General features: G+C 42.4%; 85 protein-coding genes (2 of these 85 running past the window's edge). 38 read left to right on the top strand and 47 right to left on the bottom strand.

Translation table 11 applies throughout. From position 1 onward, the window contains the following. The 13 genes from G9Q97_RS03790 to blaOXA form a co-directional block, all read right to left on the bottom strand. Positions 1-667, bottom strand: partial view of a copper-translocating P-type ATPase gene (locus G9Q97_RS03790; protein WP_166143273.1) — the beginning only. 1,355 nt of this gene lie to the left of the window's left edge; the window shows 667 of its 2,022 coding nt (coding positions 1-667); its start codon is at positions 665-667; the stop codon falls past the left edge of the window. A 5-nt stretch (positions 668-672) separates the two neighbouring features. Continuing rightward, positions 673-1,989 carry an APC family permease gene (locus G9Q97_RS03785; protein WP_166143271.1) on the bottom strand — a complete coding sequence of 439 codons (1,317 nt, stop codon included), beginning with the start codon at positions 1,987-1,989 and terminating at the stop codon, positions 673-675. A 1-nt stretch (position 1,990) separates the two neighbouring features. After that, entirely contained in the window at positions 1,991-3,223 is a 1,233-nt protein-coding gene (locus tag G9Q97_RS03780) for a TolC family protein (RefSeq protein ID WP_166143269.1), read from the bottom strand. Then, the gene (locus G9Q97_RS03775; protein WP_166143267.1) at positions 3,220-7,044 is read right to left on the bottom strand and encodes an efflux RND transporter permease subunit; all 3,825 of its coding nucleotides are present in this window, start codon (positions 7,042-7,044) and stop codon (positions 3,220-3,222) included. Before G9Q97_RS03775 ends, G9Q97_RS03780 begins: the two co-directional genes overlap by 4 nt. A gap of 102 nt (positions 7,045-7,146) precedes the next feature. Next, on the bottom strand, positions 7,147-7,566 hold the full coding sequence (locus G9Q97_RS03770) for an HYC_CC_PP family protein (protein WP_166143265.1): 420 nt from the start codon (positions 7,564-7,566) through the stop codon (positions 7,147-7,149). 70 nt (positions 7,567-7,636) lie between these two features. Continuing rightward, the gene (locus G9Q97_RS03765; RefSeq protein ID WP_166143263.1) at positions 7,637-8,206 is read right to left on the bottom strand and encodes a helix-turn-helix domain-containing protein; all 570 of its coding nucleotides are present in this window, start codon (positions 8,204-8,206) and stop codon (positions 7,637-7,639) included. A 624-nt stretch (positions 8,207-8,830) separates the two neighbouring features. Further along, on the bottom strand, positions 8,831-9,625 hold the full coding sequence (locus G9Q97_RS03760) for a cation diffusion facilitator family transporter (RefSeq protein ID WP_166143261.1): 795 nt from the start codon (positions 9,623-9,625) through the stop codon (positions 8,831-8,833). Positions 9,626-9,629: 4 nt separating this feature from the next. After that, positions 9,630-11,801: a TonB-dependent receptor gene (locus tag G9Q97_RS03755; protein WP_166143260.1), complete on the bottom strand. Its 2,172-nt coding sequence runs from the start codon at positions 11,799-11,801 to the stop codon at positions 9,630-9,632. A gap of 83 nt (positions 11,802-11,884) precedes the next feature. Beyond that, positions 11,885-12,220: a DUF6660 family protein gene (locus G9Q97_RS25345; RefSeq protein WP_236976703.1), complete on the bottom strand. Its 336-nt coding sequence runs from the start codon at positions 12,218-12,220 to the stop codon at positions 11,885-11,887. A 456-nt stretch (positions 12,221-12,676) separates the two neighbouring features. Further along, entirely contained in the window at positions 12,677-13,414 is a 738-nt protein-coding gene (locus G9Q97_RS03750; protein WP_166143258.1) for a hypothetical protein, read from the bottom strand. A 260-nt stretch (positions 13,415-13,674) separates the two neighbouring features. Continuing rightward, positions 13,675-19,071: an AAA domain-containing protein gene (locus G9Q97_RS03745; RefSeq protein ID WP_166143256.1), complete on the bottom strand. Its 5,397-nt coding sequence runs from the start codon at positions 19,069-19,071 to the stop codon at positions 13,675-13,677. 160 nt (positions 19,072-19,231) lie between these two features. Continuing rightward, positions 19,232-20,404, bottom strand: coding sequence for a tyrosine-type recombinase/integrase (locus tag G9Q97_RS03740; protein WP_166143254.1), 1,173 nt, complete (start codon positions 20,402-20,404; stop codon positions 19,232-19,234). A 226-nt stretch (positions 20,405-20,630) separates the two neighbouring features. Beyond that, a complete protein-coding gene (gene blaOXA / locus G9Q97_RS03735; RefSeq protein WP_166143252.1) occupies positions 20,631-21,449 on the bottom strand; it encodes a class D beta-lactamase in 819 nt (272 codons plus the stop codon). A 200-nt stretch (positions 21,450-21,649) separates the two neighbouring features. Here blaOXA and G9Q97_RS03730 point away from each other — a divergent pair, with 200 nt between their 5' ends. Next, on the top strand, positions 21,650-25,237 hold the full coding sequence (locus G9Q97_RS03730) for a T9SS type A sorting domain-containing protein (RefSeq protein ID WP_166143250.1): 3,588 nt from the start codon (positions 21,650-21,652) through the stop codon (positions 25,235-25,237). Positions 25,238-26,694: 1,457 nt separating this feature from the next. Here G9Q97_RS03730 and G9Q97_RS03725 read toward each other — a convergent pair. Together G9Q97_RS03725 and rimO are read right to left on the bottom strand one after the other, a co-directional pair. Beyond that, entirely contained in the window at positions 26,695-27,858 is a 1,164-nt protein-coding gene (locus G9Q97_RS03725) for a hypothetical protein (protein WP_166143248.1), read from the bottom strand. Between the two features lie 49 nt (positions 27,859-27,907). Then, positions 27,908-29,218: a 30S ribosomal protein S12 methylthiotransferase RimO gene (gene rimO / locus G9Q97_RS03720; RefSeq protein ID WP_166143246.1), complete on the bottom strand. Its 1,311-nt coding sequence runs from the start codon at positions 29,216-29,218 to the stop codon at positions 27,908-27,910. 470 nt (positions 29,219-29,688) lie between these two features. Between rimO and trhA the strand changes: the two genes are divergently transcribed. Both trhA and G9Q97_RS03710 read left to right on the top strand, forming a co-directional pair. Next, positions 29,689-30,333 (top strand): PAQR family membrane homeostasis protein TrhA, encoded by a 645-nt coding sequence (trhA, locus tag G9Q97_RS03715; RefSeq protein WP_166143244.1) that lies wholly within the window; start codon positions 29,689-29,691, stop codon positions 30,331-30,333. 594 nt (positions 30,334-30,927) lie between these two features. Continuing rightward, positions 30,928-31,320: a DUF302 domain-containing protein gene (locus G9Q97_RS03710; RefSeq protein WP_166143242.1), complete on the top strand. Its 393-nt coding sequence runs from the start codon at positions 30,928-30,930 to the stop codon at positions 31,318-31,320. Positions 31,321-31,365: 45 nt separating this feature from the next. Here the strand turns inward: G9Q97_RS03710 and G9Q97_RS03705 are convergent, their stop codons facing one another. Continuing rightward, positions 31,366-32,037 carry an FAD-binding oxidoreductase gene (locus G9Q97_RS03705; protein WP_166143240.1) on the bottom strand — a complete coding sequence of 224 codons (672 nt, stop codon included), beginning with the start codon at positions 32,035-32,037 and terminating at the stop codon, positions 31,366-31,368. 115 nt (positions 32,038-32,152) lie between these two features. On the opposite strand from G9Q97_RS03705, the gene G9Q97_RS03700 reads away from it, so the two are divergent. From G9Q97_RS03700 to G9Q97_RS03685, 4 genes are all read left to right on the top strand, one after another. Next, positions 32,153-33,460: an MFS transporter gene (locus tag G9Q97_RS03700; protein WP_166143238.1), complete on the top strand. Its 1,308-nt coding sequence runs from the start codon at positions 32,153-32,155 to the stop codon at positions 33,458-33,460. Between the two features lie 216 nt (positions 33,461-33,676). Beyond that, positions 33,677-34,294 (top strand): NADPH-dependent F420 reductase, encoded by a 618-nt coding sequence (locus tag G9Q97_RS03695; RefSeq protein ID WP_166143236.1) that lies wholly within the window; start codon positions 33,677-33,679, stop codon positions 34,292-34,294. Between the two features lie 360 nt (positions 34,295-34,654). Beyond that, positions 34,655-35,578 (top strand): LysR family transcriptional regulator, encoded by a 924-nt coding sequence (locus G9Q97_RS03690; protein ID WP_166143234.1) that lies wholly within the window; start codon positions 34,655-34,657, stop codon positions 35,576-35,578. Between the two features lie 374 nt (positions 35,579-35,952). Next, positions 35,953-36,459: a hypothetical protein gene (locus G9Q97_RS03685; protein ID WP_166143232.1), complete on the top strand. Its 507-nt coding sequence runs from the start codon at positions 35,953-35,955 to the stop codon at positions 36,457-36,459. Positions 36,460-36,706: 247 nt separating this feature from the next. On the opposite strand, the gene G9Q97_RS03680 is transcribed toward G9Q97_RS03685, so the two are convergent. The 3 genes from G9Q97_RS03680 to G9Q97_RS03670 are packed head-to-tail and all read right to left on the bottom strand — an operon-like array spanning position 36,707 to position 38,634. Beyond that, on the bottom strand, positions 36,707-37,594 hold the full coding sequence (locus G9Q97_RS03680; RefSeq protein WP_222851898.1) for a DUF5777 family beta-barrel protein: 888 nt from the start codon (positions 37,592-37,594) through the stop codon (positions 36,707-36,709). Between the two features lie 3 nt (positions 37,595-37,597). Then, positions 37,598-38,146: a YceI family protein gene (locus tag G9Q97_RS03675; protein ID WP_166143230.1), complete on the bottom strand. Its 549-nt coding sequence runs from the start codon at positions 38,144-38,146 to the stop codon at positions 37,598-37,600. Further along, on the bottom strand, positions 38,143-38,634 hold the full coding sequence (locus G9Q97_RS03670; protein WP_166143228.1) for a QcrA and Rieske domain-containing protein: 492 nt from the start codon (positions 38,632-38,634) through the stop codon (positions 38,143-38,145). The genes G9Q97_RS03675 and G9Q97_RS03670 overlap by 4 nt, the downstream gene beginning before the upstream one ends. 168 nt (positions 38,635-38,802) lie before the next feature. On the opposite strand from G9Q97_RS03670, the gene G9Q97_RS03665 reads away from it, so the two are divergent. After that, the gene (locus G9Q97_RS03665) at positions 38,803-39,765 is read left to right on the top strand and encodes a hypothetical protein (protein ID WP_166143226.1); all 963 of its coding nucleotides are present in this window, start codon (positions 38,803-38,805) and stop codon (positions 39,763-39,765) included. A gap of 31 nt (positions 39,766-39,796) precedes the next feature. On the opposite strand, the gene G9Q97_RS03660 is transcribed toward G9Q97_RS03665, so the two are convergent. Continuing rightward, positions 39,797-40,678 (bottom strand): alpha/beta hydrolase, encoded by an 882-nt coding sequence (locus tag G9Q97_RS03660; protein ID WP_246255380.1) that lies wholly within the window; start codon positions 40,676-40,678, stop codon positions 39,797-39,799. A gap of 121 nt (positions 40,679-40,799) precedes the next feature. Here G9Q97_RS03660 and G9Q97_RS03655 point away from each other — a divergent pair, with 121 nt between their 5' ends. Continuing rightward, a complete protein-coding gene (locus G9Q97_RS03655; protein ID WP_166143224.1) occupies positions 40,800-41,924 on the top strand; it encodes a DegT/DnrJ/EryC1/StrS family aminotransferase in 1,125 nt (374 codons plus the stop codon). A 64-nt stretch (positions 41,925-41,988) separates the two neighbouring features. Continuing rightward, the gene (locus G9Q97_RS03650; protein WP_166143222.1) at positions 41,989-42,270 is read left to right on the top strand and encodes a TIGR03643 family protein; all 282 of its coding nucleotides are present in this window, start codon (positions 41,989-41,991) and stop codon (positions 42,268-42,270) included. A gap of 29 nt (positions 42,271-42,299) precedes the next feature. Here the strand turns inward: G9Q97_RS03650 and pgi are convergent, their stop codons facing one another. Next, a complete protein-coding gene (gene pgi, locus G9Q97_RS03645) occupies positions 42,300-43,946 on the bottom strand; it encodes a glucose-6-phosphate isomerase (RefSeq protein ID WP_166143220.1) in 1,647 nt (548 codons plus the stop codon). A gap of 572 nt (positions 43,947-44,518) precedes the next feature. On the opposite strand from pgi, the gene G9Q97_RS03640 reads away from it, so the two are divergent. Both G9Q97_RS03640 and G9Q97_RS03635 read left to right on the top strand, forming a co-directional pair. After that, the gene (locus G9Q97_RS03640; protein WP_317168715.1) at positions 44,519-46,624 is read left to right on the top strand and encodes a tetratricopeptide repeat-containing sensor histidine kinase; all 2,106 of its coding nucleotides are present in this window, start codon (positions 44,519-44,521) and stop codon (positions 46,622-46,624) included. 192 nt (positions 46,625-46,816) lie between these two features. Next, positions 46,817-47,482: an MCP four helix bundle domain-containing protein gene (locus G9Q97_RS03635; RefSeq protein ID WP_166143212.1), complete on the top strand. Its 666-nt coding sequence runs from the start codon at positions 46,817-46,819 to the stop codon at positions 47,480-47,482. 5 nt (positions 47,483-47,487) lie between these two features. Here G9Q97_RS03635 and G9Q97_RS03630 read toward each other — a convergent pair whose 3' ends face one another. From G9Q97_RS03630 to G9Q97_RS03610, 5 genes are all read right to left on the bottom strand, one after another. Next, complete coding sequence (locus G9Q97_RS03630) at positions 47,488-48,966, bottom strand: sodium:solute symporter (RefSeq protein ID WP_166143210.1); 1,479 nt, start codon at positions 48,964-48,966, stop codon at positions 47,488-47,490. Between the two features lie 29 nt (positions 48,967-48,995). Continuing rightward, positions 48,996-49,928, bottom strand: a complete 933-nt coding sequence (locus G9Q97_RS03625) for a dihydrodipicolinate synthase family protein (protein WP_166143207.1) — start codon at positions 49,926-49,928, stop codon at positions 48,996-48,998. A gap of 65 nt (positions 49,929-49,993) precedes the next feature. Then, positions 49,994-51,175 (bottom strand): sialidase family protein, encoded by a 1,182-nt coding sequence (locus tag G9Q97_RS03620; protein ID WP_246255378.1) that lies wholly within the window; start codon positions 51,173-51,175, stop codon positions 49,994-49,996. After that, positions 51,163-52,758, bottom strand: coding sequence for a fucose isomerase (locus tag G9Q97_RS03615; RefSeq protein WP_166143205.1), 1,596 nt, complete (start codon positions 52,756-52,758; stop codon positions 51,163-51,165). Before G9Q97_RS03615 ends, G9Q97_RS03620 begins: the two co-directional genes overlap by 13 nt. 120 nt (positions 52,759-52,878) lie before the next feature. Next, entirely contained in the window at positions 52,879-54,090 is a 1,212-nt protein-coding gene (locus G9Q97_RS03610; protein WP_166143203.1) for an FG-GAP repeat domain-containing protein, read from the bottom strand. Between the two features lie 366 nt (positions 54,091-54,456). Between G9Q97_RS03610 and G9Q97_RS03605 the strand changes: the two genes are divergently transcribed. After that, positions 54,457-55,824: a Gfo/Idh/MocA family protein gene (locus G9Q97_RS03605; RefSeq protein ID WP_166143201.1), complete on the top strand. Its 1,368-nt coding sequence runs from the start codon at positions 54,457-54,459 to the stop codon at positions 55,822-55,824. A 63-nt stretch (positions 55,825-55,887) separates the two neighbouring features. Here the strand turns inward: G9Q97_RS03605 and G9Q97_RS03600 are convergent, their stop codons facing one another. The 13 genes from G9Q97_RS03600 to G9Q97_RS03540 all read right to left on the bottom strand — a co-directional run bounded on the left by G9Q97_RS03600 (position 55,888) and on the right by G9Q97_RS03540 (position 68,296). After that, the gene (locus G9Q97_RS03600) at positions 55,888-57,354 is read right to left on the bottom strand and encodes a Gfo/Idh/MocA family protein (RefSeq protein ID WP_166143199.1); all 1,467 of its coding nucleotides are present in this window, start codon (positions 57,352-57,354) and stop codon (positions 55,888-55,890) included. Between the two features lie 181 nt (positions 57,355-57,535). Next, positions 57,536-57,769: a VF530 family protein gene (locus G9Q97_RS03595; RefSeq protein ID WP_166143197.1), complete on the bottom strand. Its 234-nt coding sequence runs from the start codon at positions 57,767-57,769 to the stop codon at positions 57,536-57,538. A 163-nt stretch (positions 57,770-57,932) separates the two neighbouring features. Continuing rightward, complete coding sequence (locus tag G9Q97_RS03590; protein ID WP_166143195.1) at positions 57,933-58,586, bottom strand: energy transducer TonB; 654 nt, start codon at positions 58,584-58,586, stop codon at positions 57,933-57,935. Positions 58,587-58,815: 229 nt separating this feature from the next. After that, positions 58,816-59,304 (bottom strand): hypothetical protein, encoded by a 489-nt coding sequence (locus G9Q97_RS03585; protein ID WP_166143193.1) that lies wholly within the window; start codon positions 59,302-59,304, stop codon positions 58,816-58,818. Positions 59,305-59,319: 15 nt separating this feature from the next. Continuing rightward, positions 59,320-60,609, bottom strand: coding sequence for an aminopeptidase P family protein (locus G9Q97_RS03580; protein WP_166143191.1), 1,290 nt, complete (start codon positions 60,607-60,609; stop codon positions 59,320-59,322). Between the two features lie 241 nt (positions 60,610-60,850). Further along, on the bottom strand, positions 60,851-61,399 hold the full coding sequence (locus G9Q97_RS03575; protein ID WP_166143189.1) for a hypothetical protein: 549 nt from the start codon (positions 61,397-61,399) through the stop codon (positions 60,851-60,853). A gap of 164 nt (positions 61,400-61,563) precedes the next feature. Further along, positions 61,564-61,827, bottom strand: coding sequence for a DUF4235 domain-containing protein (locus G9Q97_RS03570; protein ID WP_166143187.1), 264 nt, complete (start codon positions 61,825-61,827; stop codon positions 61,564-61,566). Positions 61,828-61,908: 81 nt separating this feature from the next. After that, on the bottom strand, positions 61,909-63,024 hold the full coding sequence (locus tag G9Q97_RS03565) for an acyltransferase family protein (protein ID WP_166143185.1): 1,116 nt from the start codon (positions 63,022-63,024) through the stop codon (positions 61,909-61,911). 40 nt (positions 63,025-63,064) lie between these two features. Then, on the bottom strand, positions 63,065-64,198 hold the full coding sequence (locus G9Q97_RS03560; RefSeq protein ID WP_166143183.1) for a family 20 glycosylhydrolase: 1,134 nt from the start codon (positions 64,196-64,198) through the stop codon (positions 63,065-63,067). 24 nt (positions 64,199-64,222) lie between these two features. Then, positions 64,223-65,422: a heparan-alpha-glucosaminide N-acetyltransferase domain-containing protein gene (locus G9Q97_RS03555; RefSeq protein WP_166143181.1), complete on the bottom strand. Its 1,200-nt coding sequence runs from the start codon at positions 65,420-65,422 to the stop codon at positions 64,223-64,225. Positions 65,423-65,434: 12 nt separating this feature from the next. Then, on the bottom strand, positions 65,435-65,947 hold the full coding sequence (locus G9Q97_RS03550; RefSeq protein ID WP_166143179.1) for a cupin domain-containing protein: 513 nt from the start codon (positions 65,945-65,947) through the stop codon (positions 65,435-65,437). Positions 65,948-66,022: 75 nt separating this feature from the next. Further along, positions 66,023-66,874: an ROK family protein gene (locus tag G9Q97_RS03545; protein WP_166143177.1), complete on the bottom strand. Its 852-nt coding sequence runs from the start codon at positions 66,872-66,874 to the stop codon at positions 66,023-66,025. Positions 66,875-66,886: 12 nt separating this feature from the next. Then, entirely contained in the window at positions 66,887-68,296 is a 1,410-nt protein-coding gene (locus G9Q97_RS03540; protein WP_166143175.1) for a hypothetical protein, read from the bottom strand. Positions 68,297-68,500: 204 nt separating this feature from the next. Between G9Q97_RS03540 and G9Q97_RS03535 the strand changes: the two genes are divergently transcribed. After that, positions 68,501-68,719: a PspC family transcriptional regulator gene (locus tag G9Q97_RS03535; RefSeq protein ID WP_166143173.1), complete on the top strand. Its 219-nt coding sequence runs from the start codon at positions 68,501-68,503 to the stop codon at positions 68,717-68,719. Here the strand turns inward: G9Q97_RS03535 and G9Q97_RS03530 are convergent. Further along, positions 68,716-69,726 (bottom strand): glycosyltransferase family 2 protein, encoded by a 1,011-nt coding sequence (locus tag G9Q97_RS03530; protein WP_166143171.1) that lies wholly within the window; start codon positions 69,724-69,726, stop codon positions 68,716-68,718. The two genes, G9Q97_RS03535 and G9Q97_RS03530, sit on opposite strands and share 4 nt — an antisense overlap. Beyond that, entirely contained in the window at positions 69,726-70,058 is a 333-nt protein-coding gene (locus tag G9Q97_RS03525) for a YbaB/EbfC family nucleoid-associated protein (RefSeq protein ID WP_166143169.1), read from the bottom strand. Before G9Q97_RS03525 ends, G9Q97_RS03530 begins: the two co-directional genes overlap by 1 nt. A gap of 206 nt (positions 70,059-70,264) precedes the next feature. Between G9Q97_RS03525 and G9Q97_RS03520 the strand changes: the two genes are divergently transcribed. After that, on the top strand, positions 70,265-70,558 hold the full coding sequence (locus G9Q97_RS03520; RefSeq protein ID WP_166143168.1) for a hypothetical protein: 294 nt from the start codon (positions 70,265-70,267) through the stop codon (positions 70,556-70,558). 2 nt (positions 70,559-70,560) lie between these two features. Here G9Q97_RS03520 and hisS read toward each other — a convergent pair whose 3' ends face one another. Further along, positions 70,561-71,946 carry a histidine--tRNA ligase gene (gene hisS / locus G9Q97_RS03515; protein ID WP_166143166.1) on the bottom strand — a complete coding sequence of 462 codons (1,386 nt, stop codon included), beginning with the start codon at positions 71,944-71,946 and terminating at the stop codon, positions 70,561-70,563. A 168-nt stretch (positions 71,947-72,114) separates the two neighbouring features. Here hisS and G9Q97_RS03510 point away from each other — a divergent pair, with 168 nt between their 5' ends. Then, entirely contained in the window at positions 72,115-72,264 is a 150-nt protein-coding gene (locus G9Q97_RS03510; RefSeq protein ID WP_166143164.1) for a hypothetical protein, read from the top strand. A gap of 32 nt (positions 72,265-72,296) precedes the next feature. On the opposite strand, the gene G9Q97_RS03505 is transcribed toward G9Q97_RS03510, so the two are convergent. Continuing rightward, entirely contained in the window at positions 72,297-72,797 is a 501-nt protein-coding gene (locus G9Q97_RS03505) for a metallophosphoesterase family protein (RefSeq protein ID WP_166143162.1), read from the bottom strand. Positions 72,798-73,000: 203 nt separating this feature from the next. Here G9Q97_RS03505 and G9Q97_RS03500 point away from each other — a divergent pair, with 203 nt between their 5' ends. After that, a complete protein-coding gene (locus tag G9Q97_RS03500; RefSeq protein ID WP_166143160.1) occupies positions 73,001-73,981 on the top strand; it encodes a pyruvate dehydrogenase complex E1 component subunit beta in 981 nt (326 codons plus the stop codon). A gap of 240 nt (positions 73,982-74,221) precedes the next feature. Next, complete coding sequence (locus G9Q97_RS03495; protein WP_166143158.1) at positions 74,222-74,749, top strand: hypothetical protein; 528 nt, start codon at positions 74,222-74,224, stop codon at positions 74,747-74,749. A 173-nt stretch (positions 74,750-74,922) separates the two neighbouring features. Here the strand turns inward: G9Q97_RS03495 and ffh are convergent, their stop codons facing one another. Continuing rightward, on the bottom strand, positions 74,923-76,260 hold the full coding sequence (ffh, locus tag G9Q97_RS03490; RefSeq protein ID WP_166143156.1) for a signal recognition particle protein: 1,338 nt from the start codon (positions 76,258-76,260) through the stop codon (positions 74,923-74,925). Between the two features lie 282 nt (positions 76,261-76,542). Between ffh and G9Q97_RS03485 the strand changes: the two genes are divergently transcribed. From G9Q97_RS03485 to G9Q97_RS03460, 6 genes are all read left to right on the top strand, one after another. Beyond that, positions 76,543-77,040 carry a DUF6508 domain-containing protein gene (locus tag G9Q97_RS03485; protein WP_166143154.1) on the top strand — a complete coding sequence of 166 codons (498 nt, stop codon included), beginning with the start codon at positions 76,543-76,545 and terminating at the stop codon, positions 77,038-77,040. A 268-nt stretch (positions 77,041-77,308) separates the two neighbouring features. Continuing rightward, positions 77,309-81,673, top strand: a complete 4,365-nt coding sequence (locus tag G9Q97_RS03480; protein WP_166143152.1) for a T9SS type B sorting domain-containing protein — start codon at positions 77,309-77,311, stop codon at positions 81,671-81,673. 4 nt (positions 81,674-81,677) lie between these two features. After that, on the top strand, positions 81,678-82,655 hold the full coding sequence (locus G9Q97_RS03475; protein ID WP_166143150.1) for a PorP/SprF family type IX secretion system membrane protein: 978 nt from the start codon (positions 81,678-81,680) through the stop codon (positions 82,653-82,655). A gap of 105 nt (positions 82,656-82,760) precedes the next feature. Continuing rightward, positions 82,761-85,187 carry a hypothetical protein gene (locus tag G9Q97_RS03470; protein WP_166143148.1) on the top strand — a complete coding sequence of 809 codons (2,427 nt, stop codon included), beginning with the start codon at positions 82,761-82,763 and terminating at the stop codon, positions 85,185-85,187. Then, positions 85,184-86,239 (top strand): glycosyltransferase family 4 protein, encoded by a 1,056-nt coding sequence (locus G9Q97_RS03465; protein ID WP_166143146.1) that lies wholly within the window; start codon positions 85,184-85,186, stop codon positions 86,237-86,239. Before G9Q97_RS03470 ends, G9Q97_RS03465 begins: the two co-directional genes overlap by 4 nt. After that, positions 86,223-87,077 carry an FkbM family methyltransferase gene (locus tag G9Q97_RS03460; protein ID WP_222851897.1) on the top strand — a complete coding sequence of 285 codons (855 nt, stop codon included), beginning with the start codon at positions 86,223-86,225 and terminating at the stop codon, positions 87,075-87,077. Before G9Q97_RS03465 ends, G9Q97_RS03460 begins: the two co-directional genes overlap by 17 nt. Here the strand turns inward: G9Q97_RS03460 and G9Q97_RS03455 are convergent, their stop codons facing one another. Further along, positions 87,078-90,029, bottom strand: a complete 2,952-nt coding sequence (locus G9Q97_RS03455; RefSeq protein ID WP_166143144.1) for a T9SS type B sorting domain-containing protein — start codon at positions 90,027-90,029, stop codon at positions 87,078-87,080. Positions 90,030-90,237: 208 nt separating this feature from the next. Here G9Q97_RS03455 and G9Q97_RS03450 point away from each other — a divergent pair, with 208 nt between their 5' ends. After that, the gene (locus G9Q97_RS03450; RefSeq protein WP_166143142.1) at positions 90,238-91,728 is read left to right on the top strand and encodes an oligosaccharide flippase family protein; all 1,491 of its coding nucleotides are present in this window, start codon (positions 90,238-90,240) and stop codon (positions 91,726-91,728) included. A gap of 6 nt (positions 91,729-91,734) precedes the next feature. Here G9Q97_RS03450 and G9Q97_RS03445 read toward each other — a convergent pair whose 3' ends face one another. Continuing rightward, positions 91,735-93,021, bottom strand: coding sequence for a glycosyltransferase family 4 protein (locus tag G9Q97_RS03445; protein WP_166143140.1), 1,287 nt, complete (start codon positions 93,019-93,021; stop codon positions 91,735-91,737). Positions 93,022-93,093: 72 nt separating this feature from the next. Then, complete coding sequence (locus G9Q97_RS03440; protein ID WP_166143138.1) at positions 93,094-94,560, bottom strand: NADP-dependent isocitrate dehydrogenase; 1,467 nt, start codon at positions 94,558-94,560, stop codon at positions 93,094-93,096. Positions 94,561-94,883: 323 nt separating this feature from the next. On the opposite strand from G9Q97_RS03440, the gene G9Q97_RS03435 reads away from it, so the two are divergent. From G9Q97_RS03435 to sov, 13 genes are all read left to right on the top strand, one after another. Further along, positions 94,884-95,669 carry an enoyl-CoA hydratase/isomerase family protein gene (locus tag G9Q97_RS03435; protein ID WP_166143136.1) on the top strand — a complete coding sequence of 262 codons (786 nt, stop codon included), beginning with the start codon at positions 94,884-94,886 and terminating at the stop codon, positions 95,667-95,669. Between the two features lie 18 nt (positions 95,670-95,687). Next, positions 95,688-97,217 carry a lipopolysaccharide biosynthesis protein gene (locus G9Q97_RS03430; RefSeq protein ID WP_166143134.1) on the top strand — a complete coding sequence of 510 codons (1,530 nt, stop codon included), beginning with the start codon at positions 95,688-95,690 and terminating at the stop codon, positions 97,215-97,217. Further along, positions 97,207-97,638 (top strand): dUTP diphosphatase, encoded by a 432-nt coding sequence (gene dut, locus G9Q97_RS03425; protein WP_166143132.1) that lies wholly within the window; start codon positions 97,207-97,209, stop codon positions 97,636-97,638. The genes G9Q97_RS03430 and dut overlap by 11 nt, the downstream gene beginning before the upstream one ends. A gap of 205 nt (positions 97,639-97,843) precedes the next feature. Further along, on the top strand, positions 97,844-99,589 hold the full coding sequence (locus G9Q97_RS03420; protein WP_166143130.1) for a tetratricopeptide repeat protein: 1,746 nt from the start codon (positions 97,844-97,846) through the stop codon (positions 99,587-99,589). Further along, entirely contained in the window at positions 99,582-100,325 is a 744-nt protein-coding gene (locus G9Q97_RS03415) for a DUF4292 domain-containing protein (RefSeq protein ID WP_166143128.1), read from the top strand. The genes G9Q97_RS03420 and G9Q97_RS03415 overlap by 8 nt, the downstream gene beginning before the upstream one ends. Next, positions 100,294-101,580, top strand: a complete 1,287-nt coding sequence (locus G9Q97_RS03410; protein ID WP_166143126.1) for a murein hydrolase activator EnvC family protein — start codon at positions 100,294-100,296, stop codon at positions 101,578-101,580. The genes G9Q97_RS03415 and G9Q97_RS03410 overlap by 32 nt, the downstream gene beginning before the upstream one ends. A gap of 113 nt (positions 101,581-101,693) precedes the next feature. Continuing rightward, on the top strand, positions 101,694-101,903 hold the full coding sequence (locus G9Q97_RS03405; protein ID WP_163381692.1) for a Sec-independent protein translocase subunit TatA/TatB: 210 nt from the start codon (positions 101,694-101,696) through the stop codon (positions 101,901-101,903). Between the two features lie 4 nt (positions 101,904-101,907). Continuing rightward, positions 101,908-103,341: an Asp-tRNA(Asn)/Glu-tRNA(Gln) amidotransferase subunit GatA gene (gene gatA, locus G9Q97_RS03400; RefSeq protein WP_166143124.1), complete on the top strand. Its 1,434-nt coding sequence runs from the start codon at positions 101,908-101,910 to the stop codon at positions 103,339-103,341. 11 nt (positions 103,342-103,352) lie between these two features. Then, the gene (locus G9Q97_RS03395) at positions 103,353-104,744 is read left to right on the top strand and encodes a lytic transglycosylase domain-containing protein (RefSeq protein WP_166143122.1); all 1,392 of its coding nucleotides are present in this window, start codon (positions 103,353-103,355) and stop codon (positions 104,742-104,744) included. 82 nt (positions 104,745-104,826) lie between these two features. Then, complete coding sequence (locus G9Q97_RS03390) at positions 104,827-105,933, top strand: DUF4837 family protein (RefSeq protein WP_166143120.1); 1,107 nt, start codon at positions 104,827-104,829, stop codon at positions 105,931-105,933. Positions 105,934-105,969: 36 nt separating this feature from the next. Then, complete coding sequence (locus tag G9Q97_RS03385) at positions 105,970-108,234, top strand: NADP-dependent malic enzyme (RefSeq protein WP_166143118.1); 2,265 nt, start codon at positions 105,970-105,972, stop codon at positions 108,232-108,234. After that, positions 108,231-108,833 carry a Holliday junction branch migration protein RuvA gene (gene ruvA / locus G9Q97_RS03380; protein ID WP_166143116.1) on the top strand — a complete coding sequence of 201 codons (603 nt, stop codon included), beginning with the start codon at positions 108,231-108,233 and terminating at the stop codon, positions 108,831-108,833. The genes G9Q97_RS03385 and ruvA overlap by 4 nt, the downstream gene beginning before the upstream one ends. Before the next feature lie 82 nt (positions 108,834-108,915). Next, on the top strand, positions 108,916-115,343 hold the 5' portion of the coding sequence (sov, locus tag G9Q97_RS03375) for a T9SS outer membrane translocon Sov/SprA (RefSeq protein ID WP_166143114.1). It continues 685 nt past the right edge of the window; only the first 6,428 of its 7,113 coding nucleotides appear in the window; its start codon is at positions 108,916-108,918; its stop codon lies off the right edge, out of view.

Below are 115,343 nucleotides of genomic sequence, written 5' to 3'. Positions count from 1 at the left end.
GAACGGGCTTGCTTTCTCCTGTTAAGGCACTTTCGTTTAGTTCGCTATCTCCTTCTACAATCTTACCATCGGCAGGCACTTTTTCTCCTGGTTTAATCAGGATCAGATCACCTTTTTTGAGGTCACTTATTTTCACGTCATGAATATTGTCACCATCTACTTTGTGAGCTTCTGAAGGCATTAATTCAGCTAATTTTTCCAACGCTTTTGATGCTCCCATAATGGAACGCATCTCTAGCCAGTGTCCTAAAAGCATAATGTCAATTAGCGTGACTAGCTCCCAATAGAACACTTTACCTTGCAGCCCGAATACCACTGCAGTACTGTATGCCCATGCAACTGTAATGGCAATGGCTATTAGGGTCATCATACCAGGACCGCCTTGAGAAAGTTCATCCTTTAATCCTTTGAGGAATGGCCAGCCACCATAAATGAAAATGCATGTTGCTAAAGCGCCTGCTACATAGCCCATTCCTGGAAAACTGATCGAAAAGCCCAGTATGTCTTGAATCATTTCAGAAAAGGCCAAAACAGGTATGGAAAGCGCAGTATTGATATAAAAGCGCTTTTTGAAATCTTCTATCATATGAGCATGGTGAGCATGATGACCGCCATGCGAATCATGATTATTGTGTGAATGTTTGTGATGTTTATGATCGTGTTCCATAGTTTTTAAGATTTTTTGTTAGCGTTTAGAAACCATTTTTCTCCGATTGTAACCAAGATAATGGCCCCGACAGATACAATGATGATAAAAGGGTCAGATTTTCCCTTTACAAAGAGAAAACCAGATAAAACTATAAGGTCTAGAAGCAAGGCCGATATAAGGATATAGCCTTTGGCATTTACATCCTTTCTCAAGTTCCGAAATACACCCCAATGGATGGCCATATCCATGACGAGGTAAAAAATAGCACCCATGGAAGCTATTCTGGAGAGGTCGAAAAAAACAGTCAGGAGAATAGCAATTGCCGCTATATAGACAAGCATGTGTTTTTGAATCCTACCAGACATTCCTAAATGGCTATGAGGAATCAGATTCATCTCCGTGAGCATGGCCGTCATCCTTGAAACAGCGAAGATGCTGGCAATTACACCTGAAATGGTCGCCACTATTGCAATGCCAACTGTGAAGTATAATCCTAAATCGCCAAAGGCAGGTTTTGCCGCTTCTGCCAGTGAGTAGTCTTTCGCTTTTATTATTTCGGAAATGGTAAGACTTGAGTTTACCGCATAAGCCACTAAAAAGTACACCACTGTGCAAATCAGCAATGAAATAATAATAGATCGGCCTACATTTTTCTTTGGCTCAGTAATCTCATCACCGCTGTTTGTTATTGTAGTAAAACCCTTATAGGCGAGAATAGATAGTGCTATGGCTCCAATAAAACTAGCTACTGAATACTCTGTATTTTCAGATGAACCAGGAATTAGTCCATCTATTGAGAAGTCAACCGCCCAAAGTGCACCTAGAGCAAATATTACAATCCCTGCGATTTTTATGAATGACATTATTTGAGCCGACCTTCCAATCAACTTGTTTCCAGAAATATTGATTACAAAAGCCGCTAATAAAAGGGCAACTCCAAGAATGGGAACCCAGACTGCTTCATTTTCTATATCGAAAAGCTGAAGTGTATATGATCCAAAAGTCCTGGCTACCAGGCTTTCGTTAATCACCATTGACAAGGCCATGAGCAAAGCAGCGGAGGCGGTAATAGTTGATTTGCCGTAAGCTTTTTGAAGAATCATGGCAATGCCACCTGCTGAAGGGTACGCATTGGAAACTTTTATGTAGGAATATGCGCTGAATGCTGAAATTAATGCTCCTATTAAGAAAATGTATGGAAACCACGTGCCTGAAAGCTCGGCAACCTGGCCTAAAAGAGCAAAGATTCCTGCTCCAATCATTACTCCTGTGCCTAAGGCGACAGAACCAACCAAACTTAAACTGCCTTTTTTGTAGTCGTTTTTGTCTTCTTGATTCATCTTATTTGTTTTTTGCGGTTATATAGTCCAACTCAGCCAAAGTGATATGATAATCCGAAAGGGCAGTGGCTTTCAATCGTTGATACTTTAAAATTTGCTGTTGCATCCGCAGTACTTCTTCAAACTCTTTCCCTGAGTTGCTGTAGGCTGAGAAAAGGAGGTTGAGGGATTGCTCTGATTCCTGAATTTGCTCTTCGAATAATTCAATGAGTTTAAGCTGTTTCTGAATCTCAAACCAAATCATTTCATAGGAGCTAATAAGCCGATTAGATACTTCTTCCTTTTGAAACTCATAGGATTCTTGCATCAATTGCGCTTCATTTTGGGCAGCTTTATATTTCCCACGAAAAATGGGAAGGCTCATGGTAACCATGGGCATCAATACATCCTTGCCATTATCAGATATGGTGGCGTCCGTTCTTTCTCCAACAATCACATAGTCAAGACCTACCCCAAACTTGGGTAGCCCTTGTTTGATAGCCGCCCGTTCCTGGGCTTGGCTTGCCTGAACCTTCAGATCCAGTTCTTCTAATAAAGGATTTGCCAACAGCAATGAATCCTTTCTAAAATCTGGTATGATTCTTTTTATTTGAAGCGAGTCAATTATCTCAATGGATTCGTTTTCATCTCGATTTAAAAGCTTATTAAAGCGGGTTTCCAGAGGCTTTTTCTTTTGATTGAGAATAGATAGTTCAGTGGTTGCATCCTTTAGCATGATGTCTACACGCAGCGCATCTACCATCGACCCTTTATCATTTTGAAACTGAACAGTGGCTATCTCCTTGTAAGAAGATAGAATGCGTTGATTTTCTGCTTCAATCGAAATCAGCTTTTCTAGTTCATAGAGCGGATAATAGGAGGCGGCCACCTGATAATAGAGCTTGTTTCGAGCATCCAGAAATTCCTGATACTTCGCTTCCGCCAACAGGGAAGCGGCATCTTTTTGGGCACTTAGCGTTCCAAACCACGGAAACATTTGGGTTAAAGAGAATCTGGCTTGTTGAGGGCCAACTCTGGTTTCAACAGGAGAGATGAAGTAACCAAAAGACAAATTTGGATCAGGTAAGGTACTCACCTGTGTGACCCTTTGTATTGCTGCTTCAAAGTTTTTGTATTTAGCCAAAAGCCCAGGGTTATTTTCTGCGGCTATTTGGAAATAGTCTTCTAGCGTTTGAGCATTTCCTGAAAAGTGAAAGCCCATGGCAATGCATATGATTAAGATAAATTTCTTCATGATTGAGCTTTTTTGATTTTGCGTTCTTCTCTCCAACAGTAAAGCACTGGAACAATGAAATATGTGATAGCCGCAAATAGCATCCCGCCAAAGGCGGGTATTGCCATGGGTATCATTATATCGGACCCACGGCCTGTTGAAGTGAGGATAGGGAGCAAGGCAATAATGGTAGTGGCAGAAGTCATCACAGCAGGTTTTATTCTTCGCTGACCTGCTTCTACAGTGGCTGCTCTAATACCTTTAAGGTGGTCTGTTTTGTTTCGCTTAAAACTCTGATCTAAATAAGTGGCCATCAAAACGCCATCATCAGTTGCGATACCAAATAGGGCTATAAAACCGACCCAAACTGCTACACTGAGATTGATGGTGTGAATTTGGAATAGGTCTCTGAAATTGGTGCCGAATATGGAAAAGTCGGCAAACCATGTTTGACCGTACAACCAAAGGATAATGAAACCACCACTAAAGGCCATGGCAATACCTGTAAACACCATTAAGGATGTGGATACAGATTTGAACTGAAAATAGAGAATTAAGAAAACGATTCCAAGAACCAACGGCACGATTATGGACAGCCGTTTTTCTGCTCTAACCTGATTTTCGTAGCTTCCTGAAAATTTGTAGCTCACTCCTGAGGGAACTGTCAATTCTCCTGAATCTATTTTTTTCTGAATAGCTTGTTGCGCATCATTTACTACAGTTACTTCAGAGAAACCATCCATTTTATCGAACAGAACATAACCAACCAAAAAGGTTTCTTCACTCTTGATGGCTTGAGGCCCCCTTACGTATTCAAAATCTATAATTTGTGATAGCGGGATTTGGGCGCCTGTAGGTGTTGCCATTAATATTTTGCCAAGAGCTGAAGGGTCATCCCTAAGTTCTCTTGGATAGCGAACCCTGACAGGGAAACGCTCACGTCCTTCTACCGTTGAGGTAATCTTCATACCACCAATAGCGGTTTCGATGGTCTGTTGGACATCTTCTATGTTTAGCCCATAGCGTGAAATTTCATCGCGATTGATATTTAGATGTAGGTAAGGTTTACCCACTATCCTGTCGGCAAAGACCGCTTCTTTTTTTACCGATGGAACTTCTTTCAGTATGCTTTCGACTTGTAAGCCAAAGTCTTCTATCGTTCTCAGGTCTGGGCCATAAACTTTTATGCCCATAGGAGCTCGCATCCCTGTTTGAAGCATCACCAAACGCGTCTCAATAGGCTGAAGCTTAGGGGCTGAAGTAACCCCTGGAATCTTAGTGACTTTGACAATTTCATTCCAGATGTCATCTGGAGACTTAATCACTTTACGCCAATTACGATAGTATTTACCATTATCATCAACAATTAAATCGCTCGCATTAATTCCTTGGTCTAGTCCTTCTTGATTACTCAAGGTATCGCCCGAAATGGTAATGAAGTGATTGTTGTCATCTACCTTAAACCTTTGTCGATGACCTTTTTTGTTGAGAATGTATTCGGACTTGTAATTGATGATGTTTTCATACATCGAAATGGGTGCAGGGTCAAGAGCAGATTCTACCCGTCCTAATTTACCTACCGTCAATTCCACTTCAGGTATATTGGTTAGCAACATATCCAATTGCCCGACCACTCTTCGATTGTACTCCATACCTGAGTGTGGCATGGAGGTGGGCATAAGTAGAAAACTGCCTTCATCGAGCGAAGGCATGAACTCCTTACCAATTCCTGGAAAAGTATGCGCCAATTCAGACCAAACTTTAGTCTTGTTGATGTTCCAGCCTACGGATTCAAATCCTTTAGAAACAAAACCGAAAACGGTGTTGAAGCCTAACCAAATGTTGGCAGCCAACAGAATAAGCAAAGAAGGAATGACAAGAAACTTTGTTTTATTATCAAGGCACCAATGCAAAAACCTTTTGTATTGATATTCTAGTAGGGTGAAGCTGCCCAAGATTACAGCCACTAGTATTGCCACAAATACGAAATTGACGAGGAGAGACTGTGATGCCCCTAGTGGTAACCAGTATTTTGCCAAGAGCCAGGTAACGCCTATTAATACGATGATTAACTCTGCGTATTGGTATAAAAAGAGAACGGGTTTCGGAAAATTCTTGCTGTTAGCATTTAAGAATTGTTTGAGAATGCCTATTACACCAAAGAGAAATAGCATTACTCCACCCCAAACCTGACCAAAAGCCAGTGCGACTACCCCAATGATGACAAGTACGTAGCTACCGTACTTTTTGAGTAGATTGTTCTTGATTTTGAAGCCGAAAAACCAATGTGCCAGGGTAGGCATGATTAGCAGACTCACCAGCAATGCAGCAATCAGGGCAAAGGTCTTGGTAAAGGCCAAAGGCCCAAATAGCTTTCCTTCGGCAGCTTGCATGGTGAATACAGGAATGAAACTCACAATGGTGGTAGAAACTGCTGTGAGTATTGCTGTAGCCACTTCCGAAGCGCCATTGTAAACGGTAGTAATCAGTTTCTGCTTAGGTGGGGCTTCATCAATGTGTTTGATGATATTTTCTGAGAGAATCACGCCTAAATCAACCATCGTTCCGATGGCAATGGCAATACCCGATAGCGCAACGATGTTGGCATCCACTCCAAAGTAACGCATGGCGATAAATACCATGAGCACAGCAATGGGCAGGATGCTCGAAATGAGAAAAGAAGCCCTAAGATTATACACCATTACAATCACCACCAGAATAGTGATGAGAACTTGCAGTGAAATGGCTTCTTCCAGTGTGCCTAAGGTTTCGTAAATCAATTCCGAACGATCATAAAAGGGCACAATGGTTAATTGAGATTCTCTGCTATCGGCTAAAGTTTTCTTCGGAAGCCCAGGTGCTATTTCTTTTATCTTCTCTTTTACATTGTTGATGACCTGCAAGGGATTAGCACCATATCGTGCTACAATTACTCCGCCTACTACTTCTGCACCATCTTTATCTAGCAAGCCCCTGCGGGTAGCAGGGCCGAGCGAAACCACGCCAATATCCTTGATTCTTACAGGCACATTGTCCTGCACGGCAACTACTGCCTTTTCTATGTCTTCTACTTTCTTGACATAGCCTAAACCACGAACTAAATATTCAGCTTGGTTGATTTCTATGGTTTTTGCTCCTACATCTTTATTGGATTTTTGTACCGCTTGCATGACTTTATGCAAGGGGATGTTGTAGGCTTTTAAAGCGTCAGGATTTACGTCTATTTGGTATTCCTGTACAAAACCGCCAATGGAAGCAACTTCCGAAACGCCTTCTGTTGCATTGAGTCCATACTTCACATAGAAGTCCTGAACCGTACGGATTTCGTGTAAGTCCCAACCACCAGTTGGGTTGCCGTTTTTGTCTCTTCCTTCGATGGTGTACCAATACACCTGACCTAAAGCGGTAGCGTCAGGGCCTAAGCTCGGCTGAACTCCATCGGGCAGTAGCCCTGATGGTAATGAACTCAGTTTTTCAAGGATACGAGAACGAGACCAATAGAACTCTACATCTTCTGAAAAGATGATATAAATGCTTGAGAACCCAAAGATTGATGAACTGCGAATGGATTTTACACCAGGTATACCGAGCAAGTAGGTGGTTAAAGGATAAGAAATCTGGTCTTCTATGTCTTGTGGCGATCGACCTTGCCATTGTGTAAAAACGATTTGCTGGTTTTCGCCAATATCAGGTATGGCATCAACAGGTACAGGATCAGACGGGAGAGCGCCCACCTGCCATCCAAAAGGTGCGGTGATGATACCCCAGGCGACAAAAGCCAAGAGCATGAGAACAGTAACCAACTTGTTCTCTATGAAATATTTAATGATTCTATTAAGCATAATACAATTGATGTTGATTGAACAGAAATAGATTGTTCAATGGCAGAAATGCCAAGTTGCTCAGCGATCTATTGACCGAGAGCTTCAAATTGTAATAATGGCTTAAATCAAGAAGGTTTGAAAAAGAACTTGAACGTCTCTTTCAAAGAAGGGAGGGGGATATTCTGGATATTTTGTTTGCCCTTTTTCAACAAAGAACAGAGGTTGTATAAAAACCTGAACAAAGGCAGCAAAGAAAAAGGGACTAACTACAGATGCAGAGGGTTGAGTTTTAGCAATGTCATCTGTTTGAATGACTTGATGCTGATTTTCACAACAAGGCTTAGCTTTAATCTGCTCTTCTTCAGATGGCATGTTTTCGCATTCCTGTTCCATATCTTCCATGCCGCAGTTAGGATTTCCCAAACCTAGGGTAAAAGTAGTCTCTACCGCTTTGCCACCACAGAAATGTGTATTCATAGCGAAACCAATGTTGGAAACCAACATGAGTAAGGCAAGTGATATGGAAATTACTTTTTTCAAGATTTTCAAAGATACGAAATTGCAAATTGGATGTTTTACAGAATTTTGACTTTGGTTTATAAAATTGTGCTCAGAGCTTATCTAAGGGCTTTCTATGGTGACTCGATTGACTTTTGAATTGAGTAGGGGTCATTCCAGTTTCTTTCTTGAACTGAGAAGAAAGATGCGCTACACTGCTATAGTTCATTTCATTGGCTATCTCCGATAAGGTCATTTGGTTGTAAATCAAATACTCTTTGACCTTTTCAATTTTTTGAAGGACAATAAATTTCTCAATGGTAATACCTTCAACAGAAGAGAATAGCCTGCTCAAGTATGCGTATTCATGGTTCAGTTTATCCGAAATTAAAGAAGAAAAGTTGATGGAAAGGGGTTCTTGCGCGTGATGAATTTGGTTAATGATCACTGTTTTGATTTGTGCAATGAGCGTTGATTTACCTGGTTCAAGTAATTCAAATCCTAGTGAATCTAATTTACGGCCAAGTAATGTGAGCTTTCCATCCTTAATAGGCTCGGCTAATACAACCTGCCCAAGCTGCAGATCTTGGTATTTTAATTCAAGTTTGTTGAGTAAGTCCTTCACTGCCATAATACAGCGAGGGCAAACCATGTTTTTGATGTGTAGTTTCCTTTGCGTCATCTTGTAGGTAGGGAAATTTGGCTCTTCCCGCTTTTAGCAGTGATGGTCCTGTGCGTTGGAAAAGCGGGATGTGCCAAATGCGGGCTGGCAGAAATTTTCAAAAATGCGAAGCAGGGGATTTTTCTTACTTTTTTCTTGTTAGCCTTCTGAGTCCATGTACGATTACACTGGTGGTCAAGTCGAGTGAGTCCAGACGTAAAGTCGTCCTGATTTGTAATATGTCTGGCGTTGCTCGTCATTGTCGATATGTCTGTTGTCTTTTTTTCATGTGCCCCAACGGCTCTGTGTATGAGCAGTAGCGGATTTCAAGGCAGTTACCTGTCCGGCTACCACCAAAGTTAATTAAATGCACCGACCTTAAATTTAGCACTTCACGCGCTATTGCTTATACACTTTGTTGGGGCATCGTGCTTTTCATTCTTTTTGTTTTCTGTCCACAGTGTCAACCGGCTCAAAGTCTTATTCTTGTCTGTTCGTACTATTGTTTTGTCTTTCTTTTTAGTCGCGCGTGGGGCATTTTTGAAAATTTCTTTTCTCGGGTTGGGCAGGCACACTCTTTGGCTGGCTTTGGTCTGCGGGTCGGCTCTGAGTGGCCAGCCAATGTGTGTGACTGATGCGTTGGCACTATTTAGAAAGTTGCATTATCCTGTACGCTCCCCTTGCTACTACAAGAAATACGATAGTCCCGATTATTAAATCCGGATAGCTTGAGTTTAACCAGTTCACCAGAAGTCCGGCCGCAATTACGCCAGTATTAATTATGATGTCATTGGAAGTAAAAATCATACTTGCCTTCATGTGTGCTTCACTGCTCTTACCCTTTTGAAGTAGAAATAAGCAAATTACATTCGCAATCAATGCGAGTATTGAGACGATTATCATAGTTTGGAAGTCAGGCATTTTTTCTTCACCAACAAAACGTCTGATGACTTCTACAAAACCTATAATAGCAAGGGTTATTTGAAAATAGCCTGCAAACCTTGCAACCTTTTTCTTTCTTGAAACTATTTTACCTACTGCTAATAGTGATAGTCCATAAACGATACTGTCCGCAAGCATGTCTAAACTGTCCGCTACCAACCCCATTGAGTTTGCAACCAATCCTGTGGTTAGTTCGATGGCAAAAAAGGAAAAGTTAATGAGTAAAACTGCCCAGAGCAGTTTCTTTTCTTTTTTGTCAGAAGGTGTATTAGGAGCCAATTCCGCTTCTTCGGAAGAAACTTGCGTTGTATTCAGGTTTAGACTTTCCAAGGCAGCCAATATAGATTGATAAGTCCCGGTGTGGTAAACTTCTAACCTTCGATTTTCAAGGTCAAAATCAAGAGACTTTATCTGGTCGTCCCCTTCCAGTTTCATTCTTATCATCTGTTCTTCACTGGGGCAGTCCATTTTCTGAATTTTAAAAACTGTTTTCTTCATGCCGTTAAAGTTTGAGTTTAATTCCTCCGTTAATAAGAAAACCATCGAGTGGTGCATAGATGTCCCTGAAAACAGGATTGGTGACCGTGCCTGTATTAATTGTGTCAAAGCGGGTTTGTCTTGCGTCAAGGAAATTTTCAAAATTCAGGTAGATGGAAAAATTCTCCCAAAGCTTTTCAGCCATAAATCCGGCAATGACATATTGCTGTCCGGTAGTTCCATCGCTCAGCTTTTGAGGACTGTAATAATATGCTTCTAACCCTATTTTCCATTTTTCTTCAACTTCATAGAATAGCACTGAATTGATGCGGTGCTTTGGAGTTAAAGGAGCTTCATTCACTGTGCCACCTTGATGCAGCCTTGCATCGGTGAATGTATAACCCAAGAACAATTTAAAGTCGTCATATGCTATCTTCATATTCGTTTCGGTTCCTCTTGTATCTATGTAGCCTTGAGTATTGACAAATTGGTATAGGCCGCTTGTCTGTAGTTCAAGTAGCAATGGATTGTCCAGATAGGTATAGAAGAAAAGTTGGTTAATGCTGAAACTGACTTCTTCGCCAATAATGGTTTTGTAATTAATGTCAAAATTTCCCCCATAGCTACGTTCAAGTTCATTGTTATTGCTGCTAATGGGCAAGACATTTTGAAACTGTATGCGCTCACTTTCTTCCGTGAAAATGGTAGGTGCCTTATAGCCAAAACCTCCACCAATACGCGAAGATAACTTTGGTGAAATTTTAAATAAAGCAGAAATTCGGGGAAGCAAGACAACACCATAATCAAAAACATAATCAGTTCTCAATCCTGTCTCAAGGTTTAGCCATTCAGTGGCTTTCCATGAAGTTTGTGCGAAAGCTCCAAGGGTGTTCAAGTTGTAATCGCGGGTTTGAAAGGTGTCCAGTTGATTTTCATCAAAATGGTCAGTCCAAAGATTTAATCCTGTAACCCATTCAAACTTTTCATTACCACTGGCGTAACTTGCTTCTGAAAATGTGGCTAACTGTGTTCCTTCAAAATTATAATCAGGGACTGATATACTTCGATTAAAATAACTTACGCTGTTTTTAAAATTGAACAATCCGTTACCTGTCCTATGGTCTAAGCTTAATTGAGTGGAATAGCGTTGCGTATTATTTTCCTCAAAATAGCTGTGAATGTTGTCTCCCTCACCTTCAATGAATTGAATATCTCCTCCCAACCGGTCTTCCACTGTTGCATTCACTCCAAAGTTCAATTTTGTTTTTTCGCTGAAATAAAGGAACAGCTTTGGGTTCAATACATAACGCTCGTATTGTGGAATGGCAGATAAGCCTATTCCCGCAGGGTCATAAGCCCAACTTCTGTTGTGTGAAGCAAAAATGGTAGTGCCTACCTTCTCGAAACGCTTGGAATAAAATCCGTTCAGGTCAAACCCTTTCCCAGAGTTTACATCCAGGTGAAAAAGTAAATCTCTTTCCTCAGAAGGTGTTTTGGAAATCAGGTTTATTAAGCCCGCAATTGCTCCACCTCCATAAAGTGTTGATGCCGAACCCTTGATAACTTCCACCTGCTTGAGGTCGAGTGGTGGAGTTTGTAAAAGACCCAGCCCACTTGCTGCACCTGAAAAAAGCGGAAAACCGTCTTTTAGAATTTGAGTATAGCGCCCATCCAGCCCCTGAATACGAATAGAAGCATTGCCGGATGTTGCAGAAGTTACCTGAGTTTGAATGCCCGTACTTTCGCTTAAGAGCATTCGAATATCTCCGGCTTTCATATTGGCTTTTTCTCCTAATTCCTCTAAGCCAATGAATTCCATTCGGGTAGGAATTTCCTGAATAGTTCGGGTGCTTCTTGTAGAAGAAATAACAACTTCCTCTAATTCACCGGCTTTGGGGTTCAACTCAATTTGAAAAGGTTCGGTGTGTGTCAGAGGAAAACTAAAGGTGTCTGATTTGGTTTCATAACCAATGTAGCTAAAGACAATAATTTGCTTGCCATCAGGAATATTTTCAATTGACAATAAACCTTCCAGATTAGCAGTGCTGCCTTTGGTTGTTCCCTTTAAAACCGCAGTTGCCCCAATCAGTGGTTGCTGAGTTTCGCTGTCTGTTATAATTGCTTCGAAAGTGTTCTGAGCGAATACAGAACTTATATTAAATGCCGCCAATAGCAGCAAAATGCTTTTTGTTGTCATTGTTTTAAGATTGATAATGTTAAAAAATAGCTTGGCGGTGCGTAGCACCGCTTTCAGCATTTATGCCGAATACACTTTAAACATTATCCAATCTTAGGCGGCTGCCAGATGGAACCGGAATATTGAAGGGAATGGAAATTCTTGTAGAAGGTCAGTTGTATTTCATGATTTTCGAATGGCTCCGAAAATAAAATAGCAACTGGAACTGTACATCCGAGGCATGTTGTGCAGGACATGAAAGGATTACAAAGGTCATCACAGCCGTCTTCATCATTCTCCGTTGGTTGCTGGTTCTCTGCATCTGAATTGTGAATGGATGCGATACAGATGTCTTCGTTACCCAAATCAACCATATCCATTATTGGCTGCACATTGAGTGCAATGATGTAGATTGAAAGTATGATTGAGAGAATTTTCACGGTTGCAAATTTAACCAAAGTTGATTAATTTTTCAAGATTGAGCGTTGGTAAAATTTGGCTCTTCCCGCTTTTTGTCGTATTGGCTATGTGTGTTGGGAAAGCGGGATGTGCCAAATGCGCGTTGGCAGAAATTTTCAAAAATGCGAAGCGGGGGCTTTTTCTTTTTTCTTTTTTCTTCTTTGTCAGTCGTCTCTGTCGTTGTCCAGTTGCAATGTTGGTCAAGTCGAGTTAGTCCGGTCGTAAAGTCGGTTTGTAAAACGATATGCCTTTTGTTACTCGTCATTGTCAATGTGTCCGTTGTCTTTTTTGCATGTGCCCCAACGTGTCGCAGCTAAGAGACGTGGGGCTTTCGAAGCGCTTACCTGTCCGCCCGTGACAAATTTAGCCACGGAGAACGAACCTGGCGTTTACCAGTGTCCGCCCCATGTTTTCTTAGGTGTTGTTACCTGCCGTATTTATTTCTTTTTCAATTCTTTTCCTGTCCAAATTCCATTAAAATTATCTTCAAGTCCTGATAGGTTGAATTCAAATCCATTTTCGGTCATTTCTGTCGATACTGACCCCATTAATTCAGCGTCCCAAAATTCATCACCATAGTCAAAGTCGAGAATTTCACTGTTGTATGTTATTTCATTTTTGTCGTTGAGTATAACTACAAAAAAATGGTTTGGATACCCGTTGTCATAATATTCGTCATAGCCTGTCCTTTGAGAAACTAAAAGAAATTCCTGATTGTATTTGGGCAATTCTTTTTGTAGCGCAATGAAGTCGTGAATTTTGTAGTCAGTGTAGTATTGCTGTCCGTTCATTGTTATTGCGTACCAAACATTAAATGTCAGCGACCATTCTTTGGTAGTGTCTTTAAATATTTCTTTGTAGAAAATCGTGTCGACCTGAATGACGGAAGTCTTTGTTAATACTCCGATTGGTTTTGCTGTTCCCTTGTCATTAACTCGGTCAAACAGTGCAATTACTTTTCCCTTTACTTTCAAAAAAGCTGAGTTGTCTTCCTTTTTGAATTCTGTCTGAGGTTCAATAACTCTTGGTTTAAATCCAATCAGTTCCTTGTCGAGACTTTTTGTTTCATAGATACCGAATTTAAGGTCATAATAACCATCTTGTCGAACGATTTCTTGTCCGAATACTGGAAGCAGAATTATCGATGTCAATATGGTCAGTATCGTTTTATTCATATGGCAGGTAACGGTCTCGGCTATGCGTAGTGCGGGATTTCAAGGCACTTCACTGTCCGGATACCGAAATGTTTGTTAAAGTTCATTTACTTTCATTTTAGCACTAAAACCCGCATTACGTATAGCCAATGTTGGGCAATCGTGCTTTTTCTTTTCTGTCCGTGCGTTGGCTCAGACACACTCTTTGACAAGCTTTGGCTGCTGCGTTGGCTTTGAGCGGCTTGGCAATGTGTGTGGCTGTTGAACGTTGGAGTCATTGGTTATCTTATTTCAATTATTTCAACTTCACTTTTTGTGTCGCCTATTGTTACCCTGTCTCCAATTGTTCTACCTTTTATTGAAGCAGCTAAAGGTTTCATAATATTTACTATTTGCACTCCATCAATAATTTCAGCACCATTAGTAGGATAGTCCACCAATTTTACTTTCAATTCCTTTTCATTACTTAGGAATTTGATTTTAACTGTGCTATTAAGTTCGACTCTATTGTCAAAGAGAGAATTTGGAATGAATTCTACTCGTTCCACTACTTGTTCTTGGTCTTTTTTCGAATGCCGTTTAATTATAGACCATTCAGATTCGTAATAATTATTATCAACTGGTTTTCCATTGGCAGTAAAACTTTGGAATACTAATCGACTGATGTCATTGTAGATATCTAAAGGCAAGACATTGTAATCTATTCGTTCAAAATCATTGTAAATTACTTTGTAGCCTTGTAAGTGAAGTTGCTCCCGTGTCGAAATGTTTTCGGTCAAATGCGCTTTGAATTTTCTACGACCATTCTCATTGAAGTAAATGCCAATGATTTTTTCAGTTTCAACAGCTTCGATATGCACCAATTCCCCATCTTTGTTTAAACCATTCATATATTCTTTCCCAATTCTCCTTGAAAGAAGTATTGGAATATGGACTTTATTGACATGACCTGACTTATAGCATTGTAGAAGAAAACCTGTCTGGTAAATTTCTTGTATTGGAATTACATAATCAGCTTCCAATGGCTCTTTATCTGTCAGAATATATGTCCCTGATTTAAATAGGTTGAAGTATCGAAGTATTTTATCCGTTCTTGGTCGTGAATCAATCGGTTCAAATTGTTCTTCGGGAGTTTCTTCATCATATGCGTCAATGACTAAATCTGAACTTTGCATATCTAATGAATCATCCGCTCTTACTTCTTTTTCCTGTTGAATATTAGATTCCTGATAGCCATAATCTGAAAGGGGTTCTATCTCTTTCTCTTCAAATACAGGAATCATGTTCCAAAGGGGTTCTAATGCTTTCTCTCTGTTGGTATAATACTCATAGCCACGAATTCTAAAGAACTGCCAACCGCATCTTTCAAGTACTTTTTGGCGCATAATGTCATTTTGATGCTGTTCGGGTCCATGCCACTTATCCCCATCACACTCAATTGCTATTTTAGTTCCATCAGGTAGTAGAGCAACCATATCAATCTTGTATCGACCTTTCGCCACTTCGTATTGAGGAATTATGCTCAGTTGCTTCCTTACAATATCATTGTAAACGTCAACTTCAAACCAACTGTCGAAAGGCTCTGGTTGTGTTCCCATTCGCCTTTCTATTGGCGTGTTGAAAATCGGTTGATACGAGTTGTAATTTTTGAAATGGTCTAATAGTTTGTAGCGCAAATCATTTGTATTACTCAAATCGTCTAACTGCACCGAATGGAATAAAAAAATCTGCTCTTTGGCTCGACTTACTGCAACATTGAACCGTCTTTCGTCTTCTGGTTTCACAAGTGCTGACCTATTGTGATTGTGAGCAGTAACCAAGCTTAAAAAGATAATATCCCTTTCATCACCCTGAAAGGATGAAGAGTTCCCGCAAACAATTTTACGCTTATGAAATTCCTTTTCTCCAACTCTTTTCAAGAGTAGGTTTTCAATCACACTTGCTTGCTGATTTCCCTGAAGGGTTATCACTCCGATTGTCTTCCCATTATAGTTTTCGTCTTCGACTAACTTCCCAATTGTTTCAGCAATGTGATTTGCCTCTGGCTCATTTATAATTCTTGAGCCTCTGCCTTCAGTGTAGCCATTGGGACAAAACTCTGCCATCAATGGTTCAAGCCGATTTTCTGAATATTGTTTAAGTGGATAAAGCCCTTTTCCATCAGGGGCATAAAAATGACGATTTGAAAATTCAATTATTTCAGGCATACATCTGAAATGTTCTCTAAGAACGGTAACTCCATCACAGAAAAATTTAGCATGGTCGAAAAAGCTAAACTCCGTACCGTAATAATCAGAAAACGGGATTCCATTTAGATGACGCTTTATGTGAGGTGTCATAGTGTTTGCATCCACACCAACATATTCAGGTGAAGTCTGCTTGTCATCTCCAACGATTATAATATTCTTTGTAATGTAGAGCAGGAATATTGCATCAGGCCCAAGTTGACTGGCCTCATCAATAATTACATAATCGTACATTTCTTGTTCAGGCTGTATCGTTTCGGCAACCTTGTATAAAGGCATAATCCAACAAGGCACAGAATCTTTGCAATGTTCCATTTCTTGTTGAGCAATTTTCCGAAACTTCATCGCTCTTTTTCCTTTTCCCGTCTTACCAATTTTCTTTACTGCCATTACCCAAGCATCTAAATGCTGTCTTAAAGAGCGGTTTTGTTGTAAACCTTCAACAACTTTATACCATGCTTTCTTTGAAGCGAGCTTTGCAGTCAGTTTCCTTTCCTTCCGTTCTAATTCATTAAGGTTTTGAATGAGTTGATTTTCATAATTGACATCCATCAACTTTTCAAGTTGATGTTGCGCATTTCTGAAATAGATTGCTTGTTTTAAATTTTCTACATCCTTAGCTGAAAAGGAATCGTCCTCTACCAATTGTGTTGTGGATGGGATTTTAGAATAAAGCTCTGAACGTAAATTTTTGAAATTCACAAAATTCTCTTTTCCATAAGCTAGCTTTTCAATTCTGTTCAGTAATTCTTCATAAGTGTGGAAGTCAAGGTTGTTGTATGCTTCAATTATGTTTTTCTTAATTGGGTGGTAGCCTTTTGGAACATAATTATTCAGATATGCGGTAGATTGATTAATTAACTCATCAAACTCCGAAATACTCTCTTTTAGTTTGCTATACTCGGCTTTGAGAATAGATGTCTTTAGGTCTTCATCATCAAAAAGTTTTATCTGCAAATTGCTAATAGATTCAATAGCCAATTTCACTGCTTTTGCTTCTTCTATTAACTTTGATAAGCGAAGCACTTCATTATGAATTTGCTTGAAAAATGAAATCTTCTTGAATAGTAAGTTTCCTTTTGGCTCTTCTTTTCCCCAAATTTCTGATAGCTCAATAAAGTCTTGTCGAAAAGAAATATCATTCAATACAGTTTCATACTCTTCAATGGTATCGCAAGGACTTCCATTGACACGAACCGCTTCAATAAAATAAAGACGTTCTTTTATTTCTCTTGGTAGAAATGGCTTTTTAATTGAAAAAGTAAATCCTGATAACGGATTACCTTCATTTAAGTATGCAAGAAGTACTTGAGCATCATTTTTAAGTTGCTTTAAACTTTTGTCCTGAGGATAAGAGACTTCAATATCCTTATCAATCTGTCGTAAATCATGCTTTTCGAACTTTTCGAGCACTGACTTTGACTGATTCAATATTTGCAACCATTCCTGATTTCTGCCTTTCAAAAAGGATTCTATAACAGAAGAAGTGAAGTCAATCTGGAATTTATCTACTTCGTTGTAAAAGTTTTGAAGGTTATTTAGCTGTTGAAATAGTTGGTCAAAATCTGAACATGAAAGTTTAAGGTTAGCATCTTTTGGAAAAGAGCCATTAGCAAGCTTAGCAGTAAGACCTGAATATTCCTTTAACTGGACAGCAGTAAGTAATTTATTGGGATCAGGTATTTCAAAAACAAATTCATCAGTCTCTATTTGCTTGTAATTTTCATGCAGTTGAATGAATTCCGTTAAGCGTGAAAGCAACTCATTATTTTCAATATTACTAAAATCGTCTTCGTACCATTCGAATAATGGAGTATCTCTTTCAAGGCTCTCAGCAATTTCAGTTAAAGTTCCTTTGTATTTTTCGTTAATCTCCTGTTTTCGTGTTGCTTTTTCCTTAATCTTGACAAGACTGTTAGAGGTTTCAGCGATTGATTCTCTCGTCTTCTTTAGTTCATTTTCAAACTCATGAATTTGTGATTGATATTGAGTTAGATTGGCTCTTGATAATTCATCATTTATGGCGTTGACACTTGATTGTAAGTCTTGGATGGAAGATGAATCCCCACTCAAAAGGTTTACTGCCAAATCTTGAAATTCGGGTGGGAGTTTATCTTTTAAAACTTCCAATGCTCTTTTTGTATAGGCGGTAATTAGAACCTTTTTACCGTTTGCGAGCAAGTGACAAATTAAATTGGCAATAGTGTGTGACTTTCCTGTGCCTGGAGGGCCTTGAACGAGAACTTTATTGTTTTTTTTGGATTTTTCAACAATCTCTAATTGTTCGTCATTGTATTCCTTCGGGAAAAAGATTGGCTCAATCTGTGAATCATTAAATGAGTTATCTGGTGAAGAAATATCATCTTCAATGTCTGGATGGATGCCTATAAGGTCATTTATTGTCGGAATTTCAAGGCTATCATTACCATTTTCAATATTCTCTAATATCTTCTCATATAGAGCGGTAAAGCTTCGAGTATTCCTTTTTCTAAGTAAGAGAGCTGGGGAAAATGTGATATTTGGTTTTGAATGTGTTCTATTTGGCTTTTCAATTAAATGGTTATAGCTGCCATCAGGAGAAACCCTTTCTGCAAACATTTGTAGGGCATCTTCTGTGTTACCAAAAATTGTTTCAATGTTTTTCTCTTTAATGTAGTTCTCTACCGACTTTTCAGCATCTATGATGTTTTGCGAATCGAACTGGTCAAATAAGTCAAGGATCGAATCAGTTTCAATTTGGGGTGTAGATTCTAAGTTTGGTGAAACGAAAATTTGCGAGTCTTTTTGAGAATACTCGAAGTTAATATCGACTCTTTGGGTTAAAATATGTCTGAAAATCTTCGGTCTTTCATCATTTTCTTTGAAGTTCAATAGTCCGACACCAACCACTAATTCGTACTCTTCTCCAAATTGCTGGGTCTTGTTGAATATTCGGAAAAGTTGTTTGTAGACAGAGTTTAATTTCTCATACTTCTCATGTTCAGTTCTGTATGCTTCGAGTTTCTCGTTATATTCTATTAGATCATCAATCCATTTTTTGTCTATGTATTGCTGTAATTCTTTTTCAAGTTCTGGGAAATCTTCAATTGAAAGAGTTTCTCCATTGATTTCAAGTGATTCCTTTAACTTGGGTTCATCTTCTTCATTTAATAATGTCGGCTTGTCAATCCATTTTTCCAGGTTTTCTGGAAGCTTAGCAAATTCTGGTTTCGTTGGCTCTTTAGGCTTTCTTACTTTTAACCAATAGTCGTTGTCTTCGTTGAAGTCGGTTCTGATAATGTTTTCAAAAAGCTCATTTTCGGGAATGTCGTTCAGCCAAAATTTCTCAGGATATTGTGTTTCTTGAGCGTCAATGTCGCGGACAGGGTTACTTCTAAGTTTCGAGAACTCTTTGAGGTAATTAAATATTTGTAAGTATTTGTCCTTTTTCATTTCACTCCATTATTCCTTTGTCAATTTATCAATTTCCTGTCGAGCGTTGGCAAAGATTCAGGCTCTTTTGGTTTTTTGCGTTGGCTTTGTGTGTCGGCTAAACCAAATGTGCCTGAATGTGCGGTCGGCTTTTTGCATGTTGCCCAACAATTGTATAAAGCTATGTTTTGGGTGGGGAGTTGCGTGTATATGGTTTATGTCCAACATCCCTTTCCCGGTTTTCACCGGATAAATTAAGGATTTCGGACAAGGAATCAAGTGGTGATACTACATTTTTATTGGAAACGGCCAGGATATGGCTGTAAATCTCCGTGGTCGTGGACCGGCTATGCCCCAATAATACCTGAATCATCCTCAAATTGGTCCCCGACTGAAGCAGATGAGTGGCGAAACTATGCCGTAAAGTGTGCACCGTTGCCCAGGGATTGATCCCACTTTCTTTGACAGCCTTACGGAATACTGCCTGTATACTCGTGGCCGAGTATTGCCCCCCATCCTGTCCTTCAAATACCCAATAGGACGGCCGGTAAGTCTTGTAATACGCACGGAGTTCCTGCAATAAAATCGGGGAAAGTACTGTTTTGCGATCCTTTTTATTCTTTGATCCCTTGATAAAAAGGTATCCCTCCTCCGAATGTATGTCGCAGATCCGTAGTTTAATGGCTTCGCTGATCCGCAATCCTGCGCTATAGATGGTTAATAAGATCGTGCGGTGTTTTTGATTTTCAGTATGTTGTATCAGGCTTGCCACTTCTTCCTTGCTCAATACATTGGGCAAACTGTTGCTTCGTTTTGGGCGTTGGATTTCATAGTATTCCCTTGGCCTGCCCAATACATGTTCAAAATAGGCTTTTATCCCATTGATAAGGCTGTTTTGGGAAGACTCGGAAAGCTTGTATTTACTTACCTGATGGTATACAAAGCCTTCGATCTCTTCCTTGCTTAGCTCCAGTAAATCCCTGGATTCAAAAAATTTCAGGAATTTTGAAAAGGCACTTTTGTAATTGCCTACCGTAGAGGGGCTAAAACCCATTAGTACCAATTTTTGGTGAAGGCGGTCCAATTCCTGCTGACTTTTTTCATTCAGGACAAAAACCGGCATTTTAGCCGATTGCCCTGATGATTCACAAATCTCCAGTTTTTCACCAAAGAGATTCTTAACCGTTTCCATATTTTTTTCAGTATTTACCAGACTCCACAAACGCTGACTTGGGTGGTAAAAACTCCCGTTTATGGATTTAAATTGCGCTCTCTCCCTTTTAAATGAATAAGGGATATACACTTTAAACCGTCCGGATCTCGGGTTTGGCCTGTAAAGAATTAGCTTTTCCATGCTTTTTTTTCGCCAATAAAAAAAAGACGTAGAGGATAGCCGTATGTTAAATATTTATAGTCGTTTGTAAACGTTTATAAACGTTTGTTTTCAAATACATACCATCCTGGTTTGAATAGGGTATCCGTTTCAGATGACGCCACCTACTTGGCTAAAACAAAAGAATATAACCGAAATTGTGGTCCATAGCGACGAAGGACTTAAAAATCTATCCTAAAATACCCGCTCATAAAATCCCCAGCACCTGCAGCGCCTCCATCGTCAGCCCTTTTCTGGCCTGTAGAAAATCGGCATCGCTGGTTTCGGGCCCGGGTGCCAGATTACTGGCAAAAAAATAAACGCTGCCCCCTTTTTCCAAATATCCCACAAACCAGCCATTGTCTACGCCCTGGGCAACCGACCAGCCGGTCTTCCCGCTCAGCCGGTAGCTATCGGTTTCTTCCACCACCATCATCTCCCGAAAAACAGACAGGGTTTCCGGTGCCAGGCGCAGGTCTCCTTCGTACAGCTTTCTTAAAAAACCCAGCTGCTCCATCGGGCTGATCCGGGACTGCCCCCGCAGCCAGAATTGATCCAGGTTTTGCTCCGACACATCCATGTGCCCATAATCCAGGCGATCCAGGTAATCCCTCATTCGCTCCACCCCTATCTGCCGGGCGATTCCCCGATAACAGGGCACACAGGACAGGTGAAATGCCTGCCTGAACGTCAGATCCTGCTCCCATTGGGACATGGCTCTTTCCTCTCCGTTCCAGGGAAATACCGTGGATTCATCTTCCACCATGCCCAAATCCAGGGCTATCAGGGAATGGGGAATTTTGAAGGTAGAAGCGGGCAGCTGGCCCTCTTCCGCCAGGGAAAAGTCATTGGAATACAGCCTGCTGCCCTGAAAGTCTGCCAGCAGCAAAACACCATGGACCCCAGCCGAATCCAGTAGCTGCTGAAAATCGGGGCGCTGCTGCTTATCCAACTGTTCTTGCGCCTCCACCTGTATGAACAGCCCCAAAGAAAAGAGCATTAAAGTCAAATATTTTTTCCTTATCATGATCTGGCCGTTTTAGAACGCAATAAATAAAAGCATTTTGAAATGTCCATCAGGTTTTCACAAAAAGAAAGATTTATTTTTCAGGATGCAGGTACAAATGAAGCATTTCCTGAGTAAATTTCCGCGATCATTTCACCCGCAGGTCAGGCACTTGCACAGGCTATACCGCTTTCTTCGGTCCCCAAAAGAAAATAAATGCTATGATTTCAAGGCTTTCGCTATTGACCCGGGCTTTTTTCGCCCCTTGTTTTTTGCTCATTCAGGCTAATGTAGCCCTGGCATCCGAAGACAATCCTCTTAAAATTTCAGTGGTAAGCATTAGTGCAAGTTCTTCCATTGGCTCCTCTGATCCGGCAAATGTGCTGGACGGAAATTGGAATACTTCATGGACTTCCAGCCACCCTTTCCCCTCCAATTATTTTTCCAATCCTGCCCAAAATATCTTACTCCACCGGCAGCTCCTGGCCGATGGCACTACCATGCTCCAGGCTGCAACAGATGGTAACCTGGGTTCTCATACGGGTTCCGTACCGCTGGTGCAGGGATATGCATCCGCAGCGATTCATCTCAATCAAGCCCAAAACATATACCTGATCGGGCTGAAACTGGGCGGCGTAAAGGAGAAAGTAGACATCCTGCTGGAACAGCAGTCAGGAGAGTTGACTACCCTGACCTATGGATCCTATCAAAACTACGCCAATGTCAGGTTTGAGGTAAACCTGGAAAATATCCTCAGCATCCGGCTTCAAAGCCCCCATCCTTTTTTTATCTTTGACATCGCGGCCATGGAAGCTCCCGCACAGGAATACATCACCATAGACCTGGGAAGCCCCCAATTGATCAGTCAGGTAAAAAGCAAACATTGGTCAGGTCATAACAGCAGCCAGGCCACACAGCTGCTTTTGGGAACAGCTGCAGACAGTTTGGAAGTGGTCGCCAACCTGGAGACCAATGATCCCGCTGCAGTCCTCACCTCTTTTGACAGCCCTATAGTGGCCAGGTACCTGCGCATAGCCCACAGACTGGTCGGCAGGGATTACAACAAGGCCGCCATTTTTGAACTGGAAGTATTTGGTGAGCCTGTTCCGGAAGTTGATCCCCCATCCCCCTGGGATCCGGATGCCGGCTTGTATTTACCCCTTTCCGACCGGGCTTCCGTAACTGCCAGTTCAAGTGTAAACCTGAACAACAACAGCCCCCTAAGCGTCCTGGACGGGAATCCTTCCACCGCCTGGATCTCAACCAATCCCCTTCCCGACGCCTATGTGCGCAATCCGGAACAAAATATTTTTCTCGGTAGCAGCGGCTATGCGAGCAATGAAGCCCCCATGGCAAAAGCCACTGATGGGCTTTTGGGCAACAGCAGTCCATTGATCGAACCCATAGCAGGAGAAGCATGGTTTAGACTGGACCTGGCATCCACACCCATTTACCGGCTGGGATTGCGATTGGCTGCCGGATTTTCCCTGCCGGTACTTATCGAGGTACGCTCACAGGAGGGAGAAACCGTCCGGCATACCTATGAGGTCTATGATCAGGGCCACCTCCGGTTTCCCATTGACCTGAAAGATGCCGTAGCAGTAAAGCTTTCTTCCGGAGCAGCCTTCAGCATTCAGGAAATCGCAGCTTATGCGGCTCCGCTTTCGGAATACATCACCCTGGACCTGGGTGAGGAAAAATCAGTATCCTGGATCAGGACCAGGCAGTGGAATGGAAACGGTACTGCCCTGAAAACCCTCTTGAAAGCGGGAAAATCCCTGGAAGACCTCCACCTTATCGCAACATTGGATCCCTCAAAGCTGGAAATGCTCAATGTACAACCTGAAGAACCAATCCTTGCCAGGTATATCCGCATGGAGCAACAACTGGCAGACGAGAACTACAAAAAAGCAAGTATACAGGAAATCAGCATTTTGGATGAATACGGTAGTTTCGGACCTCCACCATCTCCAAAACCCCAAAGCAATAGTTTTGGTGAACTCTTCGGACTCAATACGGTCTGGGCCTGGGGCACAAAGAAAGTACCCAATCTGCAGGGACTCAATGAGGGAGCCCAAAAATTCATCCGCACTGCCAGTCAGGCCAGAAATTACCACAACATCCACTGGGATACCAGCGACCCGGATCACATACCGGGCTACGGCGGGGAAAACCCGGATGTGCGGCTCCCCTGGACCCAATGGATTCAGGAATATTCCGATTGGAAAAACAAAGGGTTTACCGTCGATGCCACTTACACCTTTGATCGGTTTAAAGAATCGGACTGGGACCAGCCTTATACCTCCGGGCATGACCTGGGATATGCTTTTGCAACCACTTTTGGCCCAAATCATGAAAACCTCATCCGAACGGTAGAAGTGGGAAATGAACCCTGGTCTTACAGTGATTCCACTTACCGCCTGATATTGGAAGGGATGGCCAAAGGCCTGAAAACCGGAGATCCTGAACTGAAGGTGCTTCCTGCCGCTTTACAGGCCTACCAGCCGGAGAGCAGCAACACAGGCAGCATCAAACATTACATGGGCACCAAACTTTCCGAAAAAGCCGCAGCCCACCTGGATGGTATCAATTTACACCTGTACAGTTATTTCCGAAATGAAGCGGATGTTCGGCTGGCCGTTCATCCCGAACATCCGGCTTCTGAAATGAGGGCCCTTTTTGCAGGTTTGCGGTTCAGAGACAAAAACATGCCCGGAAAAGAGGTGCACGTAACCGAATGGGGCTGGGATGCCTCCAGCGCCAACGAATCCGCTGTCAATACCGAAGCCGTCAGCCCCCTCTCCCAGGCAGTTTATGCGCTACGGGGCCTGTTTTGGCTGAGCAGAATGGGCGTGGACCGGGCCCATTGGTTTTTCTATGCCAATGTGGACACCCTGCCCGGAAATAGCCCGGTCAATTACGAAAGATCGGGACTCACGGAGTCGATTTATTATAATTTCAAGGAAAAAAGGTCCTTCATTGCCGCAGAAGCCATGCAAAACAGGATGGCTGATCTGTATTTCGATGATGTGATCCGGGAAGATGATCAGGCCCATATTTATCAGTTAAGAGACAAGGAGGGAGCCTTGTCCCACCTGCTCGCCTGGCGGCCCGTCAGCGGGGATGATTCCCTGGCGGTGACCTTTTCCCTTCCAAGTGAAAATGTTGCTGCCCAGGCCTGGCACCTCTCTGGGCTCGACCCCAACGGCGAGCCGGCTGAAGTAACTTACGAGCAAGGCAAGCTCATGCTCCCTTTATCCTCCAAGCCGCTCCTGATCGAATTGGCCCATTCCGATAAAAACAATTCCCTGCAGGCAAACCTTAGGGTCAGGCAGTTGGAAGAAGAGACACTGCTTACCGTAAGCACCAACAGTCCCATTGGCAAATCTCAGCTCATAGGCTTGTCCGGCGACACCCGGCTGGAAAGAATGAACCTGGTATGGGAGAAGAAAAACGACCTGGAATGGCAGGCCAGGCTGACCACCCTTCCTCCCGGAAGGTATGAGGTTAGGGCCCTGCTGGATAGCCGGAACCACCCTACCAACAGGGTAAGCTTTGTGGTGCCACATAAAATGATCCTTTTCCCCAACCCGACTACAGGTAGGAGCCGTTTACGCCTGGCCCCAGGGCTTAGCGGTGTCAGTCACATACAGGTAGTGGGAATGGACGGGTTTCTTTTCGATGCCTTTCAGGTGCCGGAGAAGGTCCGCTCCTATGAAATGGATCTGTCCCAATTAAAAAACGGTTCGTACATCCTCCACCTGGACAACGTCAATTATCAGGAAAGGCAAAAATTCATCAAAAAATAAGTTTAAAAGGTAAAAAAAATATCATTGAATTAGGTTTTAGCTAATAACTCAAAATAAACTAAAAGATATTTAGTTCAGCAAGATACTGAGCGCCATAAGGGAAAAACATACCAGGTATGAGGAGTTTATAGTGAAATCCGGATTTGAGCCATCTATATTTGGCTAAAGCCAATGATGCTGACAGAGCCCATATTGCCTACAGCTAAAGCAGCAGGCAATTGATTAAATATTCATAGTTGCCATTACCGAATAACAGAAATGTTTTTCTCGAAACTTTTTTGAAAATCAATTAGGGAGAGAGGCTTATATTCTTTTCCCATTAAAAAGGTCTTTCCTGCCAATATAGTTTGGTTTTTATTACTGGAAAAGTGCCTAATTCAATTGAATTATTCCGCCTTGAGGATTTTTTCTTTGAGGCTCCTAGAAGAAGTCCCAAAGAAAAGCGATTCAACCAGCCATTAAAAACTGCCAATTTAGTATTTTAACCGGGCATACATTATATCAACCATGACAATTGTTTTTTATGTTTTACATTAACAATGTTTGATTCAAGAACGATTTTAAAACCGGCTACATCATCACTGCGAACCTTTTTTCGGTAGCTATGGTTTGGCAATCTCGTTTTACTCAGGATTCCCACAGTTTCCGCTGTAAAAAGCCCCCTTAAAGCCTACCGATGACGTTTTCTACGTCATCGCGAGTGCAGCGAAGCGATCTGAACCGGAGCGTACCTGTAAGGGCTATTTAGAAAAGTATTCAAATGATAAAAATTTAATGAGTTAAAAAAATACATCCTGATCCCGATTTCTGCTTTTTTTAAAATGTTAGGTCTACCGATGACGTGTTTGTTAAGTCGTTGAAAATCGACATGATAATAACCCACATCGTCATCCCGATTGCTGCGCTTTTTAAAAGGTAAAGATTTCAAATTAAGCAATAATTAACGTATTGATATTTAAGATGTTACCGAAAAAATCCCCTCCCGACTCTGGTCGGGACAAGCTATGCCCTCCGCCGCGGCGGAGGGATTTGCCTATTACCGATGCCGTGTTTGTTAAATACCTGAAAATCAACATAATAATAAACCGAATCGTCACCCCGATTTCTGCATTTTATAAAATGTTAAGTCTACCGATGACATATTAAATTCCGATTTTATAGAGGAAAACCACCGAAAAAATTAATAGAAATCGAAGATTCATATTTATATACGCAAAGTGCGCAGGCCCGACAAAAAACCGAGCCTGTCCTGACGGTAGTCAGTGGCCTGTCCCGATTTTTTTCGGGAGGGTGCGGGAGGATTGCGGGGGGAAGGATTTTTTTGTCTTGATTTTTTGGTTCTTTTGCATCAAGGCAAAAGAACAGATAATTAAAGGAATAATAGTTGATTTCGAGGCATAATCCTGATACAACGAACACCTCTTTATTGCAAAAAACCCACCGCCATCCTGATTTCTTTATTTAAAAACAGGATGCCTTTCAAAAGGTTTCTCCCGGTCAAACAGGTAACGATAGGTATGGTGGGTCTTGTAGATTGAAGCATTCAGCTGCTCACAAACCCGCATCATCTTGGGATTAAAGTCTCCAATCCAGTTCATTTCAATGGTTTTGTAGGAGAGCTTCTTTTCGGCAATGTTGTCCCGGTACTCCGTTATCATGGCACTTTCCACCCCTTTTCCCTGAAATTCTGGCACGACCCCAAATACCAGACCCAACATTTTATTGGGTGGATTGAAGGTCTTGTTCCATATAAATTTTAACTTACCCATCAGGTCCAGCTTGCCATTCACGTACTTGAACAACTGATTGATCTCCGGTATATTGATGAAAAAAGAGACCGGCTCTCCCTTGTAAAAGCCAAAATACACCAGGTAAGGGTCGATCACAGGCTTCATTTTGGTCAGCATCAGGCGGGCCTCCCTCTCAGAAATGGTTTTGCCCATGTGCCTGGCCCAGGCCTTATTGTAGACCTTCATGAAATATTCCGGGAACTTCTCCCACAACTCCCTGCCTTTCAGGTACCGGAATTGAAAATCCTTGTCTAAGAGGATATTTTTGGCCCGCTCTTCCATTTTGGGATCCAGGGTCACCCCCCTGACCGCCCTCATATAGGTAAATTGGCGAAAGTACACCTGAAACCCATAAGCTTCAAAAAGCGCCCTGTAATAGGGGAAATTCCAATACATATTGTAATTGGGCGGGGAATAACCTTCCACTAATAAGCCCCACCATTTGTCCCTTTCCCCGAAGTTTACCGGACCATCCATGGCCTCCATCCCCTGCTCCTGCAACCAGTCCCTGGCAGCATCAAACAAAAGAAAAGCAGCCTGGGGGTCATTGATGCACTCAAAAAAACCCATTCCTCCGGTAGGCTGTTTTTCCTTCCATTTGGGATTGATAAATGCCGCATTCCTGCCGATGGTATTCCCCTGATCATCCAGCAGCAACCAGCGGATCGCTTTCCCTCCCGTCTTGAACAATTTATTGGTCTCCGGATGAAACAAATCCTCTATATCCTTGTCCAGGGGCCTGATCCAGTTTTCTTCATTGCGGTACAACCTGACGGCCATTTGAATAAATTCTTCTCTCTGGGCTTTGGTGCTCACTTCCTGTAACTGCATGGGGTAATTTCGCTTATGGTCAATAAAAATTAATGTGTCGGGAAAAGTGTCAGACTACTTCTCCATACAGGTCAAATTCAGCCGCTCCGGTTATTTTCACCGAAACAAAATCCCCGATCCTGCAGTAAAACTTGCCGGCATCAATCAATACCTCATTGTCTACATCCACCGAATCGTAGGCCGTCCTCCCCACAAAATGACCGCTTTCTTTTTTATCAATCAATACTTTGAAAGTTTTACCAACTTTCTCCTGATTCAATTCAAATGATATTTGTTCCTGTACCTCCATGATCCGGTTGGCCCTTTCCTGTTTCACTTTGGCCGGCACATGGTCTTCCAGCGAATGGGCGTGGGTATCTTCTTCATGGGAATAGGTAAAAACTCCCAGACGCTCAAAACGCATGCGCTCCACAAAGTCCACCATTTCTTCAAACTCCTCCTCCCCTTCTCCGGGATGCCCGGCGATCAATGTAGTCCTGATTGCAATATCGGGAATTTTTGCCCGGATGCTTTGGATCAATTCCTCCTGCTTTTCCCTGCTGGTACCCCTGCGCATGGTTTTCAATACCGAGCTGGATCCATGTTGCAAGGGGATATCCAGGTAATTGCAGATATTTTCACGCTCGGCCATCACATCCAGAACATCCATGGGAAAGCCGGTTGGATAGGCATAATGCAGGCGGATCCACTCAATCCCCTCCACATCGGAAAGTGCCTTTAAGAGATCCGCCAAACGCCTTTTTTTGTACAGATCCAATCCATAATAGGTAGAATCTTGCGCGATCAGCAGCAGCTCCCTGGTGCCCTGAGCCGCCTTGTGCCTGGCTTCCTGCACCAATTCCTCAATAGGCCGGGAGACATGGCCCCCACGCATCAGCGGAATGGCACAAAATGAGCAAGGCCGGTCACAACCTTCAGAAATCTTCATATACGCATAGTGCGCTGCATGGCTCAACAACCTCTCCCCTACCAGTTCATGCTTGTAATCGGCTTTAAATTTCTTCAACAGGGCCGGCAAATCCCGGGTACCAAAAAAGGCATCTACCTGGGGAATTTCTACCTCCAAATCATCCTTATACCGCTGAGAAAGACATCCTGTCACATAGACCTTGTCTACAAGACCCTTGTCCTTGGCAGCCGCATATTCCAATATGGTGTTGATCGATTCCTGCTTGGCATTGTCAATAAATCCACAGGTATTGATGATGACAATATTGTTATCGGCAGCAGTGGATTCGTGTCTGGCTTCAATACCATTCCCCTTCAGCTGGCTGAGCAATACCTCTGAGTCCACGAGGTTTTTGGAACAACCCATGGTAATGATATTGACTTTATCTTTTTTTATGGTTCTTGCTTTCATAATTTCCCGTAAAAGTACAAAAATTAACGTATACCGGGCCAATAAAAGTCGCTTTCCTGGGATGTTACTGAATTATTAATATTGCCCGGATTAAATAAAGAATCCTTAATGAAAAATTCCGCCCCAAAAAATAATAAAGGCATACTTTTGAGGCAGTAATACAGCGACAATTTTTTTATTACTCCTTACAACATTTTTACTAAAAGGCCTCAGCATCCTCTGGGGTCTTTTTCTTTTTTTCTCCTTACCGCTCATTCCCGAAAAGAATGAATGAAAACATTTACCTTTGTCTGTGGAAAACTTCTGAAGTACCCTGCATGTGTTGGCTTTTTTCAGCAGCATTCTTAAGTGATGGCTCTCCTGAAAGCTGATCCGCAAGCAGGGACAGACAGCTGTTTTTCTTCCAAATCCTGGAAATTGGTAGTTCAATTTCCTCAAATATTTAGTTTTTTTTAATCAACTTACTGAAAATGGATGGATCCGGTGAAAGAAAACAAAGCTTAAAGGAAGAATTTGCCAATAGCATTACCCACCTGATCGGGATATTGTTTAGCATTGTCGCCATAGCGCTGCTGGTTGTTTTTTCGGTGATGAATGGAACGCTCATCCACGTGCTGAGCTGCAGCATTTTTGGAGGCACCATATTACTCATGTATACCTTTTCTACCCTTTATCATGCCATATCGTCGGAAACCATCAAGCCCCTGCTCCGCACTTTTGACCATATCAGCATTTATTTTTTGATTGCGGGTACTTATTCACCCTTCTTGCTAATTGGTTTAGGTGGGACCAGTGGATGGGTGTATTTTGGTATCATCTGGGGTTTAACCTTGATCGGCCTGGTTTTCAAAATTTACTTTACCCACCGCTTTTCCAAACTGTCCCTGGTCCTGTACCTCAGCATGGGCTGGATGCTTTTGTTCTTTATCCGGCCCCTGATGGCCAATCTTACCCAGGACATCATCATCCTGATGGCTGCCGGGGGCCTGGCCTATACCACCGGGGTTATTTTTTATGCCAACAAAAAAATGCGCTATGCCCATGCCATCTGGCACTTGTTCGTATTGGCGGGAACGGTCTTTCATTTTATAGCCATAATGTTGATGATCAGTTAAACCGGAACAAGCAACAAGGGCTGGTGGCTAAGGGTTAAGGGTTATTTGGTTAATTGTTTAATTGTTGCGCTTGCTTCATAGCGAAACAGCCGCTCCTTGGAATTTGCAATTCCGAGGAGCAGATAATAGGGGATTTGCAATCCCCATAACGGCCTCGAATTTGCTTTACGTGAAGGCAAATATTGACGGGCACAACAGCAGGATTGCAAATCCTGCATTATCTGGGTTCGACATTGCAAATGGCGAACAGCGCGATTAAGGGTTAAGGGTTATTTGGTTAATCGTTTAATTGTTGAGCTCACTTTATTGCCAAACAGCCGCTCCTCGGGATTTTTAATCCTGTGGTACAGATAATAGGGGATTTGTAATCCCCAAAACGGCCTCGAATTTGCTTTACGTGAAGGCAAATATTGACGGACACAACAGCAGGATTGCAAATCCTGCGTTATCTGGGTTCGACATTGCAAATGGCGAACAGCACGGATGGCGAACAGCACGAGTCTAACTTTTAACCGACCGGCAATGTGACCATGGTCACCGTTCTTTTACTCTCGATTCACTATCTTGAGGTTTTAACATCAAAATACATATACTATGAACTACCACATGGATAAAATATTAGAAGCCTCTTCAATGGAAAGTGTCAAAGAAAAAGTGACGGCTGCCCTTAAAGCAGAGGGCTTTGGGGTATTGACGGAAATAGATATCCAATCCGTAATGAAGAAGAAGCTGGATAAGGATTATAAGCCCATGCTGATTCTCGGAGCCTGTAATCCTGTTTTTGCTGACAAGGTACTCAGCATTGATCCTCACATGACGGCCATGCTCCCATGCAATGTTAGCATCAGGGAATTACCGGACGGAAAATTTGAAGTTTCGGCCATTGATCCCGAAACAGCCATGGTACCACTTGGTAATGAGGCCATCAAGCCACTGGCCAAAGAAGTAAAAGAAAAGCTGCATCGGGCAGTAGCAGCAGTTTCATAAAATAAAAAAAGGGGATTTTCGCAATCGAAAATCCCCTTTTTTCTTTTATTGCTCAAAAACCAGTGCTTCAGGATTGGCTCCTAAATCTTTTAGCGCTTTATCTACTGCTTTCATAAACCCCTCAGGACCACAGATGTAGAAGTGCTGGTTTTTAAAATCATTTATTTTGCCTTTCAGGTAGGCCTTGTCTATCCTTCCCCGATCATAGGCAGTATCTGCCTGTTTTTCAATGATATTATGAAACTTATGTCCCAGGATTGTCTTCAGTTCCTCAAATAAAATAATATCATCATTGGTTTTGTTGGCAAAAATCAGCTCATTGTTACCAATCTTATTCTTTTGTCTTAAATCCCTGAAAATAGCTATAAAAGGCGTGATTCCTGCTCCACCGGCAATGAATACCCCTTCTCCCTTGTATTCAATAGCTCCCCAGGCATCTCCTATTTCTACCTTATCGCCTGGCAGGGCATCTCCCAGCCTTTTGGTAACCCCCTCATGCTCATCATAAGTTTTAATGGTAAATTCCAAAAAATCATCTGAAGGCAAACTGGTAAAGGTAAAAGGACGCTTTTCTTCCTCCCAACCTTCCTTGAGCAAACTCAGCTCGGTAGCCTGGCCGGGTTGAAACCTGTAGCCCCCGGGTTTTTCAACCTTAAAGGAATAGGTATCGTGCGTGACTTGTTTTTTCTCTAAAATCTGTAATTGGTAAGTATCCATCTTTAATCAATTATTTTCAAGTTAAAATCATCTCTACATAAAGCAAAGATTAATCCAACAATGTGAATCCTACTTATTAATTTTAAATTTAAAACCTATCTGATTTAATCCGTTCATGAGTAAAAAGGAAGAACTGGCCGGTAAGGCGTACGAGTTGATCACAGATGATGGTGAATTGCGGGTTTGCGAGCAAATTTCCGAATCAGCCTGTAAAGAAACACCATTCAATTTTTTTAAAAACATCAGTAGTGGTGCCCTTTCCAAACTAGCCGAACAATTGGTCAGCCCGGGAACCACGCTGCCCTGGATCCTGTCTGCTTTGGGTGTGCCCAACGCCTTTTCGGGTGCCCTGGTCCCGATCAAAGATGCCGGTTCCTTACTGCCACAATTGTTTGTCTCGGCCAAAATCCGCTCCTATCCGCTCAGAAAATGGTTCTGGGTAATCCCAGCCTGGATTCAGGCCCTGGCTTTACTCGGAATGGCCTTTACGGTACTGAAGATGGAAGGTGAAACAGCGGGCTGGTTGATCCTGATGTTCCTGGCCTTATTCAGCTGCTGTAGTGGACTGGCAAGCATCGCTTTTAAAGATGTGGCGGCCAAAACCATTCCCAAAGGAAAAAGAGGTCAAATGCTAGGTTTGCGGGCCACGCTTGGTGGGTTGTTTACCTTATTGGCCGGAGGAATTATCCTGGCAGATTTACCGGAAATCAATGACCGAAACCCACTGTTTATATTGGTATTGTCAGGTTCCGTTCTTTGGGTAATTTCTGGTTTTATTTTCAGTTTGATTACAGAGGAAAAGGGAGCCACATCAGGGGGGAGGACACCTGCAGCGGAAATCAAAACCGCCTGGAAATTTTGGAAGGAGGACGCCAATTTAAGGAAATTTATCATCAGCAGGGGACTTCTGATGGCCATTCCTCTAGCCCAGCCCTTCTTTGTTATACTGGGAAAGGAGGAGATTGGAAGTGAAGTAAGCCACCTGGGCATAATGGTCATTGCTGCCGGGATAGCCAATGTGATCAGCAGTCCGTTTTGGGGTAGGTTTGCCGATAAATCCAGTAAAAAAATGATGGTGTTCATTGCCCTGCTGGGGGCCATAAACATTTTACTCATGTCCCTCTTCCCCGTTTGGCCGGAAAAACTCCAGAATGTATATGTTTTTGCTTTTCTATTTCTGGTGCAGGTGATGGCTCATGGAGGTGCCCGGCTGAGTAGAAAAACGTACCTGGTGGATTTTGCTCCTAAAGATGAACGCCCTTCCTATGTATCCCTTGCCAATACAGCCATTGGTATTTTCACCCTTATCGGTGCTGGCCTGGGTGCATTGGCTGGAATAATTGGTGTACAAATCACGCTTTGGGTTTTTGCAGGATTGCTATTGCTGGGCAGCGGTGTCAGCATCCGGCTTAAGGAAGTCTGAAATCGGGAATACCTGCTAAAGAGGTGTTCAAACTGCTCCGGGCTGTAATTTGCTCCTGTATTTAATAGTTGTTTATTTGGTATACAGCCCAACATAATTGTATTTTATTATAATAATTCAATATTTTCACAATTTTATTTCATTCAGTAGGATTAATTGTTTACTTTTCACTGAATTTAATGTATTAAAAAAGTTTTTAGGCTAATTTATTTTGACATGAGGGATATAGCGATTTTAGGAGAAAGTAAACTTGCCAGGACTTTGGGAAACCGGTATATGGGTAGGGGTATCAATGTGATTTTTGGTGTTAAAAATGATTTCGAAATTACAGACATCGAGTGGAAAATTTACAATAAACTTTCGGATAAGGTACTTCCTTATCAGGAAGCCATTCAAAAAGCAGATGTGATTTTTATATGTTGTGAAAACGACTGTTTGAAAACCGTTTGCCAACTTTTGCTGCAAGCTGAAAGCCAGGATAAGATCATCGTGGACTGCACCAATGGAGTATATTCTTCAGGATTGGAATCCAATACTTCTGCTATCAAAAAGCTTTTAGGGGGAAAAAACCTGTTCAAAGCATTCAATAATCTGGGACTTGATTATCCCAATTCTGATCCTTTGGGGATTATTCAGGAAACCTATTACTGTGGAGACAACAATGAACACAAACAAAAGCTCAAAAAGTGGATTGAATTGGCTGGATTTAAAGCCATTGACGCTGGAGAATTTGAAAATGCCACCTTGCTGGAAGCTTTTTACCACTTAAAAATGAAAATTTCCAACCAACAACAGCAAAGCAGCAATTGCCATTTCAAATTGATTTCCGTATAAAATCGGGCCTGACACAAGTGCCGCACATTGCCACGATTATCCCACACCTGCTTTCTGGCAGGTGTGGGTTTATAGACCGGAAAAGGCTACCTTTCCATTAAAAATCAAATTATAAATACATGAAATCGAGCCTGCCAAAGGCAGACAGGCATGACGCAGGCGACGCACGGAGGGATAATTATAATTGAGTAATTTATAGGTCATTAATGTTACATGTCTGACGGTTCTAAACCGTCTGACAAAGGTTGCGGTTGAAAGAAAATCATAAACACATGAAATAATGAGGCCCATCACACTGTCCGTTAAATAAAGATTTTTATATTAACAGAAATTTATAAGACAGGCCTTTACTTATTAGCAATGCATTATACACTTAATCAATTACAGGTATTTTTAAAAGTAGCCCAAACCCAAAGTGTAACCAAAACCGCTGAAGCCCTTCACCTTACCCAGCCTGCCATCTCAATCCAGTTAAAAAATTTCCAGGATCAATTTGACATTCCCCTGACCGAAGTGGTGGGCAGGAAAATTTATATCACCGAATTTGGAAAGGAAATCGCAAAAGCAGCCGAAGAAATCATCAATCAGGTCAATGCCATCAATCAGAAAACACTTCAATACAAGGGGCAATTGGCCGGCCGGTTAAAAATAACCATTGTATCGACGGCGAAATATGTCATGCCCTATTTTCTTTCGGATTTTTTGAAACGCAATCCGGGTATTGAATTGCTAATGGATGTCACCAATAAACTGCGTGTCATCGATAGCCTGGCAGACAATGAAGTAGATTTTTCCATGGTTTCCATTTTGCCGGACAAACTTCAACTGGAGCACATCGACCTTTTACCGAATAAACTCTTCCTGGTAGGAAGTGCCAAAGCCAGTTTTGATGAGAGCAGGCCCCTCTCCGAACAATTGGATGAATTGAACTGGATCTACAGGGAAAAGGGGTCCGGAACCCGCCAAATGATGGAGGCCTTTGTGGAGCAAAACCACTGGGCTATAGCAAAAAAGCTGGAACTCACCTCCAATGAAGCTGTCAAACAAGCCGTTATTGCAGGACTGGGATTTTCTATTATGCCATTGATAGGGATAAAAAATGAACTGAATAATGGAGATCTAAAGATTTACCCCATTGAGGGCCTGCCCCAATCCACCATGTGGCAATTGGTCTGGATGAAAGGCAAAAACCACAGTCCCGTGACTGCCGCCTTTTTAGATTACATCAAAAAAGAAGCCCAATCGATAATACAGCAGAAATTCGAATGGTACCTCAAGTATTAGTGCCAGGTCAAGCCTCAACCTACTCATGAAGGCTTATTCCTCCATTGCAAAGGTGCCGAGCTGGACGCAGTCGAATGGAGCCCCCCATCAACTGTGGCAGTCTGTTGGGATAAGTAAACGAAATTTCAAATTTATTGTCCCTTTTCGATGAACTTATGCCCAAGATCCGGGTAAGATTGGTTCCCACAGCTGGCAATGATTGTCCATCCTTAGTAAATGTCATTCCACAAACTAAATTTAAATACATTGATTTTCAAATACATATACTGTACTGTTTCTAGGATATAAATATTTTTAATGTATTAAATAAAATTTATAAATTTTCATTTATGAAATGAGACGGCTATTTTCGCAGGAAACAAAAATAAATCTCCATGCAAAAAAGTCTTTATTTAGTTTGCCCGGTCAATCAGCTGGAAGCTTTCATCCAGAACAAATTTGGCAGCCACCATTTTTTCCTGACTGCATTGGGCACCGTTTTTAGATTTGAAGAAGTTCGGTATGTAGAAAAAGTAACTGATTTTCTGATGCAGGATTCAATAGACCGCATCACCCTTGTCCATGACTTGAACTGTCCTTTCAAAAACAGAATCATCAACCACGAAAAAGGGCTGCATTCTTATGCCGAGGAGTACCTTTTCGAAATGTACATTGATCACTATTACCGCATCAATCAATTCCAATCCAGGGAGGAAAAAGCCAGGGAGCTGTCTATGATCCATTCCGAGAACCTGATACATACCATTTCCAATCACCCTTTACTTGAAAAGCCCCTACGTCAAAAAGGGATAGCCCTTGACAGTTTATTGGTCGATTGGAAAACCAATCAGCTGGAAAAAGTAGAAGAAAGTCTTTTTTTGGAAAAAATATCAGCTGGATAAATGTTGAAAAAAAATCTCTCCAAATTGATCTCAATAAGGTAAATCCGATCGTAAAATCATGCCAAATACCGGTGCTAATCCTTCCAGGAACAATCGGATAATTGCCTGTATAACCACCCGGCTGAGGATCAACCCCATTCTCTTTTCCTGGAACCCTCTATAAAGGAGCGGATTTCCTGGCCATACCTTAGGAGCAAGTTGACAAATTGAGCGCATAAAATTACCATGCATCTACCTTCAGGTTACCTTACCGTGACCCGGTTGCAAAAATACGGTTAACATTAAAACCAAGCCTGAACTCTTCCCCTGGTACCCCATTCCCTCCGGCCAGCAGGTATTGCTCGTTCAGTGCCTGGGAAGTAACGAAATACATTTGAAACACATGCCCTCCGGCTTCAATGTCAATGCCAACACCTACATTGCTTCGGAGATCATTGTTCAAATTGGGGATCCACTGAAGGGTCAGGGAGGATTTTCCTGTAAGTTTATACTTGCCTGATATACCCAAGGCCAAATACAGCTGTTGGTCTCCCTCAATTAAATAGGCTGGCATTGGTGCATTGAAATAGGCCAAAGAGGGACTCAGCTGAAGACTGATTTTATCAGAAATTTTTCTTGCCAGCATGAATTGAAAGGCAAAACTACTCCTCTCCGAAAAATCAGGTGCCTCCTCCTGCAAAAATGCGTAATCTGTGGTATTCACACCAGCAGCCCCCATCATAGAGAGAGAAAAAGGCACAGACCCGCTTTTATTCTGCCGCAACAAATGGTACCTGCCATACAAATTGTAAAACTTGTCCCTGCCGGACCTGGATGCCCCCAGGGAGAAACGGTCATCAAAGGCATATTCAAAGCTAAACTGGATGTTGGCTCCATTGTCCAGACCATACAGGTTCCGGATACCCCCATTCAAAGGCCCGAAGGTATGCATGATGGCAAAATGCAGGGTTTTTTCTTCCAAAGGTTCTACCGTCATTAGGTTGATCTGTCTGGGCGCATGAAAAATAAGTTCCACCTCCGGATTAGCCGTTACCAGTTTTCTTTCCAGCTGAGCATGAGTATTTCCATAAAGCAGCAGGAAAAGCAGGGGCAAAGCAAACCTTTTTAATATACGATTCACAAATAGTTGATTCATGGTTTATTTTTTTAATTGAGCTTTGATCTTTACACTTTGGGTTTCCGATAATTCGTAAAACATCACTTTGGGAATATCTATGTCAAAATCCCCCAGTTTTACCTTAAAACTTGCTTCCAGCAAAATTTCATTTGCACTTAGCTTAGTCAGGCTGCCATCTATTTCCATATACTTTTCCTTTCCATGGATTTTAAAAACTCCCAGAGCCTTTACTTTTTGGGGTTGATTCATTTCTAGGTTTATGGGTTCTTCCATCTTGCCCGAAAACTCAGCAAAGGGATATTTTTCAGTTTCCAGGTAATTGTCCCTCATGTGTCTGTCTCTCAGGCCAATACCTGTTTTGAGGGTATTCAGGTCTATGTAAAAATCAATCTGGTTTTTTTCCGGATCCAGCAGTCCATGGAGCTTGTCAGACTCCCCTGTAAATTCATTCAATGCCGCCTGAGACAAAAAGCTCACTTCTCCATCGGTAGTTTTAAATTCCTGCGCCCCCACCTTCCCTACCATCAATAGATAAATCAGGGGCAACAACCATATTCTTTTCCAATTCATGACCGGTTGATGATTAGGTTTCCGTTTTCTTCCGATACCGCATAGGACTTTAAGGGTTGGGTAGCAGGTCCGTTGACCACTTCTCCCTGGGTGTCAAAGCGGGAACCATGACAGGTACAGGTAAAAACCTGGTTGCCAAAGGTCCAGTTTCTGTCACATTGGGAATGTGTGCAAACTGAAGTAAGTGCGCTGAACTGCCCGTCCAGATTCACTACCAAAAGCTGAGCCTCTCTGATCAACATCCATCCACCTGAGGCCATCAATCCTTCATTTTTGGCCAAATCAATGGTGACTTTCTGATTATTGATCAATATGCCCTCCTCATTTTCGTTGGGTTCATTATCGGGAAGCATATCACTTTCACTGGTACAGCTGGTAAAAAAAGCTGCACCAAAAACGGACATGACCGATATTGAACCGACTCTGGAAAGAAAATCTCTCCTTCCTGTTTGTAGCCTACCACGTTGAATCCTTTTATTTGTTTCCATGGCTTCAATTACGCAGAAAAGCGTGCTACTGGATTCCGGAAAAGCAAAAATAAATACTGCCTATACAGCCGGTCTCTCATATACGGCTTATGAAGGCTTCCGATAATTGATTTTTGAGGTTGCAATTTCCCCCGGCTTGCCTTACTTTTCTATCCTCAATACTTTCTTATGAAAAACCCGCTAGCCTGTTTGCTCTGCATACTACTCCTTCTTGATCCGCTTTTTAACTATGCCCAAAATGGCGGGATCCCTAAAGTTGCTGATTTCCCGGAGGCTTTTGAGGCTCTCCCAGCACTCCCCTTAACTGTCAAACTTAAAAATAACATCCGCTTTGATCAGGAAGGTGGCCACTTACAGGGCATTCAGCTTTACCAGGAAAATACGGTCTATTTAAGTGGAAGTTCATCCAACTACAGCTACATTATAATTGGCGATCTGAAAAATCAGGTCGTCAAGGCAGTAGATACCCTGCTCCTTTCCCCACTGCGACATGCCGGAGGATTTCAAATTTATGACCATTTTTTGGCTGTGGGGATTGAAGACAATCAGAAAAGAGACCTGGCGAAAGTACAGGTATATGATCTGGAAAAAGACAAGCCCTGGCAAATGCCTCTGGCAAGTCTGGAAAGAAAAGGAGCACCTGAACGGGTAACAGCCGGTGCAGTGGGATTGACCGCCTACAAAGAAAAAATGTGGCTGCTGGTGGCCAATTGGGACAGCAGGGTGCTTGATCTCTACAGCTGCACTGAAAAAGACTTTTATCTGGGAAATGCTCCATTCCAATTGCAAATGAGTATAGACCTGAGCAGGCAGGACCGGAATGGTTGGATCAATCCGGATTGGTTGTCCTACCAAAATCTCAATCTTTTTACCGATAAAAAAGAGCAAATGTATGTAACAGGTACTGCCTTAAATCCGGATGGAAAGCAGGTTGCGGATCTTTTTCGCCTGATCCCTGATAAGGAGAAGCCTGTTTTGGTAAAAATTGCCAGCAAAATTTTCTCCACCAGTGAGAAAGTAAATTTCAAGGCAGCTGCAGGATTACAGGTGAACCAGGAAGGCCGGCTCCAGCTCACAGGGGCCCCGTATCAAATTGAAGACGAAACCTATATAGATTTGTTTTCCAATTGATGACCTGCTTTATTGTTACCAGCCTTTTGCATCAGTCGATGTTTTTTACAAAATCACGAACCCACCTAAAGGCTCTTCCCGGTGTATACAAAAACTGCACGATCATGGGAACATGTCTTTTGTTCTTTTGAATCCTTAAATCCGGTTTTGGTTCAAAATCACTATAAGCCTGCATGAAGCGATCTGTTCCTTCCCGGATACTCTTATAGGTTTTTCCCCCCATTAAAAATATCATGGGAGGCATTTCCTCATGTAAAAAATATATGGGTGAGGTCGCTCTCCATACTTCCGGGTCATCCGTAAAGGTCCTGAGATGCGAAGTACCCGGCGCATTGTTTGCTTCTTTGAGGTAATGGTACATGTCTAATCCTGCTGCATCGATAAGGGCTGCCCCGGCTATCGGATTTCTCACGCCCAAACTATCAAAGTAAACATCTCTGACAGCCACCAAACTGGCCAGGTGCCCTCCGGCAGAATGGCCCGAAACCACGATCCTGCCCGGATCCCCTCCATATGCGGATATATTCTCCGAAACCCAGTCCAGGGCTTTGGCCACTGCCATACCCATGGTATGAATTTTATATTCCGGACTTAAAGGATAATCCATGATCACCGTAACGATTTCCCTGCGTGACATCCTCCTGCCCAAAACGCCATACCGCTCCTTACTGCCGGAACGCCAACTGCCTCCATGGATAAAAACCAAAACCGGTAAAGGATCAGTGATTTTTTTCGGATAGAAAATATTCAATTGCTTTTGGGGCATTTCTCCCAAAAAACCTTCTTCCATATAGGTTATGTTTTCTGAAACCGTTATTCCCCTCAATGAACAGGATGCCAGAATAAAACCCAAAAAAAACCATAAAACAAAATTGCCCATAATTGCTTTTGAATAGGTACGGAACTGATCCATGATCAGACCATTGTGAAGGTGCTGATCAGATAATACATTTTATATACGATTTAAATAGCTCCATCTTGCTTAGGTGCTAAAAGCTTGCCTAATTTAGCCTGTCTGTTTATATTATCACGGAATGACTCTCAAAAATTCAATAGAATTTCTCGATCTGAAAGCGATCAACAACCGCTTTGAACCGCAGCTTAGCCAAACCATCTTAGATGTGGTTCAAAGTGGCAGGTACCTGAAAGGAGAACAAACAGCAGGCTTCGAAAAAGAATTCGCTGCATACATCGGTACCAGACATTGTATTGGCCTAGGAAATGGCACCAATGCCTTGGAAATCATCTTTCGGGCATACCTGGAATTGGGCATTCTAAAAAAAAACGATGAGGTATTGGTCCCGGCCAATACTTTTTTTGCCAGCTTTTTGGCGGTCATCAACCAGGGTTTAGTCCCTGTGCCGATAGAACCTAATTTACCGACATTTCTGTTGAAAACCACCGGAATAGCGAAAGCCATAAGCCCCAGAACAAAAGCCATGGTGATGGTCCATCTCTATGGCAGAAATGCTTACCATGAAAACATTCATGCCCTACTGAAAGCCAATGGCATTCTTTTGATTGAGGACAATGCCCAGGCGGTAGGAAGCCGGTATTTGGACAAGAAAAGTGGCAGTCTGGGAGATGCTGCAGCCCATAGTTTTTACCCGGCAAAAAACCTGGGAGCCATGGGAGATGCCGGAGCAATCACAACAGATCAGGATCAATTGGCAGAAACTTGCAGGGCCCTTGCCAATTACGGAAGTATTACCAGCTATGAGTATCAATATGCAGGAACAAATTCCAAAATGGATGAAATACAAGCTGCCATATTGAGGGTAAAGTTACCCTATCTGGATGAGGATAATGCCAGAAGAAACCAAATTGCCCTGAAATACCTCACTCAGATCAAACACCCGAAAATTCAGCTACCCCTGCCAGCCAATCCATTGCAAACGCTCCAACATACCTGGCATCTTTTTACCGTATTGGTAGCTGACAGGCAAAATTTAATGAATTATTTGAAGAAGTTCGGCGTAGAGGCAGCGATTCATTATCCTACTCCTCCGCATCAACAGCCTGCTTTTAAAGCATCCTTTCCAGGCAAAGCACTCCCCCTTACAGAAAGAATTCACAGAGAAACACTCAGTTTGCCGCTGAATCAGGCTTTAACAGAAAAGGAACTGGCATTTATTATTGACCATATAAATCACTGGTAAACCAGGCCAGGTTGATTTTTCTCATCCCATACAAACCATTTGGTTGGGGAAAAGTTTTGATGGTATGAATTTGTTAATACAGCTCTCAGACAGAGAAAAAGACAGGATCATCGAGATGGCCTGGGAAGACCGGACCACCTTCGATGCCATCTTCAGGCAATTTGGCATCCCCGAAAAAGACGTCATCAAACTAATGCGCAGGGAAATGAAAGAAAGCTCCTTCAAAATGTGGAGAAAAAGGGTACAAAGCCGAAAGACAAAACACCAAAAGCTAATCGCTAATCAACCTGTTAAGCGTTTCAAATGCTATCGGCAGAAAAGCATCAGCCAAAATAAGATCACCTGATAAGCAGCCTGCTATTCAGAAACGCTGGTTCAGACTGTTCTGAATTCTTTAAAGGCATTGATCAAACCGTTAGTGGAGGCATCATGTCCTGATACTTTTTCAGGAGCAGTCAATTCGGGTAAAATGGTTTTGGCCAAAACCTTTCCCAATTCGACTCCCCACTGGTCGAAGCTGTAAATGTTCCAGATAGCCCCCTGTACGAATATTTTATGTTCATACATGGCAATGAGAGCCCCTAGAGTTGCCGGGTTGATTTTCTTGACGAGGATGGAATTCGTGGGATTGTTTCCCTCAAAAACCCTGTGGGGAGCGATTTTATCGATTATTTCTGGTGATTTTCCCTCCTTCTTCATTTCTTTTTTCACCTGTTCCAGAGATTTTCCATTCATCAAAGCCTCTGTTTGGGCAAAAAAATTGGACATCAGTTTGACATGATGGTCACCAACGGGGTTGTGTGTTTGTGCCGGCGCAATGAAGTCGCAGGGGATTATCTGGGTCCCCTGATGTATCAATTGGTAAAAGGCATGCTGCCCGTTCGTACCGGGTTCACCCCATATCACAGGTCCTGTGGAATAGGACACCCTATTGCCTTCCCGGTCAATGCATTTACCATTGCTCTCCATATTCCCTTGCTGGAAATAGGCTGGAAAACGATGCATGTATTGGTCATAGGGAAGTATGGTTTCGGACGCAGCTCCCAAAAAATTGGTATTCCATATGCCGATCAAAGCCAACAAAACCGGCAGGTTTTTATCAAAGGCTTCATTTCTGAAGTGATTGTCCATGGCGTGGGCACCTTCCAGAAGTTTGCGGAAATTATCGAAGCCCACCGAACAGGCAATGGTAAGCCCGATAGCCGACCACAGGGAATACCTACCCCCTACCCAGTCCCAGAACTCAAACATATTGTTTAAATCAATACCAAATTCCCTGACCGCATTGCCATTGGTAGACATGGCCACAAAGTGTTTGGCGACCTCATTTTTATCGTGGGCGTTTTCCAAAAACCAATCTCTGGCTGTATGGGCATTGGTCATTGTCTCCTGAGTAGTAAAGGTTTTTGAGGCAATGAAAAATAAGGTCGTCTCAGGATTAACCTGCTTCAATACTTCTGTAATATGAGATCCATCCACATTAGAAACAAAGTATGCCTTCAGGTGAGGGTGCTGGTATGGTTTCAGAGCTTCTGACACCATCACCGGACCCAAATCACTTCCTCCAATACCAATGTTTACCAGGGATTTTATGGGTTTTCCGGTATACCCTTTCCAAACACCTTTGGCCACTTTTTCTGAAAAAACCTTCATTTTTTCCAGCACCCTGTTCACCTCAGGCATTACATCTTTACCATCTACATAAACCGGGGCATTTGACCTGTTTCTCAAAGCAGTATGTAAGACAGCCCTGTTTTCTGTTCCGTTGATCAGCTTGCCGTCAAACATGGAATTTATAGCTTCTTTAAGTGCCGTCTGATCTGCCAGCTCCAATAGTGATTTGAAAATACCATCGTTTATCCTGTTTTTTGAAAAATCCAATAGGATGTCCTTAAACCTGACATGATATTTATCAAATCTTTTAGGATCGTTTTCAAATAAATCCTTGATAGTTACAGGGGATTTAGAGGCATTTTGAAGTGCTTCCCACGCTTCGGTATTACTGGGGTTGATATCCTTCATTGTATTGTATTTTTAGGTCTGGGCTGTAAAGCTAAAAATAAAATACAAGCATCTAAACAACAATTTCATTTTGTCATCCGGACTGGAAATAATTCCAATTTTACCAGGCCAATAAGCATTTAAATCCCCTTTCCTTCCCAAATACCGGAAATTAAAACCCGGGATAAGGCCATTCATATCTGTTTTTCATTCTTTGATAACCAATTTCTTAATTGTATGTAATTTTTATACTGAACTAGTAAAAATTTATGCGTGAAATCGAAATACAAAAAAATCTTATTTACATTCATTTTTTACATGAAATTAGCTGCAGATCAAACCAAAATGAATAAATTAGCCTGTCTTGTGAAAACAACAGCAGAGAACATGTATTTGTCTTTTTTATTTTTCAATGATTGAAATTTCTAATCCAGGTTTAATTTTGTTATATTATTATAATGATAGGTTTATGGTTCCGACGACATTCAATTCAAATGGAGAAATACAGCTAATTTTAAAAACTTGATCGGAACTGCATCATTATAGTGATAAAAATATTTGTTTTAAGTTTAACAATACAAAAAAACTTGAAAGTGTTTTTAAATTTCAAAAGGTTTTTTTCTGCTTCTGTGCTATTTGCAGCGGTATTGCTATCTCATTTTTCCTTTGCCCAAAGGAGAGATATCGATTCCCTTAAATCAAGGATGCAGCTTTTTGAAAACAACGAGAATTTTTCTCCCGATAAGCCATATATAGATTTACTCAACCGCTTGGGTGAGTTGTATTACAACTTGAACCCAGACAGCACATTCTTATTGGGCATGAAAAGTCTTGAGGCCAGTGAAAAAACCGGATACCAGGATGGTATAGTGGACGCATACAGGAACATAGGTGCTTTTCACAACATTCGGGGAGAATACGAACAAGCGATGAGTTATTTTAAGGAGGGCTTGAGCTTGGCAAAAGAAAATCAGTATCTGAAAGGTATGGCCCATATTTACCACAGCATGGGTTTGAATCATTACGATAGAGGAAATTTCACGGAGGCCGTTTCATTCTACTATAAGGCACTGGAAATAAAAGAAAAGCACCTTTCTGAGAACGAACAAAGTACAACGCTTAGTAATCTGGGATTGGTTTTTTCGGACATGGAAGATTATGAAAAGGCCTTGGATTTTCATAACAGAGCACTTGAAATCCGGAAAAAGTTAAACAACAAACTTGGAATGGCCTCCTCCCTGAGCAACATTGGATTAATTTATAAAAAGAAGGGAAAATTGGATGATGCCATGGAAAGTTATACATCCACCCTTGAAATCGGTAAAAAAATTGAAAACAATCAGCTGATTTCAGTGAGTCATTTTAACCTGGGTGAAATATTGCTTACCCTGGAAGATTTTGAGGGTGCGCTGTTTCATTTTGAAGCTGCACTTCAGGTTGACAAATCAGTAGAAGATAAAGCCGGTACAAGCAGTGACTTGCTTGGCCTGGGTGAAGCCTATATAAATTTGGGAAACTTAGCTGAAGCAAAAAAAGCCGTCCAAAGCAGCCTTGAGCTTTCCACGGAAAGCAATATAAAAAGGAATATAGAGAAAAGTCACTTTTTGCTCAGTGAGGTTTTTGAAAAAGAAGGGAACAACAGTGCCGCCTTGTACCATTACAAACTGCACACAGCATACCGGGACAGTATCATCAATCTGAAATCGGAAAAGCAAATTCAGGAATTGGCAGCAAAGTATGAGTTTGATAAAAAAGAGGCGGCATTGCGGCAGGAGCAGCGGGAAAAGGAATTGGTAAATGACAAACTGATGGAGAAACGGATCCGAATAGGTTTTACTATTATCCTGGTTATCCTTTTAATTGCCTTTTTTATTGCGCTTAGATCCATCAGGTACCAAATAAAGGCCAAAACGCTGGTGACCAGGCAAAAAAACAGACTTGAAAACCTTAACAAAAAAATCCTGCATCAAAAAAAGGAAACAGAGCAGGTTGCCAGGCAGCTTATTGAAGTCAACAAAACCAAAGACAAACTTTTCAGTATAGTGGGACACGACTTAAAAAGTCCTATCAATAGTCTTAAGGGACTGATGCAATACGCTGTAGACGAAAAGCTTAGCCAGGAGGAATTTTTGCTCGTCTCAACCCAACTGAGAAACGAAGTGGAGCATGTACACTTTACTTTGATCAATTTGCTTCACTGGGCCAAAAACCAAATGAAAGGTATCGTCACGGAAACGGAAAAAGTATCTGTCAATAAAATCTTGCAGGAAAACATCAATTTGTATAAGCCTGTTTCTGAAACCAAACAGATTCAGATCGTTGATCTTTTAGATCCGGACACGACCTGCCTGGCAGACAAAGAACAGTGTAATTTGATCATTAGAAATTTGATAAATAATGCATTGAAGTTCACCAACCGGGGAGGGAAAATAACAATCCGCAGTAAAAAAATCCAGGATACCCATTGGGAAATTTCTGTTCAGGACAATGGCATAGGCATGGATGAACAGACCCTATCCAGGCTTTTTCAACCCGTATTGAGAGAAAAACAACGGTATGGCACTGCCGGGGAAAAGGGTACCGGATTAGGGCTTCAACTTACCAAAGATTTTATCCTTAAAAATGGTGGCGATATACAGGTAACAAGCGAGTCGGGAAAAGGCAGTACATTTACATTTACCCTACCTATTGCCATTTAATCCCGATGAAATATTATACAGGTTAATGGTTGGTAAATTGATTTTATTTTGCTTAAATTAAGAAGCAAGATTTAAAGCATACCAAACCCGGGATTACTGGCAGAAAATAGTTGCACGTGTTTTCCAGTACCCATAGTTTAGGCTTTTTCTTATTCGTTTTTGCAGGCGACAAACCATAAAAAATCCGAAAATATGAAGGAATCAAATTTCAAATCATTCAAAATTAAAATAGCTATTGCATTGACATTGGTGTTGTTTTTAATTTTTGCGAAAAGCCTTGTGGACAAAAGCAATGTTGATGAATTGGAAGCTTCCTTCGTTACAGTATATGAAGACCGGCTGGTGGTGCAGGATTATATTTTCAATATTACAGAATTACTTTTTCGGATGCGGCTACTTGTGGCCAATACGGAATCCCTGGACCAATACTTGTCCATCCAAAATCAGGTGATGGCTTATCATGATCAGATATTGAATATTATTTCAGATTTTGAGAAAACGCACCTTACACCTAAGGAAGCTGAGTACCTGAAGGACTTTGAAACATTGATCCGGGACAAACTGGAAATCGAAAGTTATTTTACAGGATTTGAAGAATCAGATCGAAATTACCAAAGTAGTGTTGAGAAATTCAATACTGACTTCGAGAAAGTTTTCTACGATCTTAGAGAATTGTCGAAAATCCAACTCAGAGAGGGAGAGAAACTCACCAATTTAAGCTACAGGATCAAGGCGCGTTCTGATATTTGGCTTCAATTCGAATATGCGGTTCTTTTTGTTCTTTTGATCATCATCAGCATGTTGATTTATTCATCAAGAGATATAAGTAAGGAAAAGACTCATTCCACCTCGAATTGAACTGGTTATTTTCTGTTGGCCCAGGCCGATAGCAAAAAGCCTACAAGAAAAATTACCGAAGTGCCAAAAACGATGGTTAGATTGGCATGAAAGGTACTCCTGAATGTAGCTCCTTCTTCAAATATCACCGGTGACAAGCTCATCCATCCTATCACTAAAACCCCCAATACTACACCAATGGCGGCATAGCTCCGTTTGATGTTTTTCCCAATAAAACCAAGCAAAAACAAGCCCAGGATTCCTCCGCTGAAAATTGCTGAAAGTGCCCACCAGGCATCAAGGGCACTTTCAACCCCATTGAAAGCAATGGCGACAATAATACTTAACAAGCCCATAACCAAAGAGGCAATGACCAAAACCTTCATCTCAGCTTTCTCTTTTAAATCCGGGGAAATGTATTTTTTGAAATGATCTGTCAAAATAATCGTTGCCGAGCTATTGATGCTGGTTGAAATAGTGCTCATACCTGCTGCAAAAATAGAAGCAATCAACAATCCGGTCATACCCACGGGAAGGCCGGTAACTATAAAATAGGGAAAGACCTTATCTGCCTGATCGCCTCCTTTAAAGGCTTCAGGCAACAATTCCGGCATGGCCTGGTAGTAAGCAAATAAGGCGGTGCCAATAAAGAAAAACAGAAGCGAGACCGGAACATACAACAAGCTTCCCAAAAGTGTGGATTTTACTGCCTCCTTGTCTGTTTTTGCACTGAGGTACCGTTGTACATAATTTTGATCTACACCAAAATTCTGCAGATTAATAAACAACCCATATATTAGAATAACCCAGAATGTAGCTTCAGAAAGGCTCCACCCAAAGCTTCCCAGACTAAACTTATCATGGGCAGCAGCTATGGTAAACACCTGACCCGGCCCTTCAGGCATAGAAAAAAATATTAAAACCAGACAGACTAAGGCTCCGGATATCAGGATAATCCCCTGAATCGCATCGGTCCAAATTACCGCTGCAAAACCGCCCATGATGGAATAAATCAATACACTTATACCTGTGACTACAATTATGATGGGTATACTCCAGCCAAACAGCACATTCATGGGTAATGCCAGCAAATACATGATGGCTCCCATTCTGGCCAGCTGGGTAAGCAGGTAGCAAGCAGAGGCATAGGTTCTTGCCCAGCTACCAAACCTGGTTTCCAGGTAATAGTAAGCCGAAGGGCTTTTAATACCCCGGTAGAGCGGTACAAAAAATTTCACCGCCAGTATGGCCGCTATAGGAATGGACAGGCTGAATACGAATCCATTCCAATTGGAAAGGTAAGCGTTACCGGGCAAGGCCAAAAAACTAATACTGCTGACAAAGGTGGCAAATATAGACATCCCGATTGCCCAGGAAGGAAGCTTTCCCCCACCTGTGATAAAATCCGTAGAAGATCGTTTTTTATAATAAAAAGAAGCCCCGAAAAGGACGATGGCCAACATGTAAACTAAAAAAACAATTAAATCAATAATGGGTAATTCCATGCTTCTTGCAGTTATTTTATCTGAATAATTCAGGCATAAGCCCTATATGCTTCCAATCCCTTTAAATTCTTTTCCACCTGTTTCAATTGGGCTTCACCGAATGAAGTCAGGGGTGAAGACAGGTAGCCGTTTCCAATTCCCAATACCGCCATAGCAGCTTTTAAACCTTTTAGAAAACTGGACCCATAACTCCCCAATGCATAGATGCTGGAAGATATTTCCATGACCATTTGTTGCAGGCGGGCCACTTCTTTCAGATCTCCCCGTTCTGCTGCGGCATACAAGTCCACATAAAGCCCGGGAAATAGGTTGGCCCCTCCACTGACTCCTCCATGTCCACCCATCAGCACGGTGGATGCCATCATTTCCTCCGGACCTACCAAAAGGGTAAAATCCGGTCTGTCCTTAAAGGCATAAAGCATGGCGTTAAAATAAACGGCATTCCCAGAGCTGTCTTTTAACCCCAGAATATTGGGATGTTCAGAAAGCTCAACTACGGCTTTTTGGGACAGCATGGTCTTTGTGTGGGAAGGCATGTTGTACAGGTAAAGCGGTAATGGCAAAGCGTCAGCCAACCTGGTAAAATAGGCAATGAGTTCATTTTCTCCAAGACCAAAATAATAGGGCGGAGCAGCTACGACGGCATCCGCTCCTGCATCTGCGGCTGCCTGGCCCAACACCAGACTTTCACTGAGAGAAGTGTCTGTCACGCCTACCAGTACGGGGACTCGGCCGTTCACTTCCCTGCAGGTCAATTGGATCAATTCCTTTCTCAAATGGTAAGGAATATTGGTGCACTCGCCCGTTGTCCCCAAAATAAATAAGCCGTGTACCCCTCCTTTAAGTAGGTGAGCAATAAGCCTGGAGGCACTTTGATGGTCCAATTCGCTGTCATCCTTCAGCATGGTAGCCATGGGAGGTATTATCCCTTTCAGGGGATTGTTCTTTAAGTCGATGTGCATTTTTTAGTTATTATGTACTGAAAAATTTGGCTGCCCATGATAGGAGCCTGTTTTACAAAAACCATTTAAATTTTCTCCGGGTCCACAACCACATATTTCACGGTTTCTCTGTCGTAAGTATAGGAAATATGTACCATCCCATCCTTACTTTGAATAATGGCCGGATAGCTGTATCCGGCATTATTGGGTTCATTTTCCAGGGTCATAAAAGGCTCCCAGTCTTTTCCATCCGCGGAAATGGCCAGGTTGAGGATATTCCTTCCTTTGGGTTCTTCCCCTTCTTTGGTACTGTGGTTATAAACCAGGAGGTGCCTGCCGTCCTGCAGAGTAAGGGCATCTGTACCCGAATTTGGATTGGGAAGGGAGGTAGCCCTCAACTCAGACCAGGACTGCCCCTGATCCGAAGACCAGCTTTCGGCGATAACATCCTGACGGGTCCGGCAAAGCACCTGTAAATCCCCGTTATCATGCATCAATATACTGGGTTGAATAGCATCAAATTCCACCCCATCATTGATGGGACCGACCACCTGCCAGGTCTTGCCATTATCCTTACTGATTTCGAAATGCACTTTCCAAAAAGTATCTCCATCCTGCTCTATTTCTATACTGGAGGGGCTGATAATGGTGCCATCTTCCAGCTGCACAGGCTTGTTTTTCACCGGACCCAGGAGGGCACCGATAGCAGGGTCTTCTCCCAGTTTTTGCGGAGCAGACCATGTTTTGCCCTCATCTTCGGAGGTAATCAACATTCCCCACCATTCCCTGGGGTTTGGACCTACTTTATAAAACAACATGAGTGGCCCTTCCCTGGGCTGGAACAATACCGGGTTCCAACAGGGATAGCGCAAGGTATCATTTTGGACCCCATTTGCTACTTCCTCGGGCCAGGTCCATTTTCCATCTTTCAGGTGACTTACCCTGATCCCCACATCCGGATTCCTCTCGTGGGTGCCGGAGAAAAATGCGGCCACAATGCCGGAAGAAGTTTCTACCAGGGTGGAAGCGTGCACCTGTGGAGTGGGCCGGTTATCCAGGGGATAAATCAATTCAGCATGAACCAAAGCCCCTTCTCCCACCTCGGCTTTGGGAGGTAGAGAATAGTTTCCTGTGATATCATTTGCCTCTTTTTGTTGATTCTCTTCTGATTGGTTCTTATCGCTCCCGCTTCCACATGCAGCGATAAGGAACAGTAAAGAAATACTGATAATTTTTACTTCCAGGTTTCTCATATTTAAATGCCGCATAATGCTGTTTTAATTCCCAATTCGTTCATCGCCGCCGCTTTGGCGTAACAAGCCTCCAGGGCTTTTTCCCTGTCCGGAGCATAAACCACCTGTATATGGTTGGCTTTGTGCCGGGCCATCATCTGATCACGGCTCACACCTTCCAGCACCCCATGCATGATAGGCCACTGTGGAGTGGTCATTTCCCACCTTCTTTGCGTTTCCTCAGGAGGAAGTGCTGCTACTTTTCCTATACCCAGATCACAGTGCAAATGATCATTCATAATATACACCCTGCTCCAAACAATATGGCCTGGTTTACTGATGCCTTTCAGGCTGCCTCCCCCCAATCTAAAGTACATGGGAGGTTGGCGTTCACTACTTGCCCCGGAATAGCCTTTGATAAAATGAGAAGCAGGAGCTGCACCGGAAATCAGAAAAACCCAAACAAAAACTTCCTCCCCATCAATGGTGAAATCTTCGCCGTACCTGAGATCATGTAAAGTGTTGTCCCCTGATAAGCCCAATTTTTCCCATAAACGGTAAGTGATCAGGCTATCCAATCCGGCGCATTCATCTACTTCGTTGAAATGAGGAAGTGCCCTTCCGGGTAAAATTTCCCTGCCTTCCTGTGTATGGGCAGGCGGGCGGTCTGTATTATTCAATAGCCCTTCCGCCAAATCGCTGGCCACTGCCAGGTCCTTCAGGCCCTGCTGGTATTGGATACCGATGGTGTCACAGCCAAATTCATCAGCCAGCCTTAAAGCTGCCAGGTACATTTTACATTGCTCCAGGGTCTGTTCCCTGGTCAGTTCCGTTTCCGGATCTTTACCCCATTGAAAGTCGACCCCCTTATCCAGAAGCCATTGAAGGACGGCCGCAGCTTCCTTGTCAGTCACCGTTCTCATGGCAGCATACAGACCTGATTGACTTAGTCTTTCCTTAAAAATCCCGGTAGGGTGTAGGAGGTGGTCAGGTATGATGGCATTAAACATTCCCATACACCCTTCATCAAAAACGCCCATGATGGCTTTTTCTTTTTTAAAAGCCCGGGCAAACTTCTCTCCCGTTTCCACTGCATTACCTGGAGCATCATTTGGATCAAAATCCCTCACATGGCTGAGGTCGTGGGTGATTTTACCGGAATGTAACCATTCCCTGAGGCCATTGAGAAAAAAATCATCGGTGAAATCCCTGCTCCAAAGCGTGGAATAAGTTACACCTGCTTTGGTCAGAGAACCATTGAGGTTGAGCATGCCTACCAAACCGGGCCATTGCCCATTCCAATTGGCCAAAGTAAGTATGGGGCCCTTATGCGTGGTCAGCCCGGCAAGTACATGGTGGGAATATTGCCATACACTTTCTGCTACAATAATGGGCTTATGGGGATCCAAATCTCTAAAAACCTGCATGCCCATTTTTTGAGAATCGATGAAACCATGACCCTTTTCCTTATCAAAAGGATGGGCCCGATGGACCTTTACCTCAAGCTTATCCAAAACCTGATGCAAACTGCTTTCCATATCCTCTTGTGCTTGCCAGCAAGTCTGGTTGGCAGACAACCTTAAATCTCCACTGGCTACCAGATAAACTTCTTTGATCATTTTCTCCCTTTTATACTTTTTATGTTTTATTATTCGCCTTATTTAATCTCTGGCAGTATTACTGGATAAAGGCTCATTCAGGCCCATGTACGGTTAAAAAAAACACTGCCGGTCGGTATTCTATTTTAGCGGATTCTCATACCAAATGACTCCCAATCCTTTTTTGGTACCATCCTCGGCTGTTTCTTCTGAGGTCAGAATATCCAGATCCCCATCCCCATCCAAATCGATTAAAGTAAGAAAATCATATTTCACCCCTTTCTCCCCACTGATATCCAATACCTGCGCAGAAGCAGCTTGAAAATCCAGACGAGCTATAATACCTGATTTCCCCAAAGCACCCTCAAATGAGGCCACCATGTCCAATTTCCCATCCTGGTCAATATCAGCAATCGCAACCGATTTCCCCCTGGACCCGGATACAACAGGATAAGGAATAAATTTTTCATCCCATTTTCTATCATTTGGGGTAAAATGCACCCATCCTTTCATCAAATCTGGCACCAGAATACCCGGCAAAGGGGTATGTTCCAGCACATACAAACCCATAAACATGGGTTCACCCTCCTTCAAACCGATGAAATGGCTTTTCCATGGCTGATCGGCCTGGTCTGGCCCGGGGTTTTCCAGCCACCTGAGCCCCCTCAATTCCCCCTTACGGTCAGTAATCAGCAAATCCTTAAGCCCATTGTTGTTCATATCCATCAGTTCGATGGACATGATCCAGCCTACCTTGGAAATCTCATGATATTTCCAGGCCTCCAGGTCTCCGGGATCCTCCGGAGATTCCAGCCAGCCAATAGTGCCATTGGGGTTTTTTGACCCTACAATCAGGTCAGTTCCATTTTTCCCATCTATTTCCAAAGCTCTGCCAAACATCCATTTGGTTTTTCCCAGAGATGCAGGAATGTCTTCAGATTTCCATCTTTCACTGCGCCGAAGATTACTTTTCTCTTTCGGGGCCCAGTGAAGTGTAATCCTTTGGTGACTGCCTTCGGAGAGAGAAACCAAATCCTGATTTCCATCCCCATTCAGGTCTGTAGCGAAGGCATCCTCCACATCCGGGGCTTTGAGCTCCACAAAAGGCCATTTTGATTTGGGTTCATTTGGTTGAAAATAAAGCCTTACCACTCCTCCTTCTTCCCAGGCTACCACTATGTCCAATTTTCCATCTCCATCCACATCTGACATTTTTGAACCGTCAGCTCCAAAGGAAGTATTGTCTATGGTATGCATTTTCCATGGACTGCTGCTGCCAATGCTTTTTTCTTGCTGTCCATGACTGATTAGGGGCAAAAACAGCAAGGTCATTAACCTGATAAACAGATTCATGATATGGTTATTTAATTTCAACATGCGAGGTATACAATCTAGGAACGCATTTACAGTTTTTGGATCAATTCTCAAATAATAAGCAGTCCCTAAAGCAGTCATTCTATTGACACAATGGTACCATTTTTCATTACCATAGGGATAAGGGAAAGTTAAACCATCTGCCCATTTGGCAGAACAAATTGTTCGTGAATGAAACAAGCCCGGGGTCATCCTACCCCATTTTGAGTATTTCTGAAAAATACTACAAGTATTTGCTCTTTGAAAGAAAATGCAGTTAAAAGTCATTATTCAAATTAAAAAGGCTTAACCTGAGGGATAAATTTTATATATTGACTGCTTAAAATAGTTAACCAAAATATATCAATGAGCCCTTTAAAAATAGACAGAAGAAAATTCATCAAAGGCGGTACAGCATTAATGGCACTTGGCAGCGTAGGTGTACCAGCTATGGGACTGCAGGCCAGAAAAGCTTCCTATAAAGTAGGCCTGATAGGCACCGGTTGGTACGGTAAAAGTGATTTGTTCCGCCTGATCCAGGTAGCGGAAGTTGAGGTGCTTGCCCTGGCAGACCCTGATCAAAAATTATTGGATGAGGCTGCAAAACTGGTCAGTCAGCGCCAGTCCTCTGGCAAAACCCCTCAAACTTACAACCACTACAGGCAAATGCTTGATGCGCATGTATTGGATATCGTTTTGGTGGGCAGTCCTGACCATTGGCATGCCCTGCAAGCCATTGATGCCATACATGCCGGTGCACATGTTTATTTGCAAAAGCCAATCAGTGTGGATGTGATAGAGGGAGAAGCCATATTGGCCGCTGCCAGAAAGTACAATAAAGTAGTACAGATCGGCACCCAAAGAAGAAGTACCCCGCATCTGGTTGAGGCCAAGAAAAATATTGTGGATAAGGGATTGTTGGGGAAAGTTTCCCATGCAGAAATGTGCTGCTATTACCACATGAGGGCCAATGGCAGTCCTGAAGTGCAGCCGGTACCTGATTTTTTCGATTATGATCTCTGGGTTGGACCCGGCCCCATGCGGCCATTTGATGGTCTACCTCATAGGCGTTGGTGGCGCACAATGATGGAATACAGCAACGGCATTACCGGAGATATGTGCGTTCACATGTTTGATGCCGTAAGGTGGACATTGGGGCTGGGATGGCCCAAGAGTGTCTTTGCTACCGGTGGCATCTACGTCCAGAAAGGAGGAAAATCAACCATTGCCGATACCCAAACGGCGACTTTCCATTACGATGATTTGGATTGTGTCTGGACCCACCGCTCCTGGGGCACAGCTCAGGACCCTGAATACCCCTGGGCTTATAAAATCTATGGAGACAAAGGGACGCTGAAAGCTTCAGTCATGAAATATGAATTTATTCCCCAGGGGGGTGGTGAGCCCATCAGGGGAGATGTGGTCTATGAAAGGGAAAAATATCCTGAAGACCTGAATGAAAAGGACATCGAGCTCCATGCCGCACCTGCAACCAGAGACCACATGAGGGATTTTCTGATGGCAATAGAACAGGGTGGCCGTCCGGTGGCCGACATAGAAGAAGGACATATTTCTACTGCCAGTTGTATCCTGGCCAATATTTCCATGGAATTAGGCAGACCATTGGCCTATGACCCCGATAAAATGATTGTCAGGGACGATGCAGAAGCCACACGGTTATTGAGAAGGCCCTACCGGGCTCCCTTTCAGCATCCAGATCCAAGATCTGTATAATTAATAAAAAACTCCACCAGCTTTTTCCCGGTGGAGTTTTTTTCATTATCAGGAAGAAAAAGGTTAAACTTTAAACCCCTCCCTGTAATTTCTGCCTACAAACTGATTGGCCTCTTCTAAATTGGTAATGCGCATGTTTTCTCCATCCCATAATAATTTCTTACGGCCGAAGAATTCTGCCTGTCCATTGCTGTTTTCTCTTCTCAACATGTAACTTCTGATGGCCAAATTACCCATCAGAACGGTTTCTGTCATTGGTCCCGCATAATCGAATGAAGAGGTCAGGCCTTTGTGCTCAGAACTGTTGTATCCGGCTTTACAGGCATCTACCCATTTGCGCTGATGCCCGTATTCAGGCTCCTCATTATCCTCCACCTCAGGACCAAATTCAGTGGTACCGTCATTCAGGTACAGTTTGGGCATCAGTGGAGAACTGTCGTTGATATTGGTTGAAATGATTCCCTTTTCTCCAATAATCAGGACACCATTTGCACTGTTCTTTCCTCCAATATCATCATCTGCTGGAATAATATCCGGATGGGAAGGCCTGATACCACCATCACTCCAGGTCATCTCTATGGGAGATTTGCTTTTTGATGTGGCATCAAAATGGAGGGTAATGAATGAAGCAGGGGGACAACCTTTGGGATAATAATCTGCTGTCCACATATCGGTATATATGGAAGCCACACTACATTCGGCATCAGTGGGATACATTAAGCCCAGGGTTCGGAAAGGAATATCAATCAGGTGGCACCCCACATCTCCCAAGGCACCGGTTCCATAATCCCACCAGCCTCTCCAGTTGAAAGGGTGTAGATTCGGTGTATACGGAATATATTCGGACGGGCCTAACCAGAGGTCCCAATGCAGGTCATCCGGTTTTTTGGAGGGTGCGGGTTCTGGGAAGGGTATTCCCTGAGGCCATACAGGACGGTTGGTCCAGACCTGTACTTTGGACACCTTGCCTATTTTATCATCATCAATCCACTTTTGCACCATATTCAGTAAGGGATTGGAGCCACCCTGGTTGCCCATTTGGCTTACAATCTTCTGTTCTCTCGCCATCTCGGTAAGCATTCTTGCTTCCCTGATATTGTGGGTCATGGGTTTCTGTACATATACATGCTTACCACGCTCCATGGCATAGGCGGCGGCAGGACCATGAACATGATCAGGGGTAGAGATGGTTACCGCATCAATGTCCTTTTCTTTATCCAACATTTCCCGGTAGTCATGATAGCGCTTTGCATTGGGGAAATTCTCTACCGAACGGGAAGCGGAACCTGAAAAGTCCACATCACAGAGGGCTACTACACGCTCCCTGCCATTGACCGAGGCATTTTTAATATCGCTGGATCCCTTACCTCCTGCTCCTATGGCAGCCAGGTTCAGCTGGTCACTAGGAGCTGTAAATCCTACTCCACCCAGTACATGCCTGGGGACAAAAATTACCGAGGAAGCAATAGCTGCATTCTTAATGAACGAACGCCTGCCCGAATCCTGTTTTTCCATTTTTGGTTTTTTCATGGTTATTTCGAATTATTTGAATTGGTAAATGTATAATCGGGAAAATGTAAAGGAATTCAATTATAAAATTGATCCATTAATATACTGGATCAGCCCGGCTTTAGGCAGTCCTTTTGAGAAAATTTTCTGAAATCAACCATATTTTCATGTTTAACAACCCTTTCGGACAACATTTTACTGCTTATGGATTAGCCCTTTTTTTTGACCGCAAATACAAATCTTCCACCTTGGTCCTTGCCCAGGGGGTTTTCCTTAAAAAAGTCAGACTGGATTTCACTGAGGGATTATTGGTAAAACAACGGATCGGTATCTTATTGCCCAATTCTTCCCAACCATAAGTGGCCAACAAATATTCCAATATGTCTATTAGTCTTATCCCGTGAAGCGGATTGTTGACTTGCCCTTCTTTTTCCATATGCCTAAAAGTAGAAAATTTAAACATTTTCTCCAATAACTATCCTGGCCATACCAGGAAACCCGGATTTTATGTTCCTTTTTTTGAAAAAATTTCTTTATACAACAAAAAAACCGGACAGATAACCTGCCCGGTTTAATTTTAAGTTCTAATTCTAATTTCCTTATCTGATCAATGCAGGTAAGGTGGGATTTTTTTCAAAATCAAATGTGATCGGTAAAACTGAGAGCGAGGCTACCTCTACATTGTCAATCTCTGCAGGTTCCCATTCACCTGAAGTTGCTTTCAGTGCTTTAATGGCCTGCTGCTCCAGGTCTTTCATGTACATTTCTACAGAGGTTTCGATATTGCTGGTAGTAGTTGCAAATGGAATGGATCCATCTTCATCCACTACAAATTTGACAAAAATGGTTCCTTCCAAACCCCAGTTTTTAGCTTCTTCAGGATACTTTAAATTGCTTACTATGTCTGTTTGCAGGGCTTCTTTCCCTCCACTATATTCAGCTTCCTCATCGACGGAATAAAAGACACCCATCCTGTTTGCCGTGGTTTTCATTTTGTTTCTATTACTTTTCAGGTCAAAAAGCACCACTTCTAATTTTTTCCTGTCAATATCATTGTCCACTCCTGTAACAACCACGTCCTGTAACTTTCCATCATTCATCTTATAGGAATAGGAAAAGGCAGGGTAATCTTTAACGATCTCATTGATTTGCATCAAATAGTTCATGTTTCTATCCTCCATGTCCTCCAACTCACTTCCCGACAATTGTTCGCCGTTCTGTTGTGCTGATAAGGTTGTGAAGAGGAAAAGCATACTGAATGTTAATACTAATCCTGAAATTATTTTGAATTGATTAAATCTAACTATGGTCTTCATAACAGTTTAATTTTTAAATTAAATATTTGGATCTTTTCATCCGATGGAAAAAAAGATCCTTTTTAAATATAAAACTGTCTAAAAAAGAACAATGCACATGCCAAAAAGGCTGTTTTTGGATCAAAAAAAGAATATCATATGGATAAATACATTTTTCCTTTAAAAATTACCATATTTTCAAGATTTCAATCTGCTGCCCACGAAAGACTGCTCCTTCTCCCTCTCGTTTCGAGACCAGTACCTGAATTAGGGGTGAATTTTCTGACACCAGTTGGATCTCCCTCCCTTCCAGCTCCAGCTTACCCAATGGAACAGCCACCCAAATCAAGGCCCCGCTAAGTTCAATCAATGCGCCCTCAGAAACCTGAGAAATAGAACCAATTCTGATTTTTTTCAGCTTATTCCTCCACTGACCTATAAGACTCAATTGTATTTCCAGCAGACTCCTACTTTGGTTGATACTTTCCCTACCAGTTTCATATTTGTCTCCCGCACTGCTTTTGGTTTCTGATTGACTGGCTTCATGAAGGGCTGCAATCTGATCGTTCAAGTCATCCATTTTTTCCTGAACCATTGCCAGGGCCGCCTGCTGCAATTTCCTTTTAATTGCTAGGCCAGTCTCAAAAGCACCCGCTTCATCTTGCTTGAAGTTCATTTTCGGGAGAATAATTTATTCATGCATCAGGGTTTCGATTTCCTCGGGATCAATGGGAATATTTTTCATCAGATCGCGATATCCGCTTTCACCGATGACGATATTGTTTTCCAATCTGATTCCAAGTTCCTCTTCTAAAATATAAATTCCTGGTTCAACGGTGAAAACCATTCCCGGCTGAATAGGCTCATGCATGGATCCAACATCATGCACATCCAATCCCAAATGGTGGGAGGTTCCGTGCATGAAATATTTTTTGTAGGCCGGCTTTTCGGGAGCTTGATTTTTGATGTCCGTTTGGTCTATCAATCCCAGATTCACCAGCTCAGCCTGCATGATCAAAACCACCTCTTTGTGGTATTCCTGAAGGGAAACCCCCGGTCTCAACATGTTCATGGCTTCCCGCTGTACCCTTAACACAGCATCATAAACCTGGCGCTGCCTTTTGGAAAAGCGGCCGTTTACAGGTATAGACCGGCTCATATCTGCATTGTAATTGCCATATTCCGCCCCAACATCAAAAAGAATCAGGTCTCCCTCTTTACAAGTCGCATTGTTTTGGATATAATGAAGCACACAGGCATTTTTACCTGAGGCAATAATGGGCTCATAGGCAAAACCCCTGCTTCCTTGTTTTACAAATTCATGAATATACTCCGCTTCAATCTCATATTCACATACCTCAGGTTTAACGAAAGACAATATTCTTCTGAATCCATCTTCGGTGATATCACAGGCTTTTTGCAATTGAATGATCTCCTCAGGCTCTTTTACCGACCGAAATTTGTGCATAATTGGCGCAATCCTGTGATATTGGTGCAAGGGAAACCTTTCTTTACAATCTTTAATGAAGCGCGCATCTCTGGTTTGTACCTTGATATCGGCTCTCAGGTGTTCATTTGTATTTAAAAAAACATGCTTGCTCAAAGCCATCAGGGTTTGAAAAATCAATTCAAAATCAGAAGTCCATTTGATATTGGCAATTCCTGAAAGGGCTTTGGCTTCCTCCTGTGTGAATTTGTGTCCTTCCCAAATGGCTATTTGCTCATTGGTAGGTTTAATAAAAAGAATTTCCCGCAGGGATGGATCCGGATAATCCGGACAAATTACCAAAATGGTTTCTTCCTGGTCAATGCCACACAGGTAGAGCAGGTCATTGTTTTGTCTGAACCGCATGGTTCCATCTGCATTGGTAGGCAAAATATCATTGGAGTGAAAAACAACAATGGATTTTGAAGGAAGCTTTTCAAGGATCTTATCTCTGTTTTTTTTGTATAGGGATGCGGGAGCCGGTTGGTATCTCATAAAAACATTTGATTTTTACAAAGGTAAAAAATATCCCTGCCCGGCAAGTTTATAATTTGAGTAATTCTCCAGCCCTTAAAATTGGTTTTCAAAGGAAAAAACAATAGTTACCTCCCTGGAAAAACAGCCGCGGAACAGACTAAAAAAATTATTTCGCTCTGATTGCCTATAGTCGGATGGATAAATGCTTACCGGTAGTTTTCAGGAAACAGGGTTTGCCCCAATCTTTCATTGCCTGTAACTATTCCCCATCCACACCAAACATATTAAAAACATCCCTGGAGCCATCCAGGGTCAATGCAAATTCTCCGGGTGGTAGTGAGGCTATTTCTAGAAGGTAGGAACTGCTTTGGTATTTGGTTGCCTGAAAAGGAATAAAATCAATGTCTGCAGCGGTAGATTTATTAAAATTCACCGTACCGGTAACAATAATTCTTCTGTCTTTATCCTGGTCAGACTCCAAGGCAAATACATTGATCACTTCCATTGGATCCCGATCATTTTCATTGGCCTTAACGATCAGTCGGATGGTACTTCCCCGGTCGATTCTAACCGGACTTTTAGCTCCATTTACAAAGTTCATGCCTTTTGCTTTGGCAACTCCAAAAAGTGCCGCACCTACACTAGCTTTCGATCCGGAAGCGGCTTTTTGTTTTTCCAATTGCTCTCCTGATTGGTAATCCCTGACAAGCAAGATGACGCCTGAGAAATCAGGTTCAGCAATGGTTAAATCTTGTGCCAAGAGAGAATGGGCGAATATAAGGGATAGAAAAAGGCTGTAAATCTTCATGGCAACCTGGTTTTTTGGATTATGGCAGGATCATTCTGGTTTTTCCTTCCATATCCTATAATCCCCCTGAAACCTAAATTACCTGTCAATCAATTGATTGTGAACCTATCTAAGGTAGCACAAAAAACGGATAATTACAATATCCATTTTGCAATAAGGAAAACCTAGCTACTCAAAGCCTTGTCAGATCCTTTGGTTAGGCCCCACCGAATAAACACTTTTGTGACGCTTACCAATACCCCTGTTGTGATGGTCCAGGCCAGAACTTCTTTGAGGGAGTTGTTGTGATTGAAGGGGTTCTTGGGTGCCTCCTTCCCGGTGGTTTTCTCCCATGTTTTTTCCAATGCCCTTTTGATCAAAAATGATCCCAATAATGTTCCTCCAACAATCAGAAGTGATTGCAGGTCTTCTTTATTTTTCTTTTTCATAAACAGTTTATCAAGGATTGAATGGAAATTACAGTTTAATAATCATGCCAAACTACATGTCATTTTCTATAAATTTTCTTTTCAGACCTTGACATACCATTTATTCCTGTCCATCCACCAGCCTACCAGCCAAACGAGCAGCATGAAACAAACTGCAAAAACCAGACTGGCTGTTTTGGGTGGAAAATACGGGACAAACAGACTTTGATAGGCCCAGGTTTTAAATGCCTGATCTCCAATTCTTACCATCAACATTATCCGAACCAAAACCCCGGAAAGCACATACAAAACGAGTGGGTTTCTTCCAAAAACCTCGAAAAAATAGGACCAATTCTTCCACTTCATCACCTCCAATACATACATAAGAACTGCCAGCAGGGCCGTGGCATAGCCTACACTTACCAATACAAAAGAACTGGTCCAGATTTTTTTATTTATCGGAAAGAAGAAGTCCCAGAGATAGCCGGAAAGCAAAAGCACGGAGGCCAGCAGGAGTAATAACAAGACCGTCCTGACCTTTCCACCTTTCTTTTGTACCAACAGCCCTATAGCATAACCCAAAAGTACATTGACCACAGCAGGAAAAGTGCTCAAAATCCCCTCAGGATCAAATGGAATACCTTCCCCCTTATACAAATTGGCGGCTCCGATCAACCAAAGATCCAATTTCCTTGCAGCATTTCCCTCCAATGTATAAGGGTCTGGTCCTACCGCTCCAAAAAGATACATCAGCAACCAATAGGCAAGCAACAATACACCGCCAATGATCAAACTGCCTCTGAGCTTAAAAAAATAAATGAGACTTGCTGCTATGCCATAACACAAGGCAATTCTTTGCAAAACGCCCAAAATCCGGATTTTACTAAAATCATAGGGGATAACTCCAGCCTCGGATAGCCTGAAAAAGGGAAATGCCGTAAGCAAGAGACCTATTACAAAAATGATCAACGTACGTTTTAGCACTTTTTGAAAATAAATCCCGGGTCCCTGATGCTGGAGTTTTGTTAGGCTAAAGCTCATCGCATTCCCCACCACAAACAAGAAAGAAGGAAACACCAAATCAGTGATGGTCAGGCCATGCCACGAAGCATGCAGTAAAGGGGAAAAATTTGTCCCCCAGTCTCCAGGGGTATTGACAATGATCATCAAAGCCACAGTTAGTCCCCTTAATACGTCTAATGATTGGTATCTGGCCATTAGTAATGTGGTGTTAATAGAAAATAGGTGACATTAAAAATCAGTTTTTCACTTGCGGAACTTTTTCACCAAAAAGGTTTACAAAGGTTACCCAGGGCTCCTCCACATTTTCTGCTTGTTCCCCACTTTTAAGTTGTTCATAACTTTCAAGGCCATCCAAAAATGAAGCTGCACCGGACCAGACTGTGAGCATCACACCTTTGAACCTGCCCCTCATCTCATTGGTTTGGTAAGCCCTGTAACGGAGCATATCTTCTACCTGCATTAGGCCTACTTCGGGTTTACGCCAGGAGCAACTGATCACATCAAAACCCTTCATGGCAAACATTACAGGGGTCTGATCGGGTCTTTCGTAATGCCAGTCACAAATGACCACATCTTTGGGAATCATATCAATGGCCCTATGGGTATTGTTCATGCTGGCTTCCCACATACCAATCCCTGTGGTTTTCCCATCAATCAGCCGATCCCCCCAAATCCAGAGTTTTTTTCCTTGAAGGTTGAGGTGATTCCTGATTTTACTAACCTCCCCTGCAAATAATTCGGCTTTATCCCTGCCTCCGCACCGGGGACATTTGTCATCTCCTATGTAAAAAACCTCGTCCATTCCTGCATGGAAGGCATCTGCCTCAAAAACGGTTAAAATCTCATCTACCAGATCAAATACCACTCCATGTACTTCCGGGTGCAGTGGACAGTAGCTCTTGCAGTATAAACCATCTTCATTTGGCCATTCATAATTTTCAGGAATCTCTACATGAGGGGTCTCATCAAATTCGGGGTATTCTCTCAATAAATTACCCAGGGAGGATGCCCAGGATTGGTGGCCCAGCAAATTGATCTGGGGAACAAGTTTGATCCCATGCCGGGCTGCACTTGCCACGATTTTCCTGACATCAGATTTGGATAAAACTTCCTCATTTCTTAATTCCGGATGGCTTTCATAGGCATAGTTGTAATCTACCCGCAAAACCAGCACATTCACTCCCCTGGGTGCAAGTTCATTATCCATAAAATCTACGAACCGATCTACTCCCTCCTTTTGGGGGGCAGCAATGGCCAAGCCACGAACAGGCAAGTCATCGGTTTGAATTTGTCGCGACCATCCCCGAAATAAAAAAAGCGTGAGCAGGAGGAAGGTTAAAAGCAAAGTTTTTAACGGTGAATTTCTCATAACATTCAGGGGTTAAACATGGATTTATATTTTTAAGCGGAGATTTTTTTTCTCAAGCAGTCCTGTAATCAGGATAATGACAAGGGCATATACCAGGGATTTTAACAAGCCAGGCAAACCAGTCCTGACAAACAGGGGTAGCGCCCAGCCGCTGAGAGACAACAACCCATAATGAATATAAGGCAACAAATAGCAAGTAAGGGTACTGGTGCCTGCTGGTTTTATCCAGGTGAACCAATCTTTTCGTTTTTTTATATCTACGAGCCAAATCAAAAAGCCGTAGGAAGCCATGCTAATGCCAATACAGATCAAAACCCAGGAGGGAGATGATCCGATTTTATGGATTCCCCAAAGCGGCCTGGTTACAATACCCAGAAGTATACCGGTAATTGACAGGGATGCCAATACCACCCAGAAAAAGCCCTGCTTACCCCCATTGTAGTAACTCCTGTAATACAGGCTGACCAGCATGCCGGAAATAGCAAAAGCCGGCGTGGCTCCATCGTCTATCAACCAAAAATAAGGTTTGAGCCCACTCAGGAATTCAAGCAGGTTTAACTTGGAAAGGGAACTGAACAACAGACAAGACAAAAAAGCCAGCCAAACCAGGGACAATTTCCCCTTGCTGGCCATGTACACCAGGGATGCAATCAAATAGGCCCAGCCAATCAACCCCAAAATACCCCACCAATAAATGTCCATCCATTTCGGATCAGCCAAATCCCCTCCTTTATAAACGATGGCCAGGAAGACTAGTATCAGCCAACCCAGAGATTTCCCTGCTGTTTTGACACTACTTTTAACGGATTTTGAATAATCCAGCCAAATCAGGAAAAAGGCAAGGGTGAGGAAAATCTGCCAGACCGGTTTGGCCAAAAGGCTAGCTCCCTCCTGATAGTTTTCCAAATTGACGTGGAAAAGCCCCATGATCAAAAGGGCCGCGGATCGGTACAAAACATGGAGCAAAACTTCCTTGTTGGTGGCTCCCTTTTTCCAACGGTTTTCAATGGCCAGCGGAATAGACAAGCCGACAATAAACAAAAAGGCCGGGAAAACCACATCAGACAAGCCCATTCCATCCACCCCGGCTGGCACATGCTTCAGCCATTCAGGCACTCCATTCAATGTCCAAAGGTCATTGACAAAGATCATGAGCATCATTGTCAATGCACGAAAAACATCTATGGCATGGTTTCGGGATTTTTGGGTGGAAGCCTGAACCATTTTTTCCGGTACCTATTTGCGTTCGAAATCGTCCTGAACCCGTACAATATCGCTTTCATCGGAGGGGTTTTGCGGATCTGTATGCATCCAGATCTCTGCTACCATGCCCCAATTTTCCAACCCTACCAGCCGGTGCCTTTCCCCTTGCTTCAACCGCACCGACTGTCCAGTTTCCATGGGTTTTAAAGAACCCTCCTCATCTGTTTCACTCCTGATGATTCCTCCCTCCCCTGCGATCAATTTCCAGATTTCGGCCCTGCGATGGTGGTATTGCCATGAAAGGCGCTTCCCGGGTCCTACCAGTAATATTTTGGGGCTTAGCTTGTTTTTCAATTGTTCAGGCGTCAATTCCACTTCAGGGAAAAACTTTTTCTTAAAGGAATTGATCTGATTTTCATCTATGACGAAAAAACCACCCCATGGCCGTTCTTTATCCTTGCTGACTACTTTGAAACCTTCCCCTTCCAGTGACTTTTCAACTGTGCTGAAAATCTCTTCTTTGGATAATTGTTTTTCTATTTTCATTGCAGATTATATGATTCGATCAAAAGAAAATTATTTTTCGGTTCATAAAATTTTCAAAAGATAATAAATTTATTTTCAGTTTTCATTATGAATACTTGCCGCTCCTATCATTGCCGCTTTTTCACCAAGCCTGCTGATTAAAAGTTCGGGGCTGGAACCGAAATCCTGCAAAATCCTTTTGACTTCAGGAAGAAAGTAGGCCGCAGCCTTCACCATGTTCCCTCCCAATATCACCTTATCAATTTTCCGGCTTTCCTGTTGCAGTAAAATAAGATCCGCCAGGTGGCTGGCAAATACCCTGAGTTTTGCCAGCGTATCCTCCCGGGTTTGCTGATTGGTCAATAAGTCCTTTAATCCATGCACTTCTATTCCAAAATGCACTTTGGCCCATTTGGTAAAAAAAGAGGTACTCAAATAATCCTCGGCTATTCCCCCTTTGAAAGGAATGGACCAAATGGCCCCATCTTCAGCAAATTTCCCGGACTTAAAAGCTCCACCCAATCCTGTACCCAGCGTAATGCCCATCAGGTTGGTATTCCTTGGCCAGCCAGCTGCATGGGCCTCACCTTGCAAAAAAGCTGCCGCATCGTTGATAAAAGCAATATTATCCACCGGAAGCCCTAATCTGTCAGCAAGAGTTAATTTCACATTCACCTGATATAGAGACAGGTATTTTCCTTGTTCTAAAATCAGAGAAACTCCATTTTCATAATCAAAGGGAGCGGGCATGGCAATACCCAGCAGGGTATGTTTTGAAATACCCAGGGATTGTATACAACGGCCCCAGGCTCCCAATATTTCTTCTTTTGTCCCTAAAGAATTCACTGATTCCCTGGCCACTTCTGCATCGGCAATGGTCATTCCATTTTGCAGGATTCCCGCACTGATATGGGATCCGCCAATATCTATACCAACAATCTGTTTCATTTTCATCCTGCTTTATTTTGTTCTAAGGACATCTTTGAATTTTTGCAGTTCATGAAACTGTACAAATTCCCTATCAGCAGCAGCCCTTTTTCTCAAAAAATCACTTCTTACCACGGCTTTCCCCAGATTTTCGTATAATTTCTCCACTTCCCCGTTACGGGCAGCGACCAGGGCCAATCCATAAAAAGGAAAACCGTTGGACATGTTTTGGATGGCGCTTTCTTCAAATTTAACTGTGGCATTGTAATAATCCTTAGCCAGTAAATTGGCCAGGCCCTGATTAAACAGGTTGATAGGATTACTTTCCGCTTTGTTCAAATGAATAGCGGCCAAGCGGTAATCGCCATTAAAAATGGAAACCGCTCCCAGGGCTGCTTCGTATTTCTTCGTCAGTTGATCCGATCGGGTCAGGGCCAATGCCCTGTAGAAATTATTGTATGCACTGAATTTGTCTCCCCAAAGCCAAAATACCAAACCCAGGTTGTATACAGCATGTGGATTTTCAAAAAAAGCATTTGAGCGGTTCAAAGCGAATAGGGCATTTTCCAAAAACAGGTTTTTATTCTTTGTATCTGTAACCCTGTTGGCCTGATTCAAAAACACCACTCCCAGATTGTTATATACCATTGGACTGGGATACACTTCTTCCATTGCCCTGAGGAGTGCCTCCTGCTCAGCCCAGCCTGGTTCTTTGCTAACAGCAATTGCCAATCCTTTTTCACTTAATGTATCTGCCGGCACTGTCCCCTGCCGGATGTTCCTCGCCAGGATGGAGCGTTGGATCTCAGAAACCTCTATGCCCTTGTTACCATATTGTTTTCCATAATCAACTTCAAACCTGCTTAGCACTTCCCTGTTGATTTCTATGTAATGTGGTAAACCTTCCATCTTCCACTTTTTGAAGCTCCAATCTCCGGGACCGTTCAAAACATCTAAAAACGGAGCTTTTTCAGTATAAGGCAAGTTGCTATAGGCAGCCAACAAATCTTCCAATACTTTCCAACCATCAGCCAGCATCCCCATTGACTCTGGAGAGTCAAAAGCAACCTCGGCACCCAGAACAGGGAATTCCTCCTGACCCCGGTATTGCCCAATTTGAGCCAAAGAAGCAGTAGTAACAATTCCCCGGGTCAGTAATTCTTCAGGTGCCCTTCCTTCAATTTCCTGCCTTCCCTTACTTATTGCTGATGTAGCATACAAGGCCCCATTTTCCATTCCGTCAGAAAAGGGCATACTAAACCTACCCCTGATCTCAACTTTAGCATGCGGATCAAGGCTGTCTCCACTGACGATTAAACCCTTATCAAACTTATAGCTTTCATTACCATAGTTATAAATAAGATTAACCTCGTAAAGCTCATTTTTTCGGATACTTGTATTGGGAAGGCTGACCAGCAAATCAAATCTAACCGAATCTCCCAAACGCTCTAATATTTTTGGCTGAATTTCAATTTTTTGATTATCGGGTTTTTTTATAACTTGGACCTGATTACAGGAATAGGAAATCAAAACAGCAAATATTATATTTACAGCAACACTTTTTTTTATAACAATCATAGGTTAATCAGGTTATTATCAATATGTTGTTCTTTCAAATGGTTTCTGTACTTTAAACAAGTATTTAATATGGAAAAGATAAAATTATTCTTTCAGGAAAGGGCCTTTGGGGTTTGTTCAAAATTAGGCGAAAAACTTCACTTCCCCATCGATAGTATCCGCTTGTTTTTTATTTACAGCTCATTTATTACTCTGGGTTCACCAATTATCATTTATGTAAGTTTGGCCATGACCATGAAGCTTAGGAAATATTTTCGCAGAATGAACAACCCCATTTTATTTGACTAGGTTAGCTGTGTAAATTTCCTTTTTCCAAATAAATAGTATTGGAAAATAATCGAAAAAATCTGCCTTGATTTTTCGGATTTCAAACTTTTTGTCCTGGATATTCTAAATCCCCCTATTTCCTTCCTTTTTTTTCCAAAATCCAAATACGCCATTGCTACAGCCTTCCCATGGGGCCAGCCCTTGGTAAATAAAAGATGGATCATAGCGGCACAGTCCAATAAAAACCTCAACCATATCACCTGCAAAAACCCTGAAACCGTCAAATTATTGTACAGCATGTAAAGGCTATTCCGGAAATTGAGGTAAGTTTTAAACGGATTAACTTCAGACAAAGTCCCCCCGCCCAAATGGTAAACTTTTGTTTCACTGCAACAATGGATTTGAAAACCTTCCTTTCTCATCCTCCAACACAGATCAATTTCTTCCATATGAGAAAAAAAATGCGGATTAAACCCTCCAAAATCATGAAAAAGGGCCGCTTTCACACAAAAACATGCCCCTGAGGCCCAATCCACCGGGGTGGATTCATCATACTGACCCCGATCCATTTCAAGGGTGTGAAGCAGCCTCCCCCTGCAGAAGGGGTATCCCATACTGTCCAGATAACCTCCCGCTGCCCCGGCATAATCGAAAGAACCCTTTCTACCCAAAGAAAGGATTTTGGGTTGGCAAACGGCAACCTGAGGCCGCACCGCAAGGTATTGAATCAATTTCTCGTCCCATTGCGGCTCAACGGTAACATCAGAGTTCAATAAAATATAAAACTCGTAGTCCCCTTTTAACTTCTCCAAACCCAGGTTGTAGCCTTTGCTATATCCGTGATTTTCTTTCAGGAGTACCAATTTAATCTCCGGGTAATGACTTAGCAAATAATCTACCGAACCATCGCAACTCCCATTGTCAACAATAATTATTTCATAAACCGAGTGATTGTATACCTGAGGAAGGTATTTTTTCAACATACCTTTCCCATTGAAATTCAAAATTACAATGGCAGCTTTTTTCATTAGACCATGTTTCCGAAATCCATGCCCGGAATATTCGGCATCATTCCTGCCGTGGCAGCGCTCATTTTTTCCTTGATTTTAACATCGATATTTTCCAGGGCTTTATTGGTAGCACCAACGATCAAATCCTTCATCATATCTTTGTCCTTCTCATTGATCAGTGAAGGGTCGATTTCTATATCCAACACCTTTCTATCACCATTGACAATCACTTTCACCATTCCGGCTCCTACTTCTCCCTCGGCCTTTAAATGAACAAGTTGGGCCTGGGTCTCTTTGATTTTCGCCTGGGCTTCCTTGACCTTATTCATCATACTCATGATATCTAGCATATATATTTTGTTTGAATGTTATACAAATATAATTTTTTTTGCACTGGCAATCTAAATCTGATTGGGAATTTAATTTTTAAATAAATTCCTTATACCATATTTTATATTAAGAATAAAATTTTAATACCATAATTAAACCTTATTTTTAAGTATTACGTAATAATATTAATACATCCCAACTATTTACCACCTGGATTTTATGAATTATGGAAACACTCGAAAAAGAGGTCATGGTTTTAGAAAAGGAGCAGGTATTGGGGCTCCGTTTTTCAACGGCTGATGTTTTATCTGAGGAGGCATCAATCAAACAACGTTATCTCGATTTGCAAAGGTCCCAGATTTTAGGCAACATCTCCCGGGGAAAGGTTTGGATATATTTTGAAACAGCAGATAAGCAAGCGTTCAAAATTTACACCACCATCTGGGCAGTAGGAGACAGGTTTATATCCTTGAAAAGAGGTATCACCATTCCCATTGGCTCCATTTACAAAATTGACTGAATTTATTCCATTGTGGGATTTTTTACTTCAGAAATCACCCTTTCTACAGAAAGGGTTTCTTGTTTTCCCGTTTTCATATTTTTTAAACTTATCGTTTCATTGGACAATTCTTCCGCCCCCAGAATAGCTACAAAAGGTATATTCTTTTTGTCCGCATAATTGAATTGTTTTTTGATTTTTACCAGATCAGGATAAATCTCAGCGGCTATTCCTGCTTCCCTCAGCATAGCCAGTATTTTCAAGCCTTTATTCCTTTCCTTCTCCCCAAAACAAGCCAGCATTACCTGTGTACTTTCTTTTTGTTGTACGGGAAACATATCCAAAGCATCCAGAACATCGTAAAGCCTGTCCACCCCAAAGGAAAAACCCACGCCGGAAATGCCGGGCAGACCGAAAACCCCCGTAAGGTTATCATACCTTCCTCCACCACTCACAGCTCCTATCTGAACCCCACCAACTTTGACTTCAAAAATTGCTCCTGTATAATAGGAAAGCCCCCGTGCCAATACCGGATCGAAAACCACATGGTCTTCATTACCTCCCAGCATGGCAAGGAATGCCAGTACTTCTTCAATTTCTTCCAGCCCTTTCCTGCCGCTGGAGCTTTGAGTCAGGTACTCCCTGAAAAATTGTAGCCTTTCAAAATTATTTATATGGTTTGTTTCCAGGACCGGGCTTAATGCAGCAACCGCTTCCCCGGAGAAACCTCTTTGAAGAAGTTCCTCGCTTACTTTCTCCCATCCAATTTTATCCAGCTTGTCAATTGCCACGCACAAATCGCCCTCCTTACCCGTTTCTCCGATGACCTCAGCCATTCCGGAAAGAATCTTTCGGTTATTGATTTTGATGGCATAATCCTTCAGACCAAATTTGGCAAAAACCTGTTTGATCATCACTAATATTTCGGCTTCACAAATCAGGCTATCTGTTCCTACCACATCTGCATCACACTGATAAAACTCCCTGTACCTTCCTTTTTGGGGTCGGTCAGCGCGCCACACAGGCTGCATCTGAAAACGCTTAAAAGGATATGTGATTTCATTTTGGTGCATCACCACATACCTGGCAAAAGGCACTGTCAGATCATACCTCAGGCCCTTTTCAGCTATTTTTGGAAGCACATTTCGTTCTCCATCATTAAAATCATCTTTTGTTACTTTTTTCAGGAATTCCCCGCTATTCAGCACTTTAAACAAAAGTTGATCGCCTTCCTCTCCATATTTACCAGTAAGGGTAGACAGGTTTTCCATGGCAGGAGTTTCCAATTGTTGGTATCCAAACAACTTAAATACCTCTTTGATGGTGTCGAAGATATAATTCCTGCGGGCCATCTCTGCAGGATCAAAGTCCCTCATCCCTTTTGGTATACTTGGTTTTTGTTTGCTCATGCTGATAAAATTTGCCCAAAGTTAAAAAATTAAATAAGGATATGGAGGTCAATAGGCCCTTTATTGCTCAGGCCTATGAACTTCTTTTACCAATAGTTAAGGGTTTTTAATGATATTTTATTTACCTTTGCCCTTCATTTTCAGGAACGAAACAAAATAAAAAATAAAATGGCTGTTACTACTTTAAAAAGAAAACTAAAAAGAAAAAGACAGGCTCAAAATGCCAGGATTCTAAAAATCAAACAGTTGAGTGCTAAGCCTGTGATTAAAAACGTGGATGTTGAGGAAATTAAAAAGGGATTTTCCAAAAAAAAATAAATTGAATTTAACCCAGCTGCGGCTGGGTACTTTTATATTTTTCCTCTTTTTCCCAATTCCAAAACTTTTAAATTTTTGATACTTCCATCCAGCTCAAAAGTGAGCATGGTTTTGACCTGATGAAATCCCTGGTTCCCCAAAGCCCCCGGATTCATGTAAAGGCAATCAAGGGCCTTATCATGTATTACTTTACATATATGGGAATGCCCACAAATAAAAATATCCGGCTGAAGTCTTTTTATTTTTGCCTTGACCCCGGTGGCGTACCTGGGAGGCTTCCCTCCAATATGCAGCATCAGTACTTTTACCCCCGCTACCGTAAAAAATAATTCCTCCTCAAGTCTTTGCCTTAATAAGGTATCGTCGATATTGCCAAACACCACTCTTTGAATGGGTTTTTTCGGGAGGCGTTCGAGTACAGCCGAATCGCCTACATCTCCTGCATGCCAAATTTCATCCACCTCCTCCAGGATCGGAATGGCATTTTCCGGAAGCATGCCATGTGTATCACTAATCAATCCAATTTTGACCATTCTGTTTTTTTATTTATCAGCAGCAAAAGGAAATAAAAAATAAAAACGTCCCGCAATTCAGGGATAATGTTCCTACCAATTCCATTAATCCATTTAAAAAATAAAGCTACATAATTACAATTAAACATCCTTATTGATAGCCCAAACTTGGTAATTGATAGATTCCTTTCTATTTTTACGAGCATAGAAAATTTTGTATATAAATGAAAGAAATACAGTTCAGAGACGCGATCAGAGATGCCATGTCTGAAGAAATGAGGAGAGATAAAAACGTGTTCCTCATGGGTGAAGAAGTAGCCGAATACAATGGAGCCTATAAAGCCAGCCAGGGAATGTTGGATGAGTTTGGCCCGGAACGTGTTATAGACACGCCAATTTCGGAACTGGGCTTTTCCGGATTGGGTGTGGGAGCGGCCATGAATGGTCTTAGGCCCATAATAGAGTTCATGACTTTTAATTTTTCACTGGTGGCCATGGACCAGTTGGTTAATTCTTCTGCCAAAATGCTGGCCATGTCCGGAGGACAATACAGTGTTCCCATCGTATTCAGAGGTCCGACTGGTAATGCCGGCCAATTGGGCGCTACTCACTCCTCTAATTTTGAAAACTGGTTTGCCAATACCCCAGGACTGAAAGTGGTTATCCCATCCAATCCATATGATGCCAAAGGATTGCTGAAGGCCGCCATAAGAGATGATAATCCAGTAATTTTCATGGAATCCGAGTTGATGTATGCGGATAAGGGAGAGGTTCCGGAAGGGGAATACCTTTTGCCATTGGGCATTGCGGAGGTCAAAAGGAAAGGGGATGATGTCACGCTCGTTTCATTCGGGAAAATGATGAAAGTGGCGTTCGAAGCAGCAGATGAACTGGCAAAAGATGGTATTAAAGCAGAGGTTATTGATCTGAGAACAGTAAAACCCATAGATTATAAAACTGTTCTGGAATCAGTCAAAAAAACCAACAGGTGTGTGATCGTGGAAGAGGCCAACCCGGTAGCTTCACTTTCCACAGATCTGGCTTACAATATACAAAGGCATGCTTTCGATTACCTGGACGCACCTGTGATGCGGGTTAATTCAATGGATATTCCTTTGAGCTATTCTCCTGCTTATATCGAGGCTACCCTACCCAATGCAAAACGTACCATAGAGGCGGTAAAATCTGTCACTTATCAAAAATAAAAAATTAGGTTTTTTGATTTTGATTAAAAAGCAACCATCCAGGTTGCTTTTTTTTGATATAGGTATAAACTGAATAAGTTTTTATTTAATTATTTGAATTAATTTAACTTATTGAAGGTTTTATCCCTGCTTTTTTTAGTCTTTGTCACGGTTTTTGCGCCTTTTTCCTGACATGGGAGCTCAGTTCTTGGAATGAGATCCCACATGAACCAATTATTGAGACTACTAAAATTAATAATTATGCAATCAAGATATTTGATTTTACTGACATTCTTTTCTTTCCTCCTTGGGGCTTGTTCCGGAGAGAAGAAAGACAGGTATCAGTTTAAGGAGGAGATGGTTTTGGATACGGAAACTGGTGACGAGTACCTATTGAAAAATGCAGACACCATGACGGTTGTTCACATCGATGGGACTTCCGAACCAATTACCGTAAACAGTACGCCATTTGCTGGCAGTGAGGAGTTGAATGAAATGATGGAAAACTACAGGGCCAATCTGGAAGAACGGAAGGAGGAATTATTGGCAAAAGAAAAAGCAAGAATCAAGCAAGAGAGAAAAGAGAGGTACGCCGCATACAGTGATGAGGAACTGGAAGCAAAGTTTAACGAGCTGCATGGAAACGGAGCACCTTTCGAACAGCAAATGGATATTGTGGCTGAATTGGTAAACCGGGAAGTGATCCTGGAGATTGATGCCGCAGAACTTCTGGAAATAGATCCTGAGGATATCGATATGGATATTGAATATTCCGGGACAAATGAATGAATTGTGATTTACGGTTAATAAGGCCATGTTATTTTTTTTTAGAGAAACGGCCCCTTAAATTCACCTGATCTATTTCACATTTAAAAAAATGTGCAGTCCCGAAAGACTGCACATTTTTTTTTGACATATAAATTAAATAGTAGGTAAGAAAATGAGTGGTGACAGCCGCTGGCTTATCTCTTTTTCATATTTCCTCCCAGGGCGCTCATTGCTTTTTGGGCCCCTCCCATTTTGTTCATTTGCTTCATCATTTTTCTCATGTCCGAAAATTGCTTCATCAGGTTATTTACTTCCTGAATGGTCCTTCCACTACCTTTGGCAATCCGTTTTCTTCTACTTCCGTCAATCAAACCCGGATTTCCCCTTTCCTGGGGGGTCATACTTCGGATAATTGCCTCTATGGGTATAAATGACTCATCGTCAATATCCAGGCCCTTAATCGCTTTTCCCATTCCGGGAATCATCCCCAAAAGGTCTTTGATATTACCCATCTTTTTGATTTGCTCCAGCTGGGATAGGAAATCATCAAAATCAAATTGGTTTTTACGAATTTTGGCATTCAGGCGTTTTGCCTCATCTTCATCAAATGACTGTTGCGCTTTTTCGACCAAAGAAACCACGTCACCCATACCCAAAATCCTTTGCGCCATCCTATCGGGGTAAAAAAGATCCAGATTTTCCATCTTTTCCCCGGTGGAAATAAACTTAATGGGCTTGTTCACCACATGTCTGATCGAAATGGCGGCTCCACCCCGGCTGTCGCCATCTAATTTGGTAAGCACCACCCCATCAAAATCAAGCCGCTCATCAAAAGTTTTTGCGGTGTTGACAGCATCCTGTCCTGTCATGGAATCCACCACAAACAATGTTTCTGAAGGATTAAGGTTTTCCTTTAATGCTGCGATTTCATTCATCATGACCTCGTCTACTGCCAAACGACCGGCCGTATCTACAATCACCGTCTTCTTGCCCGATTTTTTTGCAAAATCAATGGCGTTTTGAGCGATTTGGAGCGCATTTTGATTTCCAGGCTCAGCATATACCTCTATGCCTATCTGAGCACCTAAGGTCTTTAACTGTTCAACGGCAGCAGGTCTGTACACATCACAGGCTACCAACAAGACCTGTCTTCCCTGCTTTTTCAAGTAAGTCCCCAGCTTACCCGAAAAGGTAGTTTTACCTGATCCCTGCAAACCGGAAATAAGAATCACAGAAGGATCTCCCTTTAGGCTAATCTCTTCTTTGGAACCACCCATCAGATTAGTTAGTTCTTCCTGGGTAATTTTTACAAGAAGCTGTCCTGGAGATACGGCAATCAGTACATCCCTACCTAAAGCTTCTTCCTTGATCTTATCGGTGACTTCTTTGGCTACTTTATAGTTCACATCTGCATCAATCAATGCCCTCCTGATTTCCTTTACAGTCGTGGCCACATTGATTTCAGTAATCTTTCCAGTACCCTTTAAGGTTTTAAATGCCCTGTCTAATTTATAACTCAGATTGTCAAACATGTCATTAGTCTTTTGAATCCACAAAAATAGCGTTTTTTTTTAACCTTGGCAGGCATGTAGGATAAAACTCTACACTAAAAGATATTTAAGCATTTCCTTGTAATGTTCCTTTTTTCTTCTAAATTTTAATAGTCAAAAAACGCAAAAAGGTGTATATAATATACAAAAATACCCTGAACAGGGTATTTTTTTGATGAAAAAAAAGTCGTTACTTACACATTCAAACGAATCATTTTCAATCCTTTAGTCGTAAATTGTAATAATTTAACCAAAAACCAAGAAATGATGATCAAAGACCAAATTCCATTATTTATTCCACTGGGAAGTTTTTCAGACCATTGCAATAGTCTGGACAAAAGAAAACTGATGCCGATTATCGATTTAATCCATGAAATGGAGCTCAAATTTTATAAAGCCGAGAAAGTACTGGGCATTTCGGATATGAGTGAAATTTCACTTAGCACCATTGGTTTAAGCGGTATACATGTCAGGTTACTGGATGCCATATTAAAGTTAAGGCTGGTTCCTTTGTTTGATTGGATGTTGTGGAAAAATGATGCTGAAAAGTATTATCAGGCACCAAAACAGCTTTATGGATTAGACACCGTAACCCTGGGGAAAGTCACAACCGTATTGTTAAGATCTCAAACCTTATACGGCCCTTCTTTCCTTGAATCAAAAATCAAGGACAAGTTTGTACTGGAACTTCTAAAAGCAATCGTTAATTCCCTTGATAAAAATTATATTTCCAGCCATAGTCAGGTCGAAAACCTGGATTAATCACTTTCTATCCCCTACAAATTAAGAAATTGATTTAAAACAAAATACCCAAGCTTAATCACCCGTTTATTTTTTTTTGCCCTTCATCGGTTAAATTCCTGCCGATGTTTTTATTCATAATAGGCTAATAAAGTGCCTTTTACCAATATTTTACTAAAAAATCAGGATTTTTCAAACCATATCTACAACTTGGTTCGTTATTTGAAGTTAAGCAATAGCAATATTTGCTGCATTTTAGAAAATTAGACAGGTGAGCAACAAGGCTTCAATGACTTTGAAAAAGAAAGAAAATAAAACAAACCAATATAATTCAGGATTTTTCTTGTTTTTGTTTATCTGTTTTTTATCCATTTTTGGAGCAACAGCACAACAAGAGCCTACCCTGCAAACCAATTTAAAGCAACCATCCTGCCTGGGAGATGGAGAAATTTCCGTGACCCTGCAAAATGTTGAAAACCCGGTTGACCTGGTATACCATTTGTATTTGTTGCCCGACCCCGCTCCTATTGCTACCAATGAAACGGGTCTATTTACTGGATTGGCTGAAGGAAACTACAGCATTGAGGCAAGTTTTACCTTGGAAGAAGATCCGCTGGAAATTTCCACTGAGGTCACGCTTAATTCTACTTTTGAAGCCTTGTCTTTTACCATCCTGACTCAGGGGCTATGCGAAAACGAATTGAGTGCCTTAGAGGTTGTCGTCAACCAGGGAAAGCCACTAACTTATGAACTTAGAGGGGACCTGCAACGAGCACCGCAGGAAAGCCCTTTTTTTGAAGATCTTCCTGCCGGTAGTTATACTGTGGCTGTCACAGATGAATGTGGAGACCGCCTTTCTCAGTCTTTTGATATACGAAAGACCGAATTGGTAATAGATGGTGAAGTCCAAAATTTCCAACCAGCCTTGAGCAGTTGTGGGGAAATTTCCGTAGGTCATTTTCTGCGTGCAGCTGGAACCGAAATCGCGTATCCGCTTGAGGTAAAGTTTACTGTGCAGGCTCCAGATGGCGGGGAAGAGGAAATCATTACGGAAGTTACAGAAGGGGACGGATCCGAAATCTCACTGGTGGGAAGTATTCCCTTTTACAATGGCGAATCTTATAGTTACGATCTTCTGGTTACTGATAACTGTGGGCAAACGGCCCTCCTGGAAAACAACATCATTGACCGAAGTTTGAGAATATCCGAAGACTTGTTTTGGGGAGCCGGTCCATGTGGAAAAAGGCGATTATCTGTAAAACCTCTGAATTTTGTTCCGCCTTTTCAAATTAATTTTTCGGAATATCCCGAAGATTTCGATCCTTCTTTGTTTAACGAAGCTTACCCGGGGCCATTCGAAGAAGAAAACATTTTTTTTGGGTCGGAAGAAATGCCCATTCCATTTGGAGTTTATACTTTTGTTATAGAAGATGCCTGCGGTAATACAGCCAGCCTTTCACGGGAATTCAGAGATTTGTTGCCAGGACCAGCAGCCACTGTATATAAAGGATGTGGCCCCAATACAGGTTCCTTGCAATTGAACAGTTTTGATTACCAGTTTAACCGGATAGAAATGGTAGCTGGCCCGGAAATCTTCGATGAGTTGTTTCCTTTGGATGTGTCAGAAAACATCAGTCAAAATGACCCCAGAAGGTTTTTTATGAATAACCTCCCTGCAGGTGATTATGAATTTGTTTCTTACACAACCTGCGAAACGGAGCATGTCACGGAGGTAACAATAGAAGGAGCAAGCATCATAACCAATGAAATTGAGATTGACGAGAATTGTGGTTCTTTCAATTTACACCTGAATCACCAGGACAATTTGGACGAAAACCAAACCACACGCTTTGGCATTCAAAAACTTGAACCCAACTCGGGTGAATGGGTTCACCCGGAAACGGGACAGGCTTATGTGGAAGGTGAAGAACTGAATGAGGCCAATTCCATTCTGATTATAAATGGCGCAAATAATATTAATTTAAATTACTACGGTGAACTGAGGCTTGTGAAATCCATCCGAATTTGGAAAAACGGGCAAGACATAGTCCCCAATGAGCCTTCATTTAATTACTGTCTGGAAACATTAAATCAATTTGAAGTCCGGGAACGAAGCACTTTTACAAGCATCAATACCTTTCAGTGCGTGGAAGGCAATTATGAACTGTCTGTCAGCGCCTCCGGATATCCGCCGATCACCTATAAAATAGTGGAAAAGAATGGCCTGCCTTTTGAAATCAACAATGGTGAAGACCCTCTTTTTAAAGACCTGGAAGCAGGCCGGTATCGGTTACAGTTAGAGGATGACTGCGGAAATTTAACCAATACCACGGTCCAGGTCAGAGGAGAAAACCTACCGAAAATTATTCCTGAAAATCTTTGCGAGGGCGAACAAGGCAAGTTATCCATCAAAAATCTGGATTTTCTTGAATTTGAATGGTTCAATATTGACAGTCCGGATGTGGTTCTCAGCACTACTTCAAGCCTTGAATTTTCGCCGTTTAACCTGGCGACCCATGAAGGGGTATATGGTGTGAGATTGAGTGCCGGAAATCCGGAATCCTGTCTGAACGAAACCCTGGAATTTACCATTGATGAGGACAGTTTGAATCCCGAACCCGGTGAGGGACAAGTGGCTACGGTATGTAAAGGGGAAATCATTGACTTGTTTGACTTTCTGGAAGGGCCTTTCAATGATTATGGCACCTGGGAGGAAATTACAAACAGTGGCGCATTGATTGAAAACACCTGGTCTACAACCAGCCTGAGTGAAGGAAGTTACACCTTTGAATACAACATCACGGGTATTTGCTCCGGGGAAAGATCTACACGGGTAACCATCATTCTTAGCGATGTGCCATCACCGCCTCAGGGATATGGTGTACAGGAGTTTTGCATGCCCGGGGAATATACAGTCTCTTCCCTTACCGCTACAGGAGAAAATATCAGGTGGTTTTTATCTCCGGAGGGAGGGACAGCCCTTTCAAATGATGTTCTTTTGGATTCTGGCCTTACCTATTACGCCGATCAGACGGTTGATGGTTGCCCCTCCGACCGAAGATTGGCTGTTCAGGTATTTGTTTATCCCGAAGTGTCTGGCTATAATATAACGGAGGATCAAACTGTATTTCAAATGGAAGTTCCTGAAATTTTGGTGGGAGAAGACCCTGAAGGAGGTTCAGGTGAATTCTCTTTCCAATGGGAGATTAAAACTGAAAGCGGAGATTGGACAAGTATTGGGGGAGCAAGGAATAGGGATTTTTCTCCTCCACCCCTGAGGAACAGCACCCAATTCAGAAGAATCACCACAGATGAGGCCTGCGGACCTTTTATCAGCAATGAAGTTACCATAACGACGGAAGTTGCACCGATCAAAGCCAATGATGATGTGTTCGGACCCCTGGTCAATTATGAAACCAATCTCCTATCTTCGGTGTATGAAAATGATAGCCTGAAAATGAGACCTGTCGGAGCAGATGAGGTAACTTTATCAGTATTGTCCATCAGGGATGAAGCCGGCAATGATCAAAATCTTGTTTACTCCCTTGACGAAAATGGTGTTTTCTCCATTCCGGAAGACAGTCCACCAAACACTTACATTCTGGAATACCGGCTTTGCCAATCCGATGTTTCAGAAAATTGTGATGAAGCAGAAATACAAATCAGGGTGGTAGGTATAGAAATGGACATAGAAAAAACAATTAGCCGCAGGCAAGCAGTGGCAGGAGAAATTGTGGATTACTCCATTTCGGTGACCAACAAAAGCATTTTTTCATTGGAAGAAATATCCGTAACAGAATTGCTTCCTGAAGGCTTGATATTGCTTTCGGCCAATCCTCCGCCGGGCGAAGATGACACCTGGGTCCTTGCCCAGTTAAGCCCTGACGAAAACGTGAATCTGGAATTATCCGTTTTGGCCGCAGAAGAAGGAAACTACACCAACCAGGTTCGGGTAAGGGTAGAAAATTTTGACAACACCATCGATAGTGAGCGGTTGGAAGTACGTCCCAAGATGATTGATTTGTCTGTCCTTAAAACATCCACTGCGGAACCTGTAAGAGATGGGGACAATTTCAACTACCAGATCAATATAGAAAACAATGGCATGGATGCTGCTGATAATGTACGCATCGTGGATTTTCTACCTTCAGGTTTGCAATATGTCAATGCAGGTCTGGTAAATGGGGGATTGCCCCAGGAACCCGATTTCAGACAAGAAGGTCAGGAATTAATATGGGAAATTGCTTCCTTCCCCGTAGGTGCCAGCTTGCAGATTACGCTTACAGTGGCCGCCATAAAGGATGGAAGGATGAGGAATAGGGCGGAGGTAAGCGGTGATGGAATAGATACCCAACCGGAAAACAATACATCTGTAGAAGAAAAAAACATTCTTCCTCTTTTTATTCCCAACGTAATTAAACCGGATTTAGATGGCAGGAATGATACCTTTGTCATTGATGCCGGACACAAGTTTGAACAAATTGAGCTTTTAATATTTAACCGCTGGGGGGATCTGGTATTTTCGGCCCGGGATTATCAAAATGACTGGGATGCTTCAGGTCTGTTGGCCGGAACTTATTATTATCAGGTGAAGGGTACTGACTTCAGTGGAATCGAAAAAGAGTACAAAGGATGGGTGCAGGTGATTAAATAAGAACATGAATTTTTCTTACTATACTTATACAATAACAGCAATTGTCGGGTTTTTCTTGTTTCAAAAACCCAGTCAGGGGCAACAAATGCCCCAATACAGTCAATATGTCTTCAATGCCCTGCATATCAACCCTGCTTATGCCGGGTACAAGGTAGACCCATTTGTACAGGCTACCTACAGGAGTCAGTTTATGGATTTTCCCGGATCCCCAAATACGATTTCCATATCAGCCGACAAAGGAAACCTGGAAGAAACAATGGGTTATGGCATCTCCATTACCGCTGATGAACTTGGCCCCTACTCAACCCAGTCAATCCTACTTACCTATGCTTATAAAGTAAGGCTTACCCGGGATAGCTATTTGGGACTGGGGGTAAGTTCGGGAGTTTCAGAACATGTACTGGATGCAGGAAAACTTCAACCTGATGATCCATCCGATCCCGGGATTCCACAGGGCCGTATCAACGCATTTGCACCAAATTTAAATGCAGGCGTATTTTATCATACACCCAATTTTTTTTCCGGAATAAGTGCTTTTAACCTTGTTGGGCAAAACAGCCTGAAAAACAGTGATTTGTCTTTGGCCACAAATAACTACCATTTTTATTTTCAGGCAGGTGGATTGCTACCCGTTAGGAGCGGTTTAGCATTTAAACCCTCTGTTTTGGTAAGGGAAGATCTCAATGGCCCCAGCAGCTATGATATCAATACTATGTTTTTATTCAACGAGCAGTTTTGGCTGGGAGCTGCCTTCAGGTCTTCCGTGATGAAGGGAAATATGGATTTTGGTGATCTCCCCTCCGGCAGAACGGCTTTGGTGATCCTATTCGACTTGTTTGTTACCGAAGAGGTACGTTTTGGGTATGCATATGACTTCAACCTAAACAGCAAAAACAACTACAGAAATAACAGTCATGAATTTTCTTTGGGCTATTACATCAACAATAAATGGCTAAAAACTCCTTCTCAACGGGTTTTTTAAGTGTTTGTCTCCTTAGCTTATGTCTTCTATTAACCAATAATCCATTGAATTTTCTTAATTTGCATGCTATTAAACCAAGCAGACCAAAGACCAATACCCCGGATCATGAACGTTAATTTAAAAGAAGTCATATTACCCCATTTTTTAGCTATTCTTTCCTTTTACCTGGTTGTTATCATTTATTTTTCTCCCATAGTGTTTGAGGGCAAAATGATATTTCAATCGGATATACTGCAATGGGAAGGATCTGCAAAAGAATTGCTGGACCATCGGCAGCGCACCGGAGAAGAAGCCTTATGGACCAATAGCATGTTTGGAGGGATGCCTGCCTATTTGATTCATCTGGACCCAAAGGGCGACATTACCAATACCCTGATAAAAGTACTGACCCTGGGCCTGCCACATCCGGTAAGCGGACTTTTCTTTGGCATGGTGTCTATGTACCTGCTGTTGATGGGTTTTAAAGTGAGGCCTGCCATTGCTGCTCTGGCTGCGTGGGCCTTTGCTTTCAACACCTTCAATTTTCTGAGTCTTGAAGCGGGACACAATGCCAAAATCTGGTCGGTATGCATTATCCCACTAATATTGGCCGGGGTACATTTGGCATTTTCAAACAAAAAATTCCTTGGCCTGAGTCTTACAGCCCTTGCGGTGCTGCTTCAATTAAAGTTCAACCACCTGCAGATCACTTATTATACACTGATCCTGGTAGTGATCTATGGCATAGGACAATTGGTAAAGGCCTTTCAAGAGAAAAAACTGATCTCTTTCGGGAAAATAACTGCCCTGCTGCTCGCAGGAGCTATTTTGGGAGGGTTGGGAAATCTGGCCAGGTTATCAGCAGTATTGGAATACGGCAAATATTCCATCCGGGGAGAACGTAACCTGCCGCAAGCAGAAGAAAATGATTCCGGTCTGGATAAAAACTATGCCTTTAATTGGTCCAATGGAAAGCTGGAAACATTCACCCTGCTGATACCCAATTATTTTGGGGGAGCCAGTCAGCAGGCCTTACCGGATAATTCCGCAGCAGAGCAAGCCCTCAGATCACAGGGAATGGAGCCTCAACAAATCAACCAATTTGTAAATAATGCTCCTACTTATTGGGGCGACCAGCCCTTTACAGGGGGCCCAATCTATGGTGGAGCCATCATGATTTTTCTTTTTATTCTCGGTATATTGTTTGCGCCTCCACTGTATAGAAATGTGCTGATGGCCATGACCCTGATTACATTGATGCTTTCCTGGGGTAAAAATCTGGAATGGTTCAATTACACCCTTTTTGACTACCTGCCCGGCTACAATAAATTCAGGGCTGTTTCGATGGCACTGGGTATCACGTTATTGGTGATCCCCATCCTTGGCGCCCTTGGTTTGGAACAAATCTTTTTGAACCAGAAGTCAGATAAGACCAAAGTAGCCTTTTTTAAAGGTTTGGGTATTACTGCCGGCCTGATATTGCTTGCATTGGTCTTTGCTCATTGGTCAGGTTTCAGGGGTACCAATACCGGTTATCCGGATTGGTTACAGGCTGCTTTAAAAACCGACAGGAAAAGCCTGCTACATGCAGATATTTTTCGCACAGCCATTTATATTGGCGCCGCAGCCTTTTTGCTTGGGCTGGCCCTGTACGAAAAATTGAAAATCGAATATGCCATTATTGCCACAGGCTTGTTGGTATTGGTAGACCTATGGGGAATCAATGGCCGGTATCTTGACGGGGACAGTTTTTCGGAAAACCCAAGTGAGCAACATTTTGCAGCCACTCCGGCAGATGAAAAAATCATGCAGGATGAGGGGTATTTCAGGGTTTTGAATATACAAAACCCCTTTAATGATGCCAGAACGAGTTACCGGTTCAATAGCATTGGGGGTTATCATGGTGCCAAAATGAGTCGTTATCAGGACCTGATCGAGCGGGTTCTGCAACCAGAAATCGATCAATTTGTTAAGAAAGCGCAAGAAGGTAATTTTGACTATGCAGGCATACCTGTTTTGAACATGCTCAATACCAAATACATCCTGGCTGGCCGGGGAGCAAATGCGGTTTTCAGGAATCCTGAAACCAACGGAGCTGTTTGGTTTCCTCAAGAAATCATTCCTGTGGACAGTAATGAAGAAGAAATCAGCACCCTTGCAGCAATTGAAACAAAAATAGAGGCTACTTATAACTCCAGTGATACCGGGAATGCACTTCCCGTTGGCAGTGGAAACCTCTCCCTTGATAGCAATGAACCTGACAAGTTGGTTTATTCCGGCAAAGTGGAGGAGGAAGGCCTGGCGGTTTTTTCAGAAATCTACTATCCTGAGGGCTGGAAGGCAATGGTCAATGGAGAGGAAGCGGAAATCCACAGGGTAAATTACCTTTTGCGGGGCCTAGTCCTTCCAGAAGGAGAGGTAAGGGTGGAGATGAAGTTCCAACCTCAGTCTTATTTCCGTAACAGGACACTATCTGCCATATTTCAATATGCTGTTTTGGGATTGGTCTTATTTGGAGTCTTCATAGAAGGGAAAAAACGTACGTTGGCATGAAAAAAAAGAAGGTATTATTCATTACCCCATTTTTTCCTTCATTTGTACTGAGCGATATTCAAATTTTAAGAGAAAACTTTAAAGTCAACATCAATCACTACCCCTGGCAACACAAGCACCTGGCTCCGGTTTTCTTTTTTCTCCAATTTTTTTCCGTATTGTTTAATTCAATTCGCGTAGATGCATTTGTAGTCAGTTTTGGTGGGTATTGGTCCGTTTGGCCGGCAATAATAGGTAAAATATTTAGAAAAAAAACATATATAATTTTGCATGGAACAGATTGTGCCTCTATTCCCGAATTAAATTATGGTAGTCTGAGGCTACCTTTGCTAAAAGCAGCTTGTCGTTATTCCTATCGTTATTCAAGTTGCTTGTTACCGGTGAGTGAATCTTTGACCAATACCTATCTGGATTTTGATCAAACCATTAATCACAAATCTCAGGGAATTTATCAACACTTTCCTAACCTAAAAACCCGGATTATTACGGTTCACAATGGATTCGATCCAGAAATATGGCCATTTAAGGGTTTTGAAATGAAACCTGCAGGTTCATTTATTGCTGTTATGTCAAAACCTCAATATCAATTGAAAGGAGGAGATCTCATTGAAGAAGTGGCCACCTTGTTTCCGAATCTTGATTTTAAAATTGCGGGAATGGATAGCCCGGAGGAACCCTATCCTGCCAACCTACACTTTTTAGGAAAGCTACAACAACAGAAATTATCAGAAGTTTATCGAAATAGCAGGTATTACCTTCAACTTTCCTCCTTTGAGGGATTTGGATGCGCTTTGGCAGAAGCCATGCTATCCGGATGTATACCCATAGGTTCTTCGGTAAATCACATTCCCTACATTATTGCAGATTATGGATTGATCCTCCCCCAAAAAAATAAGGGTTTGCTTCAAAAAGCCATAAATCAATTACTTTCCCTTGACCAACCTGAAGAAATGTCCCGAAATGCCAGACGGCATATTATCGAAACATTCCCTATTTCCTTAAGGAAAGAAAAAATTTCCCACTTACTCGATCATTATGAGGAACAAAATTGAAAAATTTTTAAGCGGTATATCTAGACAGCTATTCCGGATTCCCGGGGGGTATTATATTGTAAAATTTCTGAAAAATTTATTTCCTGTACCAAAAACGCCCAACTGGAGAATATTTAGGTTTAGGGGAATAGTATTTAAAGTAGACCTATCCAAAGGGATGGGTAATGCCATTTATTGGCGGGGAGCACATGATTGGGGCCCTTTATTTGTACTAGAAAGCATACTAAAAAAGGGAGCTACATTCATCGATATAGGTGCCAATCAAGGGGAATACACACTTTGGGGGCTTCGGAAAGTCGGGCTTGAGGGAATGGTGGTAGCCTATGAGCCCTCCAATGCCATTTTCCAGCAACTGGAAGAAAATATCCGACTGAACCCCCAATACACTCAGGCAGTAAAAACCCGTAAACTAGGTCTATCTAACAAGCCCGGTAAGTTGAAGTTATATACAAAGTCAGGATCCAATGAGGGAGTAAACAGTATCTTCCCCTCTGAGGAACATGATGTTTTTTTAAATGAGATTAATCTATCAACCCTGGATAAGGAAGTGGAAACCCTGGGTTGGAAAAGGATAGACTGTCTGAAAATTGATGTGGAAGGTGCAGAATTAAATGTGCTTTTAGGTGCTGAAAAGACAATTCACAAGTTTCGCCCCATTATTATCACTGAAATCAGTAAAAGTTCCTGTGAGGCTGCCGGATACGACCCAAAAAAAATCCTGCAATTTTTAGAAAATCACCATTATAAATTAAATATTATTGGACTCAGAGGTAAGATTCGACCGATAAATAAGGATACGATTCCTGATTTTTTCAACCTTATCGCTTTCCCAATTTGACTATTTCACTAAAGTGAATGAACCCGTCTTTTGGTATTCAGCCTCTTCCCCGTTGATATAAAAAAGCTTATATAGGTAATTTCCTACAGGCATATCTAGGCCATTGCGTTTCCCGTCCCATCCTTGGCTATTGATGTCGTCAGTGAAAAACAGCAATTCTCCCCATCTGTTAAAGACCCAAAATTGAATATCCTTTAACCCCGAAAACACTGGAAAGAAATAATCATTTGAATTGTTTCCATTTGGACTAAATGCTGTTGGTACCCTTATAAAAAAACCTGATATTTCCAGATGTTCTTCATAAATCACCTGACAACCCTTTTCGTCCTCTACTACTAATTTGACCAAATATTCCCCACTTTCGCCATATTGGATAATTGGATTCGGTTGTGTGCTTTCTTCTCCGTTTCCGAATTCCCAATAATAAGTAATATTCTCCTCAGAATTTACCGTACTAAAAAACTGGATTTCGGAATTTTGATATAAAACCCCATAATCATTAAAAGAACTGGAATTATAGGTAAAAATAGCACCCAAATCAGGTTCTGATATTTGTTTAACCTCGGCTGTTTGAGAGGCAATGCATCCATTTATATCCGACAGTGTCAAGCGGTAAACCCCACCTTGCAAAGCAGTGATTTCATATTGACCTTTTTCAGCAATGACCAACTGTTCAGAAAAATTGCCATCACTGTTGGTTTCTCCTTCAACACTTAGTACGAAGGGTGGATTATCTCCCTCCACCATAACTACGATAACACCATTTGCACTTTGATCACAGCCAAGTTCCAGGTTGCTTTCCGCTTCCAAAACCTCTAGTGAAAAAATGGGGCCCTCAGGCAATAATACTGAGGCTTCTGCTACACATCCCAGAGAATCTGTCACAACAACCCTATATTCACCTGGCTCAATATTACTTAAATTAGGTGTAGTTGCACTTTCAGGATCATCCCACAAGTAGGTGTAGGGTCCCTTTCCTCCGGATACAATTACTCCGATTTCGTTGTCACTGCCCTTACCACAATTGTTGGATATAGAAACCACCGGCTCCAGAGATAGATCGTTTCTGAAAATAGTAAATTCCTTATAACACTCATTCTGAGCAGAATGTGCCGCATACACTGTTAATTCATCCTGCTGCAACCTTATGTTTTGGCTCAGTGAAAGTTTTGGATCATCAGGGCCACTGGGCAGGTTAAGGTAAAAATTGGTGCCCGCAGGAAAATAGCTTGAAAAGTCACTGACCCTGACACTATCGTTCTCAGTCACACACACGGGAATTCCTGTGGAATTCCACCCACAGTGGTCCTCCAAAAATCCGTCCATTTCCAAACCAAAAAGCAAAGGTCCTCTAACAGGTTCATCAAGGCAATCCACTGATTCGTTATAACCTATGATAAAAGATATGGGGTCAAGAGAAGTTTGAGTGAGCGAATTTTCTCCAAATACGCTACCATCAATTTCGAAACTTCTATCACAAATAGCCATTAATTCCTGACAGCTTTCCGAAACTTGCATCCTATATCTAAAAGTGCCTAATATTTCCTCTTTGTCTTCGGGAGATGGCAAAAATCCCATTTCCCAAACGATAGTGCCTCCGGAACCAACTTGAGAAAAATAATTGAATGCTCCATTGGAACTCTCATCAAAATAAAGTTCCGGGAAAGCGTCTAGAAATGTGAGTCCCTCTGGTATTGGAATTTCAATTTTTGAGCGGTCTATTGGGATATCGCCTTTGTTTTTTATGGTTACCATAAATTCCAATTCATCTCCGGGAAAAAACTCAGGGAACACATCGTTTACCTCATTGCCATTAACCGAAATTAGTTCATGGAGCGGCTCAACCTCCACATCATTGGCATCGATTGCCATCGTAATGTTATAAATTACATATACATCCCAAGTTGACCCGTACCTGAATGTAGTACTGGTTTGGTTATTTGCCACAACACTATTTCCTTGGTTATCAATTTCAAAAACAGAAATATCCATCCCAGTATTGTTTTTTAAATTCGGGCTTCTGGAATTGCCACCAGTGTAAATGGAAGAATTAAAAAAATTATTGTTTTCATTATTGCCATGACTCAGCTTTTCAAAGGCATTGGTGTTCTCTCCTCTCTCAATAGCAAAATAGTCTCCATCTGCACCAACATCACCTTCACCTGCCATTAGGCCTAATTTTAAATTTACATCTCCACTTTTGGCAGCAGAAAAACCTGAAACCTGTATGTCATAAGACGCAGCACCTTGTCCCCGAACAAATGCATAGCCATCGAAAACGGATATATCTCTTTTTTTCATGGCAAGGTTTTCATAAACAACCACCATACCCCAGCCTCCATAGTGATAATTAGTCCCTTCTGTCAAGCCGATGTCTGCAACAGTATATTCCCCCTCACCCCAATCACGTACCCATTCGGTAACATCTTTATACCCTACAAATAAACCCAGATCAGTATTTAGGGATTCAGGAAACCTGATCTCATCATCGAATACCTCAAGGTCAATATAATCCTGCTGTCCCGGTCCTTTAAATTTTACCTTACGTTTGTCCAATTGCCTGTTTATACCGTTTTTTTCAACAGTAAACGTTAATTCAGAAGCTCCCCTTCCTGACCAGTACAACCCTGCATACAAAACCTTTGTACAGGAAGAGTTTGCACCATTTTCCTCAGGAAAATTAAGTGTGGCTGAGGAACTATTAAAAGTGTTGGGGTCAGAATCAACATCAACAAAAACCATCATCCCGTCATTCATCAAATCCTCACCGTAATTGAGTAAGGTCATGTTGGTGTTTCCCAACATCGCAAAATCACCATTGATACTAAAAATAGTTCTCAACGGCGACCCAGTAGAAGAACGCTCAGAGAATTCAATCCTTACCTGAGAAAAAAGACTCCCACTTAATGTAAAGAACAAGAAAATAAAACCATTTAAAAATTTCCGACTCATTAAAATATTACCTTAAAAAACTAGTGTTGAAATTTCAACTTCCAATTGCAAAAATACTACAAAATCGAATTTTCTATACCTGTTAAACAAATTAATTTTGTAGTACAAAATTATACTGACGAAAAACAACTAATTTAGCCTATGATTTATTTGGTACCCCAACTTTACCTTTTTACCGGAAAGTTAAAATTTATTATTCTCCTTTAACTTGAGTAAACCAGCCCAACAAAGCATACTGACCACCATTGCGGCCTATATTGGGGTGCTGATCGGCTATGTTAACCTGCTATGGCTGATGCCTTACGTTCTGGAACCGGAACAAATTGGTTTGTTCAAAACCATACAGGACATGGCCTTACTCCTGGTACCATTTGCCCAAATGGGAATTGGTAATGGAATCACCAGGTTTTTTCCCCGAATAAAGCATCAAAAATACGCTTTTTTTTCTTTTAGCCTCTTTTTGGGAATGCTTGGATACGCTTTGGTGGTGATTATTTTCTTACTGTTTAAAAATCCCATCATGACTTCCTTTTCGGATAAAGCTCCTGAAGTCAATAATTTCCTGCAGGTAGCACTTATCATAACTTTTTTCTCCGTAATCAACACCCTTTTGGATGCATTTAGCCGGTCTTTTCTGAAAATAGCCATTCCATCTTTGATCAGAGATGTACTCCTCCGCCTGTTGATGGCCCTGTTGGTCATAGGCTACTATTTGGCGTTTTACCCATTTCATTTCATGATTTGGGGCATGGGAGGGGTCTATTTGTTGGCCATGCTGGCCATGGCAGGATATATGGTGCATATTGGTATTTTTCATTTTGACTTCAGGTGGAAGGGGATTCCGGGATCTTTTAGAAAGGAATTCATACAGTACAATACAATTACCTTACTTGGCACTGCAGGAGCTCTTTTGATCATGAAAATAGATAGCCTGATGGTCAGCTCCATGATTGGTCTGGATGCCAACGCTATTTACACCATAGGCTTTTCCATTGCCGTAGTCATCGAAATGCCGAGAAGGGCCATTTCTCAGGTGGCCATGCCCCTCATATCGGAAAAATTCGCCGCAAATCTTTTGGATGAAATAGATGTGCTGTATAAAAAAATTGCCGTTCACCAACTGCTGATTTGCCTGTTGATCTTTTTACTGATCTGGGTTAATATTGATACCCTGTACCATTTTGTACCCAATAAAGAGGTCTACCAGGCCGGGAAATGGGTGGTATTACTGATCGGACTGGGGAAACTGACAGATATCCTGTTTTCAGTAAACGGTGAAATCATTGTATTTTCTAAATTTTACGTTTTTAACATTACTGCCACCTTACTCATGTGTGCAGCAGTCATCCTCTTTAACCTTGCGTTAATTCCGGCCTTCGGGATAGAAGGGGCAGCACTGGCATCCCTGCTGGCCATGTTTTTTTACAATTTGCTAAAGTTTTTCTTTGTGAAAATAAGGCTGGGATTCAATCCTTTTACCAAAGGCATCTTCACTATTCTGTTTACAGGAGGCATCAGCTGGGCTGTTTCTTTTTACCTGATCCCAGTTTTTGAACCGGTACTTTTGGACCTTCTGGTTAGAAGCAGTATGGTATCTCTGCTTTACCTGGCCCTGATTTATTGGCTTAAAGCGGCTCCTGAGGCAATGGATCTGGTGATAAACAAAATCAAGTCAATTTTTTATGGCAGGATCAATTAATTCCTATTACCCCTCAATTGCCTTTTCAAGCAAATTCACCAGGTCCCTGGTAAGGTTCTTCCTGCTATAAGCCTGTATATATTCATTGCTTCCCTTTTCGGAACTGCTTTCTGCAATTTCAGACAATCCACGAATCAAACCAGCTTCATCGTCATGCCTGAAAACCTCCCCTGCCCCTGCCTGATAAATGATCTGGGCGGCATCTCCCTGAGGATCTCCCAAAGCTATGATCGGCCTGCCTGTGGCCATGTATTCAAAAAGCTTTCCAGGAATATTCCCTTTGGCATTTTTGGTATCAGTAAGGATCAAAAGCAAGGCATGAGCCCGCTCATAAAACTCAAAAACCTCCTTATGGCTTACATATCCAGGCAGATAGACATGAGCATTTAGCCAGGGATCTTCCCTGATCAGCTTCATTACGTATTGGTTGACTTTGCCTACCAGGGTAAGCCTGATTTTTCCCCGATCCTGGCCATAAATCTTCTTCATTCCCATTAAAAAAGGAACAGGGTCCCTGATACTGTCAATTACGCCGGAATATACAATTTCCAAAACTTTTTTTGCAGGTGAAACCGGAGCGAAATTCTTGGGCAAATCATCCGGATCAAAACCATTGGTCAGCAGCTGTACGTTTTTACCGGAAAGGGTTTCCATCTCGGCTTTGAAGGTCGGGGAAATGGTACACAAGGCATCTGCTTCCCGGAAAACTGTACGCTCCAGTTTTTGGTGATATCTTCTGGCAATGGAAGTCAGGTTGAGGGTGTCCAGAAACTCCCAGGAAGACCAGGGATCCCGAAAATCAGCCAACCAGGGAAGCCCGGTTTTTCTTTTCAGCCCCCTCCCTATCAGGTGCATGCTGTGGGGAGGTCCCGTGGTAATGATGGCACTGAAATTATTCTGTTCGCAGATGTCTGCCAGGAATTTTACCGAAGGCCTCACCCAAAAAATTCGTGGATCCGGAATCAGCAAGTTCCCCCTCATCCATACGGCTAGTCGGTCCAATAAGGAAGGATCTTTTCTCTCCAGTATCACAGAGGTATCCTTTAAATTTTTTCCTTTAAAATGCCTGAAAAGCTGGTAGGGCTCCCAAATGGGGAATTTCAGCACCTCTGTTGAAGGCGATACTTCCTTTTCCAGGGAGGGATCCAATAGGCCAAAGTCCGGGTTTTCAGGCGTAAAAATGACAGGTTGCCAACCAAACTCCGGAAGGTATTTGGTGAATTTCACCCAGCGCTGAACGCCAGAACCTGCACTTGGAGGCCAATAGTAGGTAATAATCAAAACTCGTTTCATACCATAACACAATAAAAAGACATGCAGACCCAAAAGATGCCTGCATGTCAGATGCCCGAAAAGCTTCCGGATTTATTCCCCCTGAGCAAGAGAAAAACCCCTCACCCCATCGAAGGTGTATAAGTGTTCGGTTTTCACAAAATCAAAACCAAGTTGCTGTACCTGTTTGAGCACCTCAATGACCTGATCATGCGTTATGACTGTTTCGTCTGCATTGAAAAACCTTACCCGCCAATGGTCAGAGCAAAAGGTTTCCTTCATCCCATCTGGATAAACCCGTACTCCCCTGTTGGTGATCAGTTGCATTTTCAATCCACCGGCATTTACCTCACGAAGCCTGTCCCCTATTGTGTTGGCATTGCGGTCCCCTTCTTTCCAGTCAATAAATACATCCAAACCAATAAGTACCTTTTCTGAAGGTTTGGAAGGCCTCAGTGCCAGTGCCGCCCTTGTTTCTGCTTCAGTACGCACGGCTTTCGAAAAAGTCGCTTTTTTTAATTTTGAGGGCACTCTTCCAAGTCTCTCTATGACTGCGGCAGCAAACTCCTGCGTACCCACTTTTTGTCTACTAATGCCCTCCTGATAAATATCGCCTGTATGAATTCCATCTTCAAGGGTGGCCATCCAGGCATTACTGATTTTTTCTGCCACCTCTGGCTGACCGATATGAACCAGCATCATGACTGCTCCATTAAGAAGGCCTGAGGGATTTGCGATATCCATTCCTGCAATATCCGGTGCCGACCCGTGAATGGCTTCAAACATGGCCACATCTTCACCAATATTGGCAGAGCCTCCCAAACCCACTGAGCCGGTAATCTGAGCTGCCACGTCAGAAATGATATCACCGTATAAATTCAAAGTAACGATCACATCAAACATTTCCGGTCTGTCTGCAATCAGGGCGGTGCCAATGTCTATGATCTTATGATCTGTTTCAATTTCGGGATATTCTTTGGCTACTTCATTGAACACCTGGTGGAAAACCCCATCTGCCATCTTCATGATATTGTCCTTGGTCATGCAGGTAACTTTTTTACGGTTATTCATCCTGGCATATTCAAAAGCATACCTGACTATTTTCTCACTTCCTGGCCTGGAAATCAGTTTTAAACACTGATATACTTCATCTGTCTGCCTGTGTTCAATGCCTGCATACAAATCTTCCTCGTTTTCCCGAATGATGACCATGTCTGTCTTTGGGAAATGGGTCCTGACAAAGGGAGCAAAAGCTTTACAGGGACGCACATTTGCGTACAAGCCCAATGTTTTTCTCGTAGTCACATTCAGGCTCTTGAAGCCTCCTCCCTGAGGAGTAGTAATGGGAGATTTCAAAAACACTTTTGTATTCCGCAGAGAATCCCAGGCACTGGGTGCAATCCCGGAACTGATACCCTTCAAATAAACTTGTTCGCCGATTTCGATAACCTCAGTTTCAATGGCAGCCCCGGCTTCTTTTAAAACAGACAAAGTGGCTTTCATGATTTCCGGGCCTATACCATCTCCATAGGCAACTGTTATTTTTCTTTTTTCGGACATAAGGATAATCTTTGAAGTTTTACTGAATTTAAGATGGTACAAAAATAGGAAATATTGGTACACAAACATTTCAAGTCCTCTTTTATTATAAAAAGAGAAGGGGAAATAAATGAAGGACAAGACAATAGATTTAAAAATTGGCAAGGAATAACTACGCGCCAAACCAAATGCTAATTTCATCAAATTATTTTTTTAAGGTACAAAATGCATTTTATTACCTATTTTATCAAATACACCTTTTCAACAACACATGATTTTTAACCGAATCTTTTGTGATTGTTCATGCGCCTCGTATATTTGGAGCTTAACATTGTAGAATTGGAATGGCTGAACAAAAAATTATTCTTTCAGAAACCAAAGATGGAATACTTTATCTAACCATCAGCAGAGAGCCCAAACTCAATGCCTTAAATTTTAACACATTGGAGGAATTGAAAAATATCTTCAATGAAGTAAACGACAACAAGTCAATAAGGGGCGTGATCATCACCGGCGCCGGGGAAAAAGCCTTTGTTGCCGGAGCTGATATCAACGAAATTTCCGAGCTTAATGAACTCAATGCGAGAAAGTTTGCCGAATTTGGTCAGGAAGTCTTCGAAATCGTGGAATCCTGCCACAAACCGGTTATCGCAGTGGTTAATGGCTACGCTTTAGGCGGTGGCTGTGAATTGGCAATTGCCTGTCACATGAGAATAGCCACTACCAATGCAAAGTTTGGACAACCGGAAGTGAACCTTGGAATTATTCCCGGATACGGGGGCACCCAGCGATTGACCCACCTGATAGGTAGAACCAAAGCCACGGAAATCCTCATGACCGGAGATATGCTGGATGTGAATGAAGCCCAAGCACTGGGCCTCTTAAACCATATAGAACCCAACAAAGAAGCCGCCATCGCCAAAGCAGAAGAGATATTGAAAAAAATCATGAGCAAGGCTCCCCTTTCCATAGGTATGATAGTGGATTGTGTGAATGCGGTTTATGCAAGTGATGAAAACGGCTATCAGATTGAGGCCAACAGCTTTGCCAGGTGTGTCAAATCAGAAGATTACAGAGAAGGTACCAAAGCTTTCCTTGAAAAAAGAAAACCTAACTTTAAAGGGGAATAATCCCCTTTTTTATTTTTTATGGGCCTGTTAAAAAAATTAGCCGGGCAATCCGCAGTTTATGGTATCAGTAGTATCCTGGGCAAAACCATCAATTTTTTGCTGGTTCCCTTATACACCGGTTATCTGGCAAAAGAGGATTTGGGCTCCTTTACCTTACTGTATGCCTTGATTGCTTTTTTGAATGTGGTTTTTACCTTCGGTATGGAAACGGCCTATTTCCGCTTCGCCACTGGTAAAGGCCTCCATCCCCAAAAAGTTTATCAAAATGCCCAATCACTGGTCTGTCTGGTGGCTCTTTTGTTAGGGGCTTTGCTGTATATGACTGCTGAACCCCTCAGCCTGTTATTCGATTTCTCCGGAAAATCACACTTGTTTCAATGGTCAGCAATGATTCTCACCATAGATGCACTCATGGCCATCCCTTTTGCTAAATTAAGGCTGGAGGGAAGGTCGCTTTCTTTTGCCCTGGTTAAATTATTGAACATTGTTTTAAATGTAGGTTTTAACGTCCTTTTCATTGTCGTTACTTTCCATATTATTCAGGGAGACATCCTTCCGCAGTTACAAACCTGGGTTTCCTCCTGGTTTCGACCCGATTGGGGGGTAGATTATATTTTACTTTCCAATGCTCTGGCGAACTTCCTTATTCTACCGCTTCTATGGAAACTGGTGGGTGGATGGAAATTCGAATTGAAGAAGGTCGTCCTGTTGCCCATGTGGCAGTATGCCCTACCGCTGCTTTTTATGGGCCTGGCCGGGGTTACCAATGAAGTGTTTTCAAGGGGCTTGTTTGAATATGCCTTACCGGACGGGTTTTACCCACAGCTCAGTTCAAGGGAAGCAGGAGGGGTTTTCGGCGCGAATTTTAAATTAGCCATACTGATGAGCCTGATCATTCAGGCTTTCAAATATGCTGCTGAACCTTTTTTCTTCCAGCAAGCTGAAAGCAAAAACAATCCTGAGCTATTTGCCAGGGTAATGCATTGGTTTATTATATTTTGCTCCACATTAATGGTAGCCGTAGCCGTCAACCTGAAACTCATCGGAGCGCTTTTTTTTCAGGCGGCAGGTTATGCCATTGCCCTGCCCATGGTACCCATCCTCTTGATGGGCTATCTGTTGCTTGGCGTTTATTATAACCTGAGCATTTGGTTTAAAATCACCGACCAAACCAAATACAGCTTTTACATTACCTTTACTGGTGCGGTGGTCACCATTTTGGTTATTTTGACGCTGGTTCCGGTCCTGGGGTTTATTGGAGGTGCCCTGAGTACTTTGGCATGTTACCTGACCATGGTAATCATGTGTTATTATACCGGTCAGAAATACTATCCCATTCCTTACCAAACCAAAAAAGGACTCGTTTACCTTACTGTATCCTTTTTGTTCAGTTATGCTGGCTTCTTATGGGACACGGGAAATCTTTTTGTCAATTTTATGTTGCACAATGGCATACTTGTGGTCTTTCTGCTGCTTATTTTCCTGATGGAAAAAAAGGAACTATATTTGCTTTTTCAATCCATTTCAAAACAAAAGAATGAAAATTAACGTCATCAATACATCCAAACACCCTCTCCCTGCTTATCAGACCCCTCTTGCTGCCGGGCTTGATTTGCAAGCAAACATTGAATCGTCGGTGGTTTTAAAGCCCCTGGAGCGGCAGTTGATCGGAACCGGCCTTTTTATCGAACTGCCGGAGGGATATGAAGCACAAATACGACCAAGGAGCGGATTGGCATACAAATTCGGTGTAACGGTACTCAACAGTCCGGGAACCATAGATGCCGACTATAGGGGCGAAATTAAAGTACTGTTGATTAATAATTCCAATACAGATTTTACCGTTCAGGATGGAGAGCGCATTGCTCAAATGGTCATCGCCAAACATGAACAAATCACCTGGATGCCCAAAGACAAACTTTCTGAAACATCCCGGGGCCTAGGAGGATATGGCAGTACCGGAAGGTAGGCAGCTTGCACCTGTGCGTTAAGGTTGTCCTGTAAGTCTTTGGGAACCAAAATAAAAAGTAAATTGTATCTCAATTGATAATGAAAAAATGGTCTGATTTTGCCTTCAACGAGCAACACTTTAATCTATAAGGAGTTTCTTAGTAAAAATGGTTTCATTTATTGTTAACCAGACCTTTGACAATCTGAAATTAAGCCTTGTATCAATGAATAGCATAAATAGTAAAATTTTCTTTTGGTTTATAGCCTTTTTGGTCATCTCCAGCTTTGGCCTGGAACCAGCTATGGCTCAGGAAAAGTTGAGCCGGAAGGAAAGAAAAGCCAAGAAAAAGGAAATGATGGCCAGTAGGCTTTTTATAGAAGGTCAAAAAAACCTGATGCTGGAAGATTTTGAAAAGGCTTATTTTTATTTCAATAAAGCATTGGAGTTTAATGACCAGGAAAGCGCCATTTATTTTAAGTTATCTGAGATGATGATGCGCGCCAATAAACCCGAAAAAGCACTTGATCTTGGACAACAAGCCCTGGCACTGGACCCCGAAAATAAATTTTATCACCTTCAGATGGCTGAAATTTACACCAAACTAAACAGGAACGGGGAAGCCGCTGCGGTTCTTGAAAATTTAATGGAAAAAGAAGGTGATTACCGGCAATATATTCTGGATTTAGCATCCATTTATCTCAATTCCAATGAATTTGACAAGGCTTTGGAGGCACTTAACAAAGCAGAGGAGTATTATGGCGTAGTAGAGCAGCTTACTGCTCAAAAACAAAGAATCTATCTGAGGAAAAACAATTTGGGTATGGCCATTGAAGAAGGGCAAAAACTGATAGACGCCCATCCCGGCAATTCCAAATATGTGTTGGCTTTGGTAGAGATTCTCTTCAACAACAACAAAACGGAGCAGGCACTGGCCTTGGTTCTGGAATCATTGACGGCTTATCCCAATCAGCCTGAATTGAAAATGGCTGCTCACACACTTTACAAAGAAAAGGGGGATTTGGAGCTATCCAGAAAATACATCAAAGAGGCTTTTAAAAACCCTGATCTGGATGGGGAAATAAAAGTCCGGGCTTTTAAAGGAATCATGGCTGAGTTGCAAAATTCTTCTAGAGATCAGCTCCTGGAATCTTTGGGAAAGGACATGGAAATGCACCATCCTGGAGATCCGGAGGTTTTAACCATACTTGCTGAATGGAAACTACAGAACAATTCCCCGAATCAGGCGATATCCTATTTTAAAAAATCCATCCGCATAAAAATTGACAATGAGGGTGTTTACCAAAAATTGTTACCCTTGATGTTTGAAAACCAGGAACCTTTTGCTGAAATTGTGGAAGTAGCGGATATGGCTACGCAGGTTTTTCCCGAAAAGCCTGAATTTTGGTTTTTCCTGGGCACAGCCCAGTTGGGTGAGAATGCCAATGAGCCTGCCAGGACAGCCCTTGACAAAGCCATAGCGCTAAATGACGGTAAAAACCCCCAACTTTCCCAAATGGCCAATGGTCAGTTGGGTGATGCACTTTATGCGCTTGGTGAGAAGGATGCCGCATTTGATGCCTATCAAAAAGTTTTGTCACAAAATGCCAATAATGAACATATTTTAAATAATTATGCCTATTTTCTCTCCCTGGAAAAAAAGGATCTTGAAAAGGCTTATAAAATGTCCTCAAAATTGGTAGCTAGATATCCTGAAAACCCTACCTATCTGGATACCCATGCATGGGTTTTATTCCAGCTAAACAGGTATGAGGAAGCCAAAACGTACATGGAAAAGGCGATCAAACACCTGGATACGCCAAGTGGTGTAATCCTCGAACATTATGGGGATATCCTGTTTAAACTGGGAGAGAAAGAAGCCGCCCTGAAATACTGGAACAAGGCCAAAGAAATGAAAGAAACTTCTGAATTTCTGACGCTAAAAATAAAAAACAAAACATACTATGAGTAAGGGTAAATTATTGGTTTTCCTTATGGGTTCCCTGTTGTTTTGGTCTTGTGCCAGAAAACCCATGTCCTACACCAGCGATACGGTCATGGAACAATTTGAGCCTTCCTATCTAAATTACAACTACCTGACGGCAAAAGGAAAGATTACCTTGGAAGAACAGGATGGGAAGATAACCAAAGGCACCCTTAACATCCGAGCCAAAAAGGACAGTATCATTTGGTTTAACATGTCACCAGGGCTGGGAATTGAAGCGGTAAGGGGCTACATCAGCACCGATCAGATTAAGATCAGGGACCGGATCAATGGCCAGAAAATAGATATGGGTTATGAAGAGTTTCAGAAAAAATACGGGGTGCCGCTGTCATTTTCACTTTTCCAAAACCTTCTTTTCGCCAACATCCCACACGAATTCAGCTACAGGGACCGTTTGATAAGAATAGGAAAAATATTTGAACTCAGGCAGGAGCGTGAAAACATTCAATACAAAACCCTTGTGGATGCAAGCCACGGCAAGGTCTCCCAATTGGAAAGTGAGGCTTCTAAAAACCGGTCTGGCAGTCTTTCGGCATCTTATATGGATTTCAGGGATCTGGATGGCCAGCCTTTCCCCTACCAGGCCATTATTAAAATGGTACTCAGCTTACCACAAAAACCAAATACCAATTTCTTCATGAATGCAGAAATGGTAAAAGTAGAACTAACGAATGACCCACTCAGTTTTCCATATAACTTTTAAATCCGGGGCGCATGCCTGCTGTTTTTTTCTGTTTTTTCTATTCGTATTAGGCTTTCTCTATCATCCGAAGGCCTATGCCCAGATTACCGCAGACAGGGCAGAGCTTGAAAAAGCAAAAGAGGCCATACAAAAAAGACTCAGGGAATTTGACTCGGTTTTAAAAAAGACTACCAATGAAAAGCGAAACTCCCTGAGTGAGCTCCGCGCTGTAATCCAAAAGCTGGAGACGCGGGAAAGCTATATTGCCACCCTAAACAAAGAATTGCGGGTTGTAAATCTGGAAATCAAACAGACCTCAAATCAAATTACGCAACTAGAAGATGAACTAGAGACGCTGAAGGAGGAATATGCCGAAATGATTTACACCTCATACAAACTGAATCAAGGCATCAATCTGATTACATTCATTTTTTCCTCCGCCACATTCAAGCAATTTTACATGCGCCTGAGGTACCTCAAGCAATACAGTGATGCCAGAAAAAAACAGGTGGAGCGGATGGAAATGGTAAGTCTGGATTTGACAAAAAAACAAAAAGAACTGGAAGGGCAACGAGCAGACCAATTGGCTGTTTTGCAACAGGAGCAAGAACAGAAAGAAGCACTGGCGGTATTGAAAACTGAGCAGCAGCAACTGGTCAATTCCCTAAGTCAAAGGGAGGAAGAGCTGAAAAAGGAGATTGCAGCCACGAAAAAACAACAAGAGGAACTCAACCAACTTATCAAGCGGGTAATCGAAGAGGAAATGAGGCTGGCAAAAGCAGCCGAAAAAGTGGAAGAAAAAAAGGAAGAAGCAGATACTTCAACAGAAAAACTTCCCGCAACCCCAAAAGGTGCTGCACTTTCGGCTTCCTTTGCCAGCAATCGGGGAAATATACCCTGGCCCGTAGAATCAGGATTCATTTCCAAAAGGTATGGTACGTTTCCGCACCCTACCCTCAAAGGGATCACAGAGACCAACGACGGAGTGGACATCCAAACCAATAACAATGCGCAGGTGAAGGCAGTATTTGCAGGCGTGGTAACGAAAATCACTACTGTTCCTGGTATGGGAGGCACCATCATCATCAAACATGGAGATTTTTACACCATGTACAGCCGGTTAAAAACCATATCGGTCAAATCAGGACAAGAAGTAAATACTTCCACAACAATTGGCACCGTTTATACCGATAAAGACGGAGTGTCTGCTTTACATTTTCAAACCTGGAAAGGACTGCAAGTTATGGACCCAAGTATTTGGCTTTCTAGTAAATAATGCTTAAATTTTAGTATATTTATAAAAAAAGATTACAACATGCTTTAAATTCTTTGCGTTAGAAAAGCATGGTTATATATTTGTAATAATTTCAAAATCAAAATAAGCAAAACATGAATACATTGGGTTTCATACAAAATATCGGAGGGGGATCTTTGGTGATCATCGTTCTGGTAGTCATTCTTCTTTTCGGCGCCAAAAGGATTCCTGAATTGGCTAGAGGTCTTGGTAGAGGTATCAGGGAATTTAAAGATGCCACCAAAGAAATCCAGGATGATTTGGAGGAAGGGTTGAAAGATGACAACAAAAAAGCAAAAAAATAACACGTTGGAAAAATTCCGCTCATTCGATGAGATAAAAAAATCGCTTGAAAATAAAGAAACAAATTGTAAAGCGATAGTAAATCATTACTTGAAAAACATTGAAACGAAGGCGCATTTAAACGCCTTCGTTGAAGTTTATGGCCCTTCGGCTTTAAAACAGGCTGAAGCCATTGATACGAAAATCGATAATGGAAAAGCCGGTAAATTAGCCGGTATGGTGATTGGTATCAAAGATGTCCTATGCTATCAGGGAAATATTGCCAATGCATCAAGTAAAATTCTCGAAGGATTTGAGTCGCAATTCACTGCTACAGCCATACAACGGCTTATCGATGAAGATGCGATTATTATAGGCAGGTTAAACTGTGATGAGTTTGGAATGGGATCTTCCAATGAAAACTCCGTACACGGGAAAGTTCTGAACCCAGTTGATGAAAGCCGTGTGCCTGGTGGTTCTTCAGGGGGTTCAGCTGTGGCCGTAAAAGCCAATCTATGTACCGTGTCTTTGGGCACCGACACTGGGGGATCCGTCAGACAACCTGCTGCCTTTACGGGAGTAATAGGCATTAAACCAACCTATTCCAGGGTATCCAGATTTGGTCTGATTGCCTATGCCTCCTCCTTCGATACAATCGGTGTATTTTCTAACAATGTAAAAGACAACGCCCTGGTACTGGAAACTATGGCCGGTCCCGACGATTTTGACAGCACATCTTCCAGAAAACCCGTGCCCGCTTACAGTGGCTTACTCCATTTTGACAAACCGGCTAAAATAGCCTATCTCAAAGAGACAGTACACTCTGAGGCTGTACAGCCGGAAATAAAACAACATACCCTGAATGTGCTGGAAAAGCTGAAAAATGAAGGGCATGAAGTGGAAGAAGTGAATTTTCCGCTTCTGGATTATGTTTTACCTACCTATTACATTCTAACCACTGCCGAAGCAAGCTCCAATTTATCGCGCTTTGATGGAGTGAAATATGGTTACCGCAGTCCAAATGCACACAATTTGGAAAGCATGTATAAATTGAGCCGGTCTGAAGGTTTTGGAGAGGAAGTGAAAAGAAGGATCATGCTGGGTACATTTGTGTTGAGTGCGAGTTATTACGATGCATATTTTACCAAAGCGCAAAAAGTAAGGAGATTAATAAAGGGATTTACAGAAGATTTATTGACTAAATTTGATTATATTGTCCTGCCGACAACACCGAGTACAGCATTTAAATTCGGGGAACATTCAAATGACCCCGTAGCCATGTACCTAGAGGATCTTTTTACAGTGCAGGCTTCTGTTTCCGGAGTGCCTTCGATATCTATCCCCAATGGAAAGGATAAAGAAGGATTGCCGATTGGTCTTCAAATTATGGCCAATTCTTTTAAAGAAGCCGAGCTGTATGCTTTTGCCAACTATTTGACAAGGTCAGGAATAAATGAATAAATATTATGGATATGAGGGAAGGATTTTTCTACAAAGTGATGGGGAGTGTTTGTATGCTAGGCTTATTTTTACAGCAGGCAGCAGCACAGGATAACTCGATTTTATTGGCCAATAAGGGGGAAGAAACACAGGAAGCAGTGCTTCCTTATTATGATTACGATCATATTCCGGATTTTACCTATGATGAAGTGGCCAAACGTGTTTCTGAAATGGAAACGGATATGCCGTTTGAATTGAATGAAACCATTTTCGCCTTTATCGATTACTTTACTGTCAGAAACAGGGATTATACCCGAATGGTTCTGGCCAGACAGGACATGTATTTCCCGATGTTTGATGAAGCCTTATCGCGACATGATATGCCGGAGGACATCAAATACCTGGCGATCATTGAATCCGGTCTAAACCCAAAGGCCAGGTCAAGGGTAGGGGCTTTAGGTTTATGGCAGTTTATGCCTGCTACAGGTAAAGAGTTTCAACTCTACATTAACAGTCATGTTGACGACCGGATGGATCCCGAAAAATCTACCGATGCGGCAATCCGTTACCTTAAGGCTTTAAACAAAAGGTTTAACAGCTGGGAATTGGCCCTGGCAGCTTATAATTGCGGACCGGGAAATGTAAACAAGGCTATCAGAAGATCTGGAAAACGGACTTTTTGGGGCATATACCGGTACCTTCCCCGGGAAACCAGAAGCTATATCCCACAATTTCAAGCCATCATGTATGTTTTGAGACATGCGGAAAAACATAATTTAATCCTGGAAGAACCTGCTTATGCAGTAGACTACGAAAAAGTGAATTTGGGCACTGGTTTTACTTTCGAAAATCTGGTCAAACATACGGATCTTTGTATAGAGGATCTGGAGCTATTGAATCCATCCCTTGTGAGAAGTGAAGTACCTGAATTTAGCAAAAACATTCCTTTAAATATCCCAAAACACCAGCATACTTACGTTTCCGAGAGCTTGGATTGGCTGGTCGATTCATTGGAAATATCCAAAAAGCGTTATCTGGCTTCCTTACCGGAAAAAGAAGAAAAACCCCTTCACAATATTACCTACAGGGTTCGGTCAGGGGACGTTTTAGGAAAAATAGCCCAGAATTACGGCGTTAGTGTAACCCAGCTGAAAAGCTGGAACAGCTTGTATTCTAATACCATCCGAGTAGGTCAGGTACTCCATATTTACCAAGACAGTGATACCTTTGAAAAAAGTCTTGCCTCCCAGGAATCGGATAATATTTCTCAAACAGGATCTGGAAAAATGTATACTGTACAGCCCGGAGATTCTTTATGGCTAATATCCAGAAAACTGGATGGAGTGACCATTGATCAATTGAAAAAATTGAACAACCTCAATAACAACCAGATCAAGCCAGGCCAAAAGTTAAAAATCAGTTGATTTAAACTATATTTTTAATTTAATTTTTTCCCTTTACCATTTTTCCCTAAATTAGGCCTGTTACAACAACAAACCAATAAATATGAGCATAAGAAAGTGTGTATTGGGCTTATTGACAGGAATTATACTATTTGCTTGTGAGGGCAATGGGCCGAATGGCTCGTCAAGTAATAAGCCAAAGGCCCGGGGTTCACTAGGTGAAATCCTATTGGTAATCGACTCTGCGAAATATGCAGGTCCTGTAGGGGATGCACTAAAGGAAGTTTTTGAAGCCAGTATACCTGGTATTATCCGTGATGAATCCATGTTTTATACCCGAAAAGTGGATCCCAGGGAGCTGACAAGAATTCTCAAGATGGCCAACAACATGGTATATGTTACCACATTTGACGATCAAAATCCTGCCAGCCGAAACATAACCAATCAATTTACCCCTGAATCCATTGAAATGAGCAAATCTGACTCCACCTTGTTCATGCTCAGGAATAATGATGAGTTTGCCATAGGCCAGGAAGTACTTTATCTTTTTGGGGAAAATGAGGAAGAACTGATCAAAAACTTAAAATCAAACAAATCTCAACTTCAAAATCTATTCATCAATAGAGAAAGGGAGCGGCTGGCCAAAGCATTATTCAACAGAAAAAACAGTGAGGCAATTGTAAAATCCGGGGAAAAATTCGGCATCACCCTCAATCTGCCGGCCTCCTACCAGTTAGCAATGGAAGAAGAAAATTTTTTATGGTACAGACAGCCAACCCTCAGGCCCGACAAGCCTGACATCAGCCTGTTTTTCTATCAAACAGATTATACCGATGAAGCGCAGCTTTTCCCCGAAAACATCATCAAGTTTAGAGATGAAATCACCAAAACACGTATTTTCGGAGATCCGGCCAAGAAAGAATCCTATATCGTTACCGAAAGGCTTGAACCACCGGTTTTTAAAAACACACAAATAGATGGCCAATATAGTGTGGAAATGAGAGGTGCCTGGAAAACCAACAATCTTTCCATGGGCGGGTCCTTTCTGTCCTACACCGTCGTAGATGAGGAGCAGGGTAAAATCTTTTATATAGAGGGTTTTGTCTATTATCCCAATGAAGCACATAGGTCTTCCTTAAGAGAAATTGAGACCATTCTTAATGCCACCGAATTTTCCACCGAGTTTGAGAATAGCCTCGAAGAAAACTAAATACCGCTTGTATCATTTTTCCCTAGTCGCTACATCATGAAGATAAGAAAAGAAGATGCCTTACAATATCACCAATTCAAAAAGCCGGGAAAAATTGAGGTAATCCCCTCTAAACCACTCTCCAGCCAACTAGATCTGGCACTGGCTTACTCTCCCGGTGTAGCAGAACCTTGCAAAGCCATTCAGGAAGTCCCGGATGATATTTACAAGTATACCGCCAAGGGAAACCTTGTAGCGGTTATATCCAATGGCACAGCCGTACTGGGTTTGGGAAATATTGGACCGGCAGCTTCGAAACCAGTAATGGAAGGTAAAGGTGTGTTGTTCAAAAAATTTGCCGGCATTGATGTTTTTGACCTGGAAATTGATGAAAACGACCCCGAAAGCCTGATAAAAATCATCCGGTCACTTGAGCCTACATTTGGGGGCATTAATCTGGAAGATATCAAAGCTCCGGAATGTTTCATCATCGAGAAAAAATTAAAAGAGCTGATGAACATACCGGTCATGCATGATGACCAGCATGGAACGGCCATTATTTCAGGAGCGGCCTTACTGAATGCCCTGGAAATGATCGGTAAAAAAATTGAAGACATCAAACTGGTGGTAAGTGGTGCAGGGGCAGCGGCCATTTCCTGTGCCCGGTTTTATGTAGGATTGGGTGTACGCTTAGAAAATCTTGTCATGTGTGACATAGAAGGTGTCATCAGGCAGGACAGGCCCGGTCTTACCGAGATACACAAAATGTTTGCCACCGACAAAGATATCCGCCATATCAGCGAAGCCATGGTGGGTGCAGATGTATTTTTGGGGCTATCGGCAGGTAACATCATCAGTCAGGAACAGGTGCAGACCATGGCAGACAACCCCATCGTATTTGCCCTGGCAAACCCTACCCCGGAGATCAGTTATGCAGAGGCCATGGCGGCCCGAAAGGACATCATCATGGCTACTGGCAGATCTGATTTCCCCAATCAGGTCAATAATGTGATCGGATTTCCTTACATCTTCAGGGGAGCACTGGACGTGAGAGCCACCGGTATCAATGAAGAAATGAAACTGGCAGCAGCTTATGCCATCGCCAACCTGGCCAAAGAACCTGTTCCAGACATTGTCAACAAAGCCTATGGGGAGTCCAAGCTGGCTTTTGGCAAGACCTACCTCATCCCAAAGCCACTGGATCCCAGATTGATCACCACCATAGCTCCTGCGGTGGCCAAAGCTGCCATGGCCTCTGGTGTAGCAAAAACACATATACAGGATTGGGGAGCCTATGAACTGGACTTGCAGGAAAGAATAGGCATTGACCAGAGATTGATGTCGCGCGTCATAACCAGGGCCAAAAAAGACCCCAAACGCGTGGTATTTGCAGAAGCGGACAATACCAAAATACTTAAAGCAGCACAACTTATACGGGATGAAAAAATAGGGGAACCAATTCTTTTGGGCAACAAACAAAAAATCAAAAAGCTGATCAAAGTCAATTCCCTGGACCTGGAGGATGTTTTGGTAATAGACCCAAACGAAGAAAAGGTAAAATTAAGGAAGTTTGGTGAAATCCTCTATGACAAGCGAAAACGCAAGGGATTAACTCCTTATGAATCCAGGAAACTGATGAAAGACCGAAATTATTTTGGGGCAATGATGGTGGAAACAGGTGAGGCAGATGCCCTGATATCCGGACTCACCAAAGATTACCCCCGAACCATTTTACCCTCTTTGCACATCATAGGAGTGAAAAAAGGAGTGGATAAAGTGGCCGGGATGTACATCATGAACTCGGATAAAGGGCCTTTTTTCTTTGCAGATACCACTGTTAACGAGAATCCAAGTGCAGATGAGCTGGTTGAAATCATTGGACTGACCGCCAATGGCGTACGATTTTTTGACATTGACCCGAAAGTTGCCATTCTTTCTTATTCTAACTTCGGTTCGGCAAAAGGCGATGTTCCCACCAAAACTGCCACGGCTACGCTGAAGGCAAAGGCCCGTTTTCCTGAATTGGTAATTGAGGGAGAAATGCAGGCCAATGTCGCCTTGGATGAAAATATCCAAAAGGAAAATTATCCATTTAGCGCACTAATCAACAATAAAGCCAACACGCTGATATTTCCAGATCTTGCTTCCGGAAATATCGCATACAAATTGGTGGCGGAAATAGGCAATGCGGAGGCCATCGGCCCCATACTTTTAGGAATGAATAAATCCGTCCATGTACTGCAACTGGGTAGTTCCGTTCGTGAAATTGTAAATATGGTAGCCATAGCAGTCGTGGATGCCCAAAGCATTGAGTCCATATGATAGCCTATTTAAAGGGAAAGCTAGCACATAAAGACCCCACTTATGTGATTATTGATATTCACGGGCTGGGCTATGAAGTCAAAATCTCCCTCACCACCTATGGCCTGGTCAAGGATGAAGAAGAGATCATGCTACATACCTATTTGCATATCAAAGAAGATGCACACACCCTGTTTGGCTTTAAGGAAGCCTCAGAAAAGAAAGCCTTTTTAGAGTTGATTTCTATCAATGGGGTTGGGCCCAATACCGGACTGATGATTTTGTCCTCCCTTACCGTTGAAGAACTGGAACAAGCCATTCTCCAAAACGACCATGCTACCATTCAACGGGTTAAAGGAATCGGTGCCAAAACTGCGCAGAGAATTGTTCTGGAGCTAAAAGATAAAATCAAAAAAGAAGGAATGACTGCCAGTGAAGGATCGGCAAGCGGCTTCATCCAAAACAGCAATAAATTAAAACAGGAAGCGTTACAAGCCTTGATCACACTAGGGTTTACCAAAGCCCAGGCAGAAAAAAATATCACTACGGTATTGAAAAAAAGTGGTCCCGATGTTTCATTGGAAGCATTAATTAAAGCATCTTTAAAGTCTTCATCATAAACGAGCAACATTGACCTTTACTTTCTCAAATATTTTTTGGAGAATAAAGTCATTTCATCAGCACATCATTCTTTTTGGGGGAATGTTTTGCCTGATGTTCGGCATGCCCTTGTCCGGAGCCCATGCTTTTCAGGAGCCTGCCGCAAACCCCACAGACTCCTTACCAAACCGCCTGGATACCTTGTCCAAAAGAAAGGAATTACCCTCTTTTCTGCTATGGGATGATTTAAATACCAATCCCCTGTATCCTTCCCAGAATCCTTTTCTTCAAAAGCAATCCCCCTTCCTCCTCCGGCCCCAGAGAAACCAAAGGATAGAAGTGGAAGTGGATACAGCAGTAAGGTACAGGATCTATCAAAATCAGGATTCAGCGGCCCTGGATCCCGGTTACTCCCTGGATTTTGAGGATTATTCCCGCATGCAGGAATTACGCATCAGACAGGAATACTGGAGGAACAGGTCCCGGGGGCTCGATGGAGAAAGTGCTGTAGGGGGAAGAGGATTGATCCCTCCGATTACAATGAGTCCCACCTTTGACAGGATTTTTGGAGGAAGTGAAATCACCATCGTTCCAACGGGTAATGTAAATCTGGATTTTGGAGGCATATTCCGCAGAATTGATAACCCTTCCATACCCATCCGGCAGCAAAGAAACGGCGGCTTTAATTTTAACCAGCAAATCCAAATGAGCGTCAACGGGATGCTGGGTCAGAAGGTCCGTATTGGTGCCAATTTTGACAGCAATAATTCTTTTGATTTTGAAAATCAACTCAAAGTCGAATATGCCGGCTTTGAAGAAGATATTTTAAAAACCATTGAAATCGGTAACGTCAGCATGCCGGTTCAAAACAGCCTGATCCAGGGAGCTCAAAACCTTTTTGGCGTAAAAACCCAAATGCAGTTTGGCAAGCTTTTCATGACTACAGTAGCCTCTACCCAAAGAGGGAGAAGGGATGAAATAGTACTCGAAGGGGGGAATCAGGGAAGGCCATTTGAAGTAAGGGCATCGGCTTATGATGAAAACAGGCATTTTTTCCTGAGCCATTTTTTTCGCAATAATTTTGAAAGGTGGTTGAGAGGATTGCCTCAGGTGCTTTCCGGAGTACAAATAACCCGGGTAGAGGTATATATCATGAACAGGGCCAATAACACGCAGACGCTAAGAAACTTCGCTGCCTTCATGGACCTGGGAGAAGGACAGCGGATCTATAATCCGGAAAATCCGGGAATAGGCCAGGGAAACCCCCAATCTCCTGCTGCCAATGGTGCCAATGAATTGTTTAATACCCTTAGGAACAACACCGCCTACAGGGATTTTGAGACCGCTGCCAATGCCATCAGTACTGATTTGGGACTGGAAAGAGGAGTGGAATTTGAACAAATCAACGGTGCCCGTAAACTGGCAGAAAACGAATATACCTTTCACCGGCAGCTGGGGTATCTCAGCTTATCCAGAAAACTTCAAAACGATGAGGTCATTGCCGTTTCTTACGAATACACCTATAATGGTCAGAGCTATAAGGTAGGTGAATTGACGGAAGACTACCAAAACAGGCCCGAAGACAATGTGATTTTCCTCAAAATGCTGCGACCAGCCAGGATCAACACCCGTATCCCAACCTGGGACCTGATGATGAAAAACATTTACAACCTGAATGCCAACCAAATTCAGAAAGAGGGCTTTCAGCTTCAGATCATTTACCGGGATGACCGAACAGGCCTGGACAACCCAAGTTTACTGGAGGGGCAGAATGTCAAGGATATTCCCCTTATCCGCCTGCTTAAACTGGACAACTTAAATCCGCAGAATGATCCCCAACCTGATGGTAATTTTGACTATGTGCAGGGGCTGACCATCGTTCCGGATCAAGGTTTGGTTATTTTTCCGGTTTTAGAGCCATTTGGAAGCACACTTGAAGAAAATTTCCTCCCTTCTGAAGTCAACCTTAAGGAAAAGTTTGTCTATGATACCCTCTACCGTACCACTCAGGCAGATGCTGAACTGGTCACCCGGCTGAACAAATACTTTCTAAAGGGGAGTTTTACTTCAGGTTCTGCGTCTGAAATCATGCTGCCCGGACTCAATATCAGTGAAGGCTCCGTATTGGTCACTGCCGGAAATATCCCGCTGACGGAAGGTGTAGATTACACAGTAGATTACAATATCGGACGGGTCGTGATCATTAACGAAGGCATCCTTCAATCCGGGAAAAGAATCAGTGTCAGTTTTGAAAAAGCCGATTTGGTATCCTTTCAAACACGAAGCTTGCTGGGCACCCGTCTGGATTACATGGTCAATGAAAACTTCAACATAGGTGGTACCTTTCTTTACCTGAATGAACGGCCCAATATTTCCAGAATTGCTACCGGTAACGAGACCCTGAGGAATTCACTATGGGGCCTTGACGTGAATTATGATGAGGAATCCCTGTTTCTTACCAAACTGGCCGATGCGCTTCCGTTTACAGAGACCAAGGAGGCCTCATTGGTGCAATTCAATGGGGAATTTGCGCACCTGATACCGGGCACCTCCAACCAGGTAGATGGAGAAGGGGCTTCCTACATTGATGATTTTGAAACGGCCATCATTCCCTTTAATCTGGGTTCAGCTCCCCAGACCTGGAACCTGGCCACCACTCCCGCCACCAACGACAATGAATTTGACTTAAGTCAGCAGACCGAAGACCGATTGGGCAATGCCTACAAAAGAGCCCGGCTTTCCTGGTATACCATAGATAATGTATTTTACCGGCCTGCGGGTCGGGGAGTCCCTCCCAACATCACCAATGATGACCGTAGAAATCATTATGTCAGAAGGGTCTTGCCCCAGGAAATTTTCAGGGGAAGAAACAGAGATGTATTGATTACGCCTGAACCCCTCTTTGAAATGGCCTATTTCCCGCATGAAAGGGGCATGTATAATTTTAATCCAGATCTGGATGCATCAGGCTTATTGCCAAACCCCAGAGAAAATTATGGCGGAGTGACCAGGGCCATTACTTCGGAAGTAGATTTCGACCGAACCAATATCGAATACATAGAATTCTGGCTGATGGACCCTTTTATTTCAGGGCCAAATGGCAGGGTATTGGATGGTATTTTCAATGAAAACAATACCACCGGCGGCAAATTGGTATTCAATTTGGGAGAGATATCCGAGGATGTAATCGTCGACGGCAGGCATGCCTTTGAAAATGGCCTCCCTGCCGATGGTTCTGAAGACAGAACCACTGCCAATGAATGGGGCAGAATCACCAATCAGCAGTTTCTGACCCCTGCATTTGACAATTCACCCGAAGCCAGGGAAAATCAGGATGTGGGGCTGAACGGATTAAGCAATACTGAAGAAGCTTCATTTTACGAAGATCGATTCCTCAACAGGTTGAACGTAACCCCTCAGGCGATGGAAACGATCATGGAAGATCCCGCCGCTGATAATTTCCAATATTACCTGGATGAAGAATTTGATCAGAATGATGTTAAAATACTGGAGAGATATAAAAAATTTAATGGACTGGAAGGCAATACACCCATCACCGCCAACACCAACCTGGCCTACACACCATCAGGGTCTAATGTGCCGGACAATGAGGATCTGAACAATGACAATACCATCAACGAAGTAGAAAGTTACTACGAGTATGAGATTGACCTTCGGCCCAGTGGTCTTGAGGTGGGAGAAAACAATATTGTAGACCGTGTCACTCATGTGGAAAATGGTGAAGAAGTGGATTGGTACCTCTTCCGTATTCCGGTAAGGCAACCTGACGCTACCTATGGAAACATCTCCGGTTTTAAATCTATCCGTTTTATCCGAACCTACCTCACCGACTTCCAGCAGCCCGTGGTTTTGAGAATGGGCCAATTCAGGTTGGTTGGTAGTCAATGGCGAATTTTCCAGGAATCCCTTTTTGATAAAACTTTTTCTGAAATTCCCGAACCTGATAATTCAAATTTTACAGTAGGTGTTGTTAATATTGAAGAAAACGGACAGGGAAGTGAAAATCAAAGTCCTTATGTTTTGCCTCCGGGGATTTTCAGAGACAGGGACAACACCTCCACCGTGGAACGACAACTAAATGAACAATCCCTGAGGCTTTGTGTGGAAAACCTGCAAAGCAGGGATTCCAGGGCTGTGTTTAAAAATGTAAGCCAGGATCTGGTGCAATATGGAAGGCTCAAAATGTTTCTCCATGCCCATAGCCAGGATGCCAATGACGGAGAATTGACGGGCTTTTTGAGAATAGGAACCGATTATACGGACAATTATTATGAAATAGAAGTCCCCTTATTCATCACACCATCAGGGACGCGGGATCCCAGGCAGATCTGGCCTTTGGAAAACGAAATCGATATCGGAATAGATGAAATTGTTGGGGTAAAAGCAGAAAGGGACAACAACCAGCGACCTCAAAACCTCCCCTACTCTATCCAGGTGCGGCAATATAAAGTAACCGTGGTGGGACGCCCTGAATTGAATTTTATCCAGGGCATGATGATAGGCATCCGAAATCCGGGAAACACAGGAGGTGTCAGCAAATCTGTATGTGTATGGGCCAATGAATTACGGGCAACAGACTTTAACAAATCTTCAGGATGGGCAGCCAATGCCAGATTAAACGCCCAAATAGCTGATGTGGCAACAGTATCCTCCTCTATCAGGCACAATACCTTTGGTTTTGGCGGACTGGAAACCCGGCTTTCGGAAAGGGCCAGAGAGGCTACTACCCAGTACGATATCTCGGCAAATATCAATGTGGACAAAATATTGCCAAAGGGACTGGGCGTTAGTATCCCCATGTACATCAGTGTGGAAAATTCCACTACCAAACCAGAATTTGATCCGTTAAATCCTGATGTTCCTTTTGAAATAGCATTACAAAAATTTCAGTCAGACGCAGCGCGGGAAGCTTATCAAAACCTCGTCCTGGACCAGTCCAAGCGAAAAAATTTCAGCCTGAACAATGTCAGGAAAATAAAGAATCCCGATAAAGAAACCAACCGCCTTTATGACCTGGAAAATTTCTCCTTTTCATATGCTTACGGCTCAGTAAGGCAAAGCAATATTCAGTTGGAAAGCTATATTTTTGAAACCTACAGGGGAAGTATCGCCTACAGCTATCAGCCTGATCCACTTATCGTAGAACCATTTAAACAAATGGGCTTTCTGAGAAGTGACCACCTGCAGTTGATCCGGGATTTTAACATCAACTTTGCGCCCAGCCTTGTTTCTGCCAGGTTAGATGTAGACCGGCGGTTTATGCGTACCCAAAACCGCAACGACCAGCTGAGTACCGCAGGAGTGGATCCACTTTTTCAAAAAAGCTTTTACATCAACCGTTTTTACAGCCTCAATTGGGACCTTACCGAAAACCTGTCGTTCGATGTCAATTCCAGCGTCAATGCCATCGTGGACGAACCTGAAGGAGACCTGGATACCGAAGGCAAGTTGGATTCCTTGCGAAACAACATCAAAAACCTGGGAAGAACGACCAACTACAACCAGCAGGCTGTGGCCAACTACAGGTTACCGCTGGACAAATCCCCCCTCACCAACTGGATCAGTGCAGATTTAAGGTATGAGGCGACCTACAGCTGGATTACCGGAGCCATAGGACAAAAGGATACCCTGGGAAATGTCATTCAGAATACAAGAGACAGGTCGGTCTCAGGCAAATTGGATTTGGTACAACTGTACAACAAAAACAAACGACTCAATGCCCTCAATGCTCCTAAACGGCCAAATATTCCCGGAAGGCCCGCTCCTCAAAATACCGATGCTGAAGAAGCGGGTGATGAAGAGGAAGAAAAGGTAATTTCAACCGAAGGATTTGGAGCTGAATTATTGAGATTTCTGATGATGGTTAAAGAAGTCAATTTCAGTTACCGAATTACGGAGGGCACATTTCTTCCGGGATATCTGCCCAATACTGGGCTATTCGGTATGGACAGGAGTTTTTTGAACCCTGGTTTGGGTTTCCTTCTGGGAAGCCAAAACAGCGATATCAGATTTGATTTGGCCAATCGTGGTGTTTTGGCGGCCAGTACCTCCCTTACCCAGGCATTTCGCCAGAATCAATCAAAAAACCTGCAGATTAGCTCATTGGTTGAGCCATTAAAGGACTTTAGACTTACCATGGAGCTTCGGAAGAGAGAAAATGGAGATTACAGCGAAATATTCAGAAGAACCGGGCCCGGTACAGAAGATTTTACTTCGGTTAATCCAAACCGGATGGGATCCTATAGCATCAGCTATAACGTTTTAAAAACGGTATTTAAACGGCAGGACACACAAAATGTCTCCCCTCTTTTTACAGACTTTGAAAATTACCGGAGCATCATACAATCCCGGTTGGAAGTTGAAAATCCCGGTGGGGCCTATGAAATCAACGGGCAGAACGTATTGATCCCTGCATTTCTGGCCGCCTATTCTGGGAAGACCGCCTCTGCAATAGACTTGAATCCATTTCCTGAATTCCCCTTGCCAAACTGGAGGGTGGAATACCGGGG

The organism is Cyclobacterium plantarum, from assembly GCF_011290685.1.
Classification (GTDB): Bacteria; Bacteroidota; Bacteroidia; order Cytophagales; family Cyclobacteriaceae; genus Cyclobacterium; species Cyclobacterium plantarum.
Note: the sequence above shows the minus strand (reverse complement) of the source record. Positions and strands in the feature narration are given on the sequence as shown.

What these genes read in the sequence shown, in the direction of transcription:
- G9Q97_RS03580 (WP_166143191.1), bottom strand. Translation starts at nt 60,609, where the DNA reads ATGAGATACCAACCGGCTCCCGCATCCCTATACAAAAAAAACAGAGAT.
- trhA (WP_166143244.1), top strand. Translation starts at nt 29,689, where the DNA reads ATGGATGGATCCGGTGAAAGAAAACAAAGCTTAAAGGAAGAATTTGCC.
- G9Q97_RS03745 (WP_166143256.1), bottom strand. Translation starts at nt 19,071, where the DNA reads ATGAAAAAGGACAAATACTTACAAATATTTAATTACCTCAAAGAGTTC.
- G9Q97_RS03420 (WP_166143130.1), top strand. Translation starts at nt 97,844, where the DNA reads ATGAATAGCATAAATAGTAAAATTTTCTTTTGGTTTATAGCCTTTTTG.
- G9Q97_RS03630 (WP_166143210.1), bottom strand. Translation starts at nt 48,966, where the DNA reads ATGGAATTACCCATTATTGATTTAATTGTTTTTTTAGTTTACATGTTG.
- G9Q97_RS03635 (WP_166143212.1), top strand. Translation starts at nt 46,817, where the DNA reads ATGAAGGAATCAAATTTCAAATCATTCAAAATTAAAATAGCTATTGCA.
- G9Q97_RS03595 (WP_166143197.1), bottom strand. Translation starts at nt 57,769, where the DNA reads ATGGAAAAAGAAGGGCAAGTCAACAATCCGCTTCACGGGATAAGACTA.
- G9Q97_RS03730 (WP_166143250.1), top strand. Translation starts at nt 21,650, where the DNA reads ATGATTTCAAGGCTTTCGCTATTGACCCGGGCTTTTTTCGCCCCTTGT.
- G9Q97_RS03710 (WP_166143242.1), top strand. Translation starts at nt 30,928, where the DNA reads ATGAACTACCACATGGATAAAATATTAGAAGCCTCTTCAATGGAAAGT.
- G9Q97_RS03600 (WP_166143199.1), bottom strand. Translation starts at nt 57,354, where the DNA reads ATGAAAAAACCAAAAATGGAAAAACAGGATTCGGGCAGGCGTTCGTTC.
- G9Q97_RS03725 (WP_166143248.1), bottom strand. Translation starts at nt 27,858, where the DNA reads ATGCAGTTACAGGAAGTGAGCACCAAAGCCCAGAGAGAAGAATTTATT.
- G9Q97_RS03620 (WP_246255378.1), bottom strand. Translation starts at nt 51,175, where the DNA reads ATGCGGCATTTAAATATGAGAAACCTGGAAGTAAAAATTATCAGTATT.
- G9Q97_RS03675 (WP_166143230.1), bottom strand. Translation starts at nt 38,146, where the DNA reads ATGAATTGGAAAAGAATATGGTTGTTGCCCCTGATTTATCTATTGATG.
- G9Q97_RS03700 (WP_166143238.1), top strand. Translation starts at nt 32,153, where the DNA reads ATGAGTAAAAAGGAAGAACTGGCCGGTAAGGCGTACGAGTTGATCACA.
- G9Q97_RS03445 (WP_166143140.1), bottom strand. Translation starts at nt 93,021, where the DNA reads ATGAAACGAGTTTTGATTATTACCTACTATTGGCCTCCAAGTGCAGGT.
- dut (WP_166143132.1), top strand. Translation starts at nt 97,207, where the DNA reads ATGAAAATTAACGTCATCAATACATCCAAACACCCTCTCCCTGCTTAT.
- G9Q97_RS03560 (WP_166143183.1), bottom strand. Translation starts at nt 64,198, where the DNA reads ATGAGAAATTCACCGTTAAAAACTTTGCTTTTAACCTTCCTCCTGCTC.
- G9Q97_RS03535 (WP_166143173.1), top strand. Translation starts at nt 68,501, where the DNA reads ATGGAAAAGATAAAATTATTCTTTCAGGAAAGGGCCTTTGGGGTTTGT.
- G9Q97_RS03500 (WP_166143160.1), top strand. Translation starts at nt 73,001, where the DNA reads ATGAAAGAAATACAGTTCAGAGACGCGATCAGAGATGCCATGTCTGAA.
- G9Q97_RS03750 (WP_166143258.1), bottom strand. Translation starts at nt 13,414, where the DNA reads ATGAATAAAACGATACTGACCATATTGACATCGATAATTCTGCTTCCA.
- ffh (WP_166143156.1), bottom strand. Translation starts at nt 76,260, where the DNA reads ATGTTTGACAATCTGAGTTATAAATTAGACAGGGCATTTAAAACCTTA.
- G9Q97_RS03785 (WP_166143271.1), bottom strand. Translation starts at nt 1,989, where the DNA reads ATGAATCAAGAAGACAAAAACGACTACAAAAAAGGCAGTTTAAGTTTG.
- G9Q97_RS03470 (WP_166143148.1), top strand. Translation starts at nt 82,761, where the DNA reads ATGAACGTTAATTTAAAAGAAGTCATATTACCCCATTTTTTAGCTATT.
- G9Q97_RS03765 (WP_166143263.1), bottom strand. Translation starts at nt 8,206, where the DNA reads ATGACGCAAAGGAAACTACACATCAAAAACATGGTTTGCCCTCGCTGT.
- G9Q97_RS03610 (WP_166143203.1), bottom strand. Translation starts at nt 54,090, where the DNA reads ATGAATCTGTTTATCAGGTTAATGACCTTGCTGTTTTTGCCCCTAATC.
- G9Q97_RS03680 (WP_222851898.1), bottom strand. Translation starts at nt 37,594, where the DNA reads ATGAATCAACTATTTGTGAATCGTATATTAAAAAGGTTTGCTTTGCCC.
- G9Q97_RS03665 (WP_166143226.1), top strand. Translation starts at nt 38,803, where the DNA reads ATGAAAAACCCGCTAGCCTGTTTGCTCTGCATACTACTCCTTCTTGAT.
- G9Q97_RS03775 (WP_166143267.1), bottom strand. Translation starts at nt 7,044, where the DNA reads ATGCTTAATAGAATCATTAAATATTTCATAGAGAACAAGTTGGTTACT.
- G9Q97_RS03510 (WP_166143164.1), top strand. Translation starts at nt 72,115, where the DNA reads ATGGCTGTTACTACTTTAAAAAGAAAACTAAAAAGAAAAAGACAGGCT.
- G9Q97_RS03530 (WP_166143171.1), bottom strand. Translation starts at nt 69,726, where the DNA reads ATGAAAAAAGCTGCCATTGTAATTTTGAATTTCAATGGGAAAGGTATG.
- G9Q97_RS03570 (WP_166143187.1), bottom strand. Translation starts at nt 61,827, where the DNA reads ATGAAAAAGAAAAATAAAGAAGACCTGCAATCACTTCTGATTGTTGGA.
- G9Q97_RS03520 (WP_166143168.1), top strand. Translation starts at nt 70,265, where the DNA reads ATGGAAACACTCGAAAAAGAGGTCATGGTTTTAGAAAAGGAGCAGGTA.
- G9Q97_RS03755 (WP_166143260.1), bottom strand. Translation starts at nt 11,801, where the DNA reads ATGACAACAAAAAGCATTTTGCTGCTATTGGCGGCATTTAATATAAGT.
- G9Q97_RS03555 (WP_166143181.1), bottom strand. Translation starts at nt 65,422, where the DNA reads ATGGTTCAGGCTTCCACCCAAAAATCCCGAAACCATGCCATAGATGTT.
- G9Q97_RS03760 (WP_166143261.1), bottom strand. Translation starts at nt 9,625, where the DNA reads ATGAAGAAAACAGTTTTTAAAATTCAGAAAATGGACTGCCCCAGTGAA.
- G9Q97_RS03385 (WP_166143118.1), top strand. Translation starts at nt 105,970, where the DNA reads ATGAAGATAAGAAAAGAAGATGCCTTACAATATCACCAATTCAAAAAG.
- G9Q97_RS03465 (WP_166143146.1), top strand. Translation starts at nt 85,184, where the DNA reads ATGAAAAAAAAGAAGGTATTATTCATTACCCCATTTTTTCCTTCATTT.
- G9Q97_RS03405 (WP_163381692.1), top strand. Translation starts at nt 101,694, where the DNA reads ATGAATACATTGGGTTTCATACAAAATATCGGAGGGGGATCTTTGGTG.
- G9Q97_RS03625 (WP_166143207.1), bottom strand. Translation starts at nt 49,928, where the DNA reads ATGCACATCGACTTAAAGAACAATCCCCTGAAAGGGATAATACCTCCC.
- hisS (WP_166143166.1), bottom strand. Translation starts at nt 71,946, where the DNA reads ATGAGCAAACAAAAACCAAGTATACCAAAAGGGATGAGGGACTTTGAT.
- blaOXA (WP_166143252.1), bottom strand. Translation starts at nt 21,449, where the DNA reads ATGATAAGGAAAAAATATTTGACTTTAATGCTCTTTTCTTTGGGGCTG.
- G9Q97_RS03390 (WP_166143120.1), top strand. Translation starts at nt 104,827, where the DNA reads ATGAGCATAAGAAAGTGTGTATTGGGCTTATTGACAGGAATTATACTA.
- G9Q97_RS03475 (WP_166143150.1), top strand. Translation starts at nt 81,678, where the DNA reads ATGAATTTTTCTTACTATACTTATACAATAACAGCAATTGTCGGGTTT.
- G9Q97_RS03455 (WP_166143144.1), bottom strand. Translation starts at nt 90,029, where the DNA reads ATGAGTCGGAAATTTTTAAATGGTTTTATTTTCTTGTTCTTTACATTA.
- G9Q97_RS03565 (WP_166143185.1), bottom strand. Translation starts at nt 63,024, where the DNA reads ATGGCCAGATACCAATCATTAGACGTATTAAGGGGACTAACTGTGGCT.
- G9Q97_RS03415 (WP_166143128.1), top strand. Translation starts at nt 99,582, where the DNA reads ATGAGTAAGGGTAAATTATTGGTTTTCCTTATGGGTTCCCTGTTGTTT.
- G9Q97_RS03495 (WP_166143158.1), top strand. Translation starts at nt 74,222, where the DNA reads ATGCAATCAAGATATTTGATTTTACTGACATTCTTTTCTTTCCTCCTT.
- G9Q97_RS03705 (WP_166143240.1), bottom strand. Translation starts at nt 32,037, where the DNA reads ATGGATACTTACCAATTACAGATTTTAGAGAAAAAACAAGTCACGCAC.
- G9Q97_RS03670 (WP_166143228.1), bottom strand. Translation starts at nt 38,634, where the DNA reads ATGGAAACAAATAAAAGGATTCAACGTGGTAGGCTACAAACAGGAAGG.
- G9Q97_RS03440 (WP_166143138.1), bottom strand. Translation starts at nt 94,560, where the DNA reads ATGTCCGAAAAAAGAAAAATAACAGTTGCCTATGGAGATGGTATAGGC.
- G9Q97_RS03550 (WP_166143179.1), bottom strand. Translation starts at nt 65,947, where the DNA reads ATGAAAATAGAAAAACAATTATCCAAAGAAGAGATTTTCAGCACAGTT.
- G9Q97_RS03575 (WP_166143189.1), bottom strand. Translation starts at nt 61,399, where the DNA reads ATGAAGATTTACAGCCTTTTTCTATCCCTTATATTCGCCCATTCTCTC.
- G9Q97_RS03505 (WP_166143162.1), bottom strand. Translation starts at nt 72,797, where the DNA reads ATGGTCAAAATTGGATTGATTAGTGATACACATGGCATGCTTCCGGAA.
- pgi (WP_166143220.1), bottom strand. Translation starts at nt 43,946, where the DNA reads ATGAAGGATATCAACCCCAGTAATACCGAAGCGTGGGAAGCACTTCAA.
- rimO (WP_166143246.1), bottom strand. Translation starts at nt 29,218, where the DNA reads ATGAAAGCAAGAACCATAAAAAAAGATAAAGTCAATATCATTACCATG.
- G9Q97_RS03590 (WP_166143195.1), bottom strand. Translation starts at nt 58,586, where the DNA reads ATGCTTTTCCTCTTCACAACCTTATCAGCACAACAGAACGGCGAACAA.
- ruvA (WP_166143116.1), top strand. Translation starts at nt 108,231, where the DNA reads ATGATAGCCTATTTAAAGGGAAAGCTAGCACATAAAGACCCCACTTAT.
- G9Q97_RS03410 (WP_166143126.1), top strand. Translation starts at nt 100,294, where the DNA reads ATGACCCACTCAGTTTTCCATATAACTTTTAAATCCGGGGCGCATGCC.
- G9Q97_RS03615 (WP_166143205.1), bottom strand. Translation starts at nt 52,758, where the DNA reads ATGATCAAAGAAGTTTATCTGGTAGCCAGTGGAGATTTAAGGTTGTCT.
- G9Q97_RS03605 (WP_166143201.1), top strand. Translation starts at nt 54,457, where the DNA reads ATGAGCCCTTTAAAAATAGACAGAAGAAAATTCATCAAAGGCGGTACA.
- G9Q97_RS03545 (WP_166143177.1), bottom strand. Translation starts at nt 66,874, where the DNA reads ATGAAACAGATTGTTGGTATAGATATTGGCGGATCCCATATCAGTGCG.
- G9Q97_RS03435 (WP_166143136.1), top strand. Translation starts at nt 94,884, where the DNA reads ATGGCTGAACAAAAAATTATTCTTTCAGAAACCAAAGATGGAATACTT.
- G9Q97_RS03460 (WP_222851897.1), top strand. Translation starts at nt 86,223, where the DNA reads ATGAGGAACAAAATTGAAAAATTTTTAAGCGGTATATCTAGACAGCTA.
- G9Q97_RS03430 (WP_166143134.1), top strand. Translation starts at nt 95,688, where the DNA reads ATGGGCCTGTTAAAAAAATTAGCCGGGCAATCCGCAGTTTATGGTATC.
- G9Q97_RS03485 (WP_166143154.1), top strand. Translation starts at nt 76,543, where the DNA reads ATGATGATCAAAGACCAAATTCCATTATTTATTCCACTGGGAAGTTTT.
- G9Q97_RS03780 (WP_166143269.1), bottom strand. Translation starts at nt 3,223, where the DNA reads ATGAAGAAATTTATCTTAATCATATGCATTGCCATGGGCTTTCACTTT.
- G9Q97_RS03655 (WP_166143224.1), top strand. Translation starts at nt 40,800, where the DNA reads ATGACTCTCAAAAATTCAATAGAATTTCTCGATCTGAAAGCGATCAAC.
- G9Q97_RS03525 (WP_166143169.1), bottom strand. Translation starts at nt 70,058, where the DNA reads ATGCTAGATATCATGAGTATGATGAATAAGGTCAAGGAAGCCCAGGCG.
- G9Q97_RS03690 (WP_166143234.1), top strand. Translation starts at nt 34,655, where the DNA reads ATGCATTATACACTTAATCAATTACAGGTATTTTTAAAAGTAGCCCAA.
- G9Q97_RS03695 (WP_166143236.1), top strand. Translation starts at nt 33,677, where the DNA reads ATGAGGGATATAGCGATTTTAGGAGAAAGTAAACTTGCCAGGACTTTG.
- G9Q97_RS03740 (WP_166143254.1), bottom strand. Translation starts at nt 20,404, where the DNA reads ATGGAAAAGCTAATTCTTTACAGGCCAAACCCGAGATCCGGACGGTTT.
- G9Q97_RS03585 (WP_166143193.1), bottom strand. Translation starts at nt 59,304, where the DNA reads ATGAACTTCAAGCAAGATGAAGCGGGTGCTTTTGAGACTGGCCTAGCA.
- G9Q97_RS03650 (WP_166143222.1), top strand. Translation starts at nt 41,989, where the DNA reads ATGAATTTGTTAATACAGCTCTCAGACAGAGAAAAAGACAGGATCATC.
- G9Q97_RS03480 (WP_166143152.1), top strand. Translation starts at nt 77,309, where the DNA reads ATGACTTTGAAAAAGAAAGAAAATAAAACAAACCAATATAATTCAGGA.
- G9Q97_RS03685 (WP_166143232.1), top strand. Translation starts at nt 35,953, where the DNA reads ATGCAAAAAAGTCTTTATTTAGTTTGCCCGGTCAATCAGCTGGAAGCT.
- G9Q97_RS03395 (WP_166143122.1), top strand. Translation starts at nt 103,353, where the DNA reads ATGAGGGAAGGATTTTTCTACAAAGTGATGGGGAGTGTTTGTATGCTA.
- G9Q97_RS03660 (WP_246255380.1), bottom strand. Translation starts at nt 40,678, where the DNA reads ATGGATCAGTTCCGTACCTATTCAAAAGCAATTATGGGCAATTTTGTT.